Source organism: Halomonas sp. E14 (assembly GCF_052568415.1).
Window position 1 is genome coordinate 277,761 of sequence record NZ_CP199423.1, and the last position, 114,195, is coordinate 391,955.

At 65.8% G+C, this 114,195-nt stretch carries 92 protein-coding genes, 2 tRNA genes, 3 rRNA genes and 1 CRISPR repeat array (2 of these 98 running past the window's edge); of the genes, 45 read left to right on the top strand and 52 right to left on the bottom strand.

The features are described from left to right. A protein-coding gene (locus ACT7B3_RS01275) for an FtsX-like permease family protein (protein ID WP_445156603.1) crosses the window boundary here: on the bottom strand, positions 1–1,278 show its 5' portion. The gene continues 1,221 nt to the left of window position 1, outside the view; only the first 1,278 of its 2,499 coding nucleotides appear in the window; the start codon lies at positions 1,276–1,278; its stop codon lies off the left edge, out of view. 227 nt (positions 1,279–1,505) lie between these two features. Here ACT7B3_RS01275 and ACT7B3_RS01280 point away from each other — a divergent pair, with 227 nt between their 5' ends. Beyond that, complete coding sequence (locus ACT7B3_RS01280) at positions 1,506–2,621, top strand: SLC13 family permease (protein WP_445156604.1); 1,116 nt, start codon at positions 1,506–1,508, stop codon at positions 2,619–2,621. 8 nt (positions 2,622–2,629) lie between these two features. On the opposite strand, the gene ACT7B3_RS01285 is transcribed toward ACT7B3_RS01280, so the two are convergent. Next, on the bottom strand, positions 2,630–3,283 hold the full coding sequence (locus ACT7B3_RS01285; protein WP_445156605.1) for an ABC transporter ATP-binding protein: 654 nt from the start codon (positions 3,281–3,283) through the stop codon (positions 2,630–2,632). A 122-nt stretch (positions 3,284–3,405) separates the two neighbouring features. Here ACT7B3_RS01285 and ACT7B3_RS01290 point away from each other — a divergent pair, with 122 nt between their 5' ends. After that, positions 3,406–4,422: an AraC family transcriptional regulator gene (locus ACT7B3_RS01290; RefSeq protein WP_444678663.1), complete on the top strand. Its 1,017-nt coding sequence runs from the start codon at positions 3,406–3,408 to the stop codon at positions 4,420–4,422. Between the two features lie 12 nt (positions 4,423–4,434). On the opposite strand, the gene ACT7B3_RS01295 is transcribed toward ACT7B3_RS01290, so the two are convergent. The 11 genes from ACT7B3_RS01295 to ACT7B3_RS01345 all read right to left on the bottom strand — a co-directional run bounded on the left by ACT7B3_RS01295 (position 4,435) and on the right by ACT7B3_RS01345 (position 18,627). Continuing rightward, positions 4,435–5,331 carry a bile acid:sodium symporter family protein gene (locus ACT7B3_RS01295; protein WP_445156606.1) on the bottom strand — a complete coding sequence of 299 codons (897 nt, stop codon included), beginning with the start codon at positions 5,329–5,331 and terminating at the stop codon, positions 4,435–4,437. Between the two features lie 50 nt (positions 5,332–5,381). Further along, positions 5,382–7,118 carry an AMP-binding protein gene (locus tag ACT7B3_RS01300; RefSeq protein WP_445156607.1) on the bottom strand — a complete coding sequence of 579 codons (1,737 nt, stop codon included), beginning with the start codon at positions 7,116–7,118 and terminating at the stop codon, positions 5,382–5,384. A gap of 156 nt (positions 7,119–7,274) precedes the next feature. Then, positions 7,275–8,927 (bottom strand): fatty acid--CoA ligase, encoded by a 1,653-nt coding sequence (locus ACT7B3_RS01305; RefSeq protein ID WP_445156608.1) that lies wholly within the window; start codon positions 8,925–8,927, stop codon positions 7,275–7,277. Between the two features lie 48 nt (positions 8,928–8,975). Continuing rightward, positions 8,976–10,166 (bottom strand): beta-ketothiolase BktB, encoded by a 1,191-nt coding sequence (gene bktB / locus ACT7B3_RS01310; protein ID WP_445156609.1) that lies wholly within the window; start codon positions 10,164–10,166, stop codon positions 8,976–8,978. A gap of 52 nt (positions 10,167–10,218) precedes the next feature. After that, on the bottom strand, positions 10,219–11,376 hold the full coding sequence (locus ACT7B3_RS01315; protein WP_445156610.1) for an acyl-CoA dehydrogenase family protein: 1,158 nt from the start codon (positions 11,374–11,376) through the stop codon (positions 10,219–10,221). Positions 11,377–11,379: 3 nt separating this feature from the next. Beyond that, a complete protein-coding gene (locus ACT7B3_RS01320) occupies positions 11,380–12,927 on the bottom strand; it encodes an acyl-CoA synthetase (RefSeq protein WP_445156611.1) in 1,548 nt (515 codons plus the stop codon). 48 nt (positions 12,928–12,975) lie between these two features. Further along, positions 12,976–14,196: an ABC transporter substrate-binding protein gene (locus ACT7B3_RS01325; protein WP_444678657.1), complete on the bottom strand. Its 1,221-nt coding sequence runs from the start codon at positions 14,194–14,196 to the stop codon at positions 12,976–12,978. A gap of 458 nt (positions 14,197–14,654) precedes the next feature. Then, on the bottom strand, positions 14,655–15,962 hold the full coding sequence (locus ACT7B3_RS01330) for a metal ABC transporter solute-binding protein, Zn/Mn family (RefSeq protein ID WP_445156612.1): 1,308 nt from the start codon (positions 15,960–15,962) through the stop codon (positions 14,655–14,657). A 33-nt stretch (positions 15,963–15,995) separates the two neighbouring features. After that, positions 15,996–16,886 carry a metal ABC transporter permease gene (locus ACT7B3_RS01335; protein WP_445156613.1) on the bottom strand — a complete coding sequence of 297 codons (891 nt, stop codon included), beginning with the start codon at positions 16,884–16,886 and terminating at the stop codon, positions 15,996–15,998. Next, the gene (locus ACT7B3_RS01340) at positions 16,880–17,617 is read right to left on the bottom strand and encodes a metal ABC transporter ATP-binding protein (protein ID WP_444678656.1); all 738 of its coding nucleotides are present in this window, start codon (positions 17,615–17,617) and stop codon (positions 16,880–16,882) included. Before ACT7B3_RS01340 ends, ACT7B3_RS01335 begins: the two co-directional genes overlap by 7 nt. A gap of 341 nt (positions 17,618–17,958) precedes the next feature. Next, complete coding sequence (locus tag ACT7B3_RS01345) at positions 17,959–18,627, bottom strand: hypothetical protein (RefSeq protein WP_445156614.1); 669 nt, start codon at positions 18,625–18,627, stop codon at positions 17,959–17,961. Between the two features lie 129 nt (positions 18,628–18,756). Here ACT7B3_RS01345 and ACT7B3_RS01350 point away from each other — a divergent pair, with 129 nt between their 5' ends. Then, on the top strand, positions 18,757–19,350 hold the full coding sequence (locus ACT7B3_RS01350) for a malonic semialdehyde reductase (protein WP_445156615.1): 594 nt from the start codon (positions 18,757–18,759) through the stop codon (positions 19,348–19,350). Positions 19,351–19,375: 25 nt separating this feature from the next. Here ACT7B3_RS01350 and ACT7B3_RS01355 read toward each other — a convergent pair whose 3' ends face one another. Beyond that, positions 19,376–20,242 (bottom strand): WYL domain-containing protein, encoded by an 867-nt coding sequence (locus tag ACT7B3_RS01355; protein ID WP_445156616.1) that lies wholly within the window; start codon positions 20,240–20,242, stop codon positions 19,376–19,378. A gap of 145 nt (positions 20,243–20,387) precedes the next feature. Between ACT7B3_RS01355 and cas3 the strand changes: the two genes are divergently transcribed. From cas3 to ACT7B3_RS01400, 9 genes are all read left to right on the top strand, one after another. Continuing rightward, the gene (gene cas3 / locus ACT7B3_RS01360) at positions 20,388–23,072 is read left to right on the top strand and encodes a CRISPR-associated helicase Cas3' (RefSeq protein WP_445156617.1); all 2,685 of its coding nucleotides are present in this window, start codon (positions 20,388–20,390) and stop codon (positions 23,070–23,072) included. A gap of 2 nt (positions 23,073–23,074) precedes the next feature. Further along, complete coding sequence (gene casA, locus ACT7B3_RS01365; RefSeq protein ID WP_445156618.1) at positions 23,075–24,628, top strand: type I-E CRISPR-associated protein Cse1/CasA; 1,554 nt, start codon at positions 23,075–23,077, stop codon at positions 24,626–24,628. Beyond that, entirely contained in the window at positions 24,625–25,161 is a 537-nt protein-coding gene (casB, locus tag ACT7B3_RS01370; RefSeq protein ID WP_444678650.1) for a type I-E CRISPR-associated protein Cse2/CasB, read from the top strand. Before casA ends, casB begins: the two co-directional genes overlap by 4 nt. Before the next feature lie 10 nt (positions 25,162–25,171). Next, a complete protein-coding gene (gene cas7e / locus ACT7B3_RS01375; protein ID WP_445156619.1) occupies positions 25,172–26,320 on the top strand; it encodes a type I-E CRISPR-associated protein Cas7/Cse4/CasC in 1,149 nt (382 codons plus the stop codon). Between the two features lie 2 nt (positions 26,321–26,322). Further along, positions 26,323–26,976: a type I-E CRISPR-associated protein Cas5/CasD gene (gene cas5e / locus ACT7B3_RS01380; RefSeq protein WP_444679398.1), complete on the top strand. Its 654-nt coding sequence runs from the start codon at positions 26,323–26,325 to the stop codon at positions 26,974–26,976. Continuing rightward, complete coding sequence (cas6e, locus tag ACT7B3_RS01385; RefSeq protein ID WP_444678648.1) at positions 26,951–27,568, top strand: type I-E CRISPR-associated protein Cas6/Cse3/CasE; 618 nt, start codon at positions 26,951–26,953, stop codon at positions 27,566–27,568. Before cas5e ends, cas6e begins: the two co-directional genes overlap by 26 nt. Beyond that, the gene (gene cas1e, locus ACT7B3_RS01390; protein ID WP_444678647.1) at positions 27,568–28,482 is read left to right on the top strand and encodes a type I-E CRISPR-associated endonuclease Cas1e; all 915 of its coding nucleotides are present in this window, start codon (positions 27,568–27,570) and stop codon (positions 28,480–28,482) included. The genes cas6e and cas1e overlap by 1 nt, the downstream gene beginning before the upstream one ends. Continuing rightward, on the top strand, positions 28,482–28,781 hold the full coding sequence (gene cas2e / locus ACT7B3_RS01395) for a type I-E CRISPR-associated endoribonuclease Cas2e (RefSeq protein ID WP_444678646.1): 300 nt from the start codon (positions 28,482–28,484) through the stop codon (positions 28,779–28,781). Before cas1e ends, cas2e begins: the two co-directional genes overlap by 1 nt. Positions 28,782–28,845: 64 nt before the next feature. Continuing rightward, positions 28,846–33,877: direct repeats of the CRISPR family, unit length 29 nt; unit sequence GTGTTCCCCGCGCCCGCGGGGATGAACCG. A gap of 122 nt (positions 33,878–33,999) precedes the next feature. Next, positions 34,000–35,220 carry a YbfB/YjiJ family MFS transporter gene (locus ACT7B3_RS01400; protein ID WP_445156620.1) on the top strand — a complete coding sequence of 407 codons (1,221 nt, stop codon included), beginning with the start codon at positions 34,000–34,002 and terminating at the stop codon, positions 35,218–35,220. Between the two features lie 49 nt (positions 35,221–35,269). Here the strand turns inward: ACT7B3_RS01400 and ACT7B3_RS01405 are convergent, their stop codons facing one another. Beyond that, positions 35,270–36,274, bottom strand: coding sequence for an aldo/keto reductase (locus tag ACT7B3_RS01405; RefSeq protein ID WP_445156621.1), 1,005 nt, complete (start codon positions 36,272–36,274; stop codon positions 35,270–35,272). Between the two features lie 140 nt (positions 36,275–36,414). After that, positions 36,415–36,813 carry a DUF6746 family protein gene (locus ACT7B3_RS01410; RefSeq protein WP_444678643.1) on the bottom strand — a complete coding sequence of 133 codons (399 nt, stop codon included), beginning with the start codon at positions 36,811–36,813 and terminating at the stop codon, positions 36,415–36,417. 156 nt (positions 36,814–36,969) lie between these two features. Here ACT7B3_RS01410 and ACT7B3_RS01415 point away from each other — a divergent pair, with 156 nt between their 5' ends. Then, positions 36,970–37,560, top strand: a complete 591-nt coding sequence (locus ACT7B3_RS01415; protein ID WP_444678642.1) for a DUF4202 domain-containing protein — start codon at positions 36,970–36,972, stop codon at positions 37,558–37,560. Between the two features lie 88 nt (positions 37,561–37,648). Here the strand turns inward: ACT7B3_RS01415 and ACT7B3_RS01420 are convergent, their stop codons facing one another. Continuing rightward, on the bottom strand, positions 37,649–38,008 hold the full coding sequence (locus ACT7B3_RS01420; RefSeq protein WP_445156622.1) for a DUF6746 family protein: 360 nt from the start codon (positions 38,006–38,008) through the stop codon (positions 37,649–37,651). Positions 38,009–38,193: 185 nt separating this feature from the next. Between ACT7B3_RS01420 and ACT7B3_RS01425 the strand changes: the two genes are divergently transcribed. Then, positions 38,194–38,469 carry a hypothetical protein gene (locus ACT7B3_RS01425; RefSeq protein WP_444678640.1) on the top strand — a complete coding sequence of 92 codons (276 nt, stop codon included), beginning with the start codon at positions 38,194–38,196 and terminating at the stop codon, positions 38,467–38,469. Here ACT7B3_RS01425 and ACT7B3_RS01430 read toward each other — a convergent pair. Further along, a complete protein-coding gene (locus tag ACT7B3_RS01430) occupies positions 38,455–39,522 on the bottom strand; it encodes a C45 family autoproteolytic acyltransferase/hydolase (RefSeq protein WP_445156623.1) in 1,068 nt (355 codons plus the stop codon). The two genes, ACT7B3_RS01425 and ACT7B3_RS01430, sit on opposite strands and share 15 nt — an antisense overlap. Before the next feature lie 272 nt (positions 39,523–39,794). Here ACT7B3_RS01430 and ACT7B3_RS01435 point away from each other — a divergent pair, with 272 nt between their 5' ends. Further along, a complete protein-coding gene (locus tag ACT7B3_RS01435) occupies positions 39,795–41,000 on the top strand; it encodes an ABC transporter substrate-binding protein (protein ID WP_445156624.1) in 1,206 nt (401 codons plus the stop codon). 84 nt (positions 41,001–41,084) lie between these two features. On the opposite strand, the gene ACT7B3_RS01440 is transcribed toward ACT7B3_RS01435, so the two are convergent. The 9 genes from ACT7B3_RS01440 to typA form a co-directional block, all read right to left on the bottom strand. After that, complete coding sequence (locus tag ACT7B3_RS01440; RefSeq protein ID WP_444678638.1) at positions 41,085–42,398, bottom strand: branched-chain amino acid ABC transporter permease; 1,314 nt, start codon at positions 42,396–42,398, stop codon at positions 41,085–41,087. Further along, positions 42,398–43,405, bottom strand: coding sequence for a branched-chain amino acid ABC transporter permease (locus ACT7B3_RS01445; protein ID WP_444678637.1), 1,008 nt, complete (start codon positions 43,403–43,405; stop codon positions 42,398–42,400). The genes ACT7B3_RS01440 and ACT7B3_RS01445 overlap by 1 nt, the downstream gene beginning before the upstream one ends. Positions 43,406–43,432: 27 nt before the next feature. Continuing rightward, positions 43,433–44,137 carry an ABC transporter ATP-binding protein gene (locus tag ACT7B3_RS01450; RefSeq protein ID WP_444678636.1) on the bottom strand — a complete coding sequence of 235 codons (705 nt, stop codon included), beginning with the start codon at positions 44,135–44,137 and terminating at the stop codon, positions 43,433–43,435. A gap of 128 nt (positions 44,138–44,265) precedes the next feature. Next, entirely contained in the window at positions 44,266–45,036 is a 771-nt protein-coding gene (locus tag ACT7B3_RS01455; RefSeq protein WP_444678635.1) for an ABC transporter ATP-binding protein, read from the bottom strand. Between the two features lie 145 nt (positions 45,037–45,181). Then, positions 45,182–46,627, bottom strand: a complete 1,446-nt coding sequence (locus tag ACT7B3_RS01460) for a sodium-dependent transporter (protein WP_444678634.1) — start codon at positions 46,625–46,627, stop codon at positions 45,182–45,184. Positions 46,628–46,795: 168 nt separating this feature from the next. Beyond that, entirely contained in the window at positions 46,796–47,122 is a 327-nt protein-coding gene (locus tag ACT7B3_RS01465) for a hypothetical protein (protein ID WP_445156625.1), read from the bottom strand. A 213-nt stretch (positions 47,123–47,335) separates the two neighbouring features. After that, complete coding sequence (locus ACT7B3_RS01470; protein ID WP_445156626.1) at positions 47,336–49,699, bottom strand: BNR-4 repeat-containing protein; 2,364 nt, start codon at positions 49,697–49,699, stop codon at positions 47,336–47,338. 632 nt (positions 49,700–50,331) lie between these two features. Further along, positions 50,332–51,858, bottom strand: a complete 1,527-nt coding sequence (locus ACT7B3_RS01475; RefSeq protein ID WP_445156627.1) for an amidohydrolase family protein — start codon at positions 51,856–51,858, stop codon at positions 50,332–50,334. A gap of 179 nt (positions 51,859–52,037) precedes the next feature. Continuing rightward, positions 52,038–53,885: a translational GTPase TypA gene (typA, locus tag ACT7B3_RS01480; RefSeq protein WP_445156628.1), complete on the bottom strand. Its 1,848-nt coding sequence runs from the start codon at positions 53,883–53,885 to the stop codon at positions 52,038–52,040. Between the two features lie 594 nt (positions 53,886–54,479). On the opposite strand from typA, the gene ACT7B3_RS01485 reads away from it, so the two are divergent. The 7 genes from ACT7B3_RS01485 to ACT7B3_RS01515 all read left to right on the top strand — a co-directional run bounded on the left by ACT7B3_RS01485 (position 54,480) and on the right by ACT7B3_RS01515 (position 62,355). Further along, on the top strand, positions 54,480–55,010 hold the full coding sequence (locus ACT7B3_RS01485) for a glycosyltransferase (RefSeq protein ID WP_444678628.1): 531 nt from the start codon (positions 54,480–54,482) through the stop codon (positions 55,008–55,010). A gap of 376 nt (positions 55,011–55,386) precedes the next feature. Next, positions 55,387–56,793, top strand: coding sequence for a glutamate--ammonia ligase (gene glnA, locus ACT7B3_RS01490; RefSeq protein WP_444678627.1), 1,407 nt, complete (start codon positions 55,387–55,389; stop codon positions 56,791–56,793). A gap of 186 nt (positions 56,794–56,979) precedes the next feature. Beyond that, positions 56,980–57,528 (top strand): DUF4124 domain-containing protein, encoded by a 549-nt coding sequence (locus tag ACT7B3_RS01495; protein WP_445156629.1) that lies wholly within the window; start codon positions 56,980–56,982, stop codon positions 57,526–57,528. A gap of 358 nt (positions 57,529–57,886) precedes the next feature. Beyond that, entirely contained in the window at positions 57,887–58,933 is a 1,047-nt protein-coding gene (gene glnL, locus ACT7B3_RS01500; protein ID WP_444678626.1) for a nitrogen regulation protein NR(II), read from the top strand. Next, positions 58,926–60,335 carry a nitrogen regulation protein NR(I) gene (gene ntrC / locus ACT7B3_RS01505; protein WP_445156630.1) on the top strand — a complete coding sequence of 470 codons (1,410 nt, stop codon included), beginning with the start codon at positions 58,926–58,928 and terminating at the stop codon, positions 60,333–60,335. Before glnL ends, ntrC begins: the two co-directional genes overlap by 8 nt. A gap of 210 nt (positions 60,336–60,545) precedes the next feature. Further along, a complete protein-coding gene (locus tag ACT7B3_RS01510; RefSeq protein WP_445156631.1) occupies positions 60,546–61,715 on the top strand; it encodes a zinc-dependent alcohol dehydrogenase in 1,170 nt (389 codons plus the stop codon). 37 nt (positions 61,716–61,752) lie between these two features. Continuing rightward, positions 61,753–62,355, top strand: a complete 603-nt coding sequence (locus ACT7B3_RS01515) for a hypothetical protein (protein ID WP_444678623.1) — start codon at positions 61,753–61,755, stop codon at positions 62,353–62,355. 122 nt (positions 62,356–62,477) lie between these two features. Here ACT7B3_RS01515 and ACT7B3_RS01520 read toward each other — a convergent pair whose 3' ends face one another. After that, positions 62,478–62,657 carry a hypothetical protein gene (locus ACT7B3_RS01520; RefSeq protein ID WP_444678622.1) on the bottom strand — a complete coding sequence of 60 codons (180 nt, stop codon included), beginning with the start codon at positions 62,655–62,657 and terminating at the stop codon, positions 62,478–62,480. Between the two features lie 161 nt (positions 62,658–62,818). On the opposite strand from ACT7B3_RS01520, the gene ACT7B3_RS01525 reads away from it, so the two are divergent. Further along, positions 62,819–64,153, top strand: a complete 1,335-nt coding sequence (locus tag ACT7B3_RS01525; protein WP_445156632.1) for a deoxyguanosinetriphosphate triphosphohydrolase — start codon at positions 62,819–62,821, stop codon at positions 64,151–64,153. A gap of 52 nt (positions 64,154–64,205) precedes the next feature. Here the strand turns inward: ACT7B3_RS01525 and ACT7B3_RS01530 are convergent, their stop codons facing one another. Next, positions 64,206–65,120, bottom strand: coding sequence for a nuclease-related domain-containing protein (locus ACT7B3_RS01530; RefSeq protein ID WP_445156633.1), 915 nt, complete (start codon positions 65,118–65,120; stop codon positions 64,206–64,208). 149 nt (positions 65,121–65,269) lie between these two features. Here ACT7B3_RS01530 and ACT7B3_RS01535 point away from each other — a divergent pair, with 149 nt between their 5' ends. Continuing rightward, positions 65,270–66,139 (top strand): NAD-dependent protein deacetylase, encoded by an 870-nt coding sequence (locus tag ACT7B3_RS01535; RefSeq protein WP_445156634.1) that lies wholly within the window; start codon positions 65,270–65,272, stop codon positions 66,137–66,139. Here ACT7B3_RS01535 and ACT7B3_RS01540 read toward each other — a convergent pair. The 3 genes from ACT7B3_RS01540 to ACT7B3_RS01550 all read right to left on the bottom strand — a co-directional run bounded on the left by ACT7B3_RS01540 (position 66,111) and on the right by ACT7B3_RS01550 (position 67,674). Beyond that, positions 66,111–66,494 carry a hypothetical protein gene (locus tag ACT7B3_RS01540; RefSeq protein ID WP_445156635.1) on the bottom strand — a complete coding sequence of 128 codons (384 nt, stop codon included), beginning with the start codon at positions 66,492–66,494 and terminating at the stop codon, positions 66,111–66,113. The genes ACT7B3_RS01535 and ACT7B3_RS01540 overlap by 29 nt on opposite strands. Positions 66,495–66,505: 11 nt before the next feature. After that, positions 66,506–66,880, bottom strand: coding sequence for a translation initiation factor Sui1 (locus tag ACT7B3_RS01545; RefSeq protein ID WP_444678619.1), 375 nt, complete (start codon positions 66,878–66,880; stop codon positions 66,506–66,508). 98 nt (positions 66,881–66,978) lie between these two features. Beyond that, on the bottom strand, positions 66,979–67,674 hold the full coding sequence (locus ACT7B3_RS01550) for an HAD family hydrolase (protein ID WP_444678618.1): 696 nt from the start codon (positions 67,672–67,674) through the stop codon (positions 66,979–66,981). A 460-nt stretch (positions 67,675–68,134) separates the two neighbouring features. Between ACT7B3_RS01550 and ACT7B3_RS01555 the strand changes: the two genes are divergently transcribed. Beyond that, positions 68,135–68,608: a hypothetical protein gene (locus ACT7B3_RS01555; RefSeq protein ID WP_444678617.1), complete on the top strand. Its 474-nt coding sequence runs from the start codon at positions 68,135–68,137 to the stop codon at positions 68,606–68,608. A gap of 217 nt (positions 68,609–68,825) precedes the next feature. On the opposite strand, the gene ACT7B3_RS01560 is transcribed toward ACT7B3_RS01555, so the two are convergent. From ACT7B3_RS01560 to ACT7B3_RS01580, 5 genes are all read right to left on the bottom strand, one after another. Next, positions 68,826–69,416: a COG4315 family predicted lipoprotein gene (locus tag ACT7B3_RS01560; RefSeq protein WP_444678616.1), complete on the bottom strand. Its 591-nt coding sequence runs from the start codon at positions 69,414–69,416 to the stop codon at positions 68,826–68,828. Between the two features lie 85 nt (positions 69,417–69,501). Then, on the bottom strand, positions 69,502–69,855 hold the full coding sequence (locus ACT7B3_RS01565; RefSeq protein WP_444678615.1) for a hypothetical protein: 354 nt from the start codon (positions 69,853–69,855) through the stop codon (positions 69,502–69,504). A 209-nt stretch (positions 69,856–70,064) separates the two neighbouring features. Further along, on the bottom strand, positions 70,065–71,129 hold the full coding sequence (gene fba / locus ACT7B3_RS01570) for a class II fructose-bisphosphate aldolase (RefSeq protein WP_445156636.1): 1,065 nt from the start codon (positions 71,127–71,129) through the stop codon (positions 70,065–70,067). A 94-nt stretch (positions 71,130–71,223) separates the two neighbouring features. Continuing rightward, positions 71,224–72,390: a phosphoglycerate kinase gene (locus tag ACT7B3_RS01575; protein ID WP_444678614.1), complete on the bottom strand. Its 1,167-nt coding sequence runs from the start codon at positions 72,388–72,390 to the stop codon at positions 71,224–71,226. A gap of 39 nt (positions 72,391–72,429) precedes the next feature. After that, a complete protein-coding gene (locus ACT7B3_RS01580; RefSeq protein ID WP_445156637.1) occupies positions 72,430–73,473 on the bottom strand; it encodes a type I glyceraldehyde-3-phosphate dehydrogenase in 1,044 nt (347 codons plus the stop codon). A 224-nt stretch (positions 73,474–73,697) separates the two neighbouring features. Here ACT7B3_RS01580 and ACT7B3_RS01585 point away from each other — a divergent pair, with 224 nt between their 5' ends. Next, positions 73,698–74,750, top strand: coding sequence for a class I fructose-bisphosphate aldolase (locus ACT7B3_RS01585; RefSeq protein WP_445156638.1), 1,053 nt, complete (start codon positions 73,698–73,700; stop codon positions 74,748–74,750). A gap of 101 nt (positions 74,751–74,851) precedes the next feature. On the opposite strand, the gene tkt is transcribed toward ACT7B3_RS01585, so the two are convergent. Continuing rightward, complete coding sequence (gene tkt, locus ACT7B3_RS01590; RefSeq protein WP_445156639.1) at positions 74,852–76,843, bottom strand: transketolase; 1,992 nt, start codon at positions 76,841–76,843, stop codon at positions 74,852–74,854. Between the two features lie 312 nt (positions 76,844–77,155). On the opposite strand from tkt, the gene metK reads away from it, so the two are divergent. From metK to ACT7B3_RS01605, 3 genes are all read left to right on the top strand, one after another. Then, on the top strand, positions 77,156–78,376 hold the full coding sequence (metK, locus tag ACT7B3_RS01595; RefSeq protein ID WP_445156640.1) for a methionine adenosyltransferase: 1,221 nt from the start codon (positions 77,156–77,158) through the stop codon (positions 78,374–78,376). Between the two features lie 203 nt (positions 78,377–78,579). Continuing rightward, positions 78,580–79,989 (top strand): adenosylhomocysteinase, encoded by a 1,410-nt coding sequence (ahcY, locus tag ACT7B3_RS01600; RefSeq protein ID WP_445156641.1) that lies wholly within the window; start codon positions 78,580–78,582, stop codon positions 79,987–79,989. A 200-nt stretch (positions 79,990–80,189) separates the two neighbouring features. Then, positions 80,190–80,522 (top strand): four-helix bundle copper-binding protein, encoded by a 333-nt coding sequence (locus ACT7B3_RS01605; RefSeq protein WP_444678612.1) that lies wholly within the window; start codon positions 80,190–80,192, stop codon positions 80,520–80,522. A gap of 15 nt (positions 80,523–80,537) precedes the next feature. On the opposite strand, the gene ACT7B3_RS01610 is transcribed toward ACT7B3_RS01605, so the two are convergent. From ACT7B3_RS01610 to ACT7B3_RS01620, 3 genes are all read right to left on the bottom strand, one after another. Then, positions 80,538–81,473: an AEC family transporter gene (locus tag ACT7B3_RS01610; protein WP_445156642.1), complete on the bottom strand. Its 936-nt coding sequence runs from the start codon at positions 81,471–81,473 to the stop codon at positions 80,538–80,540. Positions 81,474–81,600: 127 nt separating this feature from the next. Then, positions 81,601–81,939 carry a hypothetical protein gene (locus ACT7B3_RS01615; RefSeq protein WP_445156643.1) on the bottom strand — a complete coding sequence of 113 codons (339 nt, stop codon included), beginning with the start codon at positions 81,937–81,939 and terminating at the stop codon, positions 81,601–81,603. A gap of 82 nt (positions 81,940–82,021) precedes the next feature. Continuing rightward, on the bottom strand, positions 82,022–82,330 hold the full coding sequence (locus ACT7B3_RS01620) for a hypothetical protein (RefSeq protein ID WP_444678610.1): 309 nt from the start codon (positions 82,328–82,330) through the stop codon (positions 82,022–82,024). 463 nt (positions 82,331–82,793) lie between these two features. Here ACT7B3_RS01620 and metF point away from each other — a divergent pair, with 463 nt between their 5' ends. Both metF and sodC read left to right on the top strand, forming a co-directional pair. Then, on the top strand, positions 82,794–83,630 hold the full coding sequence (gene metF, locus ACT7B3_RS01625; RefSeq protein ID WP_445156644.1) for a methylenetetrahydrofolate reductase [NAD(P)H]: 837 nt from the start codon (positions 82,794–82,796) through the stop codon (positions 83,628–83,630). A 77-nt stretch (positions 83,631–83,707) separates the two neighbouring features. Continuing rightward, complete coding sequence (sodC, locus tag ACT7B3_RS01630; RefSeq protein ID WP_444678609.1) at positions 83,708–84,250, top strand: superoxide dismutase [Cu-Zn] SodC; 543 nt, start codon at positions 83,708–83,710, stop codon at positions 84,248–84,250. Between the two features lie 82 nt (positions 84,251–84,332). Here sodC and ACT7B3_RS01635 read toward each other — a convergent pair whose 3' ends face one another. From ACT7B3_RS01635 to prlC, 5 genes are all read right to left on the bottom strand, one after another. Beyond that, positions 84,333–86,495, bottom strand: a complete 2,163-nt coding sequence (locus ACT7B3_RS01635) for a TRAP transporter permease (RefSeq protein WP_445156645.1) — start codon at positions 86,493–86,495, stop codon at positions 84,333–84,335. Between the two features lie 84 nt (positions 86,496–86,579). Further along, positions 86,580–87,563, bottom strand: a complete 984-nt coding sequence (locus tag ACT7B3_RS01640) for a TAXI family TRAP transporter solute-binding subunit (RefSeq protein WP_445156646.1) — start codon at positions 87,561–87,563, stop codon at positions 86,580–86,582. Positions 87,564–87,792: 229 nt separating this feature from the next. Beyond that, entirely contained in the window at positions 87,793–89,514 is a 1,722-nt protein-coding gene (locus ACT7B3_RS01645; protein WP_445156647.1) for a Na/Pi cotransporter family protein, read from the bottom strand. Positions 89,515–89,516: 2 nt separating this feature from the next. Then, on the bottom strand, positions 89,517–89,762 hold the full coding sequence (locus ACT7B3_RS01650; protein ID WP_445156648.1) for a YheV family putative zinc ribbon protein: 246 nt from the start codon (positions 89,760–89,762) through the stop codon (positions 89,517–89,519). A gap of 78 nt (positions 89,763–89,840) precedes the next feature. Beyond that, positions 89,841–91,892 (bottom strand): oligopeptidase A, encoded by a 2,052-nt coding sequence (prlC, locus tag ACT7B3_RS01655; RefSeq protein WP_445156649.1) that lies wholly within the window; start codon positions 91,890–91,892, stop codon positions 89,841–89,843. 137 nt (positions 91,893–92,029) lie between these two features. Here prlC and ACT7B3_RS01660 point away from each other — a divergent pair, with 137 nt between their 5' ends. The 3 genes from ACT7B3_RS01660 to ACT7B3_RS01670 all read left to right on the top strand — a co-directional run bounded on the left by ACT7B3_RS01660 (position 92,030) and on the right by ACT7B3_RS01670 (position 94,738). Further along, complete coding sequence (locus tag ACT7B3_RS01660; protein WP_445156650.1) at positions 92,030–93,370, top strand: sodium-dependent transporter; 1,341 nt, start codon at positions 92,030–92,032, stop codon at positions 93,368–93,370. A 39-nt stretch (positions 93,371–93,409) separates the two neighbouring features. Beyond that, a complete protein-coding gene (locus ACT7B3_RS01665; RefSeq protein ID WP_445156651.1) occupies positions 93,410–93,955 on the top strand; it encodes a gamma carbonic anhydrase family protein in 546 nt (181 codons plus the stop codon). Between the two features lie 111 nt (positions 93,956–94,066). After that, positions 94,067–94,738, top strand: a complete 672-nt coding sequence (locus tag ACT7B3_RS01670; protein WP_444678605.1) for a metal-dependent hydrolase — start codon at positions 94,067–94,069, stop codon at positions 94,736–94,738. Here the strand turns inward: ACT7B3_RS01670 and ACT7B3_RS01675 are convergent. The 3 genes from ACT7B3_RS01675 to ACT7B3_RS01685 are packed head-to-tail and all read right to left on the bottom strand — an operon-like array spanning position 94,714 to position 98,805. Continuing rightward, complete coding sequence (locus ACT7B3_RS01675) at positions 94,714–96,096, bottom strand: sigma-54-dependent transcriptional regulator (protein ID WP_445156652.1); 1,383 nt, start codon at positions 96,094–96,096, stop codon at positions 94,714–94,716. The genes ACT7B3_RS01670 and ACT7B3_RS01675 overlap by 25 nt on opposite strands. After that, positions 96,089–98,014 (bottom strand): sensor histidine kinase, encoded by a 1,926-nt coding sequence (locus ACT7B3_RS01680; protein ID WP_445158825.1) that lies wholly within the window; start codon positions 98,012–98,014, stop codon positions 96,089–96,091. The genes ACT7B3_RS01675 and ACT7B3_RS01680 overlap by 8 nt, the downstream gene beginning before the upstream one ends. A gap of 17 nt (positions 98,015–98,031) precedes the next feature. Next, the gene (locus ACT7B3_RS01685; RefSeq protein ID WP_444678602.1) at positions 98,032–98,805 is read right to left on the bottom strand and encodes a GntR family transcriptional regulator; all 774 of its coding nucleotides are present in this window, start codon (positions 98,803–98,805) and stop codon (positions 98,032–98,034) included. A 302-nt stretch (positions 98,806–99,107) separates the two neighbouring features. Between ACT7B3_RS01685 and ACT7B3_RS01690 the strand changes: the two genes are divergently transcribed. The 10 genes from ACT7B3_RS01690 (at position 99,108) to ACT7B3_RS01735 (ending at position 111,440) form a co-directional block, all read left to right on the top strand. After that, complete coding sequence (locus tag ACT7B3_RS01690; protein WP_445156653.1) at positions 99,108–99,863, top strand: (Fe-S)-binding protein; 756 nt, start codon at positions 99,108–99,110, stop codon at positions 99,861–99,863. Next, a complete protein-coding gene (locus tag ACT7B3_RS01695; protein ID WP_445156654.1) occupies positions 99,860–101,308 on the top strand; it encodes a LutB/LldF family L-lactate oxidation iron-sulfur protein in 1,449 nt (482 codons plus the stop codon). The genes ACT7B3_RS01690 and ACT7B3_RS01695 overlap by 4 nt, the downstream gene beginning before the upstream one ends. Further along, entirely contained in the window at positions 101,305–101,973 is a 669-nt protein-coding gene (locus ACT7B3_RS01700) for a LutC/YkgG family protein (RefSeq protein ID WP_445156655.1), read from the top strand. Before ACT7B3_RS01695 ends, ACT7B3_RS01700 begins: the two co-directional genes overlap by 4 nt. Further along, positions 101,970–104,855, top strand: coding sequence for an FAD-binding and (Fe-S)-binding domain-containing protein (locus tag ACT7B3_RS01705; RefSeq protein ID WP_445156656.1), 2,886 nt, complete (start codon positions 101,970–101,972; stop codon positions 104,853–104,855). Before ACT7B3_RS01700 ends, ACT7B3_RS01705 begins: the two co-directional genes overlap by 4 nt. Before the next feature lie 638 nt (positions 104,856–105,493). Then, positions 105,494–107,034: ribosomal RNA gene (locus ACT7B3_RS01710) — 16S ribosomal RNA — on the top strand. A gap of 93 nt (positions 107,035–107,127) precedes the next feature. Further along, positions 107,128–107,204 (top strand) — tRNA-Ile (locus ACT7B3_RS01715). Between the two features lie 109 nt (positions 107,205–107,313). Continuing rightward, a tRNA-Ala gene (locus ACT7B3_RS01720) sits at positions 107,314–107,389 on the top strand. 223 nt (positions 107,390–107,612) lie between these two features. After that, a 23S ribosomal RNA gene (locus ACT7B3_RS01725) occupies positions 107,613–110,502 on the top strand. Between the two features lie 81 nt (positions 110,503–110,583). After that, positions 110,584–110,699: ribosomal RNA gene (gene rrf, locus ACT7B3_RS01730) — 5S ribosomal RNA — on the top strand. Together the 16S, 23S and 5S rRNA genes with 2 tRNA genes alongside form the textbook arrangement of a ribosomal RNA operon. A gap of 555 nt (positions 110,700–111,254) precedes the next feature. Further along, the gene (locus ACT7B3_RS01735; RefSeq protein ID WP_445156657.1) at positions 111,255–111,440 is read left to right on the top strand and encodes a hypothetical protein; all 186 of its coding nucleotides are present in this window, start codon (positions 111,255–111,257) and stop codon (positions 111,438–111,440) included. Between the two features lie 114 nt (positions 111,441–111,554). On the opposite strand, the gene ACT7B3_RS01740 is transcribed toward ACT7B3_RS01735, so the two are convergent. Then, the gene (locus ACT7B3_RS01740; protein ID WP_445156658.1) at positions 111,555–112,382 is read right to left on the bottom strand and encodes a Tim44 domain-containing protein; all 828 of its coding nucleotides are present in this window, start codon (positions 112,380–112,382) and stop codon (positions 111,555–111,557) included. Between the two features lie 92 nt (positions 112,383–112,474). On the opposite strand from ACT7B3_RS01740, the gene ACT7B3_RS01745 reads away from it, so the two are divergent. Then, the gene (locus tag ACT7B3_RS01745; protein ID WP_445156659.1) at positions 112,475–113,050 is read left to right on the top strand and encodes an isochorismatase family protein; all 576 of its coding nucleotides are present in this window, start codon (positions 112,475–112,477) and stop codon (positions 113,048–113,050) included. Positions 113,051–113,065: 15 nt separating this feature from the next. Here the strand turns inward: ACT7B3_RS01745 and yaaA are convergent, their stop codons facing one another. Beyond that, the gene (gene yaaA / locus ACT7B3_RS01750) at positions 113,066–113,845 is read right to left on the bottom strand and encodes a peroxide stress protein YaaA (RefSeq protein WP_445156660.1); all 780 of its coding nucleotides are present in this window, start codon (positions 113,843–113,845) and stop codon (positions 113,066–113,068) included. Positions 113,846–113,957: 112 nt separating this feature from the next. Continuing rightward, positions 113,958–114,195 carry the 3' portion of an NADP(H)-dependent aldo-keto reductase gene (locus ACT7B3_RS01755; protein WP_445156661.1) on the bottom strand. 794 nt of this gene lie beyond the right edge of the window, so the window shows 238 of its 1,032 coding nt (coding positions 795–1,032); its start codon lies beyond the right edge, outside the window; the stop codon is at positions 113,958–113,960.

Below are 114,195 nucleotides of genomic sequence, written 5' to 3' on the forward strand. Positions count from 1 at the left end.
CAGCCATAGGGCGCTGGCCAGCAGCAGCGCGGCGACCAGGCCGAAGCCGGCCAGCAGTCCCTCGCCCGGCGGCTGCCAGGCGAGCCACAGCCATAGGGCCAGACCGCCCAGGGCCACGGCGCCGCCCGCCGCGCTCATCAGCTTGAGCTGACGCTGAAAGCCGCTGCGCCAGGCCTGGGCCTGGCCCAGCCCCAGTACGCTCAAGCGGGCCGCCCGCCACAGCACGCCGCTGCCGGCCAGCAGCAGCCCGCCCAGCGTCACGGTGAGCCCGCCGAGCCAGTAGTGCCAGGGCAGGTTGAGCGTGACCGCCACCTCGGCGCCGTAGAGGCTACCCAGGGTGGCCGCCACGTCGGGCTGCAGCACCCGGGCCAGCCACACGCCGCTGACGATGCCGGCCAGGGCACCGACGACACCCAGCAGCAATAGCTCCAGGGCGAGCAGCCCGACCAGCCCGCGCCCCGACACCCCCAGGGCGCGTAGCGTACGCAAGAGCCCCAGGCGCTGCTCCAGGGCCAAGCCCAGCGCCGCCTGTACGATGAACAGCCCCACGACCAGCGCCAGCAGCGCCATGGCGGTGAGGTTGAGATGGAAGCTCTCGGTGAGCTGGCCGGGCGATACCAGCGTGGCCGCCCGGGTCAGCACCAGCCCTGCCGGCGCCTGTTCGAGCGCCTCGGGGGCGGTGACCAGGCGGGTGATGCGCTCGCCGCTGCCCAGCAGCGCTGCGGCAGCGGCGATGTCCATCACCAGGGTGTCGGGGGGCAGCCTGGGGGCCAGGATCAGCGGCGGCAGCCGAGCCTCAGCCAGGCGCGGCTCGGCGCCGGGGGCCTCGCGGTGGCTCACGCCCAGGGCCGGCAGGGTATCCGGGGCGACACGGGTCTGCCACGGTGGCGTGAGGAAATCGGTGAGTTCACCGGCGCTGCCCGCCGCGGCGAAGGCGTTGTCGCCGGGCAGGGTGAAGGGCTCGATGCCGATCACCGTCAGTCGGGTGCCGTCGGGGGCTTCGATGCTGCCTTCCAGCAGCGGCGAGACGGGCAGGCCGGCGCGGCGCAGGCGCAGGTAGTCGTCACGGGTCAGCGGCTCGCCGTCGCGGCGCTCCAGGCGGTCGAGCCCGGTGGTGAACAGCGCCTCGGCGCGGGCGTAGCTGTCGCGGGCCGAGGCGTTGATCGCCTGCACGCCGCTCCACAGGGCGCTGGCCACCCACAGCCCCAGCAGCAGCATGGCGAGCTGGCCTGGGTGGCGCTTGTAGTGGGAGAGCAGGGTGGCGAAGGCGGTCAGCATGCAAGTGCCCTTTTCCTTCCAGACACGTGCATGTAACGCGGCCGGCCCCGCAATGGAGTGAAAACTAATATCACAGGCTTTATCATCCGGGTTCATCCATGGCCAGCCCACGCCCCGCCTATTCTATCGAGCGCTTCTACCAGGACCATCATGACGGGTCGCAGGGCTGGCTGCATCCTCGCGCTGGCCTCTAGTCTGATGGTCGATAAAATGGGTTGGGCTGAACCTTGAGACTGCTGCGCTACGTCTACTCCCGACTCTCCGAAGACCTGATGCTGCTGGCGCTGGTGCTGGCGTTCCTGGCCTTGATTGCCATGATGCCGGAGAAGTGGCGCCTGCTGCCCCAACTGGTCGAATGGCCTACCATCGCCATCCTGGCTGGCCTGATGGTGCTGAGTCGCGGGCTTGAAGAGAGCGGCGCACTGGCGCAGGCAGGGCGTTGGCTGCTGGTAAACATGCACAGCGAACGCCGGCTGGCCCTGGCCATGGTGCTCTTCGCCGCGCTGCTGTCCGCCGTGATTACCAACGACGTGGCGCTCTTCATCGTCGTGCCGTTGACCGTCAGCCTCGGCAACATGGCGCGGCTGCCTATCGGTCGCCTGATCATCTTCGAAGCGCTGGCGGTAAACGCCGGCTCGGCGGTCAGCCCCATCGGCAATCCGCAGAATCTCTTCCTGTGGCAGCTGTCGGGCGACAGCTTCATTACCTTTCTCGTGGCCATGCTGCCCATCGCCGGCTGGATGCTCGGGGTCCTGCTGCTGCTGACCGCCGTCGCCTTTCCCGGCCGTCGAGTGGACGTGAACCTGGACATGACGCGCACCCCCGTTCACTCCCGGCTGTTTCGCGTCTCGCTGCTGTGCTACCCGCTGTTCCTGTTGCTGGTGGAGTTCGGGCTGACGCTGTTGGCGCTTGCCGGGGTGCTGGTACTGTTCCTGCTTTGCTGGCGGCGGGTGCTGCTGGGAGTGGACTGGCTGATCCTGGCCATCTTCATCCTGATGTTCATCGACCTGGGCCTGCTCGCCCAGTTGCCCTTCATGACGAAGGTGGCCGATGGCCTGATCGCTCTGCCCGGCGGCGAGGTCACCGGGGCGGCGCTGCTCTCGCAGCTGATCTCCAACGTGCCGGCGGCCATCTTCCTGGCTCCCTTCTCCGAGCAGTGGTACTGGCTGGCCTGGGGCGTCAACGTCGGCGGCTTCGGTCTTGCCGTCGGCTCGCTTGCCAATCTGATCGCCCTGCGACTCAGCCGCCAGCGGGGGCTCTGGGTGGCCTTCCATGCCTGGTCGATACCGATGCTGCTGGTCAGCCTGTTGGGAGCTTTCTTGCTGCTAGCCGTGCTCGGTTGAGAAGTCCGTCAGCCCAGCCGCCCGTGGGTGAGACGCAGGCAGCGGTCGAGCGGTGCCGCCACCTGGGCGCTGTGGGTCACCATCAGCAGGGCGCTGCCGGCCTCGCGTACCAGTTCCAGCAGCAGGGCCAGCACCTCGCCGGCGGTAGTCTCGTCGAGGTTGCCGGTGGGCTCGTCGGCCAGCAGCAGGGCGGGGCGGGGCGCCAGCGCCCGGCCGATGGCCAGGCGCTGCTGCTGGCCGCCGGATAGCTGTTCAGGGTAGCGCCGTTCCAGGCCGGCAAGGCCCAGTCGCTGCAACAAGTGCGCCGACCACTCGGTATTGTCGCACCCGGCCAGCCGCGCCTGCAGGCGCAGGTTGTCGAGTACGTTCAGGCTCGGCACCAGATGGAACTGCTGGAACACCAGGCCCAGGGTGTCGCGGCGCAGGCGCGCGCGAGCCGGCTCGTCCAGCGCGGAGATCGAACGTCCGGCAAGCAGCACCTCGCCGCTGTCCGGCAGATCGAGACCCGCTGCCAGGTGCAGCAGGGTTGACTTGCCGCTGCCGGACTCGCCCATCAGTGCCAGACTCTCGCCGCCGCGCAGTTCGAGGTCGACGCCCTCCAGCACCGCAAGCGGCCCCTGGGGCGTGGCGTAGGTCTTGTGAACCTGGCGAAATTCGAGCATGGCGGCTCCCGTCGACGTTGCGGCGATGATGCCAGGGTTGCAGAGTATCCCACCAAGGCAGCGAGTAACTTACCATGAGCGCGCGGCGCGATGTCGCCAGGCTAAGCCGGAGGGAGGCGAGAGTGACCGTCACGGTGTCCATGCATTTCGTCAACGAGCTGTTTCGCGGCGTGCCCGAGAGCGAGGCGGCCCGCGAGGGCTATCTCGCCCGCGCGGGGATATCGCCGTTCCTGCTCGCGGCGCCGCATGGGCGGGTGACGGTGGAGCAGTTCGCCACGCTCTACCGGCTGCTGGTCAACGCCTGCGACGACGAGACGCCGGGCTTCTTCGCCCGACCGCTGCGCGGCGGCACCCTCAAGCTGCTGTGCCTGAGCGTGCTGGAGGCGCCGACGCTGAAGGTGGCGCTGCACCGCTATACGCTGTTCTTTCGCATCGTGCTGGACGACCTGGGCTACGAGTACGGCATCGAAGAGGGGCTGGCGCGGGTGGCGCTGGTGGAGCATCGGCCCCCGGCGGGCAGCCGTATCCTGGTGCACGAGCTGATGCTCAAGCTGTTCCACGGCATCAGTTCCTGGATGATTGCGCGCAAGATCCCGCCGGTGATGATGGAGTGCGCCTATGCCCAGCCGGCCCACAGCGCCGACTATCTCTACCTCTACCCCGGCAAGGTGCTGTTCGACCGCCCGGTGACCGCCATGTACTTCGATGCCGCCCTGCTCGAACAGCCGATCCGCCAGACCAAGAAGCACCTGGGTGCCTTCCTGCGCCGGGCGCCGGCCGACTGGTTCTACGTCTCCTTCGAGGACCGCGTGGTGTCGCATCGGGTGCGGGAGCACCTGGCGCGTCATCTGGCCACCTCGGGCTCGGTGCATGACGTGGCCCGGGCGCTGCACATGTCGGTACGCACCCTGTCGCGGCGGCTGGCCGCCGAGGGCACTCACTTCCAGGCGGTGAAGGACGAGTTCCGGCGCGACTTCGCCATCCAGGCGCTGACCCGCTCCGAGCGGCCGCTGCTAGCGATTGCCGACGAGCTGGGCTTTCGCGACATGGCCTGCTTCAGCCGCGCCTTCAAGGCGTGGACGGGCAACTCGCCCGCCGCCTATCGGCGGGCCAGCGCCTCTCTGCTTCGGCCCGGCTGACGGCCTCGGCGCTCAGGCGGGTTCGACCTTGGCCTGGTCGCGCGCCAGCTCCTCGCGCCTTGTCCAGCGGCGATAGAACAGGGTGGCGATGGTGGAATTGATGACGATGAACAGTGAATACATCACCGGCATCAGCAGGATCAGCTGCTGGGTCTCGTCGGCGAAGGTCATGATCACGATCAGCGCCGCCAGCGGGCCGTTCTGAATGCCGGTTTCCAGCGACACCGTCCTGGCCTTCTGCGGATTGAGCCGCAGCGCGCGCGAGAACAGGTAGCCGAAGGCGAAGCCGATGACGCCGATCAGGATCACCGCGGCATAGACCTCCCAGCCGGTCTCGACCAGCAGCCGCCAGTTCCGCGGTGCCCAGGTGAGCACCAGGAAGAGAATGACGATGGCGCCGAGGATGCCGCCCATCAGTTCGATGACGGCGCCGACGTTGGCGTTCCGGCGCCGCAGCCACATGCCGATGAGGGTGGGAATCAGCAGCACGAAGAGCAGCCGGGCGATCTGGTCCGGCGGGATGCGGAAGGCGTCGTCGATGCCCTGGGTATAGAACTCCATCAGCAGCGGCACCATGACGAAGCCGGCCAGGGTGGAGCAGATGGTCATCATGATGCTCAGGCTGAGCAGGCTTTTCGAGAAGTAGGCAAAGATGTTGGAGGTGGTGCCGCCGGGCATGCAGCCCACCAGCACCAGGCCCACCGTCTGCTCCGGGGTCAGGTTCAGCAGGCGCGACAGGCTGAAGGCGATCAGCGGCATCAGCAGGTACTGCGAGGTGAAACCCACCCCCACGGCCTGCGGGTGGCGCAGGGCCAGGCGGAAATCCTTGAAGGTCAGCGACGACCCCATGCCGAACATGATGATCACCATCATGATGGACAATAAACTCTCTTCCAAAGGGCTCAGCATGGTTGTGCTCCCGCCTTGTGGTTGGTCAATCGATGAACGACCCGCGAGGGTCAGCTGCCGGTCACCCTGGCGCGCACTTCCTTGCGCAGCACCTTGCCCACCGGCGTCTTGGGCAGCTCTTGCCAGAACACCACCTTCCTTGGCACCTTGTAGCCGGCCAGCTCCTGCTTGCAGTGGGCGATGACCTCCTTCTCGCTGATGCCTTCTTCGCGCAGCACTACGTAGGCATGTACGGCCTCGCCGCTTTGGCTGTCGGCCACGCCGATCACCGCCGACTCCTGCACCTGCGGGATGCGGGCGATGCACTCCTCGACCTCGTTGGGGTACACGTTGAAGCCGCTGACCAGGATCATGTCCTTCTTGCGGTCGACGATGCGGAAGTGGCCGTCTTCGCTCATCACGCCGATATCACCGGTGTAGAACCAACTCTCCTTGATCGCCTCGGCGGTCTCCTCTGGCCGGTTCCAGTAGCCCTTCATCACCTGCGGCCCGCGCACGATGATCTCCCCCGGCTCGCCGACGGCCACCGGCTCGCCCTGCTCGTCGACCAGGCGCACGTCGGTTTCCGGCGCCGGAATGCCGATGCAGTCGGGGCGCTCCTGGCCAATGGGGTTGAAGCAGACCACCGGCGAGGTTTCGGTCAGGCCATAGCCTTCCACGATGGGGCTGCCCACGGTGGCTCGCCAGCGCTCGGCCACCGACCTGTGCAGCGCGGTGCCGCCGGCCAGCGCCACCTTCATGGAAGGGGGCGGATAGACGGTGAACCACTCTTCGTTGAGCAGGGCGTTGTAGAGGGTGTTGACGCCTGAAATCCAGGAAATAGGGTAGTTGTCGAAGGCGCGCTGGCAGTTCTGGATCGGCCGTGGGCTGGGCACCAGCACGTTGTGCGCGCCCTTGTGGTAGAAGGCCAGCAGGTTCACGGTGAAGGCGAAGATGTGATAGATCGGCAGCGCGGTCAGGATGCACTCCTTGCCCGGCTCGATATGGCCGCCGGCCACCGCGTCGACCTGCTCCAGGTTGCTGATCAGGTTGCCGTGGGTCAGCTCGGCGCCCTTGCTCACCCCGGTGGTGCCTCCGGTGTACTGCAGCAGGGCGGTATCCGCGCGGGTCAGATGCTGCCAATACTCACGAACATCGATGCCGGCGGCTTTCGCTTCGCGCCCCCTGGCCAGCGCCTGGTCGATGCCATCGACCTTCAGTCGGCAGCGTGGAATCATCCGGTTCCAGTACTTGAGCACCAGTTGCAGGATCCCCCTTACCATCGGGGGAAACCACTGGGCCAGCGAGGTCACCACCACCTGCTTGATCTCCGTTTGACCGATGATCGCCTCCAGCTTGTCGACGTAAAGGTCGGCGATGACCAGCGCCTGCGCCCCGCTGTCGTTGAACTGGTGCGCCATCTCCCGCTGGGTGTAGAGCGGGTTGACGTTGACCAGGATGCAGCCGGCCTTGAGGATGCCGAAGGCCACCACCGGCACCGTCAGGCAGTTGGGCATCTGCACAGCCACCCGGGTACCGGGCGCGAGCTTGAGGCACTCGCGCAGATAGATGGCGAAGGCGTCCGACATTTCCTCGACCTCGGCATAGCTCAGGCGGCCGTTCATGCCGTTGGGCATGCAGGTGGTGAAGGCAGTTTGCTGACGGTAACGCTCGCCCGCGGCCTGGAGCAGGGAGGGCAGGCTGGCGTGGTGAGTAGGCAGGCTGGCGCCGGTTGCATGTGCTGCGGAAAGGGCGGCGGAGTAATGGCGCATCCAGGGTTTGTTATCGTAATTATCGGCAATGGACATGGTGGGCCTCGGGTGAAGGGCCTGGCCGCGCACGGCCGGGGTTCCCTCCCGGCGCCTTGGCGCGGACGTTTTCCCTCACCATAACCAACTCTAGCGTTGAAACAGCGGCGCCTGGGTTGCGGTGGGCTGCCTCGCGCACTGGCGCCGCTGCCCGGCTCACACTTCCTGGCGAATGCGCTTCTTGTCGAGCTTGCCCACGCTGGTCTTGGGGATCTCGTCGACGCAGCGTACGAAGGAGGGAATCGCCCAGCGGTTGATGCGGCCTTCGTCGACGAAGCGTTCGAGGAAGGCCTTTATCTCCTCGGCCTGCGGCGGGTGGTTGAGGTCGCTGGACACCACCAGCGCCGCCGGGCGCTCGCCCCACTTGTCGTCGGCCACGCCGATCACCGCCACCTCCGCGACGCCGGGGAACTGGCCGATCAGGTTCTCCAGCTCCAGTGAGGAGATCCATTCCCCCCCGGTCTTGATCACGTCCTTGATGCGGTCGCGGATCTGCAAAAAGCCGCGCGCGTCGATCACCGCCACGTCGCCGGTGTGCAGCCAGCCGTCGCGCCACAGCTCCTCGCTGCGGGCCTCCTCCTTGTAGTAGCCCTGGGTGAGCCAGGGTGCACGCACGCGTACCTCACCCACGCTTTCGCCGTCGTGGGGCAGCGGGTTGCCGCTTTCGTCGACCACCTCCAGATGTACCAGCGGTACCGCGACACCCGCCTTGCAGCGCCACGGCAGCTGGGTGGCGAAGTCGGCCTCGTTGATGTCCCGCGGCAGGATGTCGGCGGTGAGCAGCGGGCAGGTCTCGGACATGCCGTAGGCGCTGCGGGTGTCGATGCCCAGCGCCCAGGCCTTCTGCGCCAGCGGCTGGGTCAGGGCGCTGCCGCCCACCAGCACCTTCCAGCCGGAGAGGTCGACCTTGCCCGACGCAATCGCCTCGGCGCCGACCACCATGTTGAGCAGGGTCGGCACGCAGTGGGAGAAGTCGACCTTCTCGCCCACCAGCAGCTTGACCAGCATCTCCGGCTCGTAGCGCCCGGGGTAGACCTGGGTGGCCCCCATCAATGTGGCGGTGTAGGGCACGCCCCACGCATGCACGTGGAACATCGGCGTGATCGGCATGTACACCTTGTCGCGGTTGAGCAGCTCGAAGCCCGGCGTCTGGAAGGCGTTGGCCTCGCCCAGGGTGTGCAGGACCAGCTGGCGGTGGGTGAAGAACACGCCCTTGGGGTTGCCGGTGGTGCCGGTGGTGTAGAACAGCGTGGCCACCGCGTTCTCGTCGAAGGTGGGGAAGTCGTAGCGGCTGGGCTGCCCGGACAGCAGCGCCTCGTATTCGCCGACCAGGGGCAGCGAGCTCTGCACCTCGGCAGGGGCGTCTTGGCACAGCAGGTAGCCGCGGATGCGCGGCAGGCGCGTTGCCAAGGGCTCGAGCAACGGCACGAAGTCCTCGTGCACCAGCACGAAGTCGTCCTCGGCGTGCTCCATGGTGTAGTGGATCTGCTCCGGCGACAGCCGCACGTTCACCGTATGCAGCACCGCGCCGAGCATGGGGATGGCGAAGAACGCCTCCAGGTAGCGGTGGCTGTCCCAGTCGAGCACCGCCACCACGTTGCCGGCCTTGACGCCCTGGGCCGTGAGCGCATGGGCGAGCTGGTGCACCCGCTCGCGGAAGCGGCGGTAGTCGTGGCGGCTCAGGTCGCGGTAGACGATCTGGTTGTCGCCCGCCATGCGCACGCCCGAGTCGAGCAGCTCGCCGATCAGCAGCGGCGGATTGGTGGCGGAGGGCGTGGCGGGCAGGATCTTCGGCGTGACGTGGTTCATGGGCGGTTCCTTGTATTTGTTTTCACTCTGCGGCAGGTCGTGCCTCGATCAGGCGCAGCGTTCGATGAGCAGCGCGATGCCCTGGCCGCCGCCGATGCACAGCGTGATCAGCCCGTAGCGACCGCCGGTACGCTCCAGTTCGGCCAGCGCCTTGATGGTCAGAATGGCGCCGGTGGCGCCGACCGGGTGCCCCAGCCCCACGGCACCGCCGTTGGGGTTGAGCCGCTCGGCGGGGAAGTCGAGTTCCTGCGCCACCGCCATGGCCTGGGCGGCGAAGGCCTCGTTGGATTCGATCACGTCGATATCGGCAATGCTGAGCCCTGCCTCGTCGAGGCAGCGGCGCACGGCGGGAATCGGCCCCAGGCCCATCACGCTCGGCTCGACCCCCGCAGTGCTGCCGCAGATCAGCCTGGCACGGGGCGTCAGCCCGCGGCGGGCGGCCTCGTCGGCATGGGCCAGCACCAGGCTGGCGGCGCCGTCGTTGATGCCTGAGGCGTTGCCGGCGGTGACCACCCCCTCCTTGGCGAAGGCGGGCTTGAGCCGGGCGAGATCTTCAAGCGTGACGCCGTCGCGCACGTGCTCGTCGCGCGCGAACTGGCGCTCGTTCTTACCCTCGCGCACCGTGACCGGCACGATCTGCCCGTCGAAGCGGCCCTCGGCGATGGCGCGAGCGGCCTTCTGGTGGCTCTCCAGGGCGAAGCGGTCGATGGCCTCGCGCTCGAGCCCGCAGCGCTTAGCGATGTTCTCGGCGGTGACGCCCATGTGGCCGCTGCCGAAGGGGTCGCTGAGGATACCGAGCGTCAGGTCGGTGACGCTGGCGTGGCCCATGCGCAGGCCGTTGCGCGCCTGGGGCGGCAGCAGGTAGGCGCCGCGGCTCATCGACTCGGCGCCGCCGGCCAACGCCAGGCGGCTGTCGCCGAGCACGATCTGCTGCGCCGCCGAGAGGATCGCCTGCACGCCGGAGCCGCACAGGCGGTTGACGTTGAACGCCGCTGCGCCCTCGGGCACGCCGGCCTCCAGGGCAATGTGGCGGGCCAGGTAGGCGTCCTGCGGGCCGGTGGTAATGATATGGCCGTAGACGGCGTGGTCGATATCGCCGGCCTCGACGCCGGCACGGGCCAGCGCCTCGCGGGCGGTAACGGTGCCCAGTTCATGGGGGGCGAGCCCGGCCAGACTGCCGCCGAAGCTGCCGATGGCGGTGCGCGCGCTGCCGAGAATGACGACGGAATCGAGCCGCATGGTGTTCTCCTCTCTTCCTGAATTAGCTTCTTGAATTGCCGTAAGCAAGCGATCAGGCGGCGTCGCTCTTGCCGAGCAGCGAGCGGGCGATCACTTCCTTCATGATTTCCGAGGTGCCGGCGTAGAGGGTCTGCACGCGGGCATCCAGGTAGAAACGTGAAATCGGGTATTCGCGGGTATAACCATAGCCGCCGAACAGCTGCAGGCAGGCGTCGATGGTGCGGCACTGCATCTCGCTGAGCTGCAGCTTCAAGATGGCGGCGTCGGTGGGGCTCATCTCGCCCTGGCGGTGCTTCGTTACGCACTGCTCGAAGTAGGCGCGGCCCATGTCGATCTGGGCGCGCACCTCGGCCAGGGCGAAGCGGGTGTTCTGAAAGTCGCCCACGGCGCGGCCGAAGGCGCGGCGCTCGCGCACGTAGTCGAGGGTCAGCGCCAGCGCCCCCTCCATGGCGCCCAGCGCCTGGGCCGCCACGCCGAGGCGCTCGCGGGGCAGCTCCTGCATCAGGTAGGCGAAGCCGGCCCCTTCCTCGCCAAGCAGGGCCTCTTCGGGCAGGCGCAGGTCGTCGAAGAACAGCTCGGCGGTGTCGCTGGCGTGCTGGCCGATCTTCTTGATCGGCTGGCCGCGGGAGAAGCCGGCAAGCGTGGTGTCGACCAGGAACAGCGACACGCCGCGGGCACCGGCGGCAGGGTCGGTCTTGGCGCAGACGATCACCAGGTCGGCCACCTGGCCGTTGGTGATGAAGATCTTGCTGCCGTCGAGCCGCCAGCCGTCGTCGGTACGGCTGGCACGGGTCTTCATCGCCGCCAGGTCGCTGCCTGCGCCGGGCTCGGTCATGGCGATGGCGCCGATCACCTCGCCGCTGGCCATGGCCGGCAGCCAGCGTTCGCGCTGGGCCGGCGTGGCGATATGCAGCAGGTAGGGCATGACGATGTTGGCGTGAATGTTGTAGGCGCTGGCCAGGCCGCCGAAGCCCTGGCGCGATATCTCCTCCAGCGCCAGCTGAACGATGGCGAAGTCGGCGGCGCTGCCGCCCAGCGCCTCGGGCAGGTCGATGCCCAGCAGGCCGGCCTCGCCGAGCTTGTGCCACAGCGAGCGCGGCATCTCGCCGGCGGCCTCCCACGCCTCGTAGTGGGGCGCCACTTCCTGTTCGAGGAAGCGGCGGATGGTGTCGTGGAACAGCGGCGTCAGGTCGTCTTGCGGTGCGGTCATGGGTCAGCCCAGCTCCTTGCGCAGGTGGCGCTTGAGAATCTTGCCGGCGGTGCTCTTGGGCAGGGCGTCGGCGAACAGGATGCGCTTGGGCACCTTGTAGGGCGCCATGTGGGCCTTGGCGTGGGCGATCAGCGCCTCTTCACTCACTTCGGCTCCTTCCTTGGTGACCACCACGGCGGTGATCGCCTCGATCCACTTCGCGTCGGGCAGGCCGATCACGGCGACCTCGGAGACGGCAGGGTGCTTGAACAGGCCCTCCTCTACCTCGCGGCTGGCCACCACCACGCCGCCGGTGTTGATCACGTCCTTGATGCGATCGACCACGTAGAGATAGCCCGCCTCGTCGAAGTAGCCCACGTCGCCGGAGTGGAACCAGCCGCCGGCGAAGGCTTCCTCGCTCATCTCGGGCTTGTCCCAGTAGCCGGTCAGCAGCTGCGGCGAGCGGTGCACGATCTCGCCGTGCTCGCCCGGCGGCACGTCGTTCATCTCCAGGTCGACCACGCGGGTCTCCACGGTGAGGATGGGGCGGCCCGCGGATGCCGGGCGCTCGGCGTGCTCCTCGGGGCGCAGTACGGTGGCCAGCGGAGCGATCTCGCTCTGGCCGTAACAGTTGTAGAGCCCCACGCCGGGCAGGCGCTGCTGCAGTTCCTCCAATACCGGCACCGGCATGATCGAGGCGCCGTAGTAGGCCTTCTTCAGCGTGGAGAGGTCGAAGGTGTCGAAGTCGGGGTGGCGCAGCAGGCTGATCCACACCGTGGGCGGGGCGAAGAACGACGCGATGCCTTCGCCGGCGATCTGCGTCAGGCAGTCGTCGGGCAGCGGCGCCATGCGCAGGTGCACCGGAGCACCCAGCAACAAGCCCGGCATCAGGAAGACATGCATCTGCGCCGAGTGGTAGAGCGGCAGGGCGGCCAGCATCGGCTCATCGCCCTTGATGTCGAGCTCCACCATGCAGGCCATGTACTCGGCGAGCAGCGCCTGGTGGGTCATCATCGCCGCCTTGGGGGCCGCCGTGGTGCCCGAGGTGTAGAGCAGTTGAGCCAGGCTGGCGCTGTCGACCTCCACCTCCGGCTCCCCGGCATCGCCGCTCTCCTGATCGAGGGCGGCGTGCAGCACGTCGAAGTTCGCCGGGCTTTCGGCATGCAGGGTGCCGGAAAGTGCCAGGCTGAGCCCTTCACTGGCCTTGGCTACGTTGTCGGCCAGGCTCAGATCGCTGAGCAGGCCGCGAGCGCCGGACTGCTCGAGGATGTAGCGCAGCTCGTCGGCGCTCAGCGCGAAGTTGATCGGCACGTGCACCAGGCCGGCGCGGGTGGCTGCCAGCCAGGCGATCACGTAGGCATCGGAGTTCTTGCCGTAGGCGGCCAGGCGGTCGCCCGGGGCCAGGCCCAATGCCAGCAGGCGGTTGGCGACCCGGTTCGCCGCCCGGTTCAGCTCGGCGTAACTCCAGCGCCGGCCCTCGAAGACCAGCGCCAGCTTGTCGCCGTGCTTGCGCGCGCTGCGGCTGAGCGCGGCGCCGATGGTGTTCTGCTGGATTCTGTGCGAGTGGCTCATGGCGTTCCTCTTGTCATTGTATGGGCTGCGAAAGGGCGGCGTGAGCGATCAGGCGCCGTTGACCAAGTGGCACTGGCTCTCCGACAGCGGGCGGAAGGCCTCTTCGGCGGGAATGGTGCGCACCACGCGGAACAGGTCGTTCGCGTTTTCGGACTCTTCCGGGCTCTTCACCTCGACCAGGTACATGTCATGCACCATACGCCCGTCCTCGCGGATGTAGCCGTTGGTGGCGAAGATATCGTTGATCGGCGTCTCGGCCATCTGCCGGCGCACGGCCTGGGCTTCGTCGGTGCCGATGGCATCAACGGCTTGCAGGTAGTGCAGGGTGCTGGAGTAGAGCCCGGCATGGACCATGGTCGGCATGCTGCCGGTACGCTCGCGGAAGCGCTCGGCCCAGGCGCGTGTCTCGTCGTTGAGGTCGTAATACCAGGCTTTGGTGAACTGCAGCCCCTGGGCCGCCTCCAGGCCGATGCTGCGCACGTCGGTGCTGAACAGCACCATGCCGGCCAGCACCTGGCCCGCCTGGGTGATGCCGAATTCGCCCGCCGTGGTGATGGCGTTGATGGTGTCGGAGCCGGCGTTGTTAAGGGCGATCACGTCGGCGCCCGATGCCTGCGCCTGCAGCAGGAACGACGAGAAGTCGTTGCTGGGGAAGGGATGGCGCGCCTTGCCCACAATGGTGCCGCCGTTCTCGACCACCACGCGCTCGACGTCGCTCTCCAGAGCGTGGCCGAAGGAGTAGTCGGCGCTCAGCAGGTACCAGTTCTTGTGGCCCTCCTGGGTGATCGCCTTGGCGGTGCCGTTGGACATGGCCCAGGTGTCGTAGACCCAGTGGATATGGTTGGGCGAACAGCTCTCGTTGGTCACGCCCGAGGAGACGGCGCCGTTGACCAGCCCCAGGCGGTTCTCCTCTTCCAGCAGCCGCACGGCCGCCAGCGTCACGGAAGAGGCCACCAGGCCGGTGACCATGTCGATATTGCGCTCGTCGATCCAGCCGCGAACGATGCTCGAGCCTACGTCGGGGCTGTTGCGGTCGTCGGCGCTGAATACCACGACATTGGCCCCCGCCGCGCGGCCGCCCATGTCGTCGATGGCCATCTGGATGGCATCCAGTCCCATGGGGCCGATGGGGTCGCGATAGGGGCCCGACATGTCGGCCAGGTAGCCGATGCGGATCTCGTTGTCGGTAATCTCGGCCTGCACGGCCTGGCCGGTAAGCATGATGGAGGCGGCGAGCGCACCTAGGGTAAAGCGGCGTGTCATTGTCATCGTATGGCCTTGGCTTGTTGTTGTGATGTAGCGGCGACCCCTGTTCAGCGGCTGTGGATAAGCCTGTGAACAAGCCGGAGAACCGCTGTGCATACGCTGTGGGCGCCGAAGAACTTCGCTCGGCTGCCCTTGGAGTGCTCGTTCATGGTAGGAGGAAAGCGGCCTGGCAGGTTTACGCATCGCGCCACTCTTTTTGCAATTCGTGCCATCCCGATGCTGAATTTCTCCGCCTAGACTTTCGTCCAATACGCCGACCTACAAGGCGATAGCGTTCGCCTTTGATTTATTGGTGAAAAATCAGCGGTATACGAATCAATTGGGCAGTGGGCTCAACGGCGGTAAGGAAGGGGGTGGGCAAATCGTGCCACGTTTCGTGGTGTCGCCTGGTGGTGGCGGCGAAGTTGCGCGCAGCAAAAAGGGGCGCCAGGGCGCCCCTTTCCAGCCGGCATGGTCTCGCCTCAATGGCGATGCCCGTGGCCATGGTCATGGCTATGGTCGTCATGCCCGTGGTCGTCATGCCCATGGTCGTCATGCCCATGGTCGTCATGGTCATGGTCGTCATGACCCGGCTCGGCCAGCGCATCGTGCAGCACCTGGGCGTTGTGGCGCATCATGCCAAGGTAGGTGCTGGCTTCGCCTTCCGCGGACAGCGCATCGGCGTAGAGCGTGCCGGCAATGGGCAGGCCGGTTTCCTCGGCGAGCTGGTTGATCACCGCCGGGCTGGTCATGTTCTCGTGGAACAGGGCGCGCACGTTCTGCTCGCGAATCACGTCGATCAGGCGTGCCATGTCGGCGGCGCTGGGGTCGGCCTCGGTGGAGAGGCCGACCGGCGAGAGGAAGCGCAGGCCGTAGGCGTTGGCGAAGTAGCCGAAGGAGTCGTGCCCGGTGATCACGCTGGTGGAGGCGGGAATTTCGCCCAGCAGCTCGCGGATCTCGCGGTCGGTGGCTTCCAGCTCATTGATGTAGCGCTCGGCATTCTCGCGATAGGCGGCTTCGTTGTCCGGATCCGCTTCGATCAGTCCTTCCAGGATATTACCGACGTAGACCTTGCCCATGGCCAGGTCCTGCCAGGCATGGGGATCGTAGTCGCCATGATCGTGGTCGTGGTCGTCATGGCCGTAGTCGTCGTGGTCGTCATGGCCATGATCGTGATCGTTGTGGTCATGGTCGTGGTCGTCATGGCCATGATCGTGATCGTTGTGGTCATGGCCGTGGTCGTCATGGCCATGATCGTGATCGTGATCGTGATCGTGATCGTGATCGTGATCGTGATCGTGATCGTGATCGTGATCGTGATCGTGGTCGTCGTGGTCGTGGTCGTGGCCGTGGCCGTGGTCGTGGTCGTCATGATCATGGTCGTCATGGTCATGGCCGTGATCATGGTCATCGTGGCCGTGCGCGTGGCCATGGTCATGGCCGTGGTAGTCCAACCGGTCGATGCCGTCGGTGGTGGTCACCAAGGGGCCGCGATAGTCACTGGAGTCGATCAGCCGCTCCATCCAGCCTTCGAACAGCAGGCCGTTGAACACCACCAGGTCGGCGTCGGCCAGGGCACGTGCGTCGCGGGGGGTGGGCGAGAACACATGGGCATCGCTGTCGGGGCCGACCAGCGAGGTGACCTCGACATGCTCGCCGCCGACGTTCTGCACCATGTCGGCCAGGATGCTGAAGCTGGTGACGACCTGGATGCGTTCGGCAGCAATGGCGGCGGGCAGGGCCAGCATGGCGGAAGTGCCGATGATCAGTGCGGGGGTCAGGTGTCGCATGGGGGCTCCTTGATTGGGTGGTTTTCCGTTTGCTCAATGGGGCTCGGGCGCTCCGAGCGGCACGGCGCGCCGTTGCAGCCTCGCCATCAGGCTGTGGTGGCGGCCGAACAGCGCCGACAGCATGTAGCCCACCCCCGCCAACAGGATGATGGCCGGGCCGGAGGGGATACTGAGGTGATACGACAGCAGCAGGCCTCCCAGGCTGGCCAACATGCCCAGCACCACGGCAATGCCGATCAGGCCTTCCAGGCGCTTGCTCCAGAACCGTGCGGTGGTGGCCGGTAGCATCATCAGGCCCACCGCCATCAGCGTGCCCAGGGTCTGAAAACCGGCGGTGAGGTTGAGCACCACCAGGCCGAGAAAGATGCCGTGTACCAGCCCGCCCTGCATGCCCTGGCCGCGCAGGAACAGCGGGTCGAGGCACTCCACCACCAGGGCGCGGAAGATCAGCGCCAGGGTGATCACGATCACGCTGCTGATGGCGGCGATCAGCAGCAGCGCGGTGGTGTTCACCGCCAGGATCGAGCCGAACAGTACATGGGTGAGGTCGACGCTGCTGCCGCCCAGCGAGACCAGCATGACCCCGGCCGCCAGCGAGATCAGGAAGAAGCTGGCCATGGCCGAGTCTTCGCGGTGGCCGGTCATCTGCGACACACTGCCCGCCAGCATCGCTACCAGCAGCCCTGATAGCACGCCGCCCAGGCTCATGGCCGGCAGCGAGAAGCCGGCCAGCAGGAAGCCCAGCGCCACGCCGGGCAGGATGGCGTGGGCCATGGCGTCGCCGATCAGGCTCATGCCACGCAGCATCAGGAACACGCCCATTGGCGGTGCCGCCAGCGACAGGGCCAGGCCGGCCACCGCCGCGCGGCGCATGAAACCGTAGTCGAAGGGCGCGATCAGCCATTCATGCAGCAGATCTAGCATGCCCCCACCCCCGGCAAGCCCAGGGCAAGGCGCGCCGATTCCGCGGCAGTCGGCCGGCTGTGCAGCACCGCCTGAGCCGTGGTCCATTGCGCGTGGCCGTGGCTCAACACCACCACCTCTTCGGCCAGGCGTGCAAGCTGCTCCATATCGTGCAGCACCACGATGATGGTGGTACCGGCAGCAGCCATTTCACGCAGCACGTTCATCAGCACCTCGACGGTTTCGATATCCACGTTGGCGAACGGCTCATCGAGCAGCAGCAGTTCCGCTTCCTGCATCAGGGTGCGGCCGATCAGCGCACGCTGGCGCTGGCCGCCGGAGAGCTCGCCCAGCGGGCGGTGTGCCAGGTGCGAAATGCCCAGCCGTGCCATCACTTCGCGCCCGCGCCGATAGTGGCGGGCACAGTAGCCCTTCAGCGCGCCGTGGCTCGGCCAGCTGCCGGTCATCACCAGCTCTTCCACGCTCATGGGGAAGGTGAGGTCAAGTGCCAGCTGCTGCGGCAGCCAGGCGCGGCGCTCCTTGGGCACCGAGCAAAGCACCCGACCCGCCACCGGGCGCAGCATGCCCATAATGCCCTGGATCAAGGTGCTCTTGCCGGCGCCGTTGGCGCCCACCAGGGCGGTGATGGCGCCATCGCGGAAACGCCCGCTAACATGTTCGAGCACGGTGCGGTTGGCCTGGGCGAGCTGCAGATCTTCGAGCACCAGGCGGGAAACGATGGGTATCGGCATCAGCCCCACCATCCTGCCGCCCAGGAAACGGCTAGCCAGAGCATGCCCAGCGGTATGGCCGCGAGCAGCAAGCGGCGCTTGGCGGAAAGCGACATCAAGGAAAAGTGGCAGGGCCCCTCGGGCCGATGCCGGTGCGTGCGGTGTGCCATCGGTTGGCCCTCGCAAAACCAATTAAGATATAACATAACAAATTGACCGAATGAATGGGAGTCTCACGGCCTGCAAGAACTCCCTTACGGCATTCCTCGGGCGGCACAGTATGCGGATTACAGCGCAAAAGGAAACCGCCTTTGGCAATTTACCACCCTGCCGCCCCTGCGCCGGGATGGCGCGTGGCCAACTCAATACCGCAGCGCCACCCCCAGCTGATTGGGCGCTACCAGCAGCGCGTACTCGCCTTCCAGATGTACATCCCCCAGCGAGAGCCGGGCCGGCTGGAAGCGGTTGATCGCCACCGTGGCTTGGCGCGGCTGGGTCTGCAGCTGCAGCTCGCTGACCAGCATGCCCGTGGCGAAATGGATCGCCCCGTCGCGGCCGCGGCCGTCGCCTACGCCGATCAGCAAGCCCGAGGCGGTGTTCACTGCCAGCGACCCTAGCCGCGCCTGCAGGCTGCGGCGCTGGCGCTCTTCCTCGGCCACCGCATGTAGCAGCCGGCGGGCGCTTTCGATATTGCCATCACCCGTGCGCAGCTCGCGGTAGGCCGCCGGGTGCGGCTGGCGGTCCATCAGCGTTCCGGCCAGGGCCAGCGCCGACTTCACTGCGCCTACCCGGGCATCGTAGCGGGTGTCACGGTTATCCGACTCACTGGCCTGGTAGACGTTCACGGCCAGCGTCGTGGCATACACCCCTGCCCAGCCGTACTGCCATGCGTTGGCATGGCGCTCGCCACGGGCCAGCGCGTCTTCATAGGCCTGGTACTCCGCAGAGGGGGGCTGGGCCAGCGCCGGAACGGCCAGGGCAAGGCCCAGCAACAGTGCGGCAAGAATGGCAACCGGACGAATCCTCGACATGGCGATCTCCAAGGCAGGGGGGAGGGCAGGGGCACAGCACCAAAGGGCTCGTCAAGGAGAGTAGCACCGACGGTGACCGGCCGATAACGAGCGCGTAAAGTGCATACATCGCCTGCCCTGGAGCTCCCCATGCGTTCGCCCCTCGACGACACCGCGCTGGATACCGTGTTCCGCGAAGCGCGTACCCACTATGGCTTTCACGCGCAGCCCCTCGATGAGGCCATCCTGCGCCGGCTCTATGACTTGCTGAAATGGGGCCCCACTTCCATGAACAGCCAGCCGGCGCGCTACGTCTTCGTGGTGAGCGAGGAGGGTAAGTCGCGCCTGCTGCCGGCGCTTTCCGCAGGCAACCGCGACAAGGCCCACCAGGCAGGTGCCATCGTCATCGTGGCCGTGGATAGCCGCTTCTACGAACACATGCCTAGGCTGTTTCCCAGTTCGCCCAACGCCCGTGAGCGCTTTGCCGAGAATCCCGACAAGGCCAGTGACACCGCCTGGCGCAACGCCACCCTGCAGGGCGCCTACCTGATCGTGGCTGCGCGCATGCTGGGGCTCGACGTAGGCCCCATGAGCGGCTTCGACAACGCCATGGTGGATGACGAGTTCTTCCCCGACGGCCGTTACAAGAGCAACTTTCTGGTGAACCTGGGCGTGGGCGACCCTAGTAGTGAACGCCCCAGAGGGGAAAGGCTGGCGTTTGACGAAGTGGCGGAGGTGATTTGAGGGCCTTGCTGCCGGCGTAAAACGCTCAATCCCAGCGTATCCAGCGGGTCAGCTCCTCACGGTTGGCAATTTCAACTTGCTGTGCCCGCGGATTGACCTCGCTGTGCTGAGGATTCAGCCCCAGCTCCCTTAAGGCATACAGCACGAGCGGGCCGCGGCAAGTCAGTACCAATTCTCCGTTTTTCATTCCGTAGTCGTGGCCAATCAGTGAACGCTCGACTTCAGGCAGGCGACGGTCAGGAATCAGTCGAACCTCCACATGTGTATGCCAGTCGGCATCATATTGGCCATCGTGCTTTCCTAGCATGCTGCCGCAGGGCTCCGGCGCAGCACGAAATCGACTCAGAACGAAGTCCCGGTACTGCTGATGTTTTTCACAAAACGCTCGGACATGCCAGCGCCCGGCAGCAAACACAAGGGTATGCGGCACAAGTACACGGTCTTCTCCCTTCGGGTTCGAAAACGAGGCATAGTTCACCTCAAGTCTCGTTCCTTGGCGTGCAGCTTTGACAATTTCTCTTACTACTTTAGGGGCAACCTCCCGATTGGGCATAGGTAGAGATTCGGTATTCGCTGCTCCCAGACTCAGCCCGGCGAATGGCGACTCCAGTTCCTGGTTTGTTCCTTGAAGATGTAGGTATTCTTCAACCCGGCCCAAAGTGAAAAGTGGGATGAAGTCTTCCGTCGGTATGAACCCTTTTTTTGATACGTCGTAGACGAGGTTTTTCGGAGCTAGATCTCTGTATTGCCTAAGAATTTTTTGGGATTGCTGCCTACCGATGCCAAACACTGTCCCCACCTGAGAAGCTGCGACTTTTCCTTCCCAAAGTGCCAGCACTTCGATTAACCGATAGCGGGCTTGCATATCCCAAGGCAGTGAAGTCGTATCCATGCTGCCTCCATAAGCTCCGTGTACTCAGGCGGATGCTGGTCTATCCGGGCTGACTAGTACGCTGGTTTGATATACATCAATAGTCACGCGCCATAACAAATGATTACATTGACGGGAGGAAAATAACAACCGTAAGGGATTTTTCATGGCCCAGGCCTTTTCAGAGCTTCCCCTTCACGCTCGAGTGATTTGGGCCAAGAGCGGTGACCCCGTCGGCCATGGGCTGCTAGCACATATGCTGGATGTTGCCGCCGTAGCGGAGGCCCTCCTGGAACATGAGCCACCGAGCACCATCGAGTATTACGCCAATTTGTTCGGATTGTCCGAGACAACCTTCATTCGCTTCGTGGCCGCCTTGGCAGGGTTGCACGATTTCGGCAAGGCAATTCCCGGTTTTCAGGCCAAGTGGCTGCAGGGGCAGCAGGAAGATGAGGGGGCCGGCCTGAGTTTTGGCCCGGCTTCGTTGAGAGTGAGTGACCATGCCTGTGCCAGCGCTGCCCTGCTCTGGAACCATCTTTCTGTAGTCGGTGCCGAGCCGAGCTGGGTTCTGGGTGTGCTTCAGGCGATCAGCGCCCACCATGGCTACAATTTCCACCGTCAAGAAATCAACGCTGCCATTCCACCCTTCGAGGGGGCTGAGTGGTCGCAGGCCCGCAAGGCACTGTTCGATAGTTACTGGCAAATGCTGGCGCCGGCAGGGGTGTCCAACGCCGATGAGTTGCCGCTGGCTGCGGTGGAGTGGCTGGCCGGGCTGACCAGCGTGGCCGACTGGATCGGTTCCAATCCCGACTGGTTCCCCTTGGGTGAGCGCGCCGACTCGCTGGCCGAACACTTCGGCCAGGCCAGGCGGCTGGCCACCCAGGCATTGCAGGAGATCGGCTGGAGCGACTATCACGCCCTGTTGCCGGAGGAGTCGTCCACCGATGCACTGATCTGTCGCATTGTCAATCGCCCGGGACTCGCTGCCCGGCCGTTGCAGGCCGAGGGCGATCGGCTGCTGGTGGAGGCGCAGGGGCCGACCTTGCTGCTGGTCGAGGCGCCGATGGGCGAGGGCAAGACCGAGCTGGCATTTCTGGCCCATCTGCGTCTGCAGGCGGCCAACCAGCATCGCGGACTGTATGTCGCGCTGCCGACCCAGGCGACCGGCAATGCCCTGTTCGACCGGGCGCTGACCTTCCTCAACGCCTTCGGCGACCAGCGCCGGCTGGATATCCAACTGGTGCACGGCGGCGCCATGCTGGACGAGCGGGTGCAGCGCCTGCGCGGCATCCATGACCAGAAAGACGACAGCGTCGGTTCGGCAGCATGGTTTTCCCAGCGTCGTCGGCCGCTGCTGTCGCCCTACGGCGTCGGCACCGTCGATCAGGCGTTGTTCGCCACCCTGAACGTCAAGCACCACTTCGTCCGCCTGTGGGGGCTGGCCAATCGGGTGGTGGTGTTGGACGAGGTGCATGCCTACGACACCTATACCAGTGGCCTGATCGAGTCCCTGCTGCGCTGGCTCAAGGCGCTGGGTTCGTCGGTGGTGCTGATGAGCGCGACCCTTCCGGAGCAGCGCCGCAACGCGCTATTGCAAGCCTGGGGCGTTCCCGTGGGCGAAGTGCCCGAGCTGCCTTATCCGCGCCTGCTGCTGGCGGACAGTCGAGGATTGCGCGGCGCAACCTTCGACTCCCGTGCTCTGCCGCCGATCAGCCTGCGAGCCATAGGCGAAGATATCGCCGATCTGGCCACCTGCGCTCGCCAGCAGCTCGACGCCGGCGGCTACGGTGCGCTGATCGTCAACACGGTGAACCGTGCCCAGGAACTCTATCGCAAACTGGAGTCGCTGCAGGACGAGGGTGTGCAGCTGATCCTCTTCCATGCCCGCTTCCCTGCCGACGAGCGCGGTGAGCGGGAGCGGCAAGTGCTTGAGGTGTTCGGCAATACTGGCACAGAGAGCCTGCGTCCTGGTCGGGCGCTGCTGATCGCCACTCAGGTGGCTGAGCAGTCCCTGGATATCGACTTCGACTTCCTGATCACCGACCTGGCGCCGGTCGATCTGGTCCTGCAACGTGCTGGCCGTTTGCACCGCCATCGTCGGGTCCGCCCCGAGGTTCATGCCGAGGCCCGGCTATTCGTTGCCGGCCTGCATCCGCAGGAGCTGCCCGAGTTGAAGGATACCGCCTGGGAGTTCGTCTACGAGCCCTACATCCTCGGCCGAACCTGGGCGCTACTGTCCCGCGAGCAGACCCTGCAGTTGCCTCATGACATCGATCGCCTGGTGCAGGCGGTGTACGGCGATGCGCCCCTGCCCGAGGATTTGCAGGCCGAAGCCCTGGCTTACATCGAGGGCGAGGCCTACGGCATGCACCGTGCTCGTCTGAACACCGAACGTCAGCAATCGCTGAACATCGCCCTAACTCCCGAAGATGAGCCGCAGTACGCCTACCTGCAGAAGCCGCGTGGCAACGAGGAGGGCGAGGGCCTGGGGCTGACCAACCGCACCCGCCTGGGCGATGACGCGGTTACTTTGGTGCCCGTCTACTGGGTGGCCGGCGGCTGGAGCGTGCAGCCCGGCGGAGAAGCTTTCGACCCGCAGCAGTCGTTGCCGGATGCCCTGGCCAGACAACTCTACGGCCGCCAGCTCAAGCTCAGCCGCAAGGCGGTGGTGGCCCACTTTGCCGCAGTCGGGGCGCCACCGGCCTTTGCCGAGCACCCCCTGCTGCGCCATCTCAAGCCGCTGGAGCTGCAAGGCGACAGCTGCATCGTCGGCAAGCTGTCGCTGCGCCTGGATGAGCGCCAAGGTCTGGTCTACGAATCTGCCGAGCTTGCCACCCTTCCCGAGGACTAGGAATGACACCACGTTTCAATTTGCTCGATGAACCCTGGCTGCCGGTGCAATTTGTTGATGGCCGGGTACGCGATGTCGGCCTGCTCGAGCTGTTCGAGCGCTCCGGGGAAATCGGCGCCCTGGCGGAAACCGCACCGCCGAGCCTGATCGCCGAATACCGCCTGCTGCTGGCCATTACCCATCGGGCGCTGAGCTGGGCGCACGGCTCCTGGAAGGACAAGGACCGCGCCCGCTGGTATCGCGAGGGCCTGCCGCAGGATGCGTTGCGGGATTATCTGCAGCACTGGCGCGAGCGTTTTTGGCTGTTCCACGCCGAGCAGCCGTTCATGCAGGTGGCGGCGCTGGCGACGGCAGCCGAAACGGCCGAGTTGAGATTCGACTGTTCTACCGTGACGATCGACCAACTCTATGGCAACGCCATGTTCGATCACGGCGTCTTTGCCAAAAGTCCGCGTCAACCGGCTGTGGTGTTGCGCGATCTACTGGGATTTTTCCAATTCGTACCGGGCGGCTTCTTTCCGGGAAAGAAGTTGAAAAGCTCCGACAAGGCAGGCCCCTTGGTAAACACTGCTGCCGTGCTCCCGCTCGGCAGCTCATTGCGGGAAACCCTGTGTCTGGCTTTGCACCCTAGCACCGCGGCAGCCGCGGACGACCTCCCCAGTTGGGAACGCGCGCCGGCTACCATTGCCCAGCTGCAGGCTGCGCCTACGTTGGCAAGCGGGCCGAACGATCGTTACAGCCGGATGAGCCGCTCCGTGTTGTTGCTGCCTTCTGCTAGCGGAGAGGTCGAGGCGGTGCAGATGGCCGCCGGCCTTGCCCTGGGCGACGATCCCAATGCCCCCGATCCGATGGCTAGCTATCGCGCGGGAAAGGACATGCTCGTGCGCGTGACCTTTACCGAAGGGAGGGCGTTCTGGCGCGACCTGCCGGCTCTAGTACCCGACGCCGAAGGCAAGGCTTGCCAGCCGGCGTCGGTGCTCGGCTGGGCGGCCAACCTGCATCCCTATCTCGGTGCCTTGCAGATCGAGCAACCGCTGCTGATCGCCGGCCTGGCCAGCGATCAAGCCAAGCTTCTGCGCTGGCGCTGCGAGCAGATCGCCTTGCCGGTGGCCTTGTTGGCCGACCCACAGCCGGCGGGTTTCCTGCGCAGCGAGGTGCGCCGTGCCGAAGCGCTATACGAGCAAATTCGTATTCTGGCGACCAGCATGCTGGCCGACACCATGCCCGATCCGCGCAGCAAGGACACCCGCGCCAGGGCGCGGGCCGTATTGGATGCCAGCGCTGCGGCCGCCACCTTCTTCGCCACCGCCGAGCGGTCGCTGCCGGCATTGATGCAGCGCATCGGCGTGGGCGACGGCGATGGCGCCAGTCGTGACTGGTCGGCCAGCCTGCTGCAGGCAGCTGAAGCGTGCTGGGAGATCCTGCACCGCCATCTGGGGCAATCGCCCCTGGCGCTGCGTGCCGAAGCGCGTACCTGGCCACGCTTCCGTGCCCTATTGCGTGAGCTGCAGTTGGCCACTCCGAATCTGCAACCATCCAAGGAGGCTCAAGCATGAGCGATTTCGCGCAGGACTTCGTTGCGCATCTGATCCGTCTGCGCGAAGGCAAGGCAGCGGCATTGGCGGAGCTGCGGCGCAGCCTGAGTTTCGCGCCTGGGGCCTATCCGCCGGCCTACCCCTATGTCGAGCGCTTTGTTGCGCCTGACAGCCATGCCGAAGACTCAACCCGCCTGGCGCTTTACGTGGTCGCCGGGCTGTTCGCCCAACACCCGCAGACGGCATCCGCCAGCCTGGCTTCCAGCTTCGGTGAACTGATGCGCCAACGCGACAGCGCCAGCATCGAAAAGCGCTTCGTCGCCCTGCTCGGTGCTGACGCCGAAAACCTCGCCGATTACCTACGCCAAGTAGTCAGCCTGCTGGCGGCGGACGATATCGGCCTTGACTACGCGGCACTGCTCAAGGATCTGCGCTTCTGGCTAAACCCGCACCTGGCCCCGGACGTACGCGACCGCATCCGTCAGCGCTGGGCGCGGGACTTCTATCGCGCCTTGGCTCTCGACTCCAAGTTGCCAACCGTTACCCAAAATTGAGAGAGATATCATGACTCTGTTCGTCGAGTTTCACCTGATCCAGAACTTCGCCCCGTCCAACCTCAACCGCGACGACACCGGCGCGCCCAAGGATGCCCTGTTTGGTGGCCATCGCCGGGCGCGGGTGAGTAGCCAGTGCTTCAAGCGGTCGATTCGCCTAGCGGCACAGGAACATGAACTGGTGCCCTCGGAGTACCGCGGCGTGCGGACCAAGAAGCTGCTGGCCCTGCTGCAGGAAAAGCTGGCGCTGGCGGGCCGTGATCCGGAAGAGGCCAAGGGTAAGATCGAATTGGCACTGGCCGCTGCCGGCCTCAAGCTGAAGGACGATGGCAAGACCGAATATCTACTATTCCTCGGCGAGGGCGAAATCACCGGTTTCGCCGATCTGATCGAGCAGTACTGGGACGAGCTGGCTGCGGCACCGGTCGGCAGCGAAAAGAAAAACAAGAAGGAGGCCAAGGCCAGCGCGCCCACCGAGGTGGTGAAGAAAGCCAAGGCTCTACTCAATGGTGGCAAGGCAGTGGACGTGGCGCTGTTCGGCCGCATGCTCGCCGATCTGCCGGAGGTGAACCGGGACGCCGCCTGCCAAGTGGCCCATGCCATCAGTACCCACCGGGTTGAACGCGAGTTTGATTATTTCACTGCGGTGGACGACAAGGGCGGCCCCGAAGAAACCGGCGCCGGTATGATCGGCCAGGTCGAGTTCAACTCGGCCACCTTCTACCGCTACGCGGTGGTCGACGCCAACAAGTTGCTGAACAACCTCCAAGGCGACCGTGAACTGATGCTGGCGGCGCTTGAAGCCTTCACCCAGGCCAAGGTGCGCTCCATTCCTACCGGCAAGCAGAACACCTTTGCAGCGCACAACCTGCCGGCGTTTGTCGGCGTTTGCCTGCGCCATGCCGGGCCGCTCAACCTCGCCAATGCCTTCGAAAAACCGGTGGCGCCCGGGCGTGATCAGGCCCTCAGCAGTCTCTCGGTGGCCGAAATGGCGCGGCATGAAGCGCAACTGGCCGGTGTCTATGCCGACTCCAGCGACCGCTGGGCCTATCTGGACCTGAGCGCTGCCTGGCCGGAAGGCAAGGGCGTGGCACTGCCCAATCTGGGTGCTCTAGCCAGTTGGGTGAAAGAACAGGTCGCCGCCGAACTGGAGGTTTGAGCATGGCCACCTTGCTACTGCGCTTGCAGGGGCCGATGCAGTCCTGGGGCACGACCAGCCGTTTCGACGAGCGCGACACCCAGCTCGAACCGTCCAAGTCCGGCGTACTGGGCCTGATCTGTGCAGCCCTAGGGCGCGATCGCAGCGAACCGCTGGACGACCTGGCTTGCCTGCGCATGGGTGTTCGGGTCGACCGCGAAGGCGTACCGATGCGCGATTACCAGACGGCTACCGGTGTGATGAACGCCGAGGGCAAGGTCAAGCTGGATCGTACGGTTATCAGCCCGCGCTACTACCTCTCCGATGCGGTGTTTCTGGTCGGGCTGGAAGGTAGCAATACCGATTTGCTGGAGCGGATTCAGACGGCTCTGCATGCGCCGGTCTGGCCGCTGGCGCTGGGCCGCAAGAGCTTCATACCCAGCATGCCGGTGGTTCTGCCGGAGGGGCTGCAGCCGGTGGGGCTATTGGAGGCTTTGCAATCCTGGCCGGCACTTGTGCCCTTGGTGCCTGGCGCGTTCTTGCGGCTGGCGCTGGAGGATCTGCAGGAAGGCTCGGTGCGACTGGATCAGCCGGTCGGCCCCTTCGCCGAACGGCGTTTCGGGCCGCGTTTCGTGAAACAGGAAGTGATGCATGTACCTGACTCGATTGATGCTTGACCCCCGCAGTACGCAGGCGCGTCGCGATCTAGCCGATGCCTACGATATGCATCGTACTCTGGTGCGGGCTTTTGTGGTGGACGAGCAGGACGCGCCGGCGCGTTTTCTCTGGCGTCTTGAGCCAGGAGCAAACCCCTGGACCAGCCCGGTAGTGCTAGTCCAGTCCCAGGAAACTGGCAATTGGGACGCCTTGCAGGCGCTGCCGGGCTACCTGCAGCGACCGGGTGAGAGCAAGTGCCTGGATCTGGACGAGCTGGTCCAGCCACGGCAGCAATACCGTTTCCGCCTGCTGGCCAATCCCACGGTGACCCGGGCGGGCAAGCGCTATGGCCTACCTGGCGAGGCCGAGCAGCTTGCCTGGTTGCAGCGCCAGGGTGACCGACATGGCTTCGAGGTGAAGTCCGCCTTGGTCACTGCCAGCGACATGCTGGACAGCCAACGCAAGGGGCGCGCGTCGATCATGCTGCAGAGAGCATGTTTCGAGGGATTGTTGCAGGTTTCCAGGGCCGATGACGTGCGCTTGGCGTTGGTCAACGGCATCGGCCCGGCTAAGGCATTTGGTTGCGGGCTGCTCAGCATGGCGCGCTGCTGATGCTGCCGCCTCTCAAGCCGCTGCCGATGAAGGATCGGGTGTCGATGGTCTTCGTTCAGTACGGTCAGATCGACGTGCTGGATGGTGCCTTTGTGGTGATCGACCAGAACGGCGTGCGCATGCACATCCCGGTTGGCTCGGTAGCTTGCATCATGCTTGAACCGGGCACGAGGGTGTCGCATGCAGCCGTGCATCTGGCCTCGACGGTGGGCACCCTGCTGGTCTGGGTGGGTGAAGCTGGCGTACGACTGTATGCCAGCGGCCAGCCCGGAGGTGCTCGGGCGGATCGTCTGCTCTACCAGGCCAAGCTGGCGCTGGATAGTGATTTACGCCTGAAGGTGGTGCGCAAGATGTACGAGCTGCGCTTTCAGGAAAAGGCTCCGGAGCGGCGTAGCGTGGAGCAACTGCGCGGCATCGAAGGCGCCCGGGTGCGGGAAACCTACAAACTGTTGGCCAAGCAGTACGGTGTCGACTGGCGGGCGCGCAATTACGACCGCAAACAGTGGGATGCTGCAGATATTCCCAACCGCTGCTTGTCGTCGGCTACCAGTTGCCTGTATGGCATCACCGAAGCGGCCGTATTGGCGGCGGGTTACGCACCGGCAGTGGGCTTTATTCATACCGGAAAGCCGCTGTCATTCGTCTACGACGTAGCCGACCTGTTCAAGTTCGACACCGTGGTGCCGGTCGCCTTCCGTATCGCCGCCAAGTCACCACACCAGCCAGAGCGCGAGGTACGCCTGGCCTGCCGGGACATCTTCCGTACCAGCAAGCTGCTAAGCAAAATCATCCCGACTATTGAGGAGGTGCTGGCGGCTGGCGGTATCTCGCCACCCGAGGCGCCACCAGAGTCTGTCCCGCCTGCCATTCCCAACGCTAAAAGCATCGGTGAAGCCGGACACAGGTCGCAGTGATGAGTTTCATCGTCGTTGTCACGGAAAACGTCCCGCCACGGCTGCGTGGTCGCATGGCCATCTGGCTGCTGGAGGTGCGCGCCGGCGTCTATATCGGCGATGTATCCAGGCGCACGCGTGAAATGATCTGGCAGCAGCTGGCCGAAGGCTATGAAGACGGTAATGTGGTCATGGCCTGGGCGAGCAACCATGAGTCTGGCTACGAGTTCCAGACTCTAGGGGCAAATAGACGCTTACCCATCGAATTTGATGGCCTGCACTTAGTCGTTTTTCACCCATCGACACCCTCAGATCTTTAATAATAAAATTGGTGGGATTTTGGCAGCCTATTTTCCTTTTATGGAACAATTGGTTGCGTTAAGTGTGTTCCCCGCGCCCGCGGGGATGAACCGGCAGCGCCGTCGTCGTTGACCGCGACCGCCGCGTGTTCCCCGCGCCCGCGGGGATGAACCGACAGTCACCGGCTCACCGCCGAGCGCGCGGCCGTGTTCCCCGCGCCCGCGGGGATGAACCGGCGCGCTGCTGCCCCTCGAGTCGCACGCGGGCGTGTTCCCCGCGCCCGCGGGGATGAACCGGCACTCGCCCGATTCGGACAGTGTCCACCGCTGTGTTCCCCGCGCCCGCGGGGATGAACCGCGCTCGACGTCGAGCATGGCGGAAAGGTTCTTGTGTTCCCCGCGCCCGCGGGGATGAACCGTGGCGGCAGTGCTGCAGCAGCGCAAGCGCCAGGTGTTCCCCGCGCCCGCGGGGATGAACCGACTTGGGTCAACCACTGGTGACGCATGGCAGGGTGTTCCCCGCGCCCGCGGGGATGAACCGCCTTGCAACTGAAGGCGCCCATCTGCCATCAGGTGTTCCCCGCGCCCGCGGGGATGAACCGTCGGGAGGGTATGTGGAGGAATTCGCTGCCAGGTGTTCCCCGCGCCCGCGGGGATGAACCGCCTTGCCGAGGCCCATGCTGCGAATGCCGATCGTGTTCCCCGCGCCCGCGGGGATGAACCGACCCAGAACGTCACCGGCTCCGAGCAGCAGCGGTGTTCCCCGCGCCCGCGGGGATGAACCGAAGTCTTACGGCTTCCTGGCCAAGAAGCTCCTGTGTTCCCCGCGCCCGCGGGGATGAACCGCAGTCGAGCATGTCGGTCGAGGCGCTGATCATGTGTTCCCCGCGCCCGCGGGGATGAACCGGTGTGGGTCGGTCTGCGCCCCCTCTCGGTGCAGTGTTCCCCGCGCCCGCGGGGATGAACCGAAAGAGTACGAGGCAAATGGAATTTGGCCGGAGTGTTCCCCGCGCCCGCGGGGATGAACCGGCAGCCAGGGAAAGCGCATCCATCTGCTCGGCGTGTTCCCCGCGCCCGCGGGGATGAACCTAGCGCCCCAGGCTGTCCTTGGTCAGCTCGATCGTGTTCCCCGCGCCCGCGGGGATGAACCGGTGTTTGCCCAGGGCATGCAGGCGTCAGGGATGTGTTCCCCGCGCCCGCGGGGATGAACCGCGGTACCGCGAGCGGAGCGAGCCCGGCCAAACGTGTTCCCCGCGCCCGCGGGGATGAACCGACATTTTTATCGACCTTTAATGTTTTAACCGGGTGTTCCCCGCGCCCGCGGGGATGAACCGTTCACACGAACATTCGCGGTATTGGCGATGTTGTGTTCCCCGCGCCCGCGGGGATGAACCGCCCGACAGCAAGGGCGTCAACGAGGAAGCCCTGTGTTCCCCGCGCCCGCGGGGATGAACCGTCCTCGCCCAGGGCCAGCTGCTGCCGCATATCGTGTTCCCCGCGCCCGCGGGGATGAACCGCCAGCAGGCAGTACACCTGTTGCTGCACCTCGGTGTTCCCCGCGCCCGCGGGGATGAACCGCGCCAGGTCGTGGCCACCGCCCTGCAGGTCCGGTGTTCCCCGCGCCCGCGGGGATGAACCGGATCTCTACGACGAAGCAGGCATCGACCACGCGTGTTCCCCGCGCCCGCGGGGATGAACCGCCCATGGATGCGGCTGAACTCGGCGATGCTCAGTGTTCCCCGCGCCCGCGGGGATGAACCGCAGACCATCGCTAGCGTCAACGTGCGCAAGCCGTGTTCCCCGCGCCCGCGGGGATGAACCGGCCTGGGCTCGCTCCCGGTTCTCGGGGGTGTCGTGTTCCCCGCGCCCGCGGGGATGAACCGGCCACCGCCTTCAACCCCGGCGACAACCCGGCGTGTTCCCCGCGCCCGCGGGGATGAACCGGTGATGTACCGCTACATGGATGCGCTGGCCAAGTGTTCCCCGCGCCCGCGGGGATGAACCGTGTCTAACGTTAACTCGGTCGAACTTGGCAAAGTGTTCCCCGCGCCCGCGGGGATGAACCGCGCCAGCAAGAGGCAGCCCTGGCCGTGCTGGCGTGTTCCCCGCGCCCGCGGGGATGAACCGGGCATCCGCTCATTTCGACGCTCCCCTACGTCGTGTTCCCCGCGCCCGCGGGGATGAACCGGATGGTGAACTCGCGGGGCGCTGAGGGTTTCCGTGTTCCCCGCGCCCGCGGGGATGAACCGCTGCGTTCCCTGCGACCGCCAACGGCGGCGGCGTGTTCCCCGCGCCCGCGGGGATGAACCGACGGTCATCAACACCGACTGGGGCCGACCCTAGTGTTCCCCGCGCCCGCGGGGATGAACCGGTCACGCCCCTGGCTACCCAGACCCTGCCCATGTGTTCCCCGCGCCCGCGGGGATGAACCGGTGCTGATCCTCGCGCAGGAGCACTTCAACCAGTGTTCCCCGCGCCCGCGGGGATGAACCGTGCTGATCCCGTGAGGCGGCCCGTATCTTCCGGTGTTCCCCGCGCCCGCGGGGATGAACCGGCGACCTGAACATGCCGCCTGAATCCGATTACGTGTTCCCCGCGCCCGCGGGGATGAACCGGAATTTAAGCCCGAATCTTTAGATTTGCCCGAGTGTTCCCCGCGCCCGCGGGGATGAACCGTCGCTCGGCTTGGCTGTCCATCCGTAGGTTGCGTGTTCCCCGCGCCCGCGGGGATGAACCGGCCACTCACCTGGCTGCGCATCTCAACAAGAGGTGTTCCCCGCGCCCGCGGGGATGAACCGCCAAGCTCCTGCTGGGCAAGCTCGGTATCGCTGTGTTCCCCGCGCCCGCGGGGATGAACCGTCAGCGAGCGGCGGTGATTGCCGACCGTATCGGTGTTCCCCGCGCCCGCGGGGATGAACCGGCGAGCACCGCGGTACCGCCGTCCCAGCCGTAGTGTTCCCCGCGCCCGCGGGGATGAACCGCGGTGGAGCGTGGCTTCGCCGATCAACTCGCCGTGTTCCCCGCGCCCGCGGGGATGAACCAGTTGGCCAACGAGCGGGCGCAATATTCTCGCTCGTGTTCCCCGCGCCCGCGGGGATGAACCGCACGTCCATGTCATCAACATCACGGGCAACCAGTGTTCCCCGCGCCCGCGGGGATGAACCGCAGTTACGTGGATTCGCCCGGCACTTCCTGGAGTGTTCCCCGCGCCCGCGGGGATGAACCGCCCGTGGCCCTGGTGGAGCGCATGCTGACCAAGTGTTCCCCGCGCCCGCGGGGATGAACCGACGATGAAAGCCGAGGCCGTCGCCCGCTTCCGGTGTTCCCCGCGCCCGCGGGGATGAACCGGCCTCCAGCGCCTCGGCCTGGCCCTCGCCCTTGTGTTCCCCGCGCCCGCGGGGATGAACCGGTGGCCGAAGCGGCCAAGGCGCTGCTCGGCAGGTGTTCCCCGCGCCCGCGGGGATGAACCGTGCTGACCGACGTCAACGACACCATCGCCCGCGTGTTCCCCGCGCCCGCGGGGATGAACCGCACTGGGGCGCGGCGACGAACGCCGCCCAGCAGTGTTCCCCGCGCCCGCGGGGATGAACCGCCGGCACGCGGGACAGCGGCAACAAGATCCTGGTGTTCCCCGCGCCCGCGGGGATGAACCGCCGCGCTGGCCGACTTTTTCCGACGCAAGGGCGTGTTCCCCGCGCCCGCGGGGATGAACCGCTAATCTAGGGATTTTATTTCTGACAGTATGAGTGTTCCCCGCGCCCGCGGGGATGAACCGTCGGTCCACCCTTGCGGCCACCCCATTAGCCAGTGTTCCCCGCGCCCGCGGGGATGAACCGCCAAACCACTCGCTCCCGCTGCTGTTCGCTTCGTGTTCCCCGCGCCCGCGGGGATGAACCGATTGCCAGTCGCTCCACCGGTCAGGCGTTTGCGTGTTCCCCGCGCCCGCGGGGATGAACCGGAAAATGGGTGCAAATGTGTGCATTAGGTGAGGTGTTCCCCGCGCCCGCGGGGATGAACCGACGTTGAGCTCCAGGATGCCGGTCATGTCCTGGTGTTCCCCGCGCCCGCGGGGATGAACCGGCGTCGAGAAATAGGTCTGCCGCCACTTCTTGGTGTTCCCCGCGCCCGCGGGGATGAACCGGTCGTCCAACTCATCGACCGTGACGGCCTGATGTGTTCCCCGCGCCCGCGGGGATGAACCGGCGTCGTCCGTCGTGACTATCCGCGTCGTGCCGTGTTCCCCGCGCCCGCGGGGATGAACCGGAGCTGAAAGCCGCCGAGGCGACAACGTATGAGTGTTCCCCGCGCCCGCGGGGATGAACCGGCTGGCCCGCGGCGCCAGGTCAAGGACGTGACGTGTTCCCCGCGCCCGCGGGGATGAACCGATGAGGACCGATTTTGCGATAGTTGCCGCACCGTGTTCCCCGCGCCCGCGGGGATGAACCGATCCCCGACTGCCCCGCGGCGTACTGAATCGCGTGTTCCCCGCGCCCGCGGGGATGAACCGGCGTCGTGGCACGCCATCTAGGCGTAGAGATTGTGTTCCCCGCGCCCGCGGAGATGAACCGCGCATGAGCATGAGCCACAGCCAGCTCTCGCTGTGTTCCCCGCGCCCGCGGGGATGAACCGTGGTGCCGGGAGGGTGTGCTTCCGGCCAAGAAGTGTTCCCCGCGCCCGCGGGGATGAACCGGAACTGCCGCAGGTCCCGTTCATCGAGGGTGAGTGTTCCCCGCGCCCGCGGGGATGAACCGTCTCTATGTCGGAAGCACTACAAGCGCATGCTGTGTTCCCCGCGCCCGCGGGGATGAACCGCCCAGGGCGAGGTAGATCATGGCTGCCTCCAGGTGTTCCCCGCGCCCGCGGGGATGAACCGCTGCACCCGCTGGTCGAGGCCATGCGCAAGAAGTGTTCCCCTCGCCCGCGGGGATGAACCGTACGGCGCCCGCGTGTGGCTCGAGCACATGCGGTGTTCCCCGCGCCCGCGGGGATGAACCGGCGTACCTGGAGCTGGCGCGGGAAGCGCTGGAGTGTTCCCCGCGCCCTCGGGGATGAAACGACCGACGACAGCTGCCGCCTGTTCTTCGTCAAGTGTTCCCCGCGCCCGCGGGGATGAAACGAGCAGGCTTAGTTTGGCTGGCCACTTGCTTCTCCACCCCACCCCTTGGTCTGGGTCGGAAGTTAGGGCGCTAAACGTTATAGTGCAAGCCGAGAGTATCGCTGCTGCTGGCGGAGATCTGGCATGGTCATGTCGTTCTACCTTTCCCCTCGCTACCGGGTGTTGTTGGCCGGGGTGTTCAGTCAGATCCTATGCATTGGTGTGGCGCGTTTCGCCTACACCCCGCTGCTGCCGCTGATGCAGCAGCAAACCTGGCTGAGCGATGCCCAGGGCGGCTGGCTGGCTGCCCTCAACTATGCCGGCTACATGCTCGGCGCGCTGGCCGCGGCCTCGATCCACAGTATCCGGCTGAAGGACACCCTGTACCGCCTCACCCTGGTGCTGGCGCTGCTCTCCACGGCAGGCATGGCGCTGGCCGACAGTTTCTGGCTGTGGGCAGCCATGCGCTTCGTGGCCGGCTTCTCCAGCAGCGGCGGCATGCTGCTTGCCTCCGGGCTAATCCTCCACTGGCTGATCAGCCATCGGCAGCGGGGCGAACTCGGCATCCACTTCGCCGGGGTGGGCCTGGGCATGCTGCTGGCAGCCCTGGCGGTGGAGCTGATGCTGCGCGCTTCGCTCGACTGGCAGGCGCAGTGGTGGGGCTTTGCCGCCCTGGCCGTGCTGCTGCTGGTGCCCGCCTGGGGCTGGCTGCCGCGGCCTGCCGAGCCGGTCGCGGGCAGCGGTGGTGGGGCCCGCCAAGCCGAGCCGCCCAGCCGTACCTTCATGCGGCTGATGCTGGCCGCCTATTTCTGTGCCGGTTACGGCTATGTGATCAGCGCCACCTTTATCGTCGCCATCGTCGAGCGCGAGCCGCTGCTGGCGGGTGCCGGTAACTGGACCTTCGCCCTGGTGGGGCTGGCGGCGGCGCCCGCGGTGATGCTGTGGGACCTGGTCGCGCGCTGGATCGGCTACCTCGGTGCGTTGATCGCCGCGATGGGCCTGCAGGTGGTGGGAATCGTGCTGCCGGCGGTCACCGACAGCCTGGCGGGCGTGCTGGCAAGCGCGGTGCTCTACGGCGGTACCTTCCTGGGCTGCGTGAGCCTGGTGCTGACCATGGCCGGCCGGCTCTATCCGCAGAGCCCGGCGCGCATGATGGGGCGCATGACGCTGGCCTATGGTGCCGCCCAGATCATCGCCCCGGCGCTTACCGGCATGCTTGCCGAAGCCACCGGTCATTACGATACCGGCCTGGGGCTGGCGGGTGGCTTCGTTGCCCTGGGAGCGCTGCTGCTGATCTGGCTGCGCCGGGTGGACCAGACCGCCCAGCGGCTGGATGCCGAGGCGAAGGTGGCGCCAACGGGTTGATGCCCGGACGGGTTGATGGCGGGCGCCACTTTCGCTGTGTCACCCGCCCTTAGTTGCCAAATTCCTCTGTGTCGATCTCGGCCTGCAGCGCTTCGCTGTAGCGTGCGCCTGCCACCTGCTCCGGCGTCAGCAGGGCGTTCAGCCGGGCGAGGGCCGCCGGTTCCAGGCGCAGCGGTGCAGCGGCCAGGTTCTCTTGCATGTGGGCAACGGAGCGGGAACCAGGAATGGGGATCACATCGTCGCCCTGGGCCAGCAGCCAGGCCAGAGCGAGCTGGCCGGTGGTCAGCTCCTGTTCATGGGCGATGGCTTGCAGGGCTTCGAGCTGGCGCAGGTTGTGCGGCAGGTTCTCGGGGCTGAAGCGCGGCATGCCGCGGCGCACGTCGCCCTCTACCAGGCTTGCGGGGTCGGTCACTGCACCGGCCAGGAAGCCGCGGCCCAGCGGGCTGAATGCGACAAGCGCGGTGTCGGCTTCGCGGCAGGCGTCGAGCAGGGCGATCTCGGGGTTACGGGTCCACAGTGAATATTCCGACTGCACGGCGGCAATGGGGTACTCGCTGCGGGCACGGCGCAGGGTGGCGGCAGAGATCTCCGAGAGCCCGATGGCGCGCACCTTGCCTTCCTCGACCAGGCGCCCTAGTGCGCCGACGCTCTCTTCGATGGGCACTTGGCGGTCCAGGCGGTGCAGGTAGTAGAGGTCGAGATGATCGGTGCGCAGGCGTGCCAGGCTGGCTTCGCACTGGCGGCGCAGGGTCTCGGGACGGCCATCGATCACCTTCTTGCCCTGTTCTGGGTCCATGGCCATGCCGCACTTGCTGGCCAGCACGAGTTCGTTGCGCTTGCGGGCCAGGGCCTTGCCGACCACTTGCTCATTGGCGGTGCCACCGTAGAGGGTGGCGGTATCGAAATGGCGATAGCCCATGTCGAAGGCGGCGTCGAGCGCGCGCAGAGCTTCGGCCTCGGGCAGCGGGTTGCCGTAGCCGTGGGAGAGGTTCATGCAGCCCAGGCCAACGGTAGGCGAGGCCACTTCTTTGAGGCGATTGAAGAAGAACGACATGCGGGCTCCGGCACAGGGGGGAGTCTTTATCATGCCGAGCCGGTCGCGGGGCTGGCAAGCCGGGCCAAGATTTGGCGCTGATGCCACTTGGTAGGCGAACACGGCGACTCCCCAGGGTGGGCCGGGGAGTCGTCGGTGGGTTACTGCATCAGCGTCTTGATGCGGTCGAGGTACTCGCGGCCGTTCTCGCGCACGCGTTCCTGCTCCTGGCCTTCGGCGCCGGCATTGACTTCCTGCACGTGGTCGCGCATCACGTCGAGCTCTTCGTCGATCTTGGCCAGGGCATTCTCGATGGTTTCGGTGAGCTGCTGGATAATGGCCATGTCTTCATTGGTCAGCTCCTGCTTGCGCAGCAGCACATCCAGCAGGTCATTGCGAAGCTCAAGGGCGTCAACCGCTTGCTTGAGCGTGTCGATGGATTGTCCCTCTGCCTCTTCTAGCTGCTCGATGAGACGATCGTCGTCCCTCGGTTCCTCTTCGGCGTGGGCGATACCGAGCGTTAACAAGGCAGCAAGGCATGTCGCAAGAAGCATTTTCATCGCTAGGCTCTCCTTGGCATTTCATGGGTACTTCTCAAGCTAGTTGAAATTCATACGGTTACAAGCGCTTTCATGGTGACGAATCGCAGCGAGCCCATCACGACGCCGGGTGCGATTGCGGTATCCTGTCGAGATGACGACTCAGAGGGTTTTCCCATGGCAGATTCCACGTCTTTTCAGCGCGCAATGGCCGAACTCGACGCCCTGCATGCCGCCGACCCGCGGCGTGTCGAAGTGGAAGGCGCAAGCCTGCCGCATGAGTTGTGGCACGCGGGCCGCATGAGCGCCTGGCTGGCCAGGGTGGTAGAGGCGCCGAGCGAGCTGGTGCAACTGGCGGTGCGTTCACAGCACCTGCAGCGCTGGGAGGTGCCGCGCCATGACTATCCTGAAGGGCGCGTCGGCTACCTGACCTGGCGGCGCGACCAGGGCCGGCGGGCGGGCGAAACCACGGCGCGGGTCATGCAGGAGGCCGGCTACTCGGCCGAGGAGGCGGCCGAGGTGGCCGGCATGATCCGCAAGCAGGGGCTGGGCCGCGACCCGGGCGCCCAGGCGGTGGAGGACTGCGCTTGCCTAGTGTTCCTCGAACACTACTTTGCCGATTTTTCCCGCCAGGTGGAGCGCGACCACCTGGTGCGCATCGTGCAGAAGACCTGGGGCAAGATGTCGCCCCGTGCGCGGGAGCTGGCGCTGACGCTGCCCATGAGCGATGAAGCGCGGGCCGTGGTAGAAGACGCCCTGGCAGGGTAGCGCCCGGCGGGCCTGTCCGACCCTGCCTCGCCTAGCGCAGGGGGCAGGGACAGGGATGGAATAGGGGCAAGAGTAAGGGCAAGAGGAATCAGGGCACCAGGGTCTGAGCGGCTTCCAGGTAGGCGGCGCCGTGGGTCTGCACGCGCTCGAAGTCGCCGGTTTCCGAGCCCTGATGCACTTCCTCCAAGGTGAAGGCCATGGCTTCCACTTCTTCCTGAATTTTCTCCAGCGCGTTTTCCAGGGTGTAGGTCAGTTCGTGGACGGTGCCAAGGTCCTGCAGGCTCAGCTCGTCCTGAGCCAGCAGCTGTGCCAGCTGCTGGTTGTAGCTGGAAAAGTTGGCGACCGCCTGGCTCAGGGTATCGGCAGGCTCACCCTTGAAGTGGGCGGTGTCGGCGTGGGCGGTGGCAAGCAGTAGGCCAGACAGCAGGGTGGGCAGCAGGGCTTTCATTAGGCGGGCTCCTTTCTTGAGAATGATAAGCGTTAGTTGATATAGCACCTGCCTACGACGGCGACAAGATCGCAAGTTAACGAGAATGAGTTTTCTTTCTATGCATTGACAGGGATCACGGCGGCAGCTAGATTTCGATAGATAATGATAATTGTTATCATTAAAGAATCGAGACGGAGGTCGCCATGCCTTACAGCATCAACACCACCCTCAGGGGCGCCAATCCCAGCCTGCAGATCTGCGATGCCTCGTCCGGTTCGGTGCGGCTGGCGTGGGAGTATCCGCGCCACGACCCGAGCCTGCCCGCCGACGAGGCGGCGCTGCTGCAGCTGCGCCGTGAAGAGGCCATCCATGATCTGTTCCGGCGCCTGTTCTTGCTGACCACCGAGCAGTACCTCAAGGGCGAACTGCAGGAGCCGGCGCTCCCTTCTTCCGCCGCGCGCCGTTCAGGCCAGCTGTAGCGTCAGGGTGTGCGTGGTTTCACAGGGTTTGCCGTGGCGCAGGGCCAGGCGGCGCTCATGCAGCGCCATCACCACGCTGAACAGGGTTTCCATGCGCTCCTCGGCGGGCTGGTCGGGGTTGAAGTGCCGGCAGATCGCCAGCGGGGCGTGGTGGTGATCGCTGAGGATCTCGAACAGGGCCGCCTCTTCGAGCGGTTCCTGCAACGGGGTGTGTTCGGCCAGCAAGGCATCGAGCCGTGCCAGGCGCGGCCGTGAATCGGGGCGCGGGAAGTCCTGCACCGGGCAGGCCACCTCGGCGGCATAGAGGTGGTTGGTATGGCTGACCGCGCCCTGCCGCGGTGCGATTCGTCCGGGTTCGCCGGGCTGTACTTCCAGGCCCATGGCTTCGCCGTCGGCGCTTGCCAGCAGGAAATGCGCGGGCGAGCAGACCCGGTCGTGGGTCGCCACCGCCAGCGCGCTGGGTAGGTCGGGGCTTTCCAGAATCTTGCGCAGCGCGACGTGGATCGGCAGGCCCTCGCCACAGGTCCGTGAGCGAATGGCGTTGAGGCATACGCCGATCCCGGCGGCATTCAAACCGATCTTTGCGACCATGCCGGCCTCGCCCACGCTGACCAGTTGCGGGGCCGTTTCCCCTTGAATATGCAGCACCACCACGTTGTCGAGCTGGTCGGCGCGCCAGTCCCAGTTCTGCGCCAGCCACTGCTGCCCCTGGCCTTGCAGCGCAAAGGCCGAGCAGCCGCCGCTGGCCTGGGTCAAGGCGATCTCGCTGCGGCAGTTCAGCACCAGGATGTCGAGAAACTCGACCCCGGCGCCGCGGGCGATGCCCTCCATCTCGTCGAGAATGGCGGGAAAGCCCTTCTCGATCATGCCCTGGAAGGGTTCGGCCTGGCGCCGCGCCGCCGCCCAGGACAGGCCCACGAAGTCATGGAACAAGCGTGAATAGACCGCCAGGCTGCGGTGAATGAGCGGCCGATGCTGGCGACCGTGGGCTTCGCCGATCTGCTGCCGGCTGCCGGCAAGCCGGGTGACGCTGAGTGGAGAGGGCTGGGTCATGACGGTTCCTCGGTCTGGAGCATATGCAGCAAGCCTCGGCCAGGGAGGCGCATTTCGGCAAGGGGGCGTGCACCCGGCAGCGTTGAAAGCCTTGGCCTTCCGAGCGGCGGCTTTTCCATGATGATCAATACGTTGGCGAAGCAACGGCGGATAGATCGTTAGTATGGGGGGCTTGTGTTTTGGCGGCGAGGCTTCCAGATTGAGCAGGTGGCCTTTCATCAGTGACCCGACGTGATTTACCCCAAGTATTCAGCAGAGTGAGAAGAACAACCATGAAGAAAAGCGTTTTGGCGATGGCAGTTGCGGCGTCCAGCGTGGCGTTCGCCGGCGCGGCGCAGGCGGAAGTGAAGGTCGGCTTCATTGGCGGCTTCACCGGTCCGATCGAAAGCCTGACTCCGCCGATTTTTGATGGTGCCCGCCTGGCGGTGCAGCAGATCAATGAGCAGGGCGGCCTCCTTGGCGGGCAGACGCTGGTCATGCCCAGCGCCGATACCACCTGCAGCGATGCCTCAGCGGCGTCCAACGCGGCCGACCGCATGGTCAATACGGAGAACGTCACCGCCATCGTCGGCGCGCTGTGCACCGGCGCTACCGTGGCGGCCGCCAACAGTGCCGCCATTCCCGGTGGCGTGGTGATGGTGTCGCCGGCCTCCACCGCGCCTGCGGTGACCGAGCTTGACGACAATGACCTGGTGTTCCGTACCGTGCCGTCGGATTCCTATCAGGGCGAGATCCTGGCCAAGCTGATGCTCGACAAGGGCTTCGACGAGGTGGCCGTCACCTTCGTCAACAACGACTACGGCCGCGGTCTGTCGGATGCCTTCAGCGCTGCCTTCGAAGAGGGCGGTGGTACGGTAGCCGAGAACCTGGCCCACGAAGACGGCCGCGCCGACTATCGCTCCGAGCTGGGCTCGCTCTCCTCCAGCGGCGCCGAGACCCTGGTGGTGCTCGCCTACGCCGACGGCTCGGGCCAGACCATTCTGCGCCAGGCCTACGAGAGCGGAATGTTCACCCAGTTCGCCGGAGCCGACGGCATGGTTGGCGACCGCCTGGTGGAAGCCGTTGGGGCGGACGCCCTGGCTGGCATGATCGCCACGCGTCCGGGCAGCCCGGAACTGCCCGGCACCGAGATCTTCACCCAGGCCGCGCAGGAGGCCGGCTTCGACCCCAGTGCGGTGTTCGCCGCCCAGGCCTACGATGCCGCCTTCCTGCTGGCGCTGGCCATCGAGCAGAACGGCAGCGCCGCACGCGAGGGGCTCTCCGAGGCGCTGCGCAGCGTATCGTCGGCGCCGGGTGAAGTGATCCTGCCGGGGGAGTGGGAGAAGGCCGTGGCGCTGATCGCCGAAGGCACCGAGATCAACTACGAGGGCGCCTCGGGTAGCCACGAGTTCGACGAGAACGGCGACGTGCCGGGCGTAGTGGTGGAGATGGTGGTCGAGGACGGCGCCTTCGTCAGCAAGGGCCTGGTCGACCTCTAAGCACTGACGCAACGAGCACAAGAAGAGAGGCCCCGGCGGGATTTCCCGCCGGGGCCTCGGTCTTTCTAGTGGTTGGCGCCGGGTCTAGTCATGATGCTTGACCTTTTCCGGCAACAACCCATTCGGTGCAAAGCGCAGCACCAGGGTAATCAGCAGGCCGATCACGAACACCCGCGCCTGCAGCGCGCGGCTCTCCAGCCCGCTTGGCGGCTCCCAGCCGAACCAGCCTTCGCCGATGAATACCGCTCCCTGCATCACGAATAGCGCCAGCGGCTCGGACATCAGCCAGATGATATACACCGCCACCGCGCCGAAGATGGTGCCCAGGTTGTTGCCGGGGCCGCCCAGGATCACCATCACCAGCACCAGGAAAGTGTGGTTCAGCGGCAGGTAGCCGTTGGGGTCGAAGATGCTGTTGAACGAGGCCAGCGCCCCGCCGCCGATGCCCATCAGGATGCAGCCCAGCACGAAGATCTCCAGGCGGCGCTTGTTGATGTCCTTGCCCATCGCCGCGGCGGAAACCTCGTTGTCGCGGATGGCGCGGATCATGCGGCCCCAGGGGGCGTGATAGGCGCGGTGCAGCAGGAAGAAGATCACCGCGATCATGACCGCCGTGACCGAGAGGTAGAGCGCCCGGGCCAGGGTGAAGCCCAGCTCGCTGGGGCCGGGCGTGGGCCACGGCAGCGGCGACACCGTGGCGGTACCGCGGGTGAGCCAGTCGGAGTTCTTGAGGAATGCCTTGATGATCTCGGCGATGCCCAGGGTGGCGATGGCCAGGTAGTCGCTGCGCAGCCCCAGGCAGATATGCCCGATGAAGTAGCCGACGGCGCCGGCCAGCGCGCCGCCGACGATCCAGCCGGTCCAGGCGGGCAGGCCAAAGCCGCCGATGAAGCCGGCGCGGGACTGGATCTCGCTGGTCACGTCGCGCAGCATGCTGATCACCACCAGGTAGAGCACCACGGCCAGCACCACGGCGATGAGCGTGCGCAGTGTTTTCGGCACGCCCAGCCTGTCGAGCCGGGTGGCGCCGAATACCAGCATGGCCGCCGCCGCGCCATACAGCAGCACGCGGCCCAGCTCGCCGGGTAGCTCGGTGCCCCAGAAGGCGTCGTTGACCGGCACGCTGAACAACATGGCGGAGAAGCCGCCCAGCGCCACGAAGCCCATCACGCCGGCGTTGAACTGGCCGGCATAGCCCCACTGGATGGTCAGGCCCAGGGCCAGGATGGCGTAGCAGGAGGCTTCCACCAGCATGCGCGTGCTGTAGGCCGTGCCCATCATCAGGTAGATGACGAGGATCACCGCCAGCAGGGCGCCGAACAGGACGATTTCTCGCAGCGGGAAACGGGAGGGGGCCGCAACGGTGTCTTCGCGGCGCTCGATACGTGGCGTGTTCATCAGATCACCTTCCCCTTGAAGATGCCGGTGGGGCGCCATACCAGGATCGCCACCAGGATGAAGAAGGGCACCACGATCTTGTACTCGGTGCCGACGAAGGCGAGGTTGCGCGGGATCTCGAGCCACGCCGGAAGCAGGTGCTGGATGGGCCGCAGCAGCACCGCCCAGTTGAACACCGCCAGGGTCTCGGCGAAGCCCACCACGAAGCCGCCGGCAATGGCGCCGTAGGGGTGACCCACGCCGCCGACGATGGCTGCGGCGAAGATCGGCAGCAGCAGGAAGAAGCTGAGGTCAGGCTTGAAGGTCACGTCGAGCGACAGCAGCGTGCCGGCGATGGCGGCCAGGCCGCCGGCGATCACCCAGGTCACCGTGACGATGTAGTTGGTGTTGATGCCCGAGGCCCGCGCCAGGTCGGGGTTGTCGGACATGGCGCGCATCGCCTTGCCCAGCCGCGAGCGGTTGAGGAACAGGTGCAGCCCCACCACGCAGGCGACGGTCAGGATGAACAGGATGATCTGCGGTTCGGTAATGATGATCGGCCGGGTGGCCAGCTCGAACGGCACGTCGAGGCGGTAGATCGTCTTGCGCTCACCGGCCAGGTAGAGGTTCTGGGCGCTGGTGCCGGCGAACAGGCGAATCAGCCCCTGCAGCATCAGGGTCACGCCCAGCGAACCGATGACGATGACGATGGGCTTGACGCCGTGGGCGCGCAGCGGCTTGTAGAACACCTTGTCGATGCCCACCGCGAGCAGGGCGGTAAGGACCATGGCCAGCGGCAGCATGACCACCGGCGTGGGCAGCCCCACCGCACCGCCCACGCCGGGGAAGGCCAGCGTCAGCAGCAGCACCATGAAGGCGCCGAAGGTCATCATGTCGGCATGGGCGAAGTGGGCGAAGCGCATGATGCTGAAGATCAGCGTCACGCCGATGGCGCCGATGGCGTAGATCGAGCCGGTCACGCTGCCGGCGATGATCACGTTGTTGATGAAGAAGACCAATTCGTTCACGACTCACTCTCCAGTACGGCTCCGGGCTCAACCGCCCAGGAAGCTCTTGGCCACGTCCGGGTCGGCGAGCAGGGCGGCGCCGGTGTCGGTGAAGCGGTTCTTGCCGGCGGCCAGCACGAAGCCCTTGTCGGCGATCGCCAGGGCCTGCTTGGCGTTCTGCTCGACCATGAGGATGCCGACGCCGGCGGCGTTGATCTCCTTCACCCGCTCGAAGATCTCGTTCATGTAGAGCGGCGAGAGGCCGGCGGTGGGCTCGTCGAGCAGCAGCAGCTCGGGCTCGGCCATCAGCGCGCGGCCCATGGCGACCATCTGGCGCTGGCCGCCGGAGAGCTCGCCGGCGGGCTGGTGGCGCTTGTCGTAGAGCGGCGGGAAGAACTCGTAGACCTTCTTCAGCATGCGCTTGACGTTGCCCGGCTTGAGGAAGGCGCCCATCTCCAGGTTCTCCTTCACCGAGAGGCTGGGAAAGACGTTCTTCTCCTGGGGCACGAAGCCCATGCCCTTCTGCACCAGCTTGTTGGGCGGCAGGTTGTGGATCGGCTCGCCGCGCAGCAGGATCTCGCCCTGGCTGACGGTGAGCAGGCCGAACACGGCCTTGAGCATGGTGGATTTGCCGGCGCCGTTGGGGCCGACGATCACGCCGATCTCGTCGGCCTCGATGGTCATGTTCACCCCGTTGAGGATGTTCATGCCGCCATAGCCGCCGTGCACGTCGCGTGCTTCGAGTAGTGGCATCTTGGGTTCTCTGCGCTGTCGTTGCTGTTCTTCTTGTCGGGCTGCACAGCCTGCCGGGCCAAGCGGCGCCGGCGCTCGGGCCGGAGCCCTTCAGGAGACGTTGGAGCCCTTCAGGTGACGTTGTCCAATCAAGCCACGTTGGAACCAAAGTAGGCTTCGATCACCTGGGGATTGTTCTGGATCTCCTCGATCGTGCCCTCGACCATCACGCTGCCCTGGGCCAGCACGATCACCGGGTTGCACAGCCGCGCGATCATGTCCATGTCGTGCTCGATGACCAGGAAGGTGTAGCCCAGCTCGCGGTTGAGCCGCTCGATGTTCTCGACCAGGTCGCCCAGCAGGGTGCGGTTGACCCCGGCGGCGATCTCGTCGAGCAGCACCACGCGGGCGTCGGTCATCATGGTGCGGCCCAGCTCCAGCAGCTTCTTCTGGCCGCCCGAAAGGTTGCCGGCCAGCTCGTTGCGCACGTGGTGCAGGCCGATGAAGTCGATCACCTCGAGCGCCTTGCGACGCACCTCGGCCTCCTCGCGGCGCACCACGCCGGGCTTGAGCCAGGCGTCGAACAGGCTCTCCCCGGCCTGCTTCGGCGGCACCATCATCAGGTTCTCCAGCGCGGTCATGTGGGAGAACTCGTGGGCGATCTGGAAGGTGCGCAAGAGCCCCTTGTGGAACAGGGCGTTGGCGGGTCGGTTGGTGATGTCCTCGCCGTCGAGCAGGATCTGGCCGCTGTCGAGCGGCAGGGCCCCGGCGATGATGTTGAACAGCGTCGACTTGCCCGCGCCGTTGGGGCCGATCAGGCCGGTGATCGAGCCTTTCTCGACCTGGATGGAGCAGTCGTTGATGACCTTTAGACCGCCAAAGGCCTTGTAGACGTGCCGGACGTCGATGATGGCAGCCATAGCGTTGTGCCCAGTTCCTGTGCGGAGTAGTGTCATGTGCCCCGTGGCGCGCCGTCGGCGTGGCCCGGGGCATCTCGTCTTGGGCCCGCCGTGGGCGGGCCGTGCTGCGTTGGTGCTGTATCGGTGCTGCGGGTGCCGACGGGCGTCAGCGCTCCTGTTCGTTGCTGATCAAAAAGGTGCGGCCGGCGGCAAAGGCGCCGACGATCACCAGCGCGCCGATGGTCGGGACCAGGTAGCCGTCGATCTGCGGAATGCTGCGCAGGAACACGAAGGCCACCGCCGCCGGTGCCACGAAGCGCACCAGGAAGCGCCACAGGCGGAACCAGGTCTCGCTGGTGCGCATCTCCTTCATCACCTCGGAATGGGTCAGCGCCCAGCCGGCGAACAGTGCGATCAGCAGGCCGCCCAGCGGCATGAAGATGTTGGTCAGCAGCTCGATGAAGTCGAAGGCGCTGCGTCCGAACAGGGCGTGGAAGATCGTGCCTTCGGCCCAGATGTTGAAGCTGACGACCGTGAGCAGGCCCAGCGCCCAGCTGGCCACCACCATGGCGAACACCGCCTGGGGGCGGGTGAGGTCGAAGCGCTCGACCAGGAAGGCGGCCACCGGCTCGATCAGCGAGATCGAGGAGCTGATGGCGGCACCCAGCACCAGGATGAAGAACACGCCGCCGATCAGTGCGCCGAAGGGCATCTCGGCGAAGGCCAGCGGCAGGGTGACGAACATCAGCCCCGGGCCGGCCCCGGCGTCGAGCCCGGCGCCGAACACCAGCGAGAAGATCGCCAGCCCTGCGACCATGGCCACGGCGGTATCGACGAAGGCGATGGCGAAGGCGGTTCGGCTCAGCGAGACCTCGCTGGACATGTAGGCGCCGTAGGCCATGATCGCGCCCATGCCGAGGCTCAGGGTGAAGAACGACTGCCCCATGGCCTGCAGCCAGCCTTCGAGGCTCAGGTCGGCCAGGTTGAAGGTGAACAGGAAGCTTGCTGCCGCGGCGAAGTCGCCGTTGACGATGCCGTAGCCCAGCACCACCAGCAGGATCACGAACAGCGCCGGCATCATGATGCGCAGGCCGCCCTCGATCCCCTTGTGGATACCCATGCCCACGATCAGCCCCGAGGCGATGATGAACAGGGTGTGATAGAGCGTGAGCAGCCCGGGAGAGGCCAGCAGGGCGTCGAAGCCCTCGCCGATGGTGGCGGCATCGGCACCGGCCAGGCTGCCGGTGAACATTTGCCAGGTGTAGTGGATGGCCCACCCGGCAATCACCGAATAGAAGCTCAGGATCAGGAAGGCTGAGGCGGCGCCCAGCCAGCCGATGGTTTCCCAGGCCCGCGAGGTATTGTGGGTGCGGGTGAGGAAGCGCATGCCCATGATCGGGCTCTGCCGGCTGGCGCGGCCGAGCATGGTCTCGGCGATCAGGATCGGGATGCCCACGGCGAAGATGGTGATGGCATAGACCAGGATGAAGGCACCACCGCCGTTTTCGCCGGTGAGATAAGGAAAGCGCCAGAGGTTGCCGAGCCCCACCGCGGAGCCGACCGCGGCCAACAGGAAGGTGCCTTTGTGTGTCCAGACGTTATGCGTGCTCATTATGCTTCCGAAGAGTCGTTTTGGGCCTTGTGGGCCGTTCGGATGGCCGTTTCCGCATGGGGGTGAACGGCGGGGTACACTGTGCGATAGAACCCGCTTCCTGGCCAGTGCTAAAGCGTTAAGCCTGCGTTGGAGGCGGCAGGTGACCGGGCCTGGGGATCATGGAAGTCACCGCGCCTCTTCCGGCTCGTCGGGGCGCTCCTTGCCACGCGGCTCGAAGGCACGCCGGTCGTCCGGCAGGCGGACGGTGTCGCCCAGGCACAGCTTGCCGAGCTGGCGCCGCCGTGTGCCGCTGTCCGGCTCGATGATCGCCACCACGTCGCCGATGCTGGTGTCGTTCACGTAGGCCTCGACCCGCACCCGAACCACCTTGCCCTGGTAGCGTGCCGAGAGGATGTCGCCGCGTCCTGGCGGCGAGGCGCTGCCTGGCTGCTGCTCGAAGTGGCGCATCACGCTGTCGCTGCCCGGGTCGTCCCATTCTACATGTCTGTGCATGGTGTCTCCTCGCGGGAATAACGGGGTTTTCTGCAGCGTAGTCGGCTTTGTCGCATGGCTGGAAGCCTGATGTGGGGGAAGGGTGCCGCCGCGTGGGCGTGGTGCGGTTGAAGGAAACGGGGAGGGGGTATTGCAGCGAACTGCATAAGGCCGGGTGCAGGCAGCCGGGCTGCCTGCACCCGGCTGGCCAGGGCGTTGCGAAGTGGAGGCCGGCTAGGAGGCCTGCCTGGCGCCCAGGTCGGGCGAATAGCGTGCTTCGTCGTGGCAAGCGATCAGGTCGGCGCCCTCCCGCTCGACCCGTTCGGACATCGTCAGCCAGGTGTCGCCGAGCTCGCCTTCGTAGAGGCGAACGACCTCCACCCAGCCCTGGAAGGGCATGCCCTCGGCCTCGGCGGGCTCGGGGGCCGTGCGCAGCAGCCCAAGATCGGTCGGCCAGGTGTTCTTCAGCGCCTGGAGCTCGCCGACCGTGTGGCTCTGCCGCCCGTTCATGCGTGCCTTGACGGCGCCATCCGGTTGGAAACTGAGCTGGATGACGGCCCGCTCCAGGGGGGCCTGCGCCTGCTGCCAGTCGCGGGCCTTGAAGCCCAAGTCGGCGAAGGTGATCGCCTGCTGCCGGGAGGGCGTGGTGAAGCGCACCTCCAACTGCTCGGCGTGGTTCTTGCCGATCCACAGCTGGGTGTTGGAGGTCGGATCGCTGGCCAGGATTGCGGCTTCGCCCTCGCCCTTCCTGCTAGAGGCCCAAACGGCGACGAGTTCGAGGGTGAAGCCTGCACCGACGAGCCGCGGAGGCAGCTGGCCCAGGGTGTTTTGGGTCAGGGAGCCGCGGTAGGAGTACAGGCACGCCGGCGACCACACCTCTTCCTTGCTGTGGGCGCTGTCGGCCGTCACGCCCGGGTTGTCGTAGTAGACGTACAGCTCGAGGTCCCGCTCGGGATCAATGACCGGGATCTTCACGTGATGGCGCGAGTCGAGCCGCTGGCCGTGGTCGTAGGCCGCCAGGCCGGTGTGATAGTCCAGGTAGTTCACGTAATGGCCATAGAGCCAGAACAGCGGCAGCTCAGGGTGCCGATTCAGCGGCACGATGGGCCGCGAGTGCGCCTTGCCCTGCTCGTCACGGGTGATCCGCTCGCGTTCCCAGCGCTTGCCGTTGTCGGGCGTGATGTACTTCCAGATATGGCGCGTGGGCTGGCGGAACATGGCGTGCTCTGCCTGCTCGGGCTGTACCAGCGAAAGATAGGCGACGGAGACATCGGTAGTATCGAGAATGAAGCCGCCTGAATAGCGGCGCTGGCCGGTGCAGCAGGGGTCGGCCTCGGTGGCCATCCGGTGGTTTTCCCACTGGCTGCCATTCCAGTAGGCGTACCAGTAGTCGTGCGTCTGGTAGGAGCGCTCGCCCTTGGCCTCCCCGGCGTAGACATTGAACAGCCCGGCAAGCCGACCCTGGGTATCGACGGCGATGTCGTAGACCCAGGCTTCGCCCGCGGCGGTGGTGCCGTCATACACCTTGGTGGCCTGGGCCGGCGTGAACGGCAGGCAGCCGGCATCGCCGATCAGACCACCGTCGCTGCGGTGGTAGGTGCCGGCGGCATGGTCGTAGTAGGCATGGTAGATGGAGGTATGGCTCCACTCGTCGGGGTGCGCATCCGAGAAGAAAAAGTGGATCTTGTTGCCTTGCTGAGCCGTGACCAGGTAGGGCGAACGCTTCTCCTCGTCAATGAAGCGCACCGGATCGCTCCAGGTCTCGCCGCCGTCGTGGGAGATGACGAAGGTGGGGTTTCGGCTCAGCCCCGACCAGGTCCGCAGCGGGCGATATTGCCGCCAGAGGGTGCCGTCCGGCAGGGTGTAGAGGTTCACGTAGGAGTAGGAGGGCTGGTAGGGGTCGGGGCATTGGGTCCCGGTCAGCTTCGCCCAGGCGCGTCGGGCATAGCGCTTCAGGGGGTGGTTCTCACGCCTGGCGATGGCCTGCTCCTGGGTGAAGGGAATCTCTGCCTGCCACGACGAGATGTCTTCCGGCTCGGTGGAGATCCGCGTCCAGCTGTGCTCGGTGCTGTGTTCGCCGTAGATCACCACGATGCGCCCGTCCTTGCGCACGGTGATGGCGGGGTTGTTGTGGTCGTCCCACCAGCGGCCGCCGGCGCTCTGTTCATGGGAGCGGAGCTGGTGATGCATCCACTGCCGGGTTTCGTGATCGAAGGCGCTGATCCACCAGCCCTGGTTGGTGGTGTAGTAGGCCACGTAGGTGCGGTCATGGCGATCGACGTGGCGCACCGCCCTGGGGTCGCTCCACAGGGTCCAGACCGCCTGGTCGCGCAGCAGCCGCTGATGCACGACCCGCTCGTGCGACAGCGGCGTAACGCCATCGCCGGCGGTGAAGAGGATGTCCCTGCCGTCCGCTCGGGCGTGCTGTGCCAGCTCAGCTTCATGTTCCAGATCGACCAGCAGCGTGAAGTCCTTCAGTGCGCCTTCCAGCTTCTCCCTGGGCACCGTGATGCGCTTGCGCCGTTTCCAGGCCGGGTTCAGCCAGCTGTTGGCAGTAGTCGGCAGGATGCAGCCAACTCTTTCCTTTTGATTCACCATGCAAAATCCTTGTCGCTTGTGTTGCGCTATTGCAATGTCGCTGCAGGGGTATTGACGCCAAGTTGTATCGCGCACGTCTATTTACAGCCTCCACTTGAATTGTTTCATTGAGCGGAGTTTGATCGGGTGTCCAGGCGTGATCCCACGTCTGCGCCACTTAGTCGAGCGAGATAAAATTGGCCTTGCGCCGGGTGCATTCAGATACGATGCGCGTTGCAGGTCTTGGCTGGCCATCCTTGTGGTCGCATTCCATTTCCTGCCCTTTTAATGGAGTCGCTAATATGGTACGGCGCAGAATCTTGCCCTTGTAGGCAGCGAGCCACTGTACCGTATCGACATCGCTATTGTGCTTTTTATTATACTTATCTATTAGCTGAAGAGAATTGGGCATGGCATCGGTAATGCCCGGCCATCTTTCTTTGTGAATAATGATTTAATAAAGTTAAAAACGTGTGAAGATTTTATTTAAATTTCGCAGGATGCCTTGCGTGGCCTCTGCTAAACACAATGGCCACGAGTCATAGGCTTTGTAGAGCGGTCATGTTTCCGGCAGCGGGGAGAGGCCGTTCAGGCAATTTCATACCCACTCAAGGAGAAGGGGGCAGCCGGTGCCCCCTCGCGCCGGGAGGGCCTTAGTCGAACATGCGTCGGTCGACGCCAGCGGCTTCGAACAGGTAGTTGCGTGAGGCGGTGAGCTCGTCGCGCAGACGGGAAAGGTCGGCCCCCAGCAGCTGGCCGCGCCACTTGCGGATGCGCCCGGCCACCAGCACCGTCTCGACGTTGCTGCGCTCCATCAGGGTGACCACGGCGCCGGGGACGTTGTTCAGCGGCGCCACGTTGATGGCTTCGGCGTCGAGCAGCAGGAGGTCGGCCTCCTTGCCCGGGGTCAGCGAGCCCACCCGCCGCTCCAGCTTCAGCCCCCGGGCGCCGCCCAGGGTCGCATAGCGTATCACCTCGCGCGAGGTCAGCAGCGCCGGGCGCTGCTCTTCGCCCTGCAGCGCCAGCTCGTTGACGAACATGCGCTGCAGCGTCAGCGTCGAGCGCATCTGGGTGAAGAAGTCGGCGGTCATGGTGCACTCCACGTCGCTGGAAAGCGATGGCAGGATGCCCAGTTCCGACGTCTTCATCAGCGGCGGGGTGCCGTGGCGCATGGTCATCTCGATGGGCACCGCCAGCGAGACGTGAGCACCGGCGTCGCGCACCGCCTGCCAGGCCGTGTCGCTCATCCCCGTCATATGGATCAGGATGTGGTTTTCCTCGATCTTTCCACTTGCCGCCAGCGCGTCGAAGGTCTCGGCCATGCCGAGGCTGCCGACCACGTGATAGGCCAGCGGCAGCTCCAGTTCACGGGCCAGCGCCCAGGCGGTCTCGTGGTCGGGCAGGTAGATCTCGCCGCCCATCACCATGGTCATCAGACCGTCGGCCGAGCGCCCCTCGCCGGTGGCGAAGTAGTGCTCGCGAATGCGCCTGGCGTCCTGGGGATACTGGGTGCGTTCGCCCTGGCCCTCGAAATAGCCGAACACGCTGCGCCGGGCGGAGTTACGCAAGCCCTCGATCGCGGCATCGGAGTGCTCGGGGCTGTGGTGGATCTGGCTGGTGTCCATCACCGTGGTCACGCCCGCGTCGAGCTGGCTGAGCGAGCCGAACAGCACGTTGATGTAGACGTCTTCGGGGCGGTACACCGGGGTCAGCTTGCCCAGGATATGATCCATGTAATTGGGCGAGCCTTCCGGCGTGCCGTCGTCGAACATGATGCCGTCGGCCAGGAAGCTGCGCAGCGCCGTCTCGAACAGGTGATGGTGGGTGTCGATGAAGCCCGGCATGACGATGCGTCCACGCGCGTCGATCACCTCGGCGTCACCCGGGTCCAGCTCGGCACCGACGGCGACGATGCGGTTGCCCTCGATCAGTACGTCGCCGCGTTCGAAGTCGCCCACGCTGTCGTCCATGGAAAGCACGTGGCCGCCGCGGATCAGCACCCGGCGCCCGGCTTCGCCGCTGTGCTGCGGCATGTCTCCCCGGCCTTCGCCGGCGTGAGTGGAGGCGCTGGCGGAGGCGAGCAGGCCGCCACCGGCCATGGCGCCGGCCCCCGCGGCCAGGGTGCCTTTGAGGAACTCGCGGCGTGTCGCGCCGGCACGCGCGTTGCCCAGCTTGCACATGGTGTTCTCGCCTCCCTGGCGGTTCGAGTAAGTCGTTGCTGTCAGCTTCAAGCTAGGTTCTGGGAGTGCGAAATGCCAAGAATCGGGCCGGCAGGAGCGCGGGCTGAGTGTGCGGACCAGGGGCGTGGGCGAAAAAAAACCGGCGCCAGGTGGCGCCGGTTCGGATCCGCAGGGACGGATTATTTCTTGGCGCGCTTGCGCTCGTGCTCCTTGAGGAACTTCTTGCGCAGGCGGATGTGGTTGGGGGTGATCTCCACCAGCTCGTCGTCGTCGAGGAACTCGATCGCCTGCTCCAGGCTGAACCTTACCGGCGGGGTCAGCACGATGTTCTCGTCGTTGCCCGAGGCGCGCATGTTGTCGAGCTTCTTACCCTTGGTGGGGTTGACCACCAGGTCGTTGGCGCGGTTGTGGATACCCACCAGCATGCCTTCATAGACTTCGGTGCCGTGATCGATGATCAGCTTGCCGCGCTCCTGGAGGGCATATAGCGCATAGGCCAGCGCCTTGCCGTCGACCATGGAGACCAGCACGCCGTTGCGCCGTTCGATGGCGGCGTCGGGCTTGAGCGCGCCGTAGTGGTCGAAGCGGCTGGTGAGGATGCCGGTGCCCGAGGTCAGGGTCAGGAACTGCCCGCGAAAACCGATCAGCCCGCGGGCGGGGATCAGGTAGTCCAGGCGGATGCGGCCCTTGCCGTCGGGGTTCATGTTGGTCAGCTCGCCCTTGCGGTAGCCAAGCTCCTCCATCACGGCGCCCTGGTGCTGCTCCTCGATGTCGATGATCACCTCTTCGTACGGCTCCTGCTTGATGCCGTCGATCTCCTTGATGATCACCTCGGGGCGGCCCACCGCCAGCTCGAAGCCTTCGCGACGCATGGTCTCGATCAGCACCGACAGGTGCAGCTCGCCGCGGCCGGAGACGATGAACTTCTCCGGGCTTTCGCCCTGCTCGACGCGCAGCGCCACGTTGTGGATCAGCTCCTGGTCGAGGCGATCCTTGATGTTGCGGCTGGTGACGTACTTGCCGTCACGCCCGGCGAAGGGCGAGTCGTTGACCTGAAAGGTCATGGAGACGGTCGGCTCGTCCACCGACAGCGGCGGCAGCGCCTCGACGGCGGTCGGGTCGCACAGGGTGTCGGAAATCGACAGTTCGTCGACGCCGGTGATGCAGACGATGTCACCGGCGGTGGCCAGGTCGGTCTGCACGCGCTCCAGGCCCATGTGGGTCATCACCTGGCCGACCTTGCCCTTGCGGGTCTTGCCGTCGGTGCCGATCACCACGATCTGCTGGTTGGGCTTGACCGAACCACGCTTGATGCGGCCAAGGCCGATGACACCCACATAGCTGGAGTAGTCCAGCGCCGAGATCTGCATCTGGAACGGGCCGTCGAGTTCGACCGCCGGCGGTTCGACGATGTCGACGATGGCCTGGAACATGGGCGACATGTCCTCGGCCAGGGAGTCCGGGTCCATGCCGGCAATGCCGTTGAGCGCCGAGCAGTAGACGATCGGGAAGTCGAGCTGCTCGTCGGTGGCGCCGAGGTTGTCGAACAGATCGAAGATCTGGTCGATGACCCAGTCGGGGCGCGCGCCGGGACGGTCGATCTTGTTGACCACCACGATCGGCTTGAGGCCCTGGGCGAAGGCCTTCTGGGTCACGAAGCGGGTCTGCGGCATGGGGCCGTCGACGGCGTCGACCAGCAGCAGCACCGAGTCGACCATCGACATCACCCGCTCCACCTCGCCGCCGAAGTCGGCGTGTCCGGGGGTGTCGACGATGTTGATGTGATAGTCGCGGCCGTTGCCGTCCTGCCAGCGAATCGCGGTGTTCTTGGCCAGGATGGTAATGCCGCGCTCTTTTTCCTGGTCGTTCGAGTCCATGACCCGCTCCTGCCCCTCGGCCTTGCGGTCGAGCGTGCCCGACTGGCTCAGGAGCTTGTCGACCAGCGTGGTCTTGCCATGGTCGACGTGGGCGATGATGGCAATATTGCGCAAACTCTCGATACGAGACGGGGTTACAGCTGTGTTCATAGGGTGTGACTCATCAACAGGGGCGCACCTATGTACACATCGGAGGACGTACCCTAGGCGCGGGGTAGGGAGTGGAGGCGCATTGTACAGACTAGGAAGGGAGGCGAATAGCACAACCTCATGCTATCGGTAGACGTCGGCTCGTTCACTTCGACTGCGCCGCTTGCCGGATTGGCCCGCCGGGCACGAAAGAAATGAGGCGCGGCAACGGAAAAATTCAGCAACGGAACCTTTCCTTACTTTTATACACTGATAGCCACACAGCTTCGCTTTGCAGGCTGGCAGCGCATCGCCGCTCGCCAGGCCGCAGCGAGCAGGGAACTCAGCATACAACATCTACGTCACGCGACGGGTCCTGGCACTTCGTCACGCCTCGGCACAAGCCGGCCGGTTCGAACGCTGCGGTTCGTATTGGGCTAGTGCCTGTGTCCGACAACACCGGGTCGCGCATCGCACGCGCATGGCAGGTTGCCGTGCCATGGCGTCATGCAGGCGCGCTCGGTGCGCCTCTTCGTTGATCTACTCGGCGGTGACCCCGCAAGTATGGAGCTTCTAGCGGCTATGTTCCTCAGTAGCACTCTTCTGGATGCCCGCATGGTTGGTGCGCAGCTGCCGCGCCATCTCGGTGCGCTCTGGCGGGCCTCGCGCCGCTGGCCGGGAGAGCACGAGATTCTGGTGGTCGACGATACCGGCGACCCCGGGCTGCAGGCCATGGTCGAGCGTTACGGCATCAGGCTGGTGCGCTGCGACCGACGCCGGTTGGGCGAGCGACTCAACCTGGCCGCCCACGAGAGCCAGGGTGAGGTGTTGCTGTTCCCCGGCCGCGTGTCGCGGCGTGCCATGACCAAGCTCGGCGGCATGCTGGGCGAGGCGTGCCGCGGCAGCTGGGATGCGGTGGTCTTGCCGGGCAATCGGCTGGGCGTGCTGGCGCGCTGGTGGTGGCGCCTGCATCGCCCCTCGGACTCGGACGCCATTTGCGTCAAGCGTGACTGGTTCGAGCGGATCGGTGGCTGCGACGAGCAGTACGACCGCCAGGCCCTGGCCGAACTGGTCGAACGCCTGCGCGCCTGCCGTGCCCGGGTGCTGCTGGAAAGAGGCCGGGCCAGCGCCGCCACCTTGCCCTGACGCAACAAGCGCTCCGACGGCCAGCGAGGGCACGCACGCCGCGATCCAATCTGCCTTCTTTCGGTGCATTTTCCTTTCTCGCGCACCTTTATGGTGCAGACATTCCTCGCCGGGCACCATCGAGCGAGCCGCCATGCTCGCTATGGCACATGGTGGTGCACATCCCGCTTCGAATAACTCCTTGAATTTCAGCGGCAAGAAAATTTTCGAGCGTCGCTGGTGCAAATTGGCACGCTGCCTGCATTGTATTGGCTAGCGCCATGTTCGTGCATGGTGATCGTGGGCAGCCGAACTGCCGCGTGCTACAAACATGCTGGAATGAACCAGCACTGGTCATCAGCCAACGAATCGAGCCAATGCTCAAACGGAGGACACCATGTCAGCCAAGACTCTCGCCCTGATCGAAGAACATGATGTGAAGTGGGTCGACCTGCGCTTCACCGACACCCGGGGCAAGGAACAGCACGTCACCATCCCGGCTCGCGATGTCAACGAGGAGTTCTTCGAGAACGGCCAGATGTTCGATGGCTCCTCCATCCATGGCTGGAAGGGCATCAACGAGTCGGACATGATCCTGCGTCCGGAAGACGGCACCGCTTTCCTCGACCCGTTCACCGAAGATTCCACCTTGGTGCTGCGCTGCGACATCATCGAGCCGGCCACCATGCAGGGCTACGAGCGCGACCCGCGCTCCATTGCCAAGCGCGCCGAGGCTTACCTGCAGTCCACCGGCCTTGGTGACACTGCCTTCTTCGGCCCCGAGCCCGAGTTCTTCATCTTCGACGAGGTGCACTGGAAGTCCGATATCGAGGGCTCCATGTACAAGATCACCTCCGAAGAGGGTGCCTGGTCGACCGACCGCCAGCTCGAAGGCGGCAACCTGGCCCACCGTCCGCGGGTCAAGGGCGGCTATTTCCCGGTGCCCCCGGTCGACAGCTTCCATGACATCCGTGGCGCCATGTGTAACACCCTGGAAGCGATCGGCCAGACCGTCGAAGTGCATCACCACGAGGTGGCCAACGCTGGCCAGAACGAGATCGGCGTCAAGTTCAACACCCTGGTGAAGAAGGCCGACGAAGTTCAGGAAATGAAGTACGTGATCCACAACGTGGCCCACGCCTACGGCAAGACTGCCACCTTCATGCCTAAGCCGCTGGTCGGCGACAACGGCAGCGGCATGCACGTGCACCAGTCGTTCTGGAAGGATGGCCAGAACCAGTTCGCGGGCGACCAGTACGCCGGCCTGTCGGAAATGGCGCTGTACTACATCGGCGGCATCATCAAGCACGCCCGTGCCCTGAACGCCTTCGCCAACGCCTCGACCAACTCCTACAAGCGCTTGGTGCCGGGCTTCGAAGCGCCGGTCATGCTGGCCTACAGTGCCCGCAACCGCTCTGCGTCGATCCGTATTCCGTATACCGCAAGCCCGAAGGGCAAGCGCGTCGAGGTCCGCTTCCCCGACCCGACGGCCAACCCCTACCTGTGCTTTGCCGCCATGCTGATGGCCGGTATCGACGGCATCAAGAACAAGATCCACCCCGGCGACGCCATGGACAAGAACCTCTATGACCTGCCGCCGGAAGAGGGCAAGAAGGTGCCGACCGTGGCGCACAGCCTGGATCAGGCCCTGGATGCCCTGGACAAGGATCGTGCCTTCCTCCTCGAAGGCGGCGTGTTCACCGACGACATGATCGACGCCTACATCGAACTGAAGATGGAAGACGTGGAGCGCATCCGCATGACCACGCACCCGATCGAATTCGATATGTACTACAGCTGCTGATCCCTCAGCGGCAAGCGCTTCACCGCAGGCGGCCGAGCCGCCGATGGTGACACGAAAGGGGCCCCCTCGCGGGGCCCTTTTTTGTCGTACACTCAAGCCTGCGGCGGGGCCGCAGGCTGCTTCATGCCCGCCGCCGAGGCGGGCCTACACCTCTGGGCGCGTCGGGTTGAGCAAGGAGATCACGCCATGACGAAGGCTGTCGCGCTACTCATTCTCTGGTTGATGGCCGCATCGGCCTTCGCCACCACCATCTATCGTACGGTCGATGCCCAGGGCAACGTGATCTTCAGCGATAATCCTGAGCGCGGCGGCGAAGCGGTTCAGCTGGCGCCGCTGACGGTGGTGCCGGCCAGTGCCGGCGAGCGGCGCAGCGTCGTGGCGCCTCGCGTGGAAGGCATCGCACCGCGGGTGCCGGCGGCGCCGGGTCAGCCGTTCATGCCCTACGACACCTTCCGCATTTTCTCTCCCCGCCAGGGCGCCGCGCTGCCGGCCAGCCACGCCGGCAACCTGCAGGTGGCGCTGCTGATCGAGCCGCCGCTGCGCACGGACCATCAGGTTCGCCTCTTGGTCGACGGCCGGGTCAGCCAGACGGCGCTGCACACCTCGGCCTTCATGCTCTCCAACCTGGCCAGCGGTCGCTATGAGCTTCAAGCGGAGCTGCTCGACGCCCGTGGCGAGATTCGCCATCGCACGCCGCCGGTGTCGCTGGTGGTGGAGCGCGCCGGCCCGCCCTAGCTATGGTCGCCGTTACCCGGCGCGTTTCCGCCCGAAAGTGGGGTTGCAGGACGTCCGGTGCGGTGGCGCTGTGACGGTGCGGGCGCCTGCCCGCACCGGGTCGAGCCCGCCCCGCCTTGGCTACCCCGTTGCCCTGTTGTACGGCTGGCGCGTTTTTTGGCGCACCAATATAGTGCATTAAAGTCGCCCGCCCAGGCCTTGGCCGCTGCCTGCCCTGCCGCAAGGCAGCGCCGTTGCGCGGTTTTCTCTTTTGGCGCACTTCTTGCTAAGTACTTGTAGCGAGTTGTTGGGTGCGTTGCGCTACGGCAACGCCATCGGCGCCATGCCGGTGCACGCCCCGTAAACAGAAGGCTATGCCATGTACCGACGCTTGATGGAACATCTCACCACCGCCGTGCTGCTGCTCGATGGCAGGCTGCGTCTGCGTTGGATGAATCCGGCAGCGGAAGCGCTGCTTGCGGTCAGCCTGGGGCGGGTGCACGGGCTGCGCCTGGCGGCGCTGCTGTCCGACGACGATGGCATGGGTGAGGTGCTGGCCAAGGCGGCCGGCAACCAGCACCCCTTCACCCAGCGTGAGGTGCGCCTGACCCTGGCCAGCGGCGCCGGAGCGACCATCGACTACACGGTGACGCCGCTCTCCACCGACGAGCTGCTGGTGGAGATGGAGCCCCGCGACCGGCTGCTGCGCATCTCGCGCGAGGAGGCGCTGCTCAACCGGCAGGAGGCGATCAAGGTACTTTCGCGCGGGCTGGCCCATGAGGTGAAGAACCCGTTGGGCGGCATCCGCGGCGCCGCCCAGCTGCTCGAGCGCGACCTCGACGACCCGGCCCTGCAGGAATTCACCCGCATCATCGTCGAGGAGGTCGACCGCCTGCGCGACCTGGTCGATAGCATGCTGGGGCCGAACAAGCTGCTGCGCCACGAGCCGCTCAATATCCACAAGGTGCTGGAGCGGGTGCGCACGCTGCTGCTGGCCGAGACCCCGGCGGTGCGGATCGAGCGCGACTACGATCCCAGCCTGCCGGACTTTCCCGGCGATGAGGCGCAGATGATTCAGGCGGTGCTCAACGTGGCGCGCAACGCCGTGGAGGCGATGACCGAGGCCGGCACCGAATCGCCGTGCCTGCTGATGCGCACGCGGGCGCGCCGGCAGTTCACCCTGGGCGCCGAGCGCCATCGCCTGGTGTGCGAGGTGGCGCTGATCGACAACGGCCCCGGCGTGGCCGAAAGCCTGCAGGAAACACTGTTCTATCCCATGGTATCGGGTCGGGCCGACGGCAGTGGACTGGGACTGTCCATTGCCCAGGGCATCTTGCATCAGCATCAGGGACTGATCGAATGCGAATCCCGCCCCGGGCATACCGAATTCAGACTTTTGATTCCGTTGGAGAGGCGCCATGACTGATGTCGCTCGTGTCGCGGTGGTCGATGACGACCGTGCCATCCGCTGGGTGCTGGAGCGCGCCCTGGCTCAGCCCGACCTCGACGTCGAATGCATTGATCGAGCCGACCTGGCTCTCGCTCGGCTGCTGGACGACCCCCCCGATGTGCTGGTGACGGATATCCGCATGCCGGGCATCGATGGGCTCGACCTGATGTCGCGGGTGCGCGAGGTGCACCCGGACCTGCCGGTCATTGTGATGACGGCGCACTCCGACCTCGACAGCGCCGTGGCCTCCTACCAGGGCGGGGCCTTCGAGTACCTGCCCAAGCCGTTCGACGTCGATGAGGCGCTGGCCCTGGTGCGCCGTGCCGTGGCCCACGCACGCGAGCGCAAGCGGCCGGTCAGCGTGCCCGAGGGGCTCGATGCCGAGATCATCGGCGAGGCGCCGGCGATGCAGGAGGTGTTCCGCGCCATCGGCCGGCTGTCGCACTCGCACATCACCGTGCTGATCAACGGCGAGTCGGGCACCGGCAAGGAGCGGGTGGCCCGCGCCTTGCACCAGCACAGCCCGCGCGCCGCCCAGCCATTCATCGCGCTCAACATGGCGGCGATCCCCCGCGACCTGATCGAGTCGGAGCTGTTCGGCCATGAGAAGGGCGCCTTCACCGGTGCCACCGCCCAGCGCCAGGGGCGCTTCGAGCAGGCCAACGGCGGTACCCTGTTTCTCGATGAGATCGGCGACATGCCCGCCGAAACCCAGACCCGGCTGCTGCGGGTGCTGGCCGACGGCGAGTTCTACCGGGTCGGCGGCCATACGCCGGTCAAGGTAGATGTACGTATCATCGCCGCCACCCATCAGAACCTGGAGGCGCTGGTAAAGGACGGTCGTTTTCGTGAAGACCTCTTTCACCGCCTCAATGTGATCCGTGTGCACCTACCCAAGCTGGCCGAGCGCCGCGAGGATATCCCGCGCCTGGCGCGGCATTTCCTGGCCGAGGCGGCCAAGGAGCTGGCCACCGACGTCAAGGTGCTGACCAAGGATGCCGAGACCCACCTGACCCGGCTGCCCTGGCCCGGCAATGTACGCCAGCTGGAAAACACCTGCCGCTGGCTGACCGTGATGGCGTCCGGTCGCGAGGTGCTGGTGGAAGACCTGCCGCCGGAGCTGCTCGGCGACGAGGCGGGGGAGGAGCACCTGGGCGACTGGCGTGCCGCCTTTCGGGACTGGGCCGACCGTGCCCTGGCAGCGGGCCACACCCACCTGCTGGAGGAGGCGGTGCCCGACTTCGAGAAGATTCTGATCGAGACCGCGCTGAAGCACACCGGGGGACGCAAGGGCGAGGCCGCCGAGCTGCTGGGCTGGGGCCGCAACACGCTGACGCGCAAGCTCAAGACGCTGCTGCCGATGCTGGCCGAGGAGTAGCTGAGTGGCGGGCGCGCTGGCGCCCGCCCCGTTCGTCGCCGCCGCAGTTGCCGCGCCGACCGCAGCGAACCGCTGCCGGCACGGCCTGCCGCGGCCCGGCAAAGGAACGTAACCCAGTCGCCAAACTCCCTTACCTGCGCCAACGGGAGGCTGAACTATGGTGAGTTCAGATCTTTCCGCTTTCGCTGAGTGTTGACAGGGAGAATGTCCATGAAAGCGCTGTGTTGGCATGGCAAGAACGATATCCGTTACGAAACGGTTCCCGACCCCCAGATCGAGCATCCCCGCGATGCCATCATCAACGTCAGCAGTTGCGCCATCTGCGGCTCCGACCTTCATCTCTTCCACCATTTCATTCCGGCCATGGAGTCCGGCGACGTGGTGGGGCACGAGTTCATGGGCGAGGTCATGGAGGTCGGTGCCGAGACCCGCGACCTCAAGGTAGGCGACCGCGTGGTGGTACCCTTCACCATCACCTGTGGCGAGTGCGACCAGTGCCGGCGCGGCAATTTTTCGCTCTGTGAACGTTCCAACCGCAACAAGGCGCTGGCCGACAAGGTGTTCGGCCACAGCGGGGCGGGCCTGTTCGGCTACTCGCACCTGACCGGCGGCTATGCCGGTGGCCAGGCCGAGTACGTGCGGGTGCCCTTCGCCGACAAGACCCATATCAAGGTGCCCGACAGCCTCACCGACGAACAGGTGCTGTTCCTGGGCGACATCTTTCCCACCGGCTGGCAGGCCGCCGTGCAGTGCGACATCGAGCCCACCGACACCGTGGTGGTATGGGGGGCGGGTCCGGTTGGCCAGTTCTGCGTGCGCAGCGCGGTGATGCTCGGCGCCGAACAGGTGGTGGTGATCGACAACGTGCCGGAGCGCCTGGCCATGGCCGAGGCCGGCGGGGCGATTCCCATCAACTTCGATGAAGAAAGCGTGCTGGCCCGCCTGCAGGAGCTGACTCGCGGCAAGGGGCCGGAGAAGTGCATCGATGCGGTAGGTCTGGAGTCCCATGTGCCGCGCTCGATCGACTCGGTTTACGACCGGGTCAAGCAGGTCATGGCGCAGGAGAGTGACCGGGCCCACGTGCTACGCGAGATGATCTACGTCTGCCGCCCCGGCGGCATCCTGTCGATTCCCGGCGTCTATGGCGGCTTGATCGACAAGGTGCCCATGGGGCCGCTGATGAACAAGGGGCTGACGGTGCGCACCGGGCAGACCCACGTCAAGCGCTGGACCGACGACCTGCTGCGCTACATCGACGAGGGGCTGATCGATCCCTCCTTTGTAGTGACCCATACGGCCGGCCTGGACCAGGGGCCCGAGATGTACAACACCTTCCGCGACAAGCAGGAAGGCTGCGTGAAAGTGGTCCTCAAGCCTTGAGGTGCTGCAGCAACCATCCAGGAGGAGAAGCATGCACATGGAGCAAAATGGATCCTTGCACGGCAGTGATCGGCTGGCGCGCGGGCTGGGCTGGCTTAGCCTCGGCCTGGGGGTATGCAAGCTGCTGGCGCCGCAGAGCCTGACTCGCCCTCTCGGCATTCAGGGTGCCGAACCGCTGGTGCGGGCCTGTGGGGCGCGCAGCGTAGCCACGGGGATCGGCGCGCTTACCGTCAACCCCAAGCCTGCCCTGTGGGCCGGGGCCTTGGGCGATGCCATGGATGCCGCCAGCCTGGCCCTGCTGGCCAACCACCAGGAGCATCCGGAGCGGCGCAACGTCACCCGGGCGATGCTGTTGGCCACCACGCTGGCGGCGCTTGGCGTCTACGCGGCCCAGGACCAGACGCGGCGGCACGCCTACCAGGCCGGCCCCACCCCCGACTACAGTGGCCGCACCGGCTTTCCCCGAGGACTCGAGCATTCCCGCGGAATAGCCGGCCAGGCATCGGCAGGCTCGGCGCCGCAGGCGGCGCTGCCATCGCCGGCCCAGTCGCCGGGCGAGCGGCTACCTTCCCAAAGCGGGTCGCCCGAGCGCAGCGGCTTGCATGAGCGCAGCGGCCTGGGTCGCCCGGACTCGAGCTAGCCACTGCTCACCGCTGCATGCCTGCTGACCGCAACCGCGAAGGCCGCCCAAGGGCGGCCTTCGCACGTTTGTTGACTCGGGCCCAGGTTGGCGGGGGCGAGCCCAAGGGCAGGGGCGGACGCTTAGCCGCCGCCGATGCCTTCGATCACATAACCGCTGCCGCCGCATTCGGGGCATTGGCGACCCTCGATCTTGCCGCTGCCTTGGCATTCACGGCAGATGTTCTGCCCGCTGCCGGGGGTGCCGGGCGGGGCCTGGTCGCCGGGTTGCTGGGGGCGTGTTGCGTCGGGTTTGTCCGCCATGATGTCGCTCCTGTCGCATGTTTTTGCCAGTGACACGTCGTGTGGCTTCTCCTCACAACGTAGGCAAGCCGGGGGGCGTACCACAAGCGCAGCGGCCGGCGCAGCGGCGTGGCCTTCCTGTGCCCACTAGTGCCAGAATGGAGCTCTTCAGGAGGAAGCCCATGGTGCAGATGCAGTGGCAGCGCTTGCTCGACCCCTCGCGGCTCGACGGAGAGCGCAGCGGCCGTGAAGAGATCGGCCGCAGCCCGTTTCACAAGGATCACGATCGAATCGTCTTTTCCGGCTCGTTCCGGCGCCTGGGGCGCAAGACCCAGGTCCATCCGCTGACCGACAACGACCACATTCACACTCGCCTCACCCACTCGCTGGAGGTGGGCTGCGTGGGGCGCAGCCTGGGCATGATCGTGGGTGAGCTGCTGCGCGAGCGCCTGCCGGCCTGGATGACGCCGGCCGACCTGGGCGTGATCGTGCAGGCGGCCTGCCTGGGGCATGACATCGGCAACCCTCCCTTCGGCCATGCCGGCGAGTACGCCATCCGCGACTGGTTCAAGCGCGCCGAGGCCGACGGCAGCGGGTTGCTGGAAGGGCTGACCGAGCTCGAGCGTGCCGACCTGCTGACCTACGAGGGCAATGCCCAGGGCTTTCGCGTGGTCACCCAGATCGAGTACAACCAGTTCCGCGGCGGCATGCGGCTAACCGCGGCCACCCTGGGCACGCTGCTGAAATACCCCTGGACGGTGGAGCACGGCGGCAGCGCCGGCAAGTTCGGCTGCTACCAGTCCGAGCGGCGCCTGCTGGCCGAGGTGGCCGACCGCCTCGGGCTGCTGCCGCGGGAAGCGGGGCGCTGGTGCCGCCACCCGCTGGCCTGGCTGGTGGAGGCGGCGGATGACATCTGCTACGCCCTGCTCGACCTCGAAGACGGCCTGGAGATGGGCATTCTGCGCTTCCAAGAGGTGGCCGACGTGCTGCTGCAGATTGCCGGCGACACGCCGCCGGACTACCCGGCCATGGTGCGAGATGGGGTGTCGCAGCGGCGCCGCATCGCCGCCCTGCGCGGCGCCGCCATGGAGCGGGCCGTCAACGACGTCGGCGCGGTGTTCGTCGCCCACGAGACGGCGCTGCTCAACGGCACGCTCAATGCCGACCTGCTGGAACTGTGCCATCCCGACCTGGGCTGGGGAGTCAAGGCGGCCAAGCAGCTGGCCCGCGAGCGCATCTTCCAGAACGAGCGCAAGGCCAAGCTCGAAATCGGCGCCTACACCACCCTTGGCATCCTGCTCGAGGCCTTCATCGGGGCTGCCCACGAGCTTCACTACACCGGCGGCTCGAGCTTCAAGCATCAGCGGGTGCTGGCGCTGATCGGAGAGAACACCCCCAAGCCCTCCTGGTCGCTCTACGACAGCTATCGGCGCATGCTCGATTTCATCGGCGGCATGACCGACCACTACGCCGTGGACCTGGCCCAGGAGATGGGCGGGCGGCTGCGCGGCGATTGAGGCAGGCCGCCGCCGCCCGTGCGGCTGTGGCAAAAGGCGGGCGCCGGCCGCGTTAGACCGACGGCTCGTTCAGCGCGAGGTTCTTCTCCAGCTCGGCGGCGCGCTCGATCAGGGCGGCGATCACCTTGTCGTGCATGGCATCGTCGATGGTGCCGAGTCGGATCTCGCTGAGCTGCTGCGCCAGCGCTTCGCCGCTGACCACCAGCAGCCCTTCCGGCGCACCGGCATAAGTGATCTCCCAGCCCGGCAGCGTCAGCACGCCGCGCACCGGCACCGGGGCGCCGCAGCGGCTTTCCAGCCACTCGGCCAGCCAGTGGGTGGCGCGCAAGGTCTTCTCGAGCGGGCGCTGTTCGCTCCAGCCGGGGAAGCGCAGGCGGTCGGACTCGACCGTGACCAGGTTGATTTCGCGCCCATCGGCGGTGAACGGCCGCGTGCGGGCGCGGGTCTCAACCACGAACACGCCGTGAGGCGTGACGGCGACATGGTCCATGGTGTCGGTGTCGGTGGGCACATCATGGAACACGTAGTAGGGGTGGGCCTCGGGATGGATCATGCGCTCCAGCTCCTGGCCGACCGCCAGCTCGCAGGCGAGCCCCAGCTTGATCCGGCGGATATGCTGGAAGTCACGGATTAGCAGGAAGCAGTAGATCAATACCAGCACCGTACTGAGGGCGCCGTACAGCGCCCATTCGAGCCAGTTCTGGCGGTTGGCAAACAGCATGCGGCCCATGCCGTAGACCAGCGGGGCGAGGGTGACGATCGGCCCGAGGGCGCCATTGAGAAACAGCGTGGCGAAGGCACGGTCGAGGCGGTCGCGCAGGGCCTGGCCGGGCTCCCGCAGGGGGCGGGCATTGAACGGCGAGCGTACCCGGGCATCGTGAAGGTTGCGCAGGGCGATCACGATGACCGCCATCGCCCCCAGGGGGAACAGGAAGATCAGGGGAAGCAGGTATTCCAGCCAGGCCATCGGGAAGGTGTCCTTGCCTGTTGAGGGGCATGTAAGCCCTCCATTCTAGACAACCTTGGCGGGTGGAAGCCATGTTCATTCCCACCTGTACGCGGCAGGCGCGCCTACGCCGAGCGGGTGGGGAGACAGACAGCAAGGGTGAAGAGCGAATGAAGCACACGGAACAGCGGGACACCTCGCGTGACGCCATGGCGCTGGCGGACTTCCTGGCGCGTCATGCGCGCTTGGCGGTGCTGACCGGCGCCGGTGTCAGCACCGAGAGCGGCATTCCCGACTATCGCGACCTCGACGGCTCCTGGAAGTGCTCGCCGCCGATGCAGCACCAGCAGTTCATGACCAGCCATGCGGCCCGGCAGCGCTACTGGGCGCGGGCGTTGGTCGGTTTTCGCCTGTTGCACCAGGCGCGGCCAGGACCCGCCCATCGGGCCCTGGCGCGGCTGGAGTCGCTCGGCGGCATGACCGGGCTGATCACCCAGAACGTCGATGGGCTGCATCAGCAGGCGGGGTCTCGGCGGGTGATCGACCTGCACGGGCGAGCGGAGCAGGTGCGCTGCATGGGCTGCGGGGCGCTGCGCATGCGCCATGACCTGCATGCCGAGCTGGCCGACTGCAACCCCCAATGGCGGGACATGAAGGCCGAGGCCAGACCCGACGGCGATGCCGCGCTGGAGCAGGACTTCTTATCGTTCCGCGTGCCCGGCTGCCGGCGCTGCGGCGAGGGTATCTGGAAGCCCGACGTGGTGTTCTTCGGCGACAGCGTGCCGACCGAGCGGGTGGCACGAGCCATGCGTACGGTCGACGACGCCGAGGCGCTGCTGGTGGTCGGCTCCTCGCTGATGGTGCAGTCGGGGCTGCGGTTCGTACGCCGCGCCGCCCAGCAGGGCAAGCCGATTGCCTGCCTCAACCTGGGGCTAACGCGCGCCGATTCGCTCTACCGGCTCAAGCTCGAGGCCCCGGCGGGGGCGACCCTCACCGCCGCCCTGGCGCTGCTTACGGACGCGGCAAGATCGGCAGGCTGAGGGTGTCGCCCGGCGCAGCGTCGTCGAGCTGCAGCGGTTCGGCGGAGTGGGTCACGCGGCCCTGCTGGCGCAGCTCGGCGCGCAGTTGTACCGAGGCGTCGTCTCGCGGTGGGGCATAGCGCAGCACCACGGGCCAGGGGCCCGGCCCGCGCGGCGTCACATGGGTTTCGGCCAGGGTGCCGCCGGCGCCGACCAGGCGCACGTCAAGCTCGGCGTCGTTGGACACCACCAGGCCCGGCGGCGGCTCCACCTGGGCGCGCAGCTCGCTGAGGTCGGGGGTGCCGGCGCAGCCGGCCAGTGCCACGGCCAGCATCAGGGCAATCGGGTAGCGCAGGGGTAAACGAATCGTTGGCATCGGGCCTCCTATCAGCCGCCGGCCAGTTTTACGGTGTAGCCGCGGCTTTCCAGCTCGGCCTTGAGGCGCTCGCGATGATCGCCCTGGATCTCGATGACGCCGTCCTTGAGCGCACCGCCGGTACCGCAGCAGCGCTTGAGCGCCTTGGCCAGCGCCTTCAGTTCGGCCTCCTTCAGCGGCACCCCGGTGATGGTGGTGACGCCCTTTCCCTTGCGCCCGCTGGTTTCGCGACGCAGCCGAACAATGCCGTCCAGCGCTGCGAGCCTGGCCTGTTCGGCCAGTTCGTCGCAACGGCACCGGGCCAGGGGTTCGCGGCAGGCGGGACAGATGTCGCCATGTTCCGTTGAGTAGACCAGGCCGCGCAGCTGGTCCTGCAATGACGCCATTGGGAAGCTCCTTGTGAATGCGGAGAAAGGCGGGCCTGCCTGGCAGCGCCAGCGGCCATCATAACGCTTGGCGCCGGGCGGCGGCAGCCCGGCGGGCGTCAGCGAACCTGGGCCAGGCGCCTGGGCGTGCTGCGGGTCAACGCAAGGTGTTCGATGATGGTGGGGAGCTGGTACATGCTGCTGATGGCGATGGCGCCTTCGGGCGTCTCCTCGGCGTCGGGGAAACGATTCAGGTGGATGACCGTCATGCCCGCCTCCAGCGCGGCGCGTACGCCGACCAGGGCGTCGTCCACGGCCACGCAGTCCCGTGCGGCGAAGCCCATGGCGTGGGCGGCATACAGGTAGAGGCGCGGATCGGGCTTCCAGAACTTGGCCGTGTAACCGCTGAACAGGCGATCGCCGAAGTGCTCGGCCACGCCGATGCTGTTCAGCGAGGTGCGAATCTTGTTTTCGGGGCCGTTGGAGACCACCCCGCAGGGGTAGCCCGCCAGTGCCTGAAGCGCTTCACGGGCGCCGGTGATCGGCGCCAGCTCCGTTTCCAGCCGGCGGTTCAGGTTGCGCCGCATCTCGGTTTCGGTTTCCGCCAGGCGCATGCGGTCGACGTTGCCGTGACGGCTTTCCAGCGCGGCCACGATATGGCGAAAGCGGCTGCCGCGAAACTCGCCGGTGTAGTCGCTGGCCTGGAAGGGCAGGCCGAGCCGCGTCAGGCTGACCGCCATCTCGGCGGCCAGGAGAGGCTCGCTGTCCACCAGCGTGCCGTCACAGTCAAATAGCAGGCAAAGAGATGCCTTCATGCCTCTTGTCCTTCCAGGCGGATGCTGACGCGATCCGCGCTTGGTTTGCCGACGGGCCATGGAATAGGCGTTGCGTCATAGCGAACGCTGTTTTCTAAGTATTGCGCTTTCGTTCCGCTTCTTCAAGGCGAGGCAGGCCCATATCCGTCACGTTGGTCGACGAGCTGGATCATACCCTCGCTGTGCCGGGCTCGTTCAGGCGCATGTGTCAGATTTCGCCACCCGATGCCGCTTGGCGTGACGTTGCCGTGCCACCTGAGAATATTTTTAAGTTATTGTTATAGTTGTTTTTTTAAAATTATTGGCACGGATTGGCCCGCCCGATGCAACACACAGGTCGAGCAGCACACGGCATCGGAGAGGCATCTAACGGAAAAGATTCTCCCGGTACCGCTATGATCCGCGAAGCCTTCGGCTTCACCAAGGAAAACTCACGTTCAACTCCTTTGGAGGTGCGAACATGATGTCCAAGGAATTTCTCAAGAAACTCGGCATTGTCGGTATTACTGTTGGCCTGAGCGCAAGCCCGCTGGCCTTTGCCGATTTCCATGATGAAGACAACGGTCAGGACACCGTGCCGCAGGAAACCATGCCGGGCAATGATGGTGCTGATACCGGCTTTGAAGGCGGTGCCGATACAGGCGTTGGCACTGGCGCCGGCCAAGGCGATGCGGGTGTTGGTGCAGGTGCAGGGGCCGGTGAAGGTGCTGCAGGTGCAGGCATGGGCGCAGAAGGTGACACTGGCGTCGGCGGTACTGGAGCCGGCGTGGGCGCCGAAGGTGACACCGGCGTAGGTGGCACCGGAGCCGGTGCAGGCGCTGGTGCGGGTGTAGACGCCGATGACGACTGGGACGACAACGGCGACACCACCTGGGATGAAGACAACGGCGACGACTGGGAAGACACCCAGGACGACGATGATCAGGACTGGTAAGTCCTGACTGAGGCCAAGGATAGGGACTAGCGCCCAGGGAAGGGCGGTCACCGTCAAGGACGAGGGTGATACTCTAGGCAGCAAGGAAGCTTCGCCGTCAGCGACCCGCCCCCGGCAATCTGCCGGGGGCGGGCGCGTTTGGGCAAGTCGATCGGTGTCCTGACACAGGCGAATCAGGCCTGCCCACTCGCTGTGGGCTGTGGGCAGGCCTGGTGTTTCAGTGTTGCGGCGTTACCTGCGGGGCCTGCTGCGGGTCGGCTTCCTCGATGATCTCGCCGTCGGGAGAGAGCAGGTACCAAGGGCCGCCCATGTGGTCGAGTCCCTGGCCCAGGGCATCGCCGGGATACACGTCGCGAGCGAAGAAGTAAAGCGGCCAGCCGTCATAGGTGACCTGCCGGGTGCCGTCGTCGCGCTCGATCATGCCGAGTCGCTCGGCATCGACCTGCTCGCCGGCAGCCGGTGCTTCCTCGGTCGTGTAGGGCGGCCAGGCGATGGCGCAGGTTTCATAGCAAGTGGAATAGTCGCCGCCCTGCTCATCCTGCTCGAACATGTAGAGACTCTTGCCGTCCTGGTTGGTCAGGTAGCGGCCGAAGGGCGCCTGTTCCCCCACCTCCAGGCGTGCCTGCTGGGTCGGGTCGGCCCTGGGGTCGAGCTGCTGCTCCGACTCCTCGGGGCTCATGCCTTCCACCTGGGTAGGGTCGTCGCTGGTGGTAGTGGCAGTTTCCGGGGCGGCCAGTGCCGGTGTGGCCAGGGCCAGCATCAGGACGATGCCGCTGGCCAGGCGCGGCGCTTGCGGATTGGACGTCATGTCGGGCCTCTCTTCCTTGGGGTACAGCTTTCCAGTCTAGGCGGTGGCAGCCGGCGCTGCGCCTGTCTTCGTCGCTGCGCCTATCTCAGCGGCGTGACAGCCGGCGCGAGTTGGCGCTGCTGCGGCGATGGTAGGGCAGCATTGCGTTGCGCCCGGTAACCCACCAGGGCGCCGCCTGGCCGAAGGCCATCGCCAGCATGGCCTTCTGCATGGCGAAGCCGGTCTCGATCCCGGCTTCCATCTTTTCCATGACCATGCGCTGATTCTCGCGGACCATCCTGGCACTGGTGGGCGGCTGGGTGTGCCACAGCTGGTGGCGCATGGAGATGGTGGAAAGCGACGTCGACCAGAGCTCGAACATCATGGTGCCGAGCTTCCACACATCGAACATGGCGGCAGGCGTGCTGGGCAATATGGGGTAGAAATAGGTGGGTGTCATGGGTCGACCTCCTTGTGGGGCAAGTGCAGCATCAGTGCTGCTACTTTCTCACACTTAGGCACCTTATGCTGCAGTGCAATGTAAAAAAACGCTGCAGCAAGGCAGGTTGGCGTGAGCAAACGCGGTAAAACCGTTCTTTCAAAGTATAAAAGGCTGGGCGGAAACGAACAGGGGCGGCTCCGTGAGCCGCCCCCGCCAGGCCGGTGGGTTTACCTGATCTTGGGGTCGAGCTCGCCGCGGGCGTAGCGCTCGTACATCGCGTCGAGGCTGATCGGCTTGATGCGGCTGGCGTTGCCGGCGGTGCCGAAGGCTTCGTAGCGGGCGATGCAGACGTCGCGCATGGCCGTCACGGTTTCCTTCAGGTACTTGCGCGGGTCGAACTCACTGGGATGTTGGGCCAGGAAGCGGCGCACCGCGCCGGTGGAGGCCAGGCGCAGGTCGGTGTCGATGTTGACCTTGCGCACGCCGTACTTGATGCCCTCGACGATCTCCTCGACCGGCACGCCGTAGGTCTCGGGGATCTCGCCGCCGAACTCGTTGATGATGGCGAGCCACTCCTGGGGCACCGAGGAGGAGCCGTGCATCACCAGGTGGGTGTCGGGGATGCGGGCGTGGATCTCCTTGATGCGCTGGATGGAGAGCGTATCGCCGGTGGGCGGCTTGGTGAACTTGTAGGCGCCGTGGCTGGTGCCGATGGCGATGGCCAGGGCATCGACCTGGGTCGCCTTGACGAATGCGGCGGCCTCTTCGGGGTCGGTCAGCAGCTGGTCGTGGGAGAGTACGCCCTCGGCGCCGATGCCGTCCTCTTCACCGGCCATGCCGGTCTCCAGGCTGCCCAGGCAGCCCAGCTCGCCCTCCACCGAAACGCCGCAGGCATGCGCCATCTCGACGGTGCGGCGGGTGACGTCGACGTTGTAGTCGTAGTCCATCGGGGTCTTGCCGTCCTCGCCCAGCGAGCCGTCCATCATCACCGAGGAAAAGCCGAGCTGGATCGAGCGCTGGCACACTGCCGGCGAGGTGCCGTGGTCCTGATGCATGACGACCGGGATGTGCGGGAATTCCTCCACCGCGGCCAGGATGAGGTGGCGCAGGAAGGGGGCGCCGGCATACTTGCGGGCGCCGGCGGAGGCCTGAACGATCACCGGTGAGTCGGTCTTGTCGGCCGCCTCCATGATGGCGCGCATCTGTTCGAGGTTGTTGACGTTGAATGCGGGGATGCCGTAGCCGCGCTCGGCGGCGTGGTCCAGCATCTGGCGCATGCTGATCAGTGCCATGAACTCACCTGTCTCTCTGGGATCTGTGCGATCTGTGGGGCTTGCAGTCGAAAATCGGGGCGGTGCCCGGCGAGGCCGGGCACCGCCGGTTGGATCAGCGTGCGGCGGCGTCTTCCAGCGCCTTCACCGCGGGCAGTATCTTGCCTTCCACATACTCGAGGAAGGCACCGCCGCCGGTGGAAATATAGGACACCTGCTCGGCAATGCCGTATTTGTCGATGGCGGCCAGGGTGTCGCCGCCGCCGGCGATGGAGAAACCGTTGCTTTCGGCGATGGCACGCGACAGCGCTTCTGTGCCCTTGCCGAATTGGTCGATCTCGAACACGCCGACCGGGCCGTTCCATAGGATGGTGCCGGCGTTCTTGAGCAGGCCGGCCAGCCGCCCGGCGCTGTCGGGGCCGATATCGAGAATCATCTCGTTATCCTTCACCTGGTCGACCGGCTTGACCACGGCGTCGGCCGATTCGGAGAATTCGGTGGCGACCACCACGTCGGTGGGCAGCGGAATCTCGACCTTGGCCATCAGTGCCTTGGCCTGTTCGACCAGGTCGGCTTCATACAGCGACTTGCCGACGTTGTGGCCGGCCGCGGCGATGAAGGTGTTGGCGATGCCGCCGCCGACGATCAGCTGGTCGCACTTCTCGGACAGGGCGTTGAGCACCTCGAGCTTGGTCGAGACCTTGGAGCCGCCGACGATGGCGACCATCGGCCGCCCGGGCGTGGCCAGTGCCTTTTCCAGGGCGTCGAGCTCGGCGGCCAGCAGCGGGCCGGCGCAGGCCTGGGGAGCAAAGCGCGCCACGCCGTGGGTGGAGGCCTGGGCGCGGTGGGCGGTGCCGAAGGCGTCCATCACGTAGATGTCGCACAGGTCGGCATATTGCTGGGCGAGGGTCTCGTCGTCCTTCTTCTCGCCGACGTTGAAGCGCACGTTCTCGAGCAGCACCACTTCACCGTCAGCCAGATCCTGGGCGCTGTCGAGGTACTCCTTGACCAGCCGCACCGGGCGGCCGAGCAGCTCGCCAAGGTGTTCGGCCACCGGCGCCAGCGAGAATTCCTCGGCCGGCTCGCCCTCGGTGGGGCGCCCTAGGTGGCTCATCAGCATGACCTTGGCGCCGGCCTCCATGGCCGCCTTGATGGTCGGCAGGCTGGCCCGCAGGCGGGCGTCGCTACTCACCTTGCCGTGCTTGACGGGTACGTTCAGATCCTCGCGGATCAGCACACGCTGTCCACGCAGGTCGAGGTCGGTCATCTTGAGCACGTTCATCAGGGCATCATCCTCATTGATGGTAAAGCGGAACCGGGTTCAGCGGGGTACTGCCGGCCGCAGCGCGGCCAGGCGCTGAGCGACGTCGAGCATGCGGTTGGCGAAGCCCCATTCGTTGTCGAACCAGCACAACAGCTTGATCAGGCGGCCTCCAGCCACCCGAGTCTGGGTGGCGTCAACGATACCCGAGCGGGGGTCGTGGTTGAAGTCGACCGAGGCCATGGGCTCCTCGGTGTAGCCGAGCAGCCCGGCCAGCGGGCCTTGGCTTGCCTCCTGCAGCAGGGCGTTGACCTCGGCGGCGGAGGTGTCGCGGCGTACGCAGAGCGACAGGTCCATGGCCGAGACGTTGATGGTCGGCACGCGCATGTGAAGGCATTCGAAGCGCCCGGCCAGGTGCGGCATCAGGCGGTTGATGCCCAGTGCCAGGCTGGTGTCGACGGGCACGATGGAGTGCATCGCCGAGCGCGTCAGGCGCAGGTCGGTCTGGTGGTAGGCGTCGATCACCGGCTGGTCGTTCATGGCCGAGTGCACCGTGGTGGTCACGCCGTGCTCGATGCCCAGCGCCCGGTCGAGCACCGTGAGCACCGGCACCAGGCAGTTGGTGGTGCATGAGGCCGCGGAGACGACGCGGTGGTCGGCGGCGAGCATGGCGTCGTTGATGCCGCACACGATGGTGGCATCGACGTCGTTCTCGGCGGGCTGGGAGAACAGCAGGCGGCCGGCGCCGGCGGCCAGGTGCCGCTCGGCGGTGGCGCGGTCCTTGAAGCTGCCCGAGCACTCCAGCACCAGGTCGATGCCGAGCTCGCCCCACGGCAGGCGCGCGGGGTCGGCCTCGGAGAGCACCCGAATCGCATGATCGTCGACGCGCAAATGGCCGTGCTCGGCCGAAACCTGCCCGGGGAAGCGGCCATGCGTGGTGTCGTAGCGGGTCAGGTAGGTGATGGTGGCCAGATCGGAGAGTTCGTTGATCGCCACCACCTCGAGCCTCGGCGCGTCGGGCTGGGCCGCCTGGCGCTCCATCAGTGCGCGCAGCACGCATTGGCCGATACGACCGTAACCGTTGATGGCGATGCGCTGGGCCATGCTCGCTGGGCTCTCCTTCGGTGGCCGGGGGGCAGCCCGGGGGCGGCCTGGAATGGAAAGCGGCGATTCTACCGCAAAACCCCCGGGACGTCCCGGCTGGCGCGCTGCCGGGCGCCCACCCGCTTTCGGTAAAGTAACGCTATCGTTTGCAAGCGAGGCGTAGGCTCGGTACGGTTTTCGCTACGCTGGGAATGGCGAATCACGACACCATGGAGAGGACAGATATGACCGATATAGCCCAACTGTTGGGTGACGAAGCCGATAGGCTGCTCAACCACCGCTGCGAGGGCTTTCCCCGTGAGCAGCTTTACCTGCCGGGGCCCGACTTCGTCAGCCGGGTGGTGGCCGACAGCGACCGCAGCCCGGCGGTAATGCGCAGCCTGCAGGCGATGTTCGACCACGGCCGCCTGGGCGGCACCGGCTACCTCAGCCTGCTGCCGGTGGACCAGGGCATCGAGCACTCCGCCGGTGCTTCCTTCGCGCCCAACCCGCGCTACTTCGACCCCGCCAACATCGTCGAACTGGCCATCGAGGGCGGCTGCAACGGCGTGGCCTCCACCCTCGGGGTGCTGTCGTCGGTAGCGCGGCGCTACGCCCACCGCATCCCGATGATGCTCAAGCTCAACCACAATGAGACGCTGAGCTATCCGGCGATGTACGACCAGACCCTGTTCGCCAAGGTGGAGCAGGCCCACGACATGGGCTGCGTGGCGGTGGGGGCCACCATCTACTTCGGCTCGCCCGAGAGCCGCCGCCAGATCATGGAAATCAGCGAAGCCTTCGAGCGTGCCCACCAGCTCGGCATGGCCACGGTGCTGTGGGCCTACCTGCGCAACCCGGGCTTCAAGCACGACGGCAAGGATTACCACGTGGCAGCCGACCTCACCGGCCAGGCCAACCACCTCGCCGCCACGCTCAAGGCCGACATCGTCAAGCAGAAGCTGCCCGAGACCAACGGCGGCTACCGCGACATCGGCTTCGGCCACACCCACGCCAAGGTCTACGATGAGCTCACCTCCGATCACCCCATCGACCTGGCTCGCTACCAGGTGGCGTGCTGCTACATGGGCCGCGCCGGGCTGATCAACTCCGGCGGCGGCGCCAAGGGCCACTCCGACCTGGGCGAGGCGGTGCGCACCGCGGTGATCAACAAGCGCGCCGGTGGCATGGGCCTGATCTCCGGGCGCAAGGCGTTCCAGAAGCCGATGGACGAAGGGGTGGCGCTGCTCCACGCCATCCAGGATGTCTATCTCGACAGGGATGTGACCATCGCCTGAGCGGCAGGGCACAGTAACGCAAAGGGCCGTAACGAAAAGGGCACGACCGTGAGGCCGTGCCCTTCTTCTGCCTGCGTCAGGCTAGCCTGGCGAGACGCGTATCAGCCCAGCAGCTCCTTGGCCTGCTTCACCACGTTCTCGCGGGTGAAACCGAAGTGCTTGAACAGCGCCTCCGCCGGGGCGGACTCGCCGAACGTGGTCATGCCGATCACGCGGCCGTCGAGGCCCACGTACTTGTACCAGTAGTCGGCGTGGCCGGCCTCGATGGCGATGCGCTTGGTCACCGCACGCGGCAGCACCTTCTCGCGGTACTCGGCCTCCTGGCCGTCGAAGCGGTAGGCCGAGGGCATCGAGACCACGCGTACGGCGCGGCCCTGGCCTTCCAGCTCGGCGGCGGCCTCCATGGCCAGCGCCACTTCGGAGCCGGTGGCGATCAGGATCAGCTCGGGGGTGCCCTCGCTGTCCTTGAGCACATAGGCGCCGCGCTGGATCTCGGCCAGCTGCTGCTTGCTGCGCTGCTGGTGCGGCAGGTTCTGGCGCGACAGCACCAGCGCGGTAGGGCCGGAGTTGCGCTTGATTGCGGCGTCCCAGGCGGCGGCGGTCTCGACCGCGTCGCAGGGACGCCAGGTGCACAGGTTGGGCGTGCTGCGCAGCTGGGTCAGCTGCTCGATCGGCTGGTGGGTGGGGCCGTCCTCGCCCAGGCCGATGGAGTCGTGGGTAAACACGTAGATGGCGCGCTTGCCCATCAAGGCCGCCATGCGCACGGCGTTGCGCATGTACTCCATGAAGATCAGGAAGGTGGCGCCGTAGGGGATGAAGCCGCCGTGCAGCACGATGCCGTTCATGATCGCGCCCATGCCGAACTCGCGCACGCCGTAGTGCAGGTAGTTGCCGCTTGGGTTCTCGCGGGAGATCGGCTTGGCGCCGCTCCAGAAGGTCAGGTTGGAGGGTGCCAGGTCGGCGCTGCCGCCGAGCAGCTCAGGCAGCTGCGGGCCGAGCTCGTTGAGGCACAGCAGCGACGCCTTGCGCGTGGCGATGGTCTCGCCCTTCTGCTGCATCTTCTCGATGAAGGCCTCGCTGGTGATTTCCGCCGGCAGCTTGCACTGAGTGCGGCGGCTGAACTCGCGGGCAAGCTCAGGATGTTCGTCGCGGTAGCGGGCGAAGCGCGCCTGCCAGTCGTCTTGCTGCGCCTTGCCACGCTCGCGGGCATCCCAGGCCTGGTAGATTGGCTCGGGCACATGGAACGGCGGATGCGGCCAGTTCAGCTGCTGACGCGCGGCGGCCACTTCCTCGTCGCCCAGCGGGGCGCCGTGGGCCTCTTCCTTGCCCTGCTTGTTGGGGGCGCCGAAGCCGATGATGGTCTTGCAGATGATCAGGCTCGGCTTCTCTTCGTGGCTGCGCGCCAGCTCGATCGCCGCCTTGATCTGCTCGGGGTCGTGGCCGTCGACGTTGGGCACCACGTGCCAGCCATAGGCCTCGAAGCGCTTGGCGGTGTCGTCGGTAAACCAGCCCTCGATCTCGCCGTCGATGGAGATGCCGTTGGCGTCGTAGAACACCGTGAGCTTGCCCAGCCCCAGGGTGCCGGCCAGCGAGCACACCTCGTGGGAAATACCTTCCATCAGGCAGCCGTCGCCGGCGAAGCAGTAGGTCTGGTGGTCGACGAGGGTGTGGCCGGGGCGGTTGAACTGTGCCGCCAGGGTCTTCTCGGCGATGGCCATGCCCACGGCGTTGGCCAGGCCCTGGCCCAGCGGGCCGGTGGTGGTCTCCACGCCGGGAGCGTAGCCGAACTCGGGGTGGCCGGCGGTCTTGGAGTGCAGCTGGCGGAAGTTGCGCAGCTGCTCGAGCTCTAGCTCGTAGCCGGACAGGTGCAGCAGGGAGTAGAGCAGCATCGAACCGTGGCCGTTCGACAGGATGAAGCGGTCGCGGTCGGGCCATTTCGGATCGCTGGGGTTGTGCTTCAGGTAGTCGTTCCACAGCACTTCAGCGATGTCGGCCATGCCCATGGGCGCGCCGGGATGGCCGGATTTCGCCTTCTGGACGGCATCCATGGAAAGGGCACGAATGGCATTGGCCAGTTCGAAACGGGATGGCATGTTGGGTTAGCTCCTCGCCTGCGGCAGAATGGGGCGATTCGTTGGCGGGGCCGCGGGGCCTGCCGCTACGCTTTCTGGCTGGGCGCCGCAGGGTGACACGGCGCGATCAGTTTGGTCGCTCATTGTCGCCGACTTGCCGCCGGTCATCAAATGACGGGTGCCACCGAAAGTGGCTCCGTGTAAACTCGGGCCCCCATCGAGGGGCGACTGCCGGGCAGGAAGCCGGGCCACGTGCGCAGCCGAGGGGGCTGTCATTCTGGCTTGTACAGCGCCGCTGCGCTTTTTGCCGAAACACAGAGGGTCGAGAAGGCCATGAGCGAATACACCCTGTTCACCTCCGAGTCCGTGTCCGAAGGGCACCCGGACAAGATCGCCGACCAGATCTCCGATGCGGTGCTGGATGCCATCATCGCCCGCGACAAGCACGCCCGGGTGGCCTGCGAGACGCTGGTCAAGACCGGCGTGGCGATCGTTGCCGGTGAGATCTCCACCTCGGCCTGGGTCGATCTGGAGGAGCTGGTGCGCCGGGTGATCATCGACATCGGCTACACCTCCTCGGAAGTGGGCTTCGACGGCGAGACCTGCGGCGTGCTCAATCTGATCGGCAAGCAGAGCGTGGACATCGCCCAGGGGGTGGACCGCAGCCGGCCGGAGGACCAGGGTGCGGGCGACCAGGGCCTGATGTTCGGCTACGCCACCAACGAGACCGAGTCCTTGATGCCGGCGCCGATCCACTACGCCCACCGCCTGGTAGAGCGCCAGGCCGAGCTGCGTAAGCACGGGCTGCTGCCATGGCTGCGCCCGGACGCCAAGAGCCAGGTCACCTTCCGCTACGACGAGGCGGGCATGCCGTGCGGCGTCGAGGCGGTGGTGCTGTCGACCCAGCACGCCCCGGAGATCGACCAGGAAGAGCTGCGGCGCATGGTCCGGCGCGAGATCATCGAGGTGGTGATCCCCGCCGAGTGGCTCTCCGAGTCGACCCAGTACCACATCAATCCCACCGGCAAGTTCGTCATCGGTGGCCCGGTGGGCGACTGCGGCCTGACCGGGCGCAAGATCATCGTCGATACCTACGGCGGCATGGCGCGCCACGGCGGCGGCGCCTTCTCGGGCAAGGACCCCTCCAAGGTCGATCGCAGCGCCGCCTACGCCGGACGTTACGTGGCCAAGAACATCGTCGCCGCCGGCCTGGCCGACCGCTGCGAGATCCAGGTCTCCTACGCCATCGGCGTGGCCGAGCCGACCTCGGTGTCGATCAACACCTTCGGCACCGGCAAGGTAGACGAGGCGCGCATCATCGAGCTGGTGCGCGAGCACTTCGACCTGCGCCCCTACGCCATCACCCGCATGCTCGATCTGCTGCACCCCATGTATCAGCTCACCGCTGCCTACGGCCACTTCGGCCGCGAGCCTTTCGAGACCAGCTACTGCTGGAAGGACACCAAGGGCCAGGAGCATACCGAGACCTTCACCGCTTTCCCCTGGGAGCGTACCGACCGCGCCGCGGCCCTGCGACAGGCCGCCGGGCTGTAAGCTTCGGCGCGACGATTGCGAAGAGCAGTCGCAACGCGCTGTTAAAAAAGCGCTGTCGGCAAGCCCCATCACGACGCCCGGCCCAGTGCCGGGCGTCGTCGTTTCGAGACGAGCGGGCCCTTGCGTGAAGCCATCGGCTTGGCACGCAGGGCCGCGCTGGGCCTATAGTAGGTGTCACCGTTTCCGCTCGAGAGAGGTGATGCATGAACCAGCCCGCCGTTTCCGCCGCGACCGCGCAGGACTTCAAGGTCGCCGACATCAGCCTGGCCGACTGGGGGCGGCGTGAGATCCGCATCGCCGAGACCGAGATGCCGGCGCTGATGAAGATCCGCGCCAAATACCGCGACGAGCAGCCGCTGGCCGGCGCGCGCATCGCCGGCTGCATCCATATGACCATTCAGACGGCGGTGCTGATCGAGACCCTGGTCGACCTGGGGGCGTCGGTGCGCTGGTCGTCGTGCAACATCTTCTCGACCCAGGATCACGCCGCCGCCGCCATCGCCGCCGCCGGCATCCCGGTGTTCGCCTGGAAGGGCGAGACGGAAGAGGAGTTCTGGTGGTGCATCGAGCAAACGGTGGAGGGCCCCGACGGCTGGACCCCCAACATGGTGCTCGACGACGGCGGCGACCTCACCGCGCTGCTGCACGACAAGCGCCCCGAGCTGCTCGACGCCATTCACGGCATCTCCGAGGAGACCACCACCGGCGTGCATCGCCTGCAGGAGATGCTGCGCGACCGCACGCTCAAGGTGCCGGCGATCAACGTCAACGACGCCGTGACCAAGTCGAAGAACGACAACAAGTACGGCTGCCGCCACTCGCTCAACGATGCCATCAAGCGCGGCCTCGACCACCTGCTGGCGGGCAAGCAGGCGCTGGTGGTGGGCTACGGCGACGTGGGCAAGGGCTCGGCGGCCTCGCTGCGCCAGGAGGGCATGATCGTCAAGGTCGCCGAGATCGACCCCATCTGCGCCATGCAGGCGTGCATGGACGGCTATGAAGTGGTGTCGCCCTATGTCGACGGCGTCAACCGCGGCAAGCAGAGCGTCGACCAGGCCTTGCTCTCGCGCATCGACCTGGTGGTGACCTGCACCGGCAACATCGAGGCCTGCGACGCCGCCATGCTCGAGGCGCTCAAACCCGGCGCGGTGGTGTGCAACATCGGCCACTTCGACAACGAGATCGACACCGGCTACATGCGCCGCCACTGGCACTGGGAGGAGGTCAAGCCGCAGGTGCACAAGGTCTATCGCGACAGCAAGCCCGGGCATTTCGACCCCGCCAGCAGCGACTACCTGCTGCTGCTCTCCGAGGGGCGCCTGGTCAACCTGGGCAACGCCACCGGGCACCCCTCGCGGGTGATGGACGGCTCCTTCGCCAACCAGGTGCTGGCGCAGATCCACCTCTATCAGCAGCGCTTCGCCGACCTGCCGCCGGCCGAGAAGGAGGGCGGTCTGGCCGTCACCGTGCTGCCGCGCCATCTCGACGAGGAGGTGGCCCGCTACATGGTCGAGGGCTTCGGCGGCGTGCTCACGCAGATGACCGAGCAGCAGGCCAAGTACACCGGCGTGCCGGTGGCGGGGCCGTACAAGCCGGACGCCTATCGCTACTGATACGCTGCGCAGAGATGAGAAGAGCAGAGCAGAGCATTAACAACGCCGCCCGCGGGCGGCGTTGTTGCGCTTGCAGCGGGGCATGCTGGCGCTTCGCTTGAGGGGCTTTCGGGCGTCGGCTAGCTTTCAGCATACCCGCAGGGCCGCAAGCGCGGTGCCTGCGGGGTTCCACGTGCCGAGCCCATAGAGGAGTGAGCGAGATGGATTTTGGTCACTACAAGGCGTGTATCGAAGCCTGCCATGTCTGCGCGGCCTACTGCGACCGCTGCGCGACGTCGTGCCTGCAGGAGGAGGATGTCCAGATGATGGCGGAGTGCATTCGCCTGGACATGCAGTGCGCGCAGATCTGCCGCCTGGCGGCGTCCTTCATGGCCCAGGACAGCGAGTATGCCAACCAGCTGTGCCGCCTGTGCGCCGACATCTGCAAGGCGTGCGCGGACGAATGCGCCAAGCACGAGGCCGACCACTGCCGGCAGTGCGCCGAGGCCTGCCGGCGCTGCGCCGAGGCGTGCATCGCCATGGCGTCGCACTGAGCCGCGGCTGTGGCGTCAGCCGACGCCGGCCAGCCCCATCAGCAGCTGCAGGTAGAGCGGGATCAGCAGCGGGGCGGCCAGGGTGGTGGCCAACACCGCCAGGGCGCCCTTCTCCGGCTTGATGCCGAGCTCCATGGCCACCACCACCACATTAGCCGCCATCGGTACCACGCCCAGCAGCAGCAGGGCCAGGGCCAGTTCGTCGGGCAGCGGCAGCAGCGCCTGCAGCACCAGCACCGTCCCCAGCATCAGCCATGGCCACAGGCCGAAGCGTACCGCCACGCAGCCGGCCATGAAGCGCAGGTCGATTTCGCGGAAGGTCACCCGGCCCAGCGTCATGCCGATGATCATCATGCCGAGCAGGGTATAGGTGGCCGGGAATACCGCCAGGCTCTCCAACAGCGCGGTCGGGAGCGTCACGCCGAGGCCGCTGACCACCAGCGCGGCGAGGAAGGCGTAGATCAGCGGCAGCCGCACGATCTTGCGCAGGCTCTCCCTCACCGAGAACTGGCCGCGGGCGCTGAGATAGAAACCGACGGTGAACTCGTAGAGGGTGATGCCGAGGATGCAGAAGAGGTACAGCGTGACCCCTTCGGGCGGCAGCAGGATCATGGCGATGGGCAGGCCGAAGTAGCCGGTGTTGCCGGTGCCCGAGGAGAAGGCCAGCAGGGCGCTCTCCTGAGGTGACAGGAAGCGCTTCGCCAGCGGGTTGATGGCGGCGGCGACGAGGCTTGCCAGCAGAAAGAAGGCGACGGTGAGCAGCAGGTAGAAGGGCGTGGGGCCGCCCAGCAGCAGGCCGCGGAAGAAGGTCAGCGGCGCGATCAGGTAGATCAGCAGGGTGGCGATCGGGCGCGGGTCGATGGCTAGGCGCCGTGCGGCCAGCCAGCCCAGGCCGACAAAGGCCAGCAGCGTCCAGAGGGGGCCCATCAGGGCGCCAGGGTCGATCGTCATCCTTGCCATTCCCATGCCGAAAGCCGCCATGATGCCTGTCGGCAGGGCGGCTGTCAGCCTGGTGGATCGGCCCTGGCCGGATGGGCCAGGGGGGCGCTTAGGCGTGGTTCAGCCGTTCAGAAACCACTTAGCCGTTGCGCCGGCTCGAGCTGGCCTGATCGGCCTTGTCGTCGATGTTCTCCTTGTGTGCGGTCTTGTCCCGGGTCGCCTGGGCGCCGCCTACCGGCGTGGCGTCCCGCCGGGTGTCGATGCCGGGCTTCTTGCCGCTGTGCTTCTGGTCGTCCACGTTGGCATCGGGGCGGTAGACCTCGCCGCTGTCGGAGGACGCCTGGCTGCCCTGTGCGGGCGCATCATCCGGGGTGTCGCGCTCGGTCAGCCGGCGCGCCTTGTCGCGCATCGCTTCACCTTCCTTGGCGTCGATGTCGGTGGTCCGCTGGCCTGCGGGGGGTGTGCGGGACTTCTCCATGCTTGTCTCCTTACAACGCAGCGAAACGAAAGGTCCTCGAAAACCCAAGGTCCTCGAAACGGAAGGCCTTCTAAGCGAACGCTCAGCCCTTGCCTTCGTCGCCCATAGTGAAGGAGGGCGGGTCGCTGGCGGGGAAGGTTTCGGCATTGGCCTCGTCCAGCTCGCGCTCCTCCTGCTGAATCTCGGCCTCGTCGGGCGAGAGTTCGGCATAGCCGGGTTCCAGCGTCCAGCGCTGGTCGCGCAAGGCCAGCAGCGACCGGGGTACCCAGAAGCGGCTGCCTGTCTCGGTGATGATGCCGAGCTTGTCGGCATCGCTGGCGTCGGCCACCTTGCCGACCTGCCTGCCGGCATCGTCGTGCACGGGAGTGCCGGTGAGAATATCCTGGGTCATGGGTTCCCTCCTCGTCGCCTAGATCTCATCGCCTTGGGCCACTGCCGGGAGCGGCTTGCGTCTCCAGAAGACGGTACGTGCCTCTTGAGACGGTACGCATCTCTCCAGGTGCTCCAGGCGATGACGTCGCCATCGTGGCGCTTCTTTCAGGGTCGTCAGCTGGGCGAATACGGTCAATGTGGCGCAGATATCTTTTTGTTACGCGGCTGTGTTTCCGGCGCCTGGTGTCGGTGGCAGGCGGCTGCCTGCCTGCATGGGGATGGCGTTGGTTGGCGTCCATGTCGTCGGCGAGCGGCAGCTTGTCGCGGTCGTTGCATGACCCTCGCTCATGTTGTGGCGCGAAACTTTTCATTGGTCAGCCATCGGGCGGGGCGGCAGAATGCCCTTTTCCAAGATCCTCCAAGATCCCAGAACGATCCATTTCAGTGCCGAGCCGGCGCGCCTACGCAGTCACGAGGTTTCCATGAGCACGTCTCCCCCGCTAGGTATCAGCTTCGAGTTCTTCCCCCCGAACACCGAGGCAGGGCGTGAGAAACTGGTGGGAGTGCGCGATGCGCTGACGGCTCGGGCGCCGCGCTTCTTCTCGGTGACCTACGGCGCCGGCGGTTCGACCCAGGAGCGCACCCTTACCACGGTGCGCCAGGTACGTAGCTCGGGTATCGCCACCGCGCCCCATCTCTCCTGCATCGGCAGCGAAAAGGCTCAGCTTCGCAGGCTGCTGGCGCAGTACCGCGAAGAGGGCATCGACAGCCTGGTGGCCCTGCGCGGCGACCTGCCCTCCGGCATGGGCGGCATCGGCGAGCTGCGCTACGCCAACGAGCTGGTCGAGTTCATTCGTGAAGAAACCGGCGATCACTTCGAGATCGCCGTGGCGGCTTACCCCGAGTCGCACCCCCAGGCGGCGAGCTTCGAGCGCGACCTGGAGAACTTCGCCCGCAAGGTCAAGGCGGGGGCGAACCTGGCCATTACCCAGTATTTCTTCTCCGCGGACGCCTACTTCCACTTCGTCGAGCGCGCCCAGGCGCTGGGGGTAGACGCCCCCATCGTGCCCGGCATCATGCCGATCACCAACTACACCAAGCTGGCGCGCTTCTCCGACGCCTGCGGCGCCGAGATCCCGCGCTGGGTGCGCAAGCAGCTCGAAGCCTACGGTGATGACAGCGAGGCCATCGCCGACTTCGGCACCGAGGTGGTGTCGCGGCTGTGCCAGCGCCTGCTCGACGGCGGCGCCCCGGGCCTGCACTTCTACACCCTCAACCAGGCCGATCCCTGCCTGCGCATCCTCGACAATCTGCGCTGACCCGGCATGGCGCCTCGGCGTATCTGCGTCTAGCCTGTTCTGGCAAGTCCAAGGAATCAGGAACAGGAGGACGCCAGATGCGCCAGGCCAGACTGACAGGAGTTGCCGCGGCGGTAGCGCTGCTTGCCGCAGGAGTGGGACAGGCCCAGGCCCAGGAGGGCCATGAGGTCGAGATGAACTGGGTCAGCATCGACGGCATCGAGGAGTCGATCGGCACCATCACCCTGGAAGACACCGACCACGGCTTGCTGCTTACCCCCGAGCTGCGCGAGATGCCGCCGGGTGTCTATGGATTCCATGTGCACGAGAACCCCAGCTGCGAGCCAGGCGAGAACGAGCAGGGCGAGATGACCGCTGCCGGCGAGGCGGGCGGGCACTACGACCCCGAGGAAGCGGACAGCCACCAGGGCCCCTACGGTGACGGCCACCTCGGCGACCTGCCGGTGCTGGTGGTCGACGAGGATGGCGAGGCCAACCTGCCGGTGCTGGCGCCGCGTCTGAGCCTCGACGACGTGCAGGGCCGCAGCCTGATGATTCACCAGGGTGGCGACACCTACAGTGACGAGCCGGAGTTGGGTGGCGGCGGCGCCCGCATGGCCTGCGGTGTGATCGAGTCCTGAGTGAGGGTGTGAAACGCCAGACAGACAAGGGCCCCGCCTAGGCGGGGCCCTTGTGCTGTTGCCGTGGAGGCTGGCTGAGCGGTCAGTTCGACACGCTGGGTTTCGCCTTCAGCGCGGCCGCCTGCCAGATGAACACCAGCCCGCCGATGCCGACGCCGAGCAGGTCGGTCATCCAGCCGCCGGCAATCATCGACAGGGCGGCGGCCAGCAGCAACACGCGCTGCACGAGGTTGACGCCGCCGTTGAGGAACCAGCCCTGCACCGCGGCGGCCAGCAGGTAGATACCCACGCCGGCGGTAATTGCTACGCGCAGGATCTGCATCCAGGTGCCGTCCATCAGCAGCGCCGGGCTGTAGAAGAACATGAAGGGCACGATGAATGCGGCCAGGCCGAACTTGAAGGAGGTCATCGCCGTCTTCAGCGGGTCGGTGTTGGAGATGGCCGCCGCCGCATAGCCGGCCAGCGCCACCGGCGGGGTGATGGCCGACAGCACCGCGTAGTAGAACACGAAGAAGTGCGCCACCAGCGGCGGAATGCCGATCTGCTGCAGGCCCGGTGCCACCACCGAGGCGGCCACTGCGTAGGCGGCCGTAGTGGGCATGCCCATGCCGAGCAGGATCGAGATGCACATGGCGAAGAACAGCGCCAGCAGGTGGCTGGTGTCGGCGATGCCCAGCAGCATCGACGCGAAGCGCGCGCCCACCCCGGTCAGGGCGATGACCCCGACGATGATGCCGGCGCAGGCACATACCGCGATCAGCGGAATGGCCATGCGTGCACCCAGCGACAGCGCGTTGAGCAGCGCCTTGGGCCCCATCCAGTAAGGCGTGAACCAGGACACCACCGCGGCGCTGATCATTGCCAGGGTACCGGCACGGATCACCGAGTAGCCCATGAACAGGGTGCCGATCAGGATCAGGATGGGCAGGAACAGGTAGACCTGCTTGACCATCTGGCCGAACACCGGCAGCTGGTCGCGGGGCAGGCCCTGCATGCCTCCACGGCGCGCTTCTAGGTCGACCATCAGGTAGATCGAGAGGAAGTAGAGCGCGGCCGGGATCAGTGCGGCAATCGCGATTTCGGTGTAGGGAATGCCGGTGATCTCGGCCATGATGAAGGCGCCTGCGCCCATGATCGGCGGCACGATCTGGCCACCGGTGGAGGCCGCGGCTTCAATGCCGCCGGCGCTGCGCGGATGGTAGCCCACCTTCTTCATCAGCGGGATGGTCAGCGAGCCGGTGGCGACCACGTTGCCCGCCGAGGTGCCGTTGATCATGCCCATCAGGCCGGAGGCGAACACCGCCACCTTGGCCGGGCCGCCACGGGTTCGCCCGGCCGCGGCGAAGGCGAAGTTGACGAAGTAGTCACCCACGCGCGACGCCTGCAGGAAGGCGGCAAAAGTGATGAACAGAATAATGTAGGTCGACGAGACTGCGGTGGTCGGACCCAGGATGCCGTTGTCGGTATACAGATAGGTGAAGAAACGCTGCGGCGAGTAGCCGCGGTGCTCCAGCAGGCCGGGCAGGTAGGGGCCGGCAAAGGCATAGAGCAGGAATACGGCGGTGATGATGATCAGCGCCAGGCCTGCCACGCGCCGGGTCAGCTCCATGATCAGCGCCACGCCCACGGCCGAGACGATCAGCTCGGTCTGGCCGGCGAAGGGGGTGCCGGCGGCCATGCGCCAGCGCTGCAGCACGAACAGCAGATAGGCGGCCACGAGGATCGAGGCGACGATCAGGATGGCGTCGGCCCAGTGGATCGAGCGGCTCGAACTGCGCCACACCCAGCTGCTGATCATGGCGATGGTGGCAGCGATAGCCAGTGCCCAGCTCATGTGCACCAGCACCCAGGCGGCGGGCGCCGTGCCCTGCGCTTCACGCAGAAACCACGCGTAGGCCATGGTCGCGGTGGCGTAGAGGATGGCGGCGGTAGCAGGGATCAGCGCCAGCCACTCGACGCGGGCGATGCGCACGCTGGCGGGGCTGCGGTCCAGGGTCATGGCCGCCGTGATGGCGAACCCGACGGCCAGGCCGCCGGCCACGTGAAGGATGCGGAAGGCCCAGGTCTCGATGGGGGCGACGTTGAGCGCATAGAGGTGCATGGCCGTGAACAGCACGCAGGCGGCGAAGACCGTCTGGCCGACCAGGCCGGAAAGTACGCGCTCGTTGTGGGCGATGGGTATGTCAGCGACGCCTTCGGTACCGATCTTCGAGGCGGCGTTTTCAGGTTGGGTTTCGTGGGTCATGCCGGGTTGCCTTGAGGGTTACGGTGGCCTGCAGTGGCGCAAGGCGGTGACGCCGGCCCATGGCCGGCGTCGGTGGCGGGCTGATCAGCCGCGCAGATCTTCCGGGATGTCGTAGCCGTTCTCTTCGAACCAGCGTACGGCGCCCGGATGCCAGGGCAGGAAGGTGTTGAACTCGAAGTTCTCGGCCACCGTCTCGCTGGCGGCACCGTGGATCTGCACCATGCGATCATTGTTCTCCATCACGGTCTTGGTCACTTCATAGACCAGTGACTCCGGCATGTCCTTGTGCGTGATGGCGAAGTTCCAGATCGAGACGGCGGTCAGGTCCTCGTCCAGGCTGCTGTAGACGGAGGCCGGGATGCTGGCCGGCGAGAGTTCAGGGAAGTCGCCCAGGAACTGCGCCATCTCTTCCTCGGTGAAAGAGAAGATGTTGACGTTGGCCTGTGCCTCGAGCTGGTTGAAGGCGGAAATCGGCACGCCGGCGGCGAAGGCGAAGGCGTCGATCAAGCCGTCCTGCAGCTGGCCCGCCTGGTCGGCGGCACCGCCGTTGCGCGAGCGCACGTCGAGGCCGAGCTTCTCGAACAGCTGCGGATAGTACATGTCCGAGGTGCCCCCCGCCGGGCCGACGCCGACGGTCTTGCCGTCCAGGTCGGAGACGGAGTTGATGCCGGAGCCGGCCATGGCAATGATCTGCAGCGTGGTCTGGTACATCGGGAACACCGCGCGCAGGTCGGTATGCTCGATGCCCGGCGCCAGCTCGCTGCGACCGGTCCACGCCTCGTAGGCCGGGCCCATGGTCACCATGCCGAAATCATGCTCACCCATCTGCACGAGCGTGGCGTTCTGCACCGGGCCGCCGGTCACTTCGGCGCCGAACGGGACGCCGATGGCGTCGCCCACCATGTTGGCCCAGCCGGAGCCGTAGATGTAGTAGGTGCCGCCCTGGCTGGCGGTGCCCACGGTCAGGCTGCGCGGCCAGTCGCTGCGGTCTTGCGCCTGGGCGCCGCCGGCGACCAGGGCCGCACCGAGAACGGAGGTGGCGAACAGTTTGGAGGCGGTAATACGCATGGAAGTACTCCGGTTGCCTTGTCGTTATGTGGACGCACCGGAGAGGCGCGCCCAAGAGAGATGCTGGCGTTACGCCTTCCTTTGAGCAAGGTTGGCGCCAATTCCGGGGTATCCATTTATTAACAATAAGTTGGAAATATCTTTTTCGACCAAAGTCGGAAGGCTTTGGGGGCGTGCTGGATGGAAGTTCGCATGGTGGGCCCGAAAAGGTGTGCGGGTTTCCGCACGCTTAGGCTGAGGGTGGGCTGTCAGCGAGCGCCGCCATGAGCCGGCTGGCCTGATGCAGGTCGTTCATCAGCGACGAGGCGAGCCAGGGGTCGAGGCGATGTTCGCGAAGCCGCTGCGCCATCTCGTGCTGCCAGTGGCGACGCACCTCGTCCAGCGGGGCCGCGATATCATTCGAGGAGCCCCCCTCGGCCAGGCGATTGAGGCCGACCGCCAGGGCCATGCGCAGGTCGTCGTGGGCCTCGCGCAGCGGGCTGAGGCGGGCGGCATGGCGCAGCAGGCTGCGCTGCAGCACTTCACCGAAGCGCACGGCTTCCACCATGCGCAATGTCTGACCCTGCAGTGCCTCCAGCTGCGCCTGCTGTACCTCGGTCAGCGGTACGTCGATGCGGGCCTGGAAAGCCAGGATTTCCCCCAGCAGCGGCTTGATGCGCTCGTGATAGCGCGCGTTGACGGCCGGCCAGGCGGCGGGCTCGATCGCGGCGTCCACCGCCTGTCGCTGTGGCGGGTGGCCGATGACGTCGGCGCTGGGCAGCAGGATGGCCGTGCACAGCAGGTGGTAGGCGCGCCGGTCGAGGCGCCGGCACTCCTGCTCCATGGCGCCGACCGCCGTATCGGCGTGATTGAGCGCTGCGCTGTCGAGGTAGCGCGCCTGGGTGAGCGGTAGCCGGACGGGGTCGGGAAAGCGGCGTTCGAGCCACCGGGCCAGGTGCCCGATCCAGGGCAGCATCAGCACGATGCCGAGCAGGTTGAACAGGGTGTGGAACAGTGCCAGCTTGAGCGGCCAGGCGGTTTCGGCCAGGCCGACCCGCGCGGCGAGGGCATCGACCAGCCAGGCCAGCGGCACCAGCAGCAGCAAGGCCACGGCGGCGGTGGCCAGGTTGAACACCACGTGGGCGCCGGCCAGGCGGCGGGCGGCAGCCCCGGCCGACAGGGCGCCGAGCACGGCGGTGACGGTGGTGCCGATATTGGCGCCGATGGCGATGGCCAACGCCGGCAGGTAGGGCAGCTGCCCCGTGGCCAGAGCGGTCAGGGTGAGCAGCAGCGTGGCGTGGCTCGACTGCATCACCACGGTGGCAACCACGCCGATCAGCACCAGCAGCGGCCAGTGCCAGAGCCGTTCACCGGACAGCCCGTCCAGGCGGATGCCGTCGCGCCAGGCCTCGAAGCCCAGCTTCATGAAGTCGATGCCGAGAAAGAGCAGGCCGATGCCCAGCAGCAGCCCAGCCACGCCGGCCAGCGCGCCGCTCAGGCGATAGCGGCCGAGCAGGCCAAGGGCGAGCAGTGGCATGGCGTACTGGGCCAGGTCGAAGCGCAGTCCGAACGAGGCGATCAGCCAGGCGCCGGTGGTGGTGCCCAGGTTGGCGCCGAACAGCAGCGCAATGGCGCCGGGCAGGGTGACCAACCCGGCGCTGACGAAGGACATCGCCAGCAGGGTGATGAGCGAGCTCGACTGCACCAGGGCGGTGGCCAGGGCGCCGACGCCGATGGCCCGAGCAGGATGGCGGGTGGCGCCGTGGAGCCAGCGGTCCAGGGTGCCGCCGGAGAGACGCTTGATGCTCTCCTCCAGCAGGGCCATGCCCCAAAGGAACAGGCCCAGGCCGGCCGCCAGGGTGGCCAGGTCGGGGCGCGACAGCAGCAGGGCCGCTGCGGCGCCCAGGCCAAGCAGTTCCAGGCGGCGTCTGCCGAGGGTTTGCTGCGCCGAGGATGCGGCCCGTTCCGCCACGTTCAGCGGCCTCGTGGGTCGAGGATCCTCACGGTCTGGATGGTGTTGCGCTGCTGCTCCTCGCGCTCTTGGTTGACGCGGGTGGTCAGCTCCGCGGCGGCCTCCTCCTCGATCGCCGACTGCTCGAAGAAGTCGCAGTTGACGCAGTCGCGATAGCGCACGCCATGCTGCTCCCAGGCGCGGATGCGGTCCATTTCGGCACAGCGGGGGCAGACGGCACCGGCGATGAAGCGTTTCAGAACGGCCATGATGCCTCCAATAGACAAGGGCCGCCGGAGAGCTCCGGCGGCGCTGAAGGGCTACGATACCGCGGCGCGGCGCCGCTGTCAGGCGGCGCGAATGCCGCTGTGGCGCAGCAGCGGTTCGACGCTGGGCTCGCGGCCGCGGAAGGCGCGAAACAGCTCTGCGGCGTCGCGGGCACCGCCCGGCTCGAGGATCTCGCGGCGGAAGCGTCGCCCGGTTTCGGGGTCGAAGATCCCGGCCTCCTCGAAGGCGCTCCAGGCGTCGGCGGAGAGCACCTCGGCCCACTTGTAGCTGTAGTAGCCCGCCGCGTAGCCGCCGGCGAAGATATGGCTGAAGCCGTTCTGGAAGCGGTTGAAGTCGGCTCTCGGTACTACCGAGACGGCGTCGCGCACCTGGTCGAGCAGGGCCTGTACGTCGGCGGCCGTGGGGGCGGCCAGCTCGTGGTGCAGGCGCAGGTCGAACAGCGAAAACTCGAGCTGGCGCACCAGGCCCATGGCCGACTGGAAGTTCTTCGCCGCCTGCAGGCGTTCGAGCAGTTCGTCCGGCAGCGGTTCGCCGGTGTCCACGTGGCCGGCGATCAGGGCGAGCCCGTCGCGCTCCCAGCAGTAGTTCTCCATGAATTGGCTGGGCAGCTCCACGGCGTCCCACGCCACACCGTTGATGCCGGAAACGTCGGCTACCGTCTGCCGGGTCAGCATGTGGTGCAGCCCGTGGCCGAACTCGTGGAACAGTGTGGTCACTTCGTCGTGGGTCAGCAGCGCCGGCCGCGCGCCGACCGGGCGGGTGAAGTTGCAGGTCAGGTAGGCCACCGGCAGCTGCAGCCGGCCATCCTCGTGGTGGCGGCGCACCCGGCATTCGTCCATCCAGGCACCGCCGCGCTTGCCCTCGCGGGCATAGAGATCAAGGTAGAAGCCGGCGATCGGCGCGCCGTGCTCCAGCACGCGGAAGTAGCGCACCTCGGGATGGTAGCGCGGCGCCTCGCTGTCCTCCTCGACGCTGACGCCGTAGAGCCGTTCGACCACCTGGAACAGGCCGTCGACCACCCGGGGCGCGGGGAAGTAGGGGCGCAGCTGCTCCTGGGAGATGGCGTGACGCGCCTCGCGCAGCTTCTCGCTGACGTAGCCGATGTCCCACGGGTTCAGGCTGACCAGGCCCAGGGTGTCGCGGGCATAGCGCTCGAGCTCGGCGTATTCAGAGTGGGCCTGGGGAACGGCGCGGCGCGCGAGGTCTTCCAGAAACGCCAGCACCTGCTCGGGTGACTCGGCCATCTTGGTGGCGAACGAGAGCTCGGCGTAGGTGGTGAACCCCAGCAGCTCGGCCAGCTCGCGGCGCAGGCGCAGCGTCTCCTCGATGATCGGGGCGTTGTCGTACTCGCCGGCGTTGGGGCCCTGGTCCGAGGCGCGGGTAACGAAGGCCGTGTACACCTCGCGGCGCAGCTCGCGGTCGTCGGCGAAGGTCAGCACCGGGGAGAAGCTGGGGAAGTCGAGGGTGATGCGGTAGCCCGTCACGCCCTTGGCCTCGGCGTTGGCGGCCAGCGTGTCGAGCGCGCTCTGCGGCAGCCCAGCCAGCGCCTCGGCGCTGTCGATGTCCTTGTGCCAGGCCTGGGTGGCATCGAGCAATTGGTTCGAAAAGGTATTGCCGAGCTCCGACAGGCGCGCCTTGATCTCGCCGTAGCGGCGCTTCTGCTCGGCGGGCAGGTCGACGCCGGCCAGGCGGAAGTCGCGCAGGGTGTTGTCGACGCTGCGCCGCTGGGCGTCGTCTAGCTCGGCCCAGGCCGGGCCCTCCTTCAACGCCTGCCAGGCGCGAAACAGCCCTTCGTGCTGGCCAAGCCAGGTGCTGTAGTCGGAGAGCTTGCCGAGGCAGGCCTGATAGGCGTCGCGCAGCGCCGGGGTGTTCATGGTGCCGTTGAGGTGCGAGACCGGCGACCAGGCGCGCGAGAGGCGATCGTTGAGCGCTTCCAGCGGGGCGGCCAGGCTCTGCCAGGTCGGCGCTTCGTGCTCGGCGCGTGCCACCAGCGCATCGATGGCGGTGCGATTGTCGGCGAGCAGCTTCTCGATGGCGGGGACGACGTGCTCCGGCTGAATCTCGGGAAACGGCGGCAGGTCGTGGGGTTCGAGCAGCGGATTATGGGCCATGGGCACCTCAGGTTGCGTCGTCGGGGCGATATCAAACGTTAGATGCGGCCGCCCGGGCCGGGTTTCAATCCTGCCGGGTTTGGTGGTGGCGAGCTGGGCTGCTAGGCTTGCGACCTTCCGGAACGAGAGGGCAAGGCATGAACGCAACACTGGAACGCTGGGGCAGCCGGCGGGCCTTCATTCTGGCGGTGACCGGGGCGGCCGTGGGGCTGGGCAACATCTGGCGCTTTCCTTATATCACCGGGGAAAACGGGGGGGCGGCCTTCCTGCTGCTCTACATTGCCTTCGTGCTGCTGCTGGGCCTGCCGGTGATGATGGCCGAGATCCTCATTGGCCGGGCCGGTCGGCGTAGCCCCATGCTGTCGCTGGGCCACCTGGCAACAGCTGCTGGCGCCAGCGCACACTGGCGCTGGCTGGGCCTGTTCGGGGCCTTCACCGTGTTCTGCATCCTCTCCTTCTACTCGGTGGTGTCGGGCTGGTCCATCGAGTTTCTCGTCACCTCGATCAACGGAGGCTTCGTCGGCGCGACGCCGGCCGAGGTGGGGGCGGGCTTCGAGGCCTTTCTCGGCGACCCCGCCCGCATGACCTTCAACCACACCCTGTTCCTGGCCATGACTATGCTGGTGGTGGCCGCGGGCGTGGCCAAGGGGCTGGAGCGGCTCAACAACCTGCTGATGCCGCTGCTCTATGTGCTGCTGCTGCTGCTGGCCGGCTACGCGGCGACCACGGAGGGCTTCGCCCCCGCGCTGGCCTGGCTGTTCCGTCCGGACCTCGCGGCGATCACTCCGCTGGTGGTGATGCACGCCATGGGCCACGCCTTCTTCACCCTGGCGGTGGGTGCCTGTGCGCTGATGGCCTATGGCGCCTACATGCCGGAGCAGCAGAGCCTGCCGCGCGCCGCCGGGGCCGTGGCGGTGCTGGATGTCGCCGTGGCGCTGCTGGCCGGTATCGCCATCTTCTCGGTGGTGTTCGCCCAGGGCATGGACCCGGGCGAGGGGCCGGGCCTGATGTTCGTCACCCTGCCGATCGCCTTTGCCGAGCTGCCGTGGGGGGCGCTGTGGCTCAGCGTATTCTTCCTGCTACTGCTGCTGGCCACTTGGACCTCGTCGATCAACCTGGCCGAACCTATGGTGGCCACGCTGCAGGGGGCCGGCATGCGGCGCGGGCCGGCCGCCGCCGCGGTGGGCGTGGCGGTCTGGCTGGTGGGGCTGCTGTCGGTGCTCTCGTTCTCGACCCTGGCCGAGTGGCGCCCGCTGTTCGGCATGAATGTCTTCGACCTGGTGACCACCATTCCCACCGAGATCTTCCTGCCGGTGGGCGGGCTGTTGATCGCGATCTTCGCCGCCTGGGTGATGCGCCGGGAGGAGGCGCGGGCCGCCCTCGGCGTGGGCGAGGCCGGCTTTCGCCTGTGGCAGGGCGTGGTACGCTGGGTGTCCATCCCGCTGGCGTTCGTGGTGCTGATCGCCGGCTTGCTGTGATCGGAAGGCGCCGACCACGGGTCGGCATGAGGAGAGGCAATGGCAAATGAAGCGGTGCGTGCCTGGAAGGGGGTGTCCCCGAGCCTGGGCAAGCGCGTCTACGTGGACCCGGCAAGCGTGGTGCTGGGCGATGTGGTGCTGGGCGACGACTGCTCGGTGTGGCCCATGGCGGTGATCCGCGGTGACATGCACCGCATCCGCATCGGGGAGCGTACCAGCGTCCAGGATGGCAGCGTGCTGCACATCACCCACGCCAGCGACTTCAACCCGGACGGCTTTCCGCTCACCATCGGCGACGACGTCACCATCGGCCACAAGGCGATCCTGCACGGCTGCACGCTGGGCAGCCGTATTCTGGTCGGCATGGGCGCCATCGTCATGGATGGCGCCGTGGTCGAGGACGAGGTGATCATCGCTGCTGGCGCCGTGGTGACGCCGGGCAAGCGCCTTGAAAGCGGCCATGTCTATGCCGGCAACCCGGCCCGGGCGCTGCGCCCGCTGAAGGAGAGCGAGCGGCGGTTCTTCCCTTACACCGCCGGCAACTACGTCAAGCTCAAGGACGAGTACCTGGCGGCGCAGGGCTAGGTGCACGCCTCGCTGGCGTTTCTTTTGCGTTGATTACGCCAACTCATTGTTTTTTCATGCGGGCGCAAGCGATAATCTGGGTATTTATCCAGCATGGAGGCTTGCCCCTGCATGGCCAACTTTCGCACCCACCTTGGCGTGGCCGCGGCCGGCGGGGCCGTACTGGCGCATGGGGGCTGGCAGGCGGGGCTGTGGGATCTCTGGCAGGGCGGCGTGGTGCTGGGCCTGGTGGCCTTCGGCGGCATCCTGCCCGACATCGACGCGGACCGCTCCAAGGCGATACGCCTCATCTTCAACCTGTTGGCGGTGCCAGCGGTGGTAGCCGGCGCGCTGCTGCTGCAGGCGAGGCTGCCGCCGGGGCCGCTGCTGCTGGTCTGCGGCGGGCTCTATCTGGCCGTGCGCTACCTGGCGGGCGGGGTGTTCAGCCGTTTCACCGTGCACCGCGGCATCTGGCATTCGCTGCTGGCCGCGGGGCTGTGCGGCCTGGCCACCACGGCGCTGAGCTACCGCTTCTTCGACCAGCCAGCCTGGCTGGCCTGGGCGCATGGGGTGGCGCTGAGCAGCGGTTTCGTGATTCACCTGCTGCTCGATGAACTCTACAGCGTCGACCTCACCGGGGCGCGCATCAAGCGCTCCTTCGGCACCGCCATCAAGCCGTTCGACTTCAAGGCTCCGGGCAACTCGGTGGCCATGCTGATGACCGCGGCGGCGCTGCTGCCATGGCTACCGCCCTGGTCGCCGCTGCTTGGGCTGCTCGCTCAGGGCGCCACCTTGTGGCGGTAGTCCTCGGCCCTGAGCCCGTACTTCTTCAGTTTGTCATAGAGGGTCTTGCGTGGCAGGCCGAGGTGCTCGCACACCTCGGTGATGCGGCCCCGGTGGCTGGCCAGCGACTGGCTGATCACGCTCTTCTCGAACAGCTCGACCTGCTGCGGTAGGGCCAGTTCACTGCCGCCGCTCTCCACCCCTTCGAGCAGGGCGTCGATGCGATAGTCGAACGCCGAGCCCAGCAGCACGTAGCGCTCGGCGAGGTTGCGCAGCTCGCGCACGTTGCCCGGCCAGTCGTGGGCCATCAGCGCCGAGATGCCGCCGCTGTCCAGCGGCGGCGCCTCAAGCCCGCTGCGGTTGGCGGCGACCACGGCGAAGTGCTGGAACAGCAGTGGGATGTCCTCGCGGCGTTCGCGCAGCGGCGGGATCGGCAGGGTCACCACGTTGAGACGGTAGTAAAGGTCCTCGCGGAACTCGCCCTGTTCGGCGGCGAGGCGCAGGTCGACCTTGGTGGCGGCGATGACGCGGATGTCCAGCGGCACGGCCTCGTTGGCGCCCAGCCGCTCGACGCAGCGCTCCTGCAGCACGCGCAGCAGCTTGACCTGCAGCGCCAGCGGCATCGATTCGATCTCGTCGAGGAACACGGTGCCGCCGTTGGCGTATTCGAACTTGCCGATACGCCGCTCTACGGCGCCGGTGAAGGCGCCCTTCTCGTGACCGAACAGCTCCGACTCGATGATGCTTTCCGGCACCGCGCCGCAGTTGATGGCGACGAAGGCATGGCCGCCGCGCGGGCTGCGCTCGTGGATGGCGCGGGCCACCAGGTCCTTGCCGGTGCCGGTCTCGCCGAACAGCAGCACGTCGGTTTCCACCTGGGCAATGCGCTGCACCATGGAAGCAAGCCGCTGGATGGCCGGGGTGCGCCCCACCAGGCGTGGCCCGGGCGCGGCCTGCTGGGCCTCGAGCTCGGCCTTGAGCTGGCGGTTCTCCAGGCTCAGGCGGCGCTTGTCCACGCCGCGGCGGACCATCTCGACCAGCCGCTCGCCGGCGAAGGGTTTCTCGAGGAAGTCCCAGGCGCCCTCGCGCATGGCTTCCACGGCGGTGGAGATATCGCCGTGGCCGGTGATCAGGATGACCGGCAGGTCGGGGTCGCGTAGGCGCACCTCGCGCAGCAGCGCCATGCCGTCCATGCCCGGCATGCGGATGTCGCTGACGATCACGCCGGGAAAGTCGGGCGCCAGCGCGGCGAGCGCGCTGGCCGCGCTGGCGTGGGGTTCGGGCTGGTAGCCGGCGAGTTCGAGCGTCTGGCCTGCGGTGATACGCAGGTGGGCTTCGTCGTCGACGATCAGCACCGGGATGGCCGCCGGATCATGCATGGGAACGCTGCTCCTCGGTTGGCGCAGGGCAGGGGGCGTCACTGCGTTCGTCACGCGGTAGGGTAAGGGTAAAGCAGGCGCCGCCGCCAGGTGGGTTGGTGGCCTCGATGCGCCCCCCCAGGTCGCTGACGATGCGCGACGAGATGGACAGCCCCAGCCCCAGCCCGCTGCCGGGCGACTTGGTGGTGTAGAACGGCTCGAAGATCCGCGACAGCTGGGCCTCGGGAATGCCGGGCCCGGTATCCGTCACGCTGATGCGCACCTGCCCGGGGGGCGTCTCGATCGCCAGGATCAGCCGCGGCTCGGGTGTCTCCGCCATGGCCTGCAGGGCGTTGCCGATCAGGTTGACCAGCACCTGCTCGAGGCGCACCAGGTCGGCATGTACCCACACCGCCTCCTCGCGCCAGTGGCGTTCCACGCGCACGTCGTCGCTGCGCAGCCGCGCCTGATAGAGCCGCAGGGCGTAATCGAAGCAGGCCTGGACCGACACCGCTGTTAGCGTGCTGCCGCTCTTGCGCGAGAACTGGCGCAGCTGGGCGCTGATCTCGGCCATGCGCTCGGTCAGCTCGACGATCTGCGCCAGGTTGGCGTCGGCGGCCTCGGCGCGCTGGCGCTCGAGGAATAGCCTGGCGTTTTCGGCATAGGCGCGGATGGCGGCCAAGGGCTGGTTGAGCTCATGGTTGATGCCGGCGGCGAGCTGGCCGAGCACGGCGAGCTTGGCCGCCTGGATCAGCTCGTCCTGGGTCTGGCGCAGGCTCTCCTCGGCCCGGCGTCGCTCCTCGATCTCGCCGGAAAGGCGCCGGTTGGTCTCGGTCAGGTCGCGCGTGCGCAGTTGGACGTTGCGCTCCAGTTCGTCGCGGGCGTGGGCCAGGGTCTGGCGCTCGCGTTCGGCGAACAGCTCGCGCTCGCGGCGCAGGCGCAGGCGCTGCCAGCCCACGCCGCCGGCGAGGATGACCACGCCGTAGAGCCCGCCAGCCAGCAGTGCGGCAAACCACTGCGCCTTCAGCACGGCATCCAGCGGCTTGAGGATGTGCATGTTCCAGCCGAAGGCTTCCATGTGACGTGCCAGCCCCAGGTGGCTGCCTTCGCCTAGCGGGCCCTGGGTGAAGCGCACCAGGCGGCTGCCGTCTTCACGGCGCTCGAATACCTCGAGCCCGGACGGCGAGAGCGGCTCGTCGGCGTAGCGGCGAGTGGCCAGCAGCGCCTGGTGCTCTTGCTCCGAGAGCGGGTAGAGGGCAGTCATGCGCAGCGCGGGGTGACTGGCCATGAAGATGATGTTGTCCTGGTCGGCCACCATCAGCACGGCGTCCTGCTCGGCCCAGCTTGCCTCCACGGCATCGAGCAGCACCTTGATCACCATGACGCCTTCGGGACGAGCGTCTGGGGTCGTGGTGTCGAGCCAAACCGGGGCCGAAAAGTAGTACCCGCGCTCGAGCGACTGGGTGCCAAGCCCGAAGAAGCGCCCGCGCCCGCCGGCGATGGCGTCCTGGTAGTAGCTGCGAAAGGCGTAGTTGTGTCCGATGAAGGTGTTGTCCAGATGCCAGTTGCTGGCGGCAAGCGTGGTGCCGTAGCGGTCGAGCAGGTAGACGTCGGAGACGTTGGCGATGGCGCGGAACTGGTCGAGCAATACGTTGAGCGGCATCGGGTCCTGGTGGCCGCGGTTGGTCAGGAAGCGCTTGACCATCTCGCGCGACGCCAGCAGCTGGGGCAGGTAATCATGGCGGGTCAGATGGCTTTCCAGGCCGGCCGCCGAGAGGCGCAGCTCGTTCTCGGCCTCGCGCACCAGGTTCTGCAGCGCCTGTTCGCGCGCCACTTGGGCGGCCTGCCACATGACCATGGCCAGCCCCAGCGGCAGTAGCAGTAACAGCCAGTGGCGGGCGGAAAGGGGGCGGCCTGGGCGCCTTGGGATTCGCGGCAGGTTCAAGTTGGGGCGCCTCAGGAGGGCACTTCCGGCAGCGCCTGGGCGCGCCGCAGGGCGCGCTGGGCGCGGGTCTCGGCGCGCTCCATCTCTAGCAGCCCCTCCTCGACGAACACCAGGTGTTCGTGGGCCCGAGCGCGGGCGTCCTCGGCGCGCCCTTCGAGAATGGCGTCGAGCAGGGCGCGGTGCTGCTTCATCAGCGTGGGGCGCGACTGTGGCTTTTCGAACAGGTGGGCGAGGTTGTCGACGATGCTCTTCTCCAGCAGGTGGAAGATGCCACGGATGGTGTGCAGCAGCAGCACGTTGTGCGCGGCCTCGGCAATGGCCAGGTGGAAGGCGGCGTCGGCCTTGGCCTCAAGCTCGGGGTTGCGCCCGGCGAAGCAGGCCTCCAGCTCCTCGAAGCGCTTGATCAGCATGGCACGGTCGGCCGGAGTGGAGCGCAGCGCGGCATAGTAGGCCGAGATACCCTCCATGGCATCGCGGAACTCGAGCAGGTCGAGGTGGAACTCCTGATGCCGCGCCAGCATGTCCAGCAGCGGGTCGCTGTAGCCGCTGTTGAGCTCGCTGGTGACGAAGGTGCCGCCGCCCTGGCGGCTGGTCAGCAGGCCGCGGGTGGCCAGCTTCTGGATGGCTTCGCGCAGTGACGGCCGCGACACCCCGAAGCGCTCCGCCAGTTCGCGCTCCGGCGGCAGGCGCTGGCCCGGCTTGAGGCTGCCTTCGAGGATCATCGCTTCGAGGCGCTCGGTGATGACATCGGCCAGGCGGGGCTGGCGAACGGTCTGGTAGGTCATGCGGTCGTTCCTGGGTGGCCGGCACTGGAGGGGCTAGGAATTGGTCTTACCAATATTGAAGTATCCGGCGGCATATTGCAAAGCCCGGCGCAGCGCGCCCAGACCGCGCCGGATCGCTAAAGTTGGACCAAAGTATAAGAATCTTGGTGGTTATTTTTTCAGCATCTGGTTTGACACTGCAAGGGGGGATCCCTAAGGTTCTCCCACTCGCCACGGTAAATTGGTAAAACCAATTTTCCGTAACAACAAACATGACGTGACTCCGCCCAACGCTCGCCGCGGGCCGGCAATGAGGGATCCTCATGACGCCAGTCAAGCTGTACCCACCCAAGCCGGAGAAGGTCTACTTCTTCGGGACCTGCCTCGTCGACCTTTTCTATCCGGAAGCCGGCCTGGATGGCATTCGCCTTTTGGAGCGTGAGGGGATCGAGGTGCTCTATCCCCAGGCGCAGACCTGCTGTGGTCAGCCGGCCTATACGTCCGGCTACCATGAGGAAGCGAAGGCCGTGGCAGCGGCACAGCTCGACCTGTTTCCCGAGGCCTGGCCGATCGTGGTGCCCTCCGGCTCCTGCGGTGGCATGATGCGCACCCACTACCCGCAGCTCTTTGCCGGCACCGAGCATGAGGCCCGGGCCAACGAGGTGGCCGGGCGCATCTATGAGCTGACCGAATTCCTGCTGCATGTCTGCCAGCTGCGGCTCGAGGATCGCGGTCAGCCGGAAAAGGTGGCCATGCATACCTCGTGCAGCGCCCGCCGCGAGATGGGCCTGGCCGAGACCGGCCCGGCGCTGCTCGCCCGGCTCGGCCAGGTGGAGCTGGTGGAGCAGGCGCGGGCCGCGGAGTGCTGCGGCTTCGGCGGCACCTTCGCGGTACGCCATCCGGAAGTGTCGGCTGCCATGGTGGAGGACAAGACACAGGCCATCGAGGCCACCGGTGCCAAGCAGTTCGTCACTTCCGACTGCGGCTGCCTGATGAACATCGGCGGGCGCTTCGAACACCAGCGCAAGGCGGTCAAGGGCGAGCACATCGCTAGCTACCTGTGGCGGAGGACCTCATGAGCGCATCGACTCCCGACGTGCAGACCTTCACCCCCCGCGATTTCCATCGCCAGGCCCACGACGCCTTGGGCAACCCGCAGATCCGCGCCAACTTCCGCCGCGCCATGGACGGTCTGATGACCAAGCGCCGCGACGTGTTCAGCGACTGGGATCTTGAAACCCTGCGCGAGCTCGGCGCCAATATCCGCCTGCGCGCGCTGGCCAAGCTGCCCGACCTGCTGGAGAAGCTTGAGGCCAACTGCCAGGCCAACGGCATCCAGGTGCACTGGGCCGAGGACGGCGGCGAGGCGTGCCGCATCATCCGCGAGATCTGCCAGCGCCACGGCGCCAAGGCGGTGATCAAGGGGAAGTCGATGGTCTCCGAGGAGATGCACCTCAATGCCCATCTCGAAGAGGCGGGCATCGAGGCGCTGGAGTCGGATCTCGGCGAATACCTGGTGCAGCTCAACCAGCAGACGCCTTCCCACATCATCATGCCGGCGATCCATCTCAATACCGATGAGATCTCCGAGATCATGCACGATAAAACCGGCATCGAGCGCACCCGCGACGTCGACACCATGACCGCCGCGGCCCGCGCCCAGCTGCGCGAGCGCTTCATGGCGGCCGATGTGGGTATCTCGGGGGTCAACTTCGCCGTGGCCGAGACCGGCACCCTGTGCTTGGTGGAGAACGAGGGCAACGGCCGTATGACCACCGCCGTGCCGCCGGTACATATCGCCGTGACCGGCATCGAAAAGGTGGTCGAGCACCTGCGCGACGTGCCGCCGCTCTATGCGCTGCTCACGCGTTCGGCCACCGGCCAGCACGTCACCACCTACTTCAACATGATCAGCTCGCCGCGCAAGGCGAGCGAGCACGATGGGCCGCAGGAGGTCCATCTGGTGCTGGTCGACAGCGGGCGCTCCAATATCTATCAGGACGACGAACTGCTCGACACCCTGCGCTGCATCCGCTGCGGCGCCTGCATGAACCACTGCCCGGTCTACACTCGGGTGGGGGGGCATACCTACGGCACCACCTATCCCGGTCCCATCGGCAGCATCCTGATGCCGCACATGATGGGCCTGGAGGCGACCAAGGACCTGCCCACCGCCTCGAGCCTGTGCGGCGCCTGCGGCGAGGTGTGTCCGGTCAAGATTCCGATACCCGACCTGCTGGTGCGCCTGCGCCGCGAGGCGGTGGGCGAAGGGCGTGGCAACGTGCCCGGTGCCGGCGTCAAGCGCAGCAGGAAAGAGGTGGCGGCGTGGAAGGGCTTCCAGTGGCTGGCCACGCATCCCGGCGCCTGGCGCAGCAGCACGGCCATCGCCGGCAAACTGCAGGCACTGATGCCGTCGAAGCTGGGGCCCTGGACGGAGCACCGCACCGCGCCCAAGCCGGCCAAGGCCTCGCTGCATGAGCTGGTCAAGCGCCATCAGGCCGACAAGGGAGGCAAGCGTTCATGAGCGCCCGCGACAACATTCTCAAGCGCCTGCGCGAGCGAGCCGACGGCCCGCTGACGGCGCCCGTCAGTGACTTCGCCGTGGTCACCGGCCGCGGCTGGAGCCATCAGGAGCGGCTGGCCCGCTTCGAGCGCCTGATCGCCTCGGTGCACGGCGAAGTGATTCATACCTCCCGCGATGGCTGGACCGCGACGCTGGCCGAGCTGCTCGCGGCCAAGGGCATTCGGCGCCTGGCGCTGGGTCGGCAGCACCCCGTCGCCGCAGAGGCGCGTGAGGCCCTGGCCGAGGCCGAGGTCGTGCTGATCGATGCCGACCGCGACATCGAGAGCTGGCGGCACGAGCAGTTCCACGACACCGACGCCGGCCTGACCTCGACCCGCGGCGCCATCGCCGAAACCGGCAGCCTGTGGCTGTGGCCGACCCCCGACGAACCGCGCCTGCTCAGCCTGGTGCCGCCGATCCATATTGCCGTGCTCGATGCCGATACCATCGAGGATACCTTCTTCGACGTCGTTGAGGCCCATGGCTGGGCCGGTGATATGCCCACTAACGCGCTGTTGATCTCCGGGCCGAGCAAGACCGCCGACATCGAGCAGACCCTGGCCTATGGCGTCCACGGACCGCGCGAGCTGGTGGTGCTGCTGCGCCATGCCGAGGGGCGCCCATGACCATCGCCAACATCGCCCCCGCCGTTGACCCCTGGCAGGCGCTCAAGCAGGAACTGCTCGCGATCATGCCCGCCGAGCGGCTGATCGACGACCCCTTGCGCACCCTGGCCTACGGCACCGATGCCAGCTTCTACCGCCTCATTCCCCGGCTGGTGGTGCGTCCCGCCAGCGAGGGCGAGCTGATGGCGGTGCTGGCCGGCTGCCGCAAGCGTCAATTGCCGGTCACCTTCCGCGCTGCCGGCACCTCGCTCTCGGGGCAGGCGGTCACCGACTCGGTGCTGATCCAGCTGCGCGAGGGCTGGCGCGGCCACGAAATCCTCGACAATGGCCGGGCGATCCGCCTGCAGCCCGGCGTCATCGGCGCCCGGGCCAACCAGCTGCTGATCCCGTTCGGGCGCAAGATCGGGCCCGACCCGGCCTCCATCAACAGCTGCATGGTGGGCGGTATCGCCGCCAACAACGCCTCAGGCATGTGTTGCGGTACGGCACAGAACAGCTATCGCACGGTGCGCGACATGCGCATCATCCTGGCTGACGGCACCCGCCTGGATACTGCCGATCCGGCCAGCCGCGAAGCCTTTCGTCGTAGCCATGTCGAACTCGTCGAGGGGCTCGAGCGGCTCTCCGCCGAGACCCGGGCCAACGCGGCGCTGGCGGAGAAGATCCGCCACAAGTACCGGCTCAAGAACACCACCGGCTACGCGCTCAACAGCCTGGTCGACTTCGACGACGGCATCGAGATCCTCAAGCACCTGATGATCGGCTCCGAGGGCACGCTCGGCTTCATCAGCACCATCACCTACGACACCGTCGTCGACGAGCCGCACAAGGCGGCGGCGCTGGTCTTCCTGCCCGATATGGCCACCACCTGTCGCGCCACCATCGCGCTTAAGCCGGCGCCGGTCTCAGCGGTGGAGCTGATGGATCGTGCCGCGCTGCGCTCGGTGGAGAACAAGCCGGGCATGCCCGAGGCGCTCAAGCGCCTGCCCGAAGGGGCGGCGGCGCTGCTGATCGACGTGCGCGGCAACGACGAAGCGGAGCTCCAGGCGCGGCTCGACGCCGTGCAAGCCATCTTCGAGGGCATCCACACCCTGGAGCCGGTGACTTTCACCCGTGACAAGGCGCTCTACGAACTCTACTGGAAGATCCGCAAAGGCCTGTTTCCCGCCGTCGGTGCGGTGCGTGATACCGGTACCACGGTGATCATCGAGGATGTCGCCTTCCCTATCGAGCGTCTCGACGAAGGCGTGCTGGCGCTGACCGAGGCCTTCCACCGCCATGGCTACCCGGAGGCGATCCTGTTCGGCCACGCGCTGGAGGGCAACCTGCACTTCGTCTTCCCGCAGGGCTTCGAGAAGCCTGGCGAGGTGGAGCGCTACCAGGCGCTGATGGATGAGGTCGCGCAGCTGGTCGGCGTCGAGTACGGCGGCTCGCTCAAGGCCGAGCATGGCACCGGGCGCAACATGGCGCCCTATGTGGAACTGGAGTGGGGACCCGAGGCCTACGCGCTGATGTGGCAGATCAAGGCGCTGTTCGACCCGGAGAATCTGCTCAATCCCGACGTGATTCTCAGCCGCAATCCGACCCTGCACCTGGAGAACCTCAAGCCGCTGCCGGCCGCCGACCCCATCGTCGACAAGTGCATCGAATGCGGCTTCTGCGAACATGTCTGCCCTTCACGCGACCTCACGCTCACGCCGCGGCAGCGCATCGTCGCCGCCCGTGAGATGGCCAGGCTCGAAGCGCTGGGCGCTAGCCCGAGCAGCGAAGAGGCCGCGCGGCTCGAGCGGCTGCGCGACGACTACCGCTATGCCGGTGACGAAACCTGTGCCGTCGATGGCCTCTGTGCTACCCAGTGTCCCGTGGGAATCAACACCGGTGAGCTGATCCGTGAGATGCGCCGCGAGCGGCTGGCGCCGTATGCCGATACGGCGCGCCGTGTGGGGCGGCATTTCTCTGGCACCACGCGGGTGGCGCGGGGCCTGCTCAACCTGGCCGGCGTCGGGCGTGCGGTGCTCGGCGAGAAGGGGCTCTCCGGCGTGAGTGGCGCCCTCACTCGGGCCAGCGGTGGCAAGGTGCCCCAGTGGGTGCCGACGCTACCCAAAGCGGCGCCGGTGCGAGTGTTGAAGCAGACGACGACGGCTGGCGGCGAAGCGCGCGACAAGGTCGTCTACTTTCCTTCCTGCGCCACTCGGGTCTTCGGCGCCACCCATGGCGACAGCGAAAATCGCTCGATCATGGAGATCACCCTTTCACTGCTCGACAAGGCGGGCTTCGAGGTGATCCTGCCCGAGATGCCCGGGCATCTCTGCTGCGGCATGGCCTTCCAGTCCAAGGGGCAGTTCGACGAGGCGACGCACAAGGCCCGTGAACTCAACCGTGAACTGCTGGTGGCCAGCCAGAATGGGCGCTACCCGATCCTCAGTGACACCAGTCCCTGCGTGCTGCACATGCAGAGCCGGCTGGATGAACGGCTGAGCCTGCAGGAGCCCGTGGCCTTCGCCCACGACCACCTGCTACCGCGGCTTGCCATCACCCCGCTCGACGAGCGTGTAGCGGTGCACGTGACCTGCTCCAGCACCCATATGGGGCTTGGCGAACGCATGGTGGCCCTGGCGCGGGCCTGTGCCCGTGAGGTGGTGGTGCCGGCAGAGATCACTTGCTGCGGCTTTGCCGGCGATAAGGGGCTGGTCACGCCGGAGCTCAACGCCTCGGCCCTTAAGGGGCTGGCGACCCAGGTGGAAGCGTGCGACGCGGGCTACTCCAACTCGCGTACCTGCGAGATCGGCCTGTCGCTGCATGGCGGTATCCCGTATCGCTCGATCCTCTCGCTGCTCGACCGTGCCAGCCAGCGGCGAGACGAGGCAAGAGACACCGCCTGAATCCTTCCACAGGCACTCGTTGGTGAGCGCTTGTGGATAGCGTTGGCGACGCTCGTCTCTCGCCCTAGTAGCCCCTGCGTATCGCCCCGGCGCCGACCGCCTGAAATTTTTTTACACGCAAGGCTTGCGGTGCCCGGGGTGAATGCGTAAAGTACGCATCCGCTGCCGGTGACGGGCAACGTCATCAGCGGTGGGGAGAGTGGTAAGTGGTTGTCTCGCTTTGGTTTTTTCGATTCGTTTCGCAAAAATCGCCCTTGACGCCCACGGCGAATTCGGTAGAATGCGCCCCACTCGAAAGCAAGTCCGGCAGCGGGCTTGCGGTCGCCCGCTCCGGCGGGTCTTCGCGGTCAGGGTCACCACGGTGACGGCCACGAAGAGAGTTGACAAACTCCGGCACTTGAGTAGAATACGCCTTCCTCGCAGGGCGCTGGTGAGGCCCCTCGATCACAGGATCGACGGCCGCGACAGCAAGCGAGACGCTCTTTAACAATCGATCAGGTAATTCATGTGGGCGCTTGTCGATGAGGTGGTGAGAAGTCACACCATTATCAAGGCAAGCGACTCGTCGAGACCTTCGGGTCTTTTGAGAAGCTTTAACCTTGAGCCAAGTTTGGTCCGCTTAACGGACTACTGATCTTAAACTGAAGAGTTTGATCATGGCTCAGATTGAACGCTGGCGGCAGGCCTAACACATGCAAGTCGAGCGGCAGCACGGGAAGCTTGCTTCCTGGTGGCGAGCGGCGGACGGGTGAGTAATGCATAGGAATCTGCCCGGTAGTGGGGGATAACCTGGGGAAACCCAGGCTAATACCGCATACGTCCTACGGGAGAAAGCAGGGGCTCTTCGGACCTTGCGCTATCGGATGAGCCTATGTCGGATTAGCTAGTTGGTGAGGTAAAGGCTCACCAAGGCGACGATCCGTAGCTGGTCTGAGAGGATGATCAGCCACATCGGGACTGAGACACGGCCCGAACTCCTACGGGAGGCAGCAGTGGGGAATATTGGACAATGGGCGCAAGCCTGATCCAGCCATGCCGCGTGTGTGAAGAAGGCCTTCGGGTTGTAAAGCACTTTCAGTGGGGAAGAAAGCCTCGCGGCTAATATCCGCGAGGAAGGACATCACCCACAGAAGAAGCACCGGCTAACTCCGTGCCAGCAGCCGCGGTAATACGGAGGGTGCGAGCGTTAATCGGAATTACTGGGCGTAAAGCGCGCGTAGGTGGCTTGATAAGCCGGTTGTGAAAGCCCCGGGCTCAACCTGGGAACGGCATCCGGAACTGTCAGGCTAGAGTGCAGGAGAGGAAGGTAGAATTCCCGGTGTAGCGGTGAAATGCGTAGAGATCGGGAGGAATACCAGTGGCGAAGGCGGCCTTCTGGACTGACACTGACACTGAGGTGCGAAAGCGTGGGTAGCAAACAGGATTAGATACCCTGGTAGTCCACGCCGTAAACGATGTCGACTAGCCGTTGGGTCCTTCGCGGACTTTGTGGCGCAGTTAACGCGATAAGTCGACCGCCTGGGGAGTACGGCCGCAAGGTTAAAACTCAAATGAATTGACGGGGGCCCGCACAAGCGGTGGAGCATGTGGTTTAATTCGATGCAACGCGAAGAACCTTACCTACCCTTGACATCCTGCGAACCCTTCGGAGACGAAGGGGTGCCTTCGGGAACGCAGAGACAGGTGCTGCATGGCTGTCGTCAGCTCGTGTTGTGAAATGTTGGGTTAAGTCCCGTAACGAGCGCAACCCTTGTCCTTATTTGCCAGCGAGTAAAGTCGGGAACTCTAAGGAGACTGCCGGTGACAAACCGGAGGAAGGTGGGGACGACGTCAAGTCATCATGGCCCTTACGGGTAGGGCTACACACGTGCTACAATGGTCAGTACAAAGGGTTGCGAACTCGCGAGAGCAAGCCAATCCCAGAAAGCTGATCTCAGTCCGGATCGGAGTCTGCAACTCGACTCCGTGAAGTCGGAATCGCTAGTAATCGTGAATCAGAATGTCACGGTGAATACGTTCCCGGGCCTTGTACACACCGCCCGTCACACCATGGGAGTGGACTGCACCAGAAGTGGTTAGCCTAACCTTCGGGAGGGCGATCACCACGGTGTGGTTCATGACTGGGGTGAAGTCGTAACAAGGTAGCCGTAGGGGAACCTGCGGCTGGATCACCTCCTTAAAGGACATATCACGCCTCGCGGCAAGTGCTCACAATGAATTACCTGATCGGCCAGAGCAAAGACTGTTTGGGTCGCCGACCCAGTGGTTAGCCGGGTCTGTAGCTCAGTTGGTTAGAGCGCACCCCTGATAAGGGTGAGGTCGGCAGTTCAAATCTGCCCAGACCCACCAATTTCGCCGGATACGGCGTTGCTTTGAACCTCGCATAGCGAGCTATGCGTCGGCCCAAAGCACCTTGACTCCGACGAAATTCACCGCCAATGAGAACGCGGTGATCAGTGGGGCCATAGCTCAGCTGGGAGAGCGCCTGCCTTGCACGCAGGAGGTCAGCGGTTCGATCCCGCTTGGCTCCACCATTACGCTCCATCGTATCCACAGTCTTACCTGATCGGATCCGCAGTCATAAGCCATCCTCGCAGCACGCGATGAGCGGTTTATGACTGTCGATTGACAGTCTGCTCTTTAACAATGTGAATCATGCTGACAGTTCCTTTCCGACAGGAAAGGAAACGAAGATACGTCTCAAGCGTATCCGGCAATGTCGTACGTGATCGCAGACCAGACCCCTTCGGGTTATATGGTCAAGCGATTAAGCGCATACGGTGGATGCCTTGGCAGCCAGAGGCGATGAAGGACGCGGTAGCCTGCGATAAGGCTCGGTGAGGTGGCAAACAACCTGTGACCCGGGCATTTCCGAATGGGGAAACCCACCCAGCACAAGCTGGGTATCCCACACTGAATCCATAGGTGTTGGGAGGCGAACCGGGGGAACTGAAACATCTAAGTACCCCGAGGAAAAGAAATCAACCGAGATTCCCCTAGTAGCGGCGAGCGAACGGGGACTAGCCCTTAAGCGGCACAACTGATAGGCGAACAGGCTGGGAAGCCTGACCATAGCGGGTGATAGTCCCGTAGCCGAAATCTGAGTGTCGTGAAATCGAGTAGGTCGGGGCACGTGAAACCTTGACTGAATATGGGGGGACCATCCTCCAAGGCTAAATACTCCTGGCTGACCGATAGTGAACCAGTACCGTGAGGGAAAGGCGAAAAGAACCCCGGAGAGGGGAGTGAAATAGATCCTGAAACCGTATGCGTACAAGCAGTGGGAGCATGCTAGTCATGTGACCGCGTACCTTTTGTATAATGGGTCAGCGACTTATTTTCAGTGGCGAGCTTAACCGTATAGGGGAGGCGTAGGGAAACCGAGTCTTAACTGGGCGACCAGTCGCTGGAAATAGACCCGAAACCGGGCGATCTATCCATGAGCAGGTTGAAGGTTGAGTAACATCAACTGGAGGACCGAACCAGGATCTGTTGAAAAAGATTTGGATGACTTGTGGATCGGAGTGAAAGGCTAATCAAGCTCGGAGATAGCTGGTTCTCCTCGAAAGCTATTTAGGTAGCGCCTCACGTATCACCGCCGGGGGTAGAGCACTGTTTCGGCTAGGGGGTCATCCCGACTTACCAACCCGAGGCAAACTCCGAATACCGGTGAGTGCAGCGTGGGAGACACACGGCGGGTGCTAACGTCCGTCGTGAAAAGGGAAACAACCCAGACCGTCAGCTAAGGTCCCGAAATCCTGGTTAAGTGGGAAACGATGTGGGAAGGCTCAGACAGCTAGGAGGTTGGCTTAGAAGCAGCCATCCTTTAAAGAAAGCGTAATAGCTCACTAGTCGAGTCGGCCTGCGCGGAAGATGTAACGGGGCTAAACCAGGTACCGAAGCTACGGGTTCATCCTCTGGATGAGCGGTAGAGGAGCGTCGTGTAAGCCGATGAAGGTGGATTGAGAAGTCTGCTGGAGGTATCACGAGTGCGAATGCTGACATGAGTAACGACAAGGGGAGTGAAAAACTCCCCCGCCGGAAGACCAAGGGTTTCTGTTCGACGCTAATCGGAGCAGAGTGAGTCGGCCCCTAAGGCGAGGCCGAAAGGCGTAGTCGATGGGAAACGGGTTAATATTCCCGTACCTCATAGAGTTGCGATGGGGGGACGAAGAAGGCTAGGTGGGCCAGGCGTTGGTTGTCCTGGTGAAAGCCAGTAGGCTGGGATCTTAGGCAAATCCGGGATCCCAAGGCCGAGAGGTGAGACGAAGGCACTACGGTGCCGAAGTCATCGATGCCACGCTTCCAGGAAAAGCCTCTAAGCTTCAGACTCTATGGGACCGTACCCCAAACCGACACAGGTGGTCAGGTAGAGAATACCAAGGCGCTTGAGAGAACTCGGGTGAAGGAACTAGGCAAAATGGTGCCGTAACTTCGGGAGAAGGCACGCCGCACTAGTGTGAAGGCCCTCGCGGCCGGAGCACGAAGCGGTCGAAGATACCAGGTGGCTGCAACTGTTTATTAAAAACACAGCACTCTGCAAACGCGCAAGCGGACGTATAGGGTGTGACGCCTGCCCGGTGCCGGAAGGTTAAGTGATGGTGTTAGCCCTCGGGCGAAGCTCTTGATCGAAGCCCCGGTAAACGGCGGCCGTAACTATAACGGTCCTAAGGTAGCGAAATTCCTTGTCGGGTAAGTTCCGACCTGCACGAATGGCGTAATGATGGCCACGCTGTCTCCACCCGAGACTCAGTGAAATTGAAATCGCAGTGAAGATGCTGTGTACCCGCGGCTAGACGGAAAGACCCCGTGAACCTTTACTATAGCTTCACACTGGACGCTGATGTTGCTTGTGTAGGATAGCTGGGAGGCTAGGAAACCCGGACGCCAGTTCGGGTGGAGCCAACCTTGAAATACCAGCCTGGCATCATTGGCGTTCTAACTCAGGTCCGTGATCCGGATCGAGGACAGTGTGTGGTGGGTAGTTTGACTGGGGCGGTCTCCTCCCAAAGCGTAACGGAGGAGCACGAAGGTACCCTCAGCACGGTCGGAAATCGTGCGTTGAGTGCAAGAGCATAAGGGTGCTTAACTGCGAGACAGACACGTCGAGCAGATACGAAAGTAGGTTCTAGTGATCCGGTGGTTCTGTATGGAAGGGCCATCGCTCAACGGATAAAAGGTACTCCGGGGATAACAGGCTGATACCGCCCAAGAGTTCACATCGACGGCGGTGTTTGGCACCTCGATGTCGGCTCATCACATCCTGGGGCTGAAGTCGGTCCCAAGGGTATGGCTGTTCGCCATTTAAAGTGGTACGCGAGCTGGGTTTAGAACGTCGTGAGACAGTTCGGTCCCTATCTGCCGTGGGCGTTGGAGATTTGAGAAGAGCTGCTCCTAGTACGAGAGGACCGGAGTGGACGCACCTCTGGTGTTCCGGTTGTCACGCCAGTGGCATTGCCGGGTAGCTACGTGCGGACGGGATAACCGCTGAAAGCATCTAAGCGGGAAGCCCCCTTCAAGATGAGATCTCCCCGAGGCCTTGAGCCTCCTGAAGGGCCCAGCGAGACCAGCTGGTTGATAGGTCGGGTGTGGAAGCGCTGCAAGGCGTTGAGCTAACCGATACTAATGGCCCGTGAGGCTTGACCATATAACCCCAAGGGGTCTGCGCATCGCGCACATTGACGGATACGACGAGACGATCGCGTCAGCATGATTCCAACCGTTTTCGCCTGACGACCATAGCGAGTGGGAACCACCTGATCCCATGCCGAACTCAGCAGTGAAACCGCTCAGCGCCGATGGTAGTGTGGGGTCTCCCCATGTGAGAGTAGGTCATCGTCAGGCATCTTTTCAGAAACCCCGGCCAACTGGTCGGGGTTTCGTCGTTTGGGGGCCTCCCACGGATCCCGCCTGTCGGGAACAGGCGGAAACTGCGGTAGCAGGCCCCTAGGGCGAGTCTTAGGATGAGACGAGTCGAGTAGCGGAGCGCGCCGCCCTGACCATCATCAGGCCCCTTTTCAGCCACCCAGCCTCCGCGAGGCTGGGTGTCGTCGTTTAGGGCCGCTGATAGAGTCGCTATGCCGCCTGTGTGTGCCGTGCTTCCGCCTTCGTGGAGGTCCTTGGCCAGCGCTTACGTACCCACCCAATGCTTGGTGGGCGCCCGACGTGGCCACTCCGCGAGCTGTACACCGTATCAGGGCAACTTACCCGCTTTCGCGGAGATGCGCTGGCGGGAGGCAAGCTGCTTACTTGACCTCTCGTGTAACCAGGAGTCATCGCTCTGCCGGTCAAGAGCATGAACAACACTTACCAAGGATTACCAAAATGACGTGGCAGACAGCCAGTGCCAGGCATAGGGTGTCGGTTCATGTACAAGTGCCATGCAAAGAGGTGTGATTCATGCCATGTTTGGGTCGCTATGGTGCCATCTTGCTGTTGGTATTAGCGGTATCGGCGGCCAGTGGATGTGACAATGCCGGGCCAGGGGAAAAGACCGAGCGAAATATTGATAACGCGATGAAAGAGCTGCGAAAGAACATCAAGGAAGTGAGCGAGGAGATCGAGGATGACGCGGAGGGGGAGTGATGCCCGGGCTGATGGCGCTGCGCTGGCGTAAAGGGATAGAGGGAATACGGCAAGCGTAAATGCCGACGTTAAGAAAGCCGGACGCAAGGCCCGGCTCGGAAGTGAAGAGAAAACTCAAGACGGCGTGTTTTGCTCGATACCCTGCAGGTACCAGGGGGCGCCCTCACGCATGTCGCGGATCAGGTGCCAGGTCTCGTTGAATTCGGACTGTTCGCCGTTTTCATCAAGCACACCGTGGAAAATTACCGTCGCTTCGGCCTGATTGCCGATCTCTCGCACGTCGCCGAGCTCGGCGAAAAGGTGCACGACCTCGGTGCGGTTATTGGCCGGGTGCTGCTTACGCTCTTCACGCAGCAGGTTGTAGAGCTCGGGGGTCACGTACTCCTGAATATTGCTGAAGTCGTTGCTGTCCCAGGCCCGCTGCAGGGTCATGAAGTGCTCCTTGGCGCCGGCCAGGAAGCGCTCGCGGTCGAACCAGGCGGGGAGACTGCCGAAGGCGCTGCCACCGACAGCTGCACCAGGTGCCGACTGGAAGGCCTGGGGCTGGTTGATGGGCTCCTGGTGTACGGGTGCCGGTTGTGGTCCGCCGGCGGTGGCGGTGCGGCGCCGTGCCAGCAGGCGGAACAGCAAAAAGGCAATCCCGGCGACGAGCAGGATATCCATCAGGCGCAGTTCGTCGAAGGCACCCCCGAAAAAGAGCGCGGCCAGCAGGCCGCCGGCCAGCAGGCCGCCAAGCATGCCGGGCATGCGCGATCCGGTCGCCTGGTTGGGCTGGGCCTGGCGTGCCGGTGCCGCCTGGTTGGGAGCGGCTGCGGGGCGGTCGACCGAACGGGAATAGTTGCCCACGTTGCCGCCGCCGCCCATGCGGCGGGCCTCGGCATGATCGACCGCGAGGGCGAAGCCCAGCACGCCGACCACAAGCATGACGAGAAGTTGACGCATCAATGAACTCTCCAAGGGAAGGGGTTTGAATTTTGAAACCACATTCTAGCGGCTATGCTGTAAGAAGTGACGATAATAAATAGGGGTAGGCTATGCGTTTAGACAGTAAAAAGAGTCTGTTGTTGCTGATTGACCTGCAGGCGGGCCTGTTGCCTGTCATCGAAGGCGGCGACCAGGCGGTCACCGAGGCGGCGTGGCTTGGTGGCGTGGCGGAAGCCCTTGATGTCCCCGTCTGGATTACCGAGCAGTATCCGGCGGGCCTGGGAGGCAGCGAACCAAGGCTATTGGAGGCGCTGCCCCATCACTGCCTGTGGCAGAAGCTGCACTTCAATGCCCATGCCGAGGCCGATTTCGCCGGCGCGCTAGCCGCCAGCGGACGTACCCAGATCGTATTGTGCGGTACGGAAGCCCATATCTGCGTACTGCAGACCGGTCTCGGACTGCTCGAGGCTGGCTACCAGGTGTTCTGGCTGGCCGAAGCGACGGCTAGCCGGCGCGCCGAGGAGGCCGCGCTGGCGCGCCAGCGAATCATGCAGGCCGGCGCGACGGTGGTGAGCGCCGACATGGTGGCCTATGAGTGGCTGGAACGCTGTGACGACGCCCAGTTCAAGCAGGTGCATCGGCGTAACCTCAAGCCACGCTCGGCGCGCCCGCTCCGCTTCTTTTGAGCACACCTGAGTTGATCAGCCCTGGTCTTCCTGTCGCGTGAAGACCAGGGTATCACCTTCGGACATCGCGCTATTGAAGCGATAGCCCGCAACATCAAACTCCTTGAGCCGTGCCGGATCGTCGAGTCGTTCACGGATCATCCAAGCGGCCATCAGCCCCCGTGCCTTCTTGGCATGGAAGCTGATGACCTTGTATTGCCCGCGCTTCTCATCCTTGAACACCGGCGTGACGATCCGCGCCTGGAGTCGCTTGGCATCGACCGCCTTGAAGTATTCGTTGGAGGCCAGGTTGACCAGCACCAGTGAGCCGCTGTGTTTGATCGCCTCGTCGAGCGCGTCCGTCAAGGTGCCTTTCCAGAACGCGTAGAGATCCTTTCCGGCGGGGTTGGGTAGCCGGGTGCCCATCTCCAGGCGGTAGGGCTGGATCAGGTCCAGCGGGCGTAGCAGGCCATAGAGCCCGGAGAGGATGCGCAGGTGCCGCTGGGCAAAGGCATTGTCGCCGTCGTTGAAGGTGGAGGCCTCGAGGCCGACATAGACGTCACCCTGAAATGCCTGAGCGGCCGGCTTGGCGTTGTCCAGCGTGAACGGCGGACACCACTCGGTGAAACGGGCGGCATTGAGCCCGGCTAGCTTGTCGCTGATGCTCATCAGCTCACTGAGCTGCGGCGGTGTGTAGCCCTTGAGAATCTCGATCAGGTCTCGGCTCCGCTCAAGGAAGTCAGGCTGGGTGTGGACGGTGGTGGTGGACGGAGTCTCAAAGTCCAGCGTCTTGGCGGGCGAGATCACGCTTAGCATGGGGCGCTCCTGTACCTGAAGAGAGGCGAGTCGGTAGGTCGCGAGTATACCAACCGCAGGAGAGCGGCGGGGCTATCGCAGTGATAGCCCCGTAGGCACCTTGATGCCGGGCCTAGGGCGAAGGGTTCGGCCAGCGCCGGTGAACGTCCTCGATGGCATCGAGCACACTCTGGTCGAGCTTGAGCGACTCGCTGGAGAGGTTGTCCTCGAGCTGTTCCATGGTGGTGGCACCGATGATGTTGCTGGTCAGGAAGGGCCGCGAGGTGACGAAGGCCAGCGCCATCTGGGCAGGGTCCAGGTCATGGTCGCGGGCAATGTCGACATAGGCCTGGGTCGCCTGTTCGGCCAGC

Bases quoted from the DNA above. Each gene is read 5' to 3' on its own strand.
- ACT7B3_RS01520 (WP_444678622.1), bottom strand. From the start codon at position 62,657: ATGGCGGACAAACCCGACGCAACACGCCCCCAGCAACCCGGCGACCAG.
- ACT7B3_RS01640 (WP_445156646.1), bottom strand. From the start codon at position 87,563: ATGCGTATTACCGCCTCCAAACTGTTCGCCACCTCCGTTCTCGGTGCG.
- ACT7B3_RS01320 (WP_445156611.1), bottom strand. From the start codon at position 12,927: ATGAGCCACTCGCACAGAATCCAGCAGAACACCATCGGCGCCGCGCTC.
- ACT7B3_RS01420 (WP_445156622.1), bottom strand. From the start codon at position 38,008: ATGAAAGCCCTGCTGCCCACCCTGCTGTCTGGCCTACTGCTTGCCACC.
- glnL (WP_444678626.1), top strand. From the start codon at position 57,887: ATGTACCGACGCTTGATGGAACATCTCACCACCGCCGTGCTGCTGCTC.
- ACT7B3_RS01740 (WP_445156658.1), bottom strand. From the start codon at position 112,382: ATGCGTCAACTTCTCGTCATGCTTGTGGTCGGCGTGCTGGGCTTCGCC.
- ACT7B3_RS01705 (WP_445156656.1), top strand. From the start codon at position 101,970: ATGACCATCGCCAACATCGCCCCCGCCGTTGACCCCTGGCAGGCGCTC.
- ACT7B3_RS01460 (WP_444678634.1), bottom strand. From the start codon at position 46,627: ATGAGCACGCATAACGTCTGGACACACAAAGGCACCTTCCTGTTGGCC.
- sodC (WP_444678609.1), top strand. From the start codon at position 83,708: ATGCGCCAGGCCAGACTGACAGGAGTTGCCGCGGCGGTAGCGCTGCTT.
- ACT7B3_RS01495 (WP_445156629.1), top strand. From the start codon at position 56,980: ATGACGAAGGCTGTCGCGCTACTCATTCTCTGGTTGATGGCCGCATCG.
- ACT7B3_RS01700 (WP_445156655.1), top strand. From the start codon at position 101,305: ATGAGCGCCCGCGACAACATTCTCAAGCGCCTGCGCGAGCGAGCCGAC.
- ACT7B3_RS01535 (WP_445156634.1), top strand. From the start codon at position 65,270: ATGAAGCACACGGAACAGCGGGACACCTCGCGTGACGCCATGGCGCTG.
- casB (WP_444678650.1), top strand. From the start codon at position 24,625: ATGAGCGATTTCGCGCAGGACTTCGTTGCGCATCTGATCCGTCTGCGC.
- ACT7B3_RS01485 (WP_444678628.1), top strand. From the start codon at position 54,480: ATGGTTGGTGCGCAGCTGCCGCGCCATCTCGGTGCGCTCTGGCGGGCC.
- ACT7B3_RS01345 (WP_445156614.1), bottom strand. From the start codon at position 18,627: ATGTCGAGGATTCGTCCGGTTGCCATTCTTGCCGCACTGTTGCTGGGC.
- cas3 (WP_445156617.1), top strand. From the start codon at position 20,388: ATGGCCCAGGCCTTTTCAGAGCTTCCCCTTCACGCTCGAGTGATTTGG.
- ACT7B3_RS01525 (WP_445156632.1), top strand. From the start codon at position 62,819: ATGGTGCAGATGCAGTGGCAGCGCTTGCTCGACCCCTCGCGGCTCGAC.
- ACT7B3_RS01620 (WP_444678610.1), bottom strand. From the start codon at position 82,330: ATGACCCAGGATATTCTCACCGGCACTCCCGTGCACGACGATGCCGGC.
- ACT7B3_RS01515 (WP_444678623.1), top strand. From the start codon at position 61,753: ATGGAGCAAAATGGATCCTTGCACGGCAGTGATCGGCTGGCGCGCGGG.
- cas2e (WP_444678646.1), top strand. From the start codon at position 28,482: ATGAGTTTCATCGTCGTTGTCACGGAAAACGTCCCGCCACGGCTGCGT.
- ACT7B3_RS01665 (WP_445156651.1), top strand. From the start codon at position 93,410: ATGGCAAATGAAGCGGTGCGTGCCTGGAAGGGGGTGTCCCCGAGCCTG.
- cas6e (WP_444678648.1), top strand. From the start codon at position 26,951: ATGTACCTGACTCGATTGATGCTTGACCCCCGCAGTACGCAGGCGCGT.
- ACT7B3_RS01315 (WP_445156610.1), bottom strand. From the start codon at position 11,376: ATGACCGCACCGCAAGACGACCTGACGCCGCTGTTCCACGACACCATC.
- ACT7B3_RS01475 (WP_445156627.1), bottom strand. From the start codon at position 51,858: ATGTGCAAGCTGGGCAACGCGCGTGCCGGCGCGACACGCCGCGAGTTC.
- ntrC (WP_445156630.1), top strand. From the start codon at position 58,926: ATGACTGATGTCGCTCGTGTCGCGGTGGTCGATGACGACCGTGCCATC.
- metF (WP_445156644.1), top strand. From the start codon at position 82,794: ATGAGCACGTCTCCCCCGCTAGGTATCAGCTTCGAGTTCTTCCCCCCG.
- typA (WP_445156628.1), bottom strand. From the start codon at position 53,885: ATGAACACAGCTGTAACCCCGTCTCGTATCGAGAGTTTGCGCAATATT.
- ACT7B3_RS01285 (WP_445156605.1), bottom strand. From the start codon at position 3,283: ATGCTCGAATTTCGCCAGGTTCACAAGACCTACGCCACGCCCCAGGGG.
- ACT7B3_RS01465 (WP_445156625.1), bottom strand. From the start codon at position 47,122: ATGCACAGACATGTAGAATGGGACGACCCGGGCAGCGACAGCGTGATG.
- cas5e (WP_444679398.1), top strand. From the start codon at position 26,323: ATGGCCACCTTGCTACTGCGCTTGCAGGGGCCGATGCAGTCCTGGGGC.
- ACT7B3_RS01675 (WP_445156652.1), bottom strand. From the start codon at position 96,096: ATGCATGATCCGGCGGCCATCCCGGTGCTGATCGTCGACGACGAAGCC.
- ACT7B3_RS01540 (WP_445156635.1), bottom strand. From the start codon at position 66,494: ATGCCAACGATTCGTTTACCCCTGCGCTACCCGATTGCCCTGATGCTG.
- tkt (WP_445156639.1), bottom strand. From the start codon at position 76,843: ATGCCATCCCGTTTCGAACTGGCCAATGCCATTCGTGCCCTTTCCATG.
- ACT7B3_RS01685 (WP_444678602.1), bottom strand. From the start codon at position 98,805: ATGACCTACCAGACCGTTCGCCAGCCCCGCCTGGCCGATGTCATCACC.
- ACT7B3_RS01690 (WP_445156653.1), top strand. From the start codon at position 99,108: ATGACGCCAGTCAAGCTGTACCCACCCAAGCCGGAGAAGGTCTACTTC.
- ACT7B3_RS01510 (WP_445156631.1), top strand. From the start codon at position 60,546: ATGAAAGCGCTGTGTTGGCATGGCAAGAACGATATCCGTTACGAAACG.
- ACT7B3_RS01350 (WP_445156615.1), top strand. From the start codon at position 18,757: ATGCGTTCGCCCCTCGACGACACCGCGCTGGATACCGTGTTCCGCGAA.
- ACT7B3_RS01450 (WP_444678636.1), bottom strand. From the start codon at position 44,137: ATGCCACTACTCGAAGCACGCGACGTGCACGGCGGCTATGGCGGCATG.
- ACT7B3_RS01670 (WP_444678605.1), top strand. From the start codon at position 94,067: ATGGCCAACTTTCGCACCCACCTTGGCGTGGCCGCGGCCGGCGGGGCC.
- ACT7B3_RS01585 (WP_445156638.1), top strand. From the start codon at position 73,698: ATGACCGATATAGCCCAACTGTTGGGTGACGAAGCCGATAGGCTGCTC.
- ACT7B3_RS01300 (WP_445156607.1), bottom strand. From the start codon at position 7,118: ATGTCCATTGCCGATAATTACGATAACAAACCCTGGATGCGCCATTAC.
- cas7e (WP_445156619.1), top strand. From the start codon at position 25,172: ATGACTCTGTTCGTCGAGTTTCACCTGATCCAGAACTTCGCCCCGTCC.
- ACT7B3_RS01295 (WP_445156606.1), bottom strand. From the start codon at position 5,331: ATGCTGAGCCCTTTGGAAGAGAGTTTATTGTCCATCATGATGGTGATC.
- ACT7B3_RS01410 (WP_444678643.1), bottom strand. From the start codon at position 36,813: ATGAAAATGCTTCTTGCGACATGCCTTGCTGCCTTGTTAACGCTCGGT.
- ACT7B3_RS01405 (WP_445156621.1), bottom strand. From the start codon at position 36,274: ATGTCGTTCTTCTTCAATCGCCTCAAAGAAGTGGCCTCGCCTACCGTT.
- cas1e (WP_444678647.1), top strand. From the start codon at position 27,568: ATGCTGCCGCCTCTCAAGCCGCTGCCGATGAAGGATCGGGTGTCGATG.
- prlC (WP_445156649.1), bottom strand. From the start codon at position 91,892: ATGGCCCATAATCCGCTGCTCGAACCCCACGACCTGCCGCCGTTTCCC.
- ACT7B3_RS01550 (WP_444678618.1), bottom strand. From the start codon at position 67,674: ATGAAGGCATCTCTTTGCCTGCTATTTGACTGTGACGGCACGCTGGTG.
- ACT7B3_RS01555 (WP_444678617.1), top strand. From the start codon at position 68,135: ATGATGTCCAAGGAATTTCTCAAGAAACTCGGCATTGTCGGTATTACT.
- ACT7B3_RS01400 (WP_445156620.1), top strand. From the start codon at position 34,000: ATGGTCATGTCGTTCTACCTTTCCCCTCGCTACCGGGTGTTGTTGGCC.
- ACT7B3_RS01560 (WP_444678616.1), bottom strand. From the start codon at position 69,416: ATGACGTCCAATCCGCAAGCGCCGCGCCTGGCCAGCGGCATCGTCCTG.
- metK (WP_445156640.1), top strand. From the start codon at position 77,156: ATGAGCGAATACACCCTGTTCACCTCCGAGTCCGTGTCCGAAGGGCAC.
- ACT7B3_RS01430 (WP_445156623.1), bottom strand. From the start codon at position 39,522: ATGACCCAGCCCTCTCCACTCAGCGTCACCCGGCTTGCCGGCAGCCGG.
- ACT7B3_RS01545 (WP_444678619.1), bottom strand. From the start codon at position 66,880: ATGGCGTCATTGCAGGACCAGCTGCGCGGCCTGGTCTACTCAACGGAA.
- ACT7B3_RS01455 (WP_444678635.1), bottom strand. From the start codon at position 45,036: ATGGCTGCCATCATCGACGTCCGGCACGTCTACAAGGCCTTTGGCGGT.
- yaaA (WP_445156660.1), bottom strand. From the start codon at position 113,845: ATGCTAAGCGTGATCTCGCCCGCCAAGACGCTGGACTTTGAGACTCCG.
- ACT7B3_RS01530 (WP_445156633.1), bottom strand. From the start codon at position 65,120: ATGGCCTGGCTGGAATACCTGCTTCCCCTGATCTTCCTGTTCCCCCTG.
- bktB (WP_445156609.1), bottom strand. From the start codon at position 10,166: ATGCGGCTCGATTCCGTCGTCATTCTCGGCAGCGCGCGCACCGCCATC.
- ACT7B3_RS01635 (WP_445156645.1), bottom strand. From the start codon at position 86,495: ATGACCCACGAAACCCAACCTGAAAACGCCGCCTCGAAGATCGGTACC.
- ACT7B3_RS01440 (WP_444678638.1), bottom strand. From the start codon at position 42,398: ATGAACACGCCACGTATCGAGCGCCGCGAAGACACCGTTGCGGCCCCC.
- ACT7B3_RS01565 (WP_444678615.1), bottom strand. From the start codon at position 69,855: ATGACACCCACCTATTTCTACCCCATATTGCCCAGCACGCCTGCCGCC.
- ACT7B3_RS01340 (WP_444678656.1), bottom strand. From the start codon at position 17,617: ATGCCGATACCCATCGTTTCCCGCCTGGTGCTCGAAGATCTGCAGCTC.
- ACT7B3_RS01695 (WP_445156654.1), top strand. From the start codon at position 99,860: ATGAGCGCATCGACTCCCGACGTGCAGACCTTCACCCCCCGCGATTTC.
- ahcY (WP_445156641.1), top strand. From the start codon at position 78,580: ATGAACCAGCCCGCCGTTTCCGCCGCGACCGCGCAGGACTTCAAGGTC.
- ACT7B3_RS01650 (WP_445156648.1), bottom strand. From the start codon at position 89,762: ATGGCCGTTCTGAAACGCTTCATCGCCGGTGCCGTCTGCCCCCGCTGT.
- ACT7B3_RS01745 (WP_445156659.1), top strand. From the start codon at position 112,475: ATGCGTTTAGACAGTAAAAAGAGTCTGTTGTTGCTGATTGACCTGCAG.
- ACT7B3_RS01305 (WP_445156608.1), bottom strand. From the start codon at position 8,927: ATGAACCACGTCACGCCGAAGATCCTGCCCGCCACGCCCTCCGCCACC.
- ACT7B3_RS01425 (WP_444678640.1), top strand. From the start codon at position 38,194: ATGCCTTACAGCATCAACACCACCCTCAGGGGCGCCAATCCCAGCCTG.
- ACT7B3_RS01735 (WP_445156657.1), top strand. From the start codon at position 111,255: ATGCCATGTTTGGGTCGCTATGGTGCCATCTTGCTGTTGGTATTAGCG.
- ACT7B3_RS01470 (WP_445156626.1), bottom strand. From the start codon at position 49,699: ATGGTGAATCAAAAGGAAAGAGTTGGCTGCATCCTGCCGACTACTGCC.
- ACT7B3_RS01330 (WP_445156612.1), bottom strand. From the start codon at position 15,962: ATGCGACACCTGACCCCCGCACTGATCATCGGCACTTCCGCCATGCTG.
- ACT7B3_RS01415 (WP_444678642.1), top strand. From the start codon at position 36,970: ATGGCAGATTCCACGTCTTTTCAGCGCGCAATGGCCGAACTCGACGCC.
- ACT7B3_RS01605 (WP_444678612.1), top strand. From the start codon at position 80,190: ATGGATTTTGGTCACTACAAGGCGTGTATCGAAGCCTGCCATGTCTGC.
- fba (WP_445156636.1), bottom strand. From the start codon at position 71,129: ATGGCACTGATCAGCATGCGCCAGATGCTGGACCACGCCGCCGAGCGC.
- glnA (WP_444678627.1), top strand. From the start codon at position 55,387: ATGTCAGCCAAGACTCTCGCCCTGATCGAAGAACATGATGTGAAGTGG.
- casA (WP_445156618.1), top strand. From the start codon at position 23,075: ATGACACCACGTTTCAATTTGCTCGATGAACCCTGGCTGCCGGTGCAA.
- ACT7B3_RS01610 (WP_445156642.1), bottom strand. From the start codon at position 81,473: ATGACGATCGACCCTGGCGCCCTGATGGGCCCCCTCTGGACGCTGCTG.
- ACT7B3_RS01660 (WP_445156650.1), top strand. From the start codon at position 92,030: ATGAACGCAACACTGGAACGCTGGGGCAGCCGGCGGGCCTTCATTCTG.
- ACT7B3_RS01575 (WP_444678614.1), bottom strand. From the start codon at position 72,390: ATGAACGTGCTCAAGATGACCGACCTCGACCTGCGTGGACAGCGTGTG.
- ACT7B3_RS01335 (WP_445156613.1), bottom strand. From the start codon at position 16,886: ATGCTAGATCTGCTGCATGAATGGCTGATCGCGCCCTTCGACTACGGT.
- ACT7B3_RS01435 (WP_445156624.1), top strand. From the start codon at position 39,795: ATGAAGAAAAGCGTTTTGGCGATGGCAGTTGCGGCGTCCAGCGTGGCG.
- ACT7B3_RS01615 (WP_445156643.1), bottom strand. From the start codon at position 81,939: ATGGAGAAGTCCCGCACACCCCCCGCAGGCCAGCGGACCACCGACATC.
- ACT7B3_RS01580 (WP_445156637.1), bottom strand. From the start codon at position 73,473: ATGGCCCAGCGCATCGCCATCAACGGTTACGGTCGTATCGGCCAATGC.
- ACT7B3_RS01355 (WP_445156616.1), bottom strand. From the start codon at position 20,242: ATGGATACGACTTCACTGCCTTGGGATATGCAAGCCCGCTATCGGTTA.
- ACT7B3_RS01325 (WP_444678657.1), bottom strand. From the start codon at position 14,196: ATGACAATGACACGCCGCTTTACCCTAGGTGCGCTCGCCGCCTCCATC.